The organism is Amycolatopsis sp. NPDC039088 (genome assembly GCF_055598845.1).
The window spans coordinates 1-100,671 of record NZ_JBVKAE010000033.1; the positions used below are offsets into that span (position 1 = coordinate 1).

At 65.9% G+C, this 100,671-nt stretch carries 95 protein-coding genes, 2 tRNA genes and 1 pseudogene; 57 read left to right on the forward strand and 41 right to left on the reverse strand.

Features of this window, described 5'->3' with window-relative positions:
• Positions 1 to 76: 76 nt before the first annotated feature.
• The 9 genes and pseudogenes from ACZ7KI_RS32970 to ACZ7KI_RS33010 all read right to left on the reverse strand — a co-directional run.
• On the reverse strand, positions 77 to 535 hold the full coding sequence (locus ACZ7KI_RS32970) for a hypothetical protein (RefSeq protein ID WP_470276944.1): 459 nt from the start codon (positions 533 to 535) through the stop codon (positions 77 to 79).
• Positions 536 to 544: 9 nt separating this feature from the next.
• Positions 545 to 1,012 carry a hypothetical protein gene (locus ACZ7KI_RS32975; RefSeq protein ID WP_470276945.1) on the reverse strand — a complete coding sequence of 156 codons (468 nt, stop codon included), beginning with the start codon at positions 1,010 to 1,012 and terminating at the stop codon, positions 545 to 547.
• A 232-nt stretch (positions 1,013 to 1,244) separates the two neighbouring features.
• Entirely contained in the window at positions 1,245 to 2,042 is a 798-nt protein-coding gene (locus ACZ7KI_RS32980; protein ID WP_470276946.1) for a S1 family peptidase, read from the reverse strand.
• Positions 2,043 to 2,330: 288 nt separating this feature from the next.
• Entirely contained in the window at positions 2,331 to 3,254 is a 924-nt protein-coding gene (locus ACZ7KI_RS32985) for a bifunctional DNA primase/polymerase (RefSeq protein ID WP_470276947.1), read from the reverse strand.
• A 131-nt stretch (positions 3,255 to 3,385) separates the two neighbouring features.
• On the reverse strand, positions 3,386 to 4,192 hold the full coding sequence (locus ACZ7KI_RS32990) for a helix-turn-helix domain-containing protein (protein ID WP_470276948.1): 807 nt from the start codon (positions 4,190 to 4,192) through the stop codon (positions 3,386 to 3,388).
• A gap of 26 nt (positions 4,193 to 4,218) precedes the next feature.
• Positions 4,219 to 4,638: a hypothetical protein gene (locus ACZ7KI_RS32995; RefSeq protein ID WP_470276949.1), complete on the reverse strand. Its 420-nt coding sequence runs from the start codon at positions 4,636 to 4,638 to the stop codon at positions 4,219 to 4,221.
• 711 nt (positions 4,639 to 5,349) lie between these two features.
• Positions 5,350 to 5,883: a hypothetical protein gene (locus tag ACZ7KI_RS33000; protein ID WP_470276950.1), complete on the reverse strand. Its 534-nt coding sequence runs from the start codon at positions 5,881 to 5,883 to the stop codon at positions 5,350 to 5,352.
• Between the two features lie 1,173 nt (positions 5,884 to 7,056).
• On the reverse strand, positions 7,057 to 7,896 hold the full coding sequence (locus tag ACZ7KI_RS33005; RefSeq protein WP_470277033.1) for an XRE family transcriptional regulator: 840 nt from the start codon (positions 7,894 to 7,896) through the stop codon (positions 7,057 to 7,059).
• Between the two features lie 153 nt (positions 7,897 to 8,049).
• A pseudogene (locus tag ACZ7KI_RS33010) lies at positions 8,050 to 8,235 on the reverse strand (helix-turn-helix domain-containing protein); the annotation flags it as partial.
• Positions 8,236 to 8,494: 259 nt separating this feature from the next.
• Here ACZ7KI_RS33010 and ACZ7KI_RS33015 point away from each other — a divergent pair.
• The 3 genes from ACZ7KI_RS33015 (at position 8,495) to hisS (ending at position 11,337) form a co-directional block, all read left to right on the forward strand.
• Positions 8,495 to 8,650, forward strand: coding sequence for a hypothetical protein (locus ACZ7KI_RS33015; protein ID WP_470276951.1), 156 nt, complete (start codon positions 8,495 to 8,497; stop codon positions 8,648 to 8,650).
• 66 nt (positions 8,651 to 8,716) lie between these two features.
• Entirely contained in the window at positions 8,717 to 9,898 is a 1,182-nt protein-coding gene (locus ACZ7KI_RS33020; RefSeq protein WP_470276952.1) for a tRNA lysidine(34) synthetase, read from the forward strand.
• Positions 9,899 to 10,035: 137 nt separating this feature from the next.
• Entirely contained in the window at positions 10,036 to 11,337 is a 1,302-nt protein-coding gene (gene hisS, locus ACZ7KI_RS33025) for a histidine--tRNA ligase (protein WP_470276953.1), read from the forward strand.
• Between the two features lie 87 nt (positions 11,338 to 11,424).
• Here hisS and ACZ7KI_RS33030 read toward each other — a convergent pair whose 3' ends face one another.
• The gene (locus ACZ7KI_RS33030; RefSeq protein ID WP_470276954.1) at positions 11,425 to 11,664 is read right to left on the reverse strand and encodes a DUF397 domain-containing protein; all 240 of its coding nucleotides are present in this window, start codon (positions 11,662 to 11,664) and stop codon (positions 11,425 to 11,427) included.
• Positions 11,665 to 11,705: 41 nt separating this feature from the next.
• Positions 11,706 to 12,557 (reverse strand): helix-turn-helix domain-containing protein, encoded by an 852-nt coding sequence (locus ACZ7KI_RS33035; protein WP_470276955.1) that lies wholly within the window; start codon positions 12,555 to 12,557, stop codon positions 11,706 to 11,708.
• A gap of 755 nt (positions 12,558 to 13,312) precedes the next feature.
• Here ACZ7KI_RS33035 and ACZ7KI_RS33040 point away from each other — a divergent pair.
• Positions 13,313 to 14,050 carry a sigma-70 family RNA polymerase sigma factor gene (locus ACZ7KI_RS33040; protein ID WP_470276956.1) on the forward strand — a complete coding sequence of 246 codons (738 nt, stop codon included), beginning with the start codon at positions 13,313 to 13,315 and terminating at the stop codon, positions 14,048 to 14,050.
• A 188-nt stretch (positions 14,051 to 14,238) separates the two neighbouring features.
• Positions 14,239 to 16,899, forward strand: coding sequence for an MFS transporter (locus tag ACZ7KI_RS33045; protein ID WP_470276957.1), 2,661 nt, complete (start codon positions 14,239 to 14,241; stop codon positions 16,897 to 16,899).
• Here the strand turns inward: ACZ7KI_RS33045 and ACZ7KI_RS33050 are convergent, their stop codons facing one another.
• Entirely contained in the window at positions 16,900 to 17,301 is a 402-nt protein-coding gene (locus ACZ7KI_RS33050) for a winged helix-turn-helix transcriptional regulator (RefSeq protein WP_465330953.1), read from the reverse strand. It abuts the gene before it with no gap.
• A 299-nt stretch (positions 17,302 to 17,600) separates the two neighbouring features.
• On the opposite strand from ACZ7KI_RS33050, the gene ACZ7KI_RS33055 reads away from it, so the two are divergent.
• The 29 genes from ACZ7KI_RS33055 (at position 17,601) to ACZ7KI_RS33195 (ending at position 46,952) form a co-directional block, all read left to right on the forward strand.
• Positions 17,601 to 18,239, forward strand: a complete 639-nt coding sequence (locus ACZ7KI_RS33055; protein ID WP_470276958.1) for an A24 family peptidase — start codon at positions 17,601 to 17,603, stop codon at positions 18,237 to 18,239.
• Between the two features lie 1,126 nt (positions 18,240 to 19,365).
• The gene (locus tag ACZ7KI_RS33060; protein WP_470276959.1) at positions 19,366 to 19,830 is read left to right on the forward strand and encodes a hypothetical protein; all 465 of its coding nucleotides are present in this window, start codon (positions 19,366 to 19,368) and stop codon (positions 19,828 to 19,830) included.
• Positions 19,831 to 19,909: 79 nt separating this feature from the next.
• The gene (locus ACZ7KI_RS33065; RefSeq protein ID WP_470276960.1) at positions 19,910 to 20,608 is read left to right on the forward strand and encodes an SAF domain-containing protein; all 699 of its coding nucleotides are present in this window, start codon (positions 19,910 to 19,912) and stop codon (positions 20,606 to 20,608) included.
• 42 nt (positions 20,609 to 20,650) lie between these two features.
• Entirely contained in the window at positions 20,651 to 21,478 is an 828-nt protein-coding gene (locus tag ACZ7KI_RS33070) for a hypothetical protein (RefSeq protein WP_470276961.1), read from the forward strand.
• Between the two features lie 131 nt (positions 21,479 to 21,609).
• Entirely contained in the window at positions 21,610 to 22,998 is a 1,389-nt protein-coding gene (locus ACZ7KI_RS33075) for a CpaF family protein (protein ID WP_470276962.1), read from the forward strand.
• Positions 22,995 to 23,900 (forward strand): type II secretion system F family protein, encoded by a 906-nt coding sequence (locus ACZ7KI_RS33080; protein ID WP_470276963.1) that lies wholly within the window; start codon positions 22,995 to 22,997, stop codon positions 23,898 to 23,900. Before ACZ7KI_RS33075 ends, ACZ7KI_RS33080 begins: the two co-directional genes overlap by 4 nt.
• Positions 23,897 to 24,802 (forward strand): type II secretion system F family protein, encoded by a 906-nt coding sequence (locus ACZ7KI_RS33085; protein ID WP_470276964.1) that lies wholly within the window; start codon positions 23,897 to 23,899, stop codon positions 24,800 to 24,802. The genes ACZ7KI_RS33080 and ACZ7KI_RS33085 overlap by 4 nt, the downstream gene beginning before the upstream one ends.
• Before the next feature lie 82 nt (positions 24,803 to 24,884).
• Complete coding sequence (locus tag ACZ7KI_RS33090; RefSeq protein ID WP_470276965.1) at positions 24,885 to 25,868, forward strand: hypothetical protein; 984 nt, start codon at positions 24,885 to 24,887, stop codon at positions 25,866 to 25,868.
• A 16-nt stretch (positions 25,869 to 25,884) separates the two neighbouring features.
• The gene (locus ACZ7KI_RS33095; RefSeq protein WP_037307034.1) at positions 25,885 to 26,139 is read left to right on the forward strand and encodes a hypothetical protein; all 255 of its coding nucleotides are present in this window, start codon (positions 25,885 to 25,887) and stop codon (positions 26,137 to 26,139) included.
• Positions 26,140 to 26,276: 137 nt separating this feature from the next.
• The gene (locus tag ACZ7KI_RS33100) at positions 26,277 to 26,606 is read left to right on the forward strand and encodes a hypothetical protein (RefSeq protein ID WP_470276966.1); all 330 of its coding nucleotides are present in this window, start codon (positions 26,277 to 26,279) and stop codon (positions 26,604 to 26,606) included.
• Positions 26,607 to 26,668: 62 nt separating this feature from the next.
• A complete protein-coding gene (locus ACZ7KI_RS33105; protein WP_470276967.1) occupies positions 26,669 to 27,076 on the forward strand; it encodes a TadE/TadG family type IV pilus assembly protein in 408 nt (135 codons plus the stop codon).
• A gap of 32 nt (positions 27,077 to 27,108) precedes the next feature.
• Complete coding sequence (locus tag ACZ7KI_RS33110) at positions 27,109 to 27,522, forward strand: TadE/TadG family type IV pilus assembly protein (RefSeq protein WP_470276968.1); 414 nt, start codon at positions 27,109 to 27,111, stop codon at positions 27,520 to 27,522.
• On the forward strand, positions 27,519 to 27,932 hold the full coding sequence (locus ACZ7KI_RS33115) for a hypothetical protein (RefSeq protein ID WP_470276969.1): 414 nt from the start codon (positions 27,519 to 27,521) through the stop codon (positions 27,930 to 27,932). Before ACZ7KI_RS33110 ends, ACZ7KI_RS33115 begins: the two co-directional genes overlap by 4 nt.
• Positions 27,929 to 30,841 carry a BTAD domain-containing putative transcriptional regulator gene (locus ACZ7KI_RS33120; RefSeq protein WP_470276970.1) on the forward strand — a complete coding sequence of 971 codons (2,913 nt, stop codon included), beginning with the start codon at positions 27,929 to 27,931 and terminating at the stop codon, positions 30,839 to 30,841. Before ACZ7KI_RS33115 ends, ACZ7KI_RS33120 begins: the two co-directional genes overlap by 4 nt.
• Positions 30,842 to 31,038: 197 nt before the next feature.
• Complete coding sequence (locus ACZ7KI_RS33125; RefSeq protein WP_470276971.1) at positions 31,039 to 31,731, forward strand: hypothetical protein; 693 nt, start codon at positions 31,039 to 31,041, stop codon at positions 31,729 to 31,731.
• Positions 31,724 to 32,842, forward strand: coding sequence for an XRE family transcriptional regulator (locus tag ACZ7KI_RS33130; protein ID WP_470276972.1), 1,119 nt, complete (start codon positions 31,724 to 31,726; stop codon positions 32,840 to 32,842). Before ACZ7KI_RS33125 ends, ACZ7KI_RS33130 begins: the two co-directional genes overlap by 8 nt.
• A gap of 5 nt (positions 32,843 to 32,847) precedes the next feature.
• On the forward strand, positions 32,848 to 35,589 hold the full coding sequence (locus tag ACZ7KI_RS33135) for an ATP-dependent DNA helicase (RefSeq protein WP_470276973.1): 2,742 nt from the start codon (positions 32,848 to 32,850) through the stop codon (positions 35,587 to 35,589).
• 1,653 nt (positions 35,590 to 37,242) lie between these two features.
• Positions 37,243 to 38,436: an AAA family ATPase gene (locus ACZ7KI_RS33140; protein WP_470276974.1), complete on the forward strand. Its 1,194-nt coding sequence runs from the start codon at positions 37,243 to 37,245 to the stop codon at positions 38,434 to 38,436.
• Positions 38,437 to 38,504: 68 nt separating this feature from the next.
• On the forward strand, positions 38,505 to 39,338 hold the full coding sequence (locus ACZ7KI_RS33145) for a DUF7192 family protein (RefSeq protein WP_470276975.1): 834 nt from the start codon (positions 38,505 to 38,507) through the stop codon (positions 39,336 to 39,338).
• A 117-nt stretch (positions 39,339 to 39,455) separates the two neighbouring features.
• Entirely contained in the window at positions 39,456 to 41,024 is a 1,569-nt protein-coding gene (locus ACZ7KI_RS33150) for an ArdC-like ssDNA-binding domain-containing protein (RefSeq protein ID WP_470276976.1), read from the forward strand.
• A 90-nt stretch (positions 41,025 to 41,114) separates the two neighbouring features.
• Positions 41,115 to 41,654 carry a hypothetical protein gene (locus ACZ7KI_RS33155; RefSeq protein ID WP_470276977.1) on the forward strand — a complete coding sequence of 180 codons (540 nt, stop codon included), beginning with the start codon at positions 41,115 to 41,117 and terminating at the stop codon, positions 41,652 to 41,654.
• A 106-nt stretch (positions 41,655 to 41,760) separates the two neighbouring features.
• Positions 41,761 to 42,249, forward strand: a complete 489-nt coding sequence (locus tag ACZ7KI_RS33160) for a hypothetical protein (protein WP_470276978.1) — start codon at positions 41,761 to 41,763, stop codon at positions 42,247 to 42,249.
• Between the two features lie 387 nt (positions 42,250 to 42,636).
• Positions 42,637 to 43,365, forward strand: a complete 729-nt coding sequence (locus tag ACZ7KI_RS33165) for a hypothetical protein (protein WP_470276979.1) — start codon at positions 42,637 to 42,639, stop codon at positions 43,363 to 43,365.
• Positions 43,366 to 43,391: 26 nt separating this feature from the next.
• Positions 43,392 to 43,691, forward strand: a complete 300-nt coding sequence (locus tag ACZ7KI_RS33170; RefSeq protein WP_470276980.1) for a hypothetical protein — start codon at positions 43,392 to 43,394, stop codon at positions 43,689 to 43,691.
• A 39-nt stretch (positions 43,692 to 43,730) separates the two neighbouring features.
• The gene (locus tag ACZ7KI_RS33175) at positions 43,731 to 44,546 is read left to right on the forward strand and encodes a hypothetical protein (protein ID WP_470276981.1); all 816 of its coding nucleotides are present in this window, start codon (positions 43,731 to 43,733) and stop codon (positions 44,544 to 44,546) included.
• A 19-nt stretch (positions 44,547 to 44,565) separates the two neighbouring features.
• Entirely contained in the window at positions 44,566 to 45,069 is a 504-nt protein-coding gene (locus ACZ7KI_RS33180; protein ID WP_470276982.1) for a hypothetical protein, read from the forward strand.
• Between the two features lie 371 nt (positions 45,070 to 45,440).
• A complete protein-coding gene (locus ACZ7KI_RS33185; protein ID WP_470276983.1) occupies positions 45,441 to 45,569 on the forward strand; it encodes a hypothetical protein in 129 nt (42 codons plus the stop codon).
• A 181-nt stretch (positions 45,570 to 45,750) separates the two neighbouring features.
• Complete coding sequence (locus ACZ7KI_RS33190; protein WP_470276984.1) at positions 45,751 to 46,542, forward strand: DddA-like double-stranded DNA deaminase toxin; 792 nt, start codon at positions 45,751 to 45,753, stop codon at positions 46,540 to 46,542.
• On the forward strand, positions 46,539 to 46,952 hold the full coding sequence (locus ACZ7KI_RS33195) for an Imm1 family immunity protein (protein WP_470276985.1): 414 nt from the start codon (positions 46,539 to 46,541) through the stop codon (positions 46,950 to 46,952). Before ACZ7KI_RS33190 ends, ACZ7KI_RS33195 begins: the two co-directional genes overlap by 4 nt.
• A gap of 591 nt (positions 46,953 to 47,543) precedes the next feature.
• Here the strand turns inward: ACZ7KI_RS33195 and ACZ7KI_RS33200 are convergent.
• The 10 genes from ACZ7KI_RS33200 to ACZ7KI_RS33245 all read right to left on the reverse strand — a co-directional run bounded on the left by ACZ7KI_RS33200 (position 47,544) and on the right by ACZ7KI_RS33245 (position 62,891).
• Entirely contained in the window at positions 47,544 to 50,441 is a 2,898-nt protein-coding gene (locus ACZ7KI_RS33200) for an NACHT domain-containing protein (RefSeq protein ID WP_470276986.1), read from the reverse strand.
• 209 nt (positions 50,442 to 50,650) lie between these two features.
• Positions 50,651 to 51,610, reverse strand: coding sequence for a C40 family peptidase (locus tag ACZ7KI_RS33205; protein WP_465461254.1), 960 nt, complete (start codon positions 51,608 to 51,610; stop codon positions 50,651 to 50,653).
• Between the two features lie 15 nt (positions 51,611 to 51,625).
• Complete coding sequence (locus tag ACZ7KI_RS33210; protein ID WP_470276987.1) at positions 51,626 to 52,663, reverse strand: replication-relaxation family protein; 1,038 nt, start codon at positions 52,661 to 52,663, stop codon at positions 51,626 to 51,628.
• A 65-nt stretch (positions 52,664 to 52,728) separates the two neighbouring features.
• Positions 52,729 to 55,230 carry a type IV secretory system conjugative DNA transfer family protein gene (locus tag ACZ7KI_RS33215; protein ID WP_470276988.1) on the reverse strand — a complete coding sequence of 834 codons (2,502 nt, stop codon included), beginning with the start codon at positions 55,228 to 55,230 and terminating at the stop codon, positions 52,729 to 52,731.
• 36 nt (positions 55,231 to 55,266) lie between these two features.
• Complete coding sequence (locus ACZ7KI_RS33220) at positions 55,267 to 56,100, reverse strand: GP88 family protein (RefSeq protein ID WP_470276989.1); 834 nt, start codon at positions 56,098 to 56,100, stop codon at positions 55,267 to 55,269.
• 61 nt (positions 56,101 to 56,161) lie between these two features.
• Positions 56,162 to 58,054, reverse strand: coding sequence for a VirB4 family type IV secretion system protein (locus tag ACZ7KI_RS33225; protein WP_470276990.1), 1,893 nt, complete (start codon positions 58,052 to 58,054; stop codon positions 56,162 to 56,164).
• Positions 58,055 to 58,068: 14 nt separating this feature from the next.
• On the reverse strand, positions 58,069 to 59,226 hold the full coding sequence (locus tag ACZ7KI_RS33230; protein ID WP_470276991.1) for a PrgI family protein: 1,158 nt from the start codon (positions 59,224 to 59,226) through the stop codon (positions 58,069 to 58,071).
• The gene (locus ACZ7KI_RS33235) at positions 59,223 to 61,385 is read right to left on the reverse strand and encodes a TrbL/VirB6 family protein (protein WP_470276992.1); all 2,163 of its coding nucleotides are present in this window, start codon (positions 61,383 to 61,385) and stop codon (positions 59,223 to 59,225) included. The genes ACZ7KI_RS33230 and ACZ7KI_RS33235 overlap by 4 nt, the downstream gene beginning before the upstream one ends.
• 4 nt (positions 61,386 to 61,389) lie before the next feature.
• Complete coding sequence (locus tag ACZ7KI_RS33240) at positions 61,390 to 61,689, reverse strand: pilin (protein WP_470277030.1); 300 nt, start codon at positions 61,687 to 61,689, stop codon at positions 61,390 to 61,392.
• A gap of 179 nt (positions 61,690 to 61,868) precedes the next feature.
• Positions 61,869 to 62,891 (reverse strand): hypothetical protein, encoded by a 1,023-nt coding sequence (locus ACZ7KI_RS33245; protein WP_470276993.1) that lies wholly within the window; start codon positions 62,889 to 62,891, stop codon positions 61,869 to 61,871.
• Positions 62,892 to 63,399: 508 nt separating this feature from the next.
• Between ACZ7KI_RS33245 and ACZ7KI_RS33250 the strand changes: the two genes are divergently transcribed.
• The 6 genes from ACZ7KI_RS33250 to ACZ7KI_RS33275 all read left to right on the forward strand — a co-directional run bounded on the left by ACZ7KI_RS33250 (position 63,400) and on the right by ACZ7KI_RS33275 (position 69,231).
• On the forward strand, positions 63,400 to 64,380 hold the full coding sequence (locus ACZ7KI_RS33250; protein ID WP_470276994.1) for a hypothetical protein: 981 nt from the start codon (positions 63,400 to 63,402) through the stop codon (positions 64,378 to 64,380).
• On the forward strand, positions 64,373 to 65,329 hold the full coding sequence (locus tag ACZ7KI_RS33255) for a DNA methyltransferase (RefSeq protein ID WP_470276995.1): 957 nt from the start codon (positions 64,373 to 64,375) through the stop codon (positions 65,327 to 65,329). Before ACZ7KI_RS33250 ends, ACZ7KI_RS33255 begins: the two co-directional genes overlap by 8 nt.
• A complete protein-coding gene (locus tag ACZ7KI_RS33260; RefSeq protein ID WP_470276996.1) occupies positions 65,326 to 66,582 on the forward strand; it encodes a DNA-methyltransferase in 1,257 nt (418 codons plus the stop codon). The genes ACZ7KI_RS33255 and ACZ7KI_RS33260 overlap by 4 nt, the downstream gene beginning before the upstream one ends.
• Before the next feature lie 137 nt (positions 66,583 to 66,719).
• Complete coding sequence (locus ACZ7KI_RS33265) at positions 66,720 to 67,454, forward strand: DNA-methyltransferase (RefSeq protein ID WP_470276997.1); 735 nt, start codon at positions 66,720 to 66,722, stop codon at positions 67,452 to 67,454.
• The gene (locus tag ACZ7KI_RS33270; protein WP_233598977.1) at positions 67,451 to 67,684 is read left to right on the forward strand and encodes a helix-turn-helix transcriptional regulator; all 234 of its coding nucleotides are present in this window, start codon (positions 67,451 to 67,453) and stop codon (positions 67,682 to 67,684) included. Before ACZ7KI_RS33265 ends, ACZ7KI_RS33270 begins: the two co-directional genes overlap by 4 nt.
• Before the next feature lie 92 nt (positions 67,685 to 67,776).
• The gene (locus ACZ7KI_RS33275; protein ID WP_470276998.1) at positions 67,777 to 69,231 is read left to right on the forward strand and encodes a site-specific integrase; all 1,455 of its coding nucleotides are present in this window, start codon (positions 67,777 to 67,779) and stop codon (positions 69,229 to 69,231) included.
• Positions 69,232 to 69,570: 339 nt separating this feature from the next.
• On the opposite strand, the gene ACZ7KI_RS33280 is transcribed toward ACZ7KI_RS33275, so the two are convergent.
• Positions 69,571 to 69,825: a hypothetical protein gene (locus tag ACZ7KI_RS33280; protein WP_470276999.1), complete on the reverse strand. Its 255-nt coding sequence runs from the start codon at positions 69,823 to 69,825 to the stop codon at positions 69,571 to 69,573.
• 1 nt (position 69,826) lies between these two features.
• Positions 69,827 to 70,357, reverse strand: a complete 531-nt coding sequence (locus tag ACZ7KI_RS33285) for a hypothetical protein (RefSeq protein ID WP_470277000.1) — start codon at positions 70,355 to 70,357, stop codon at positions 69,827 to 69,829.
• Between the two features lie 203 nt (positions 70,358 to 70,560).
• Here ACZ7KI_RS33285 and ACZ7KI_RS33290 point away from each other — a divergent pair, with 203 nt between their 5' ends.
• Positions 70,561 to 71,340, forward strand: a complete 780-nt coding sequence (locus tag ACZ7KI_RS33290; protein ID WP_470277001.1) for a hypothetical protein — start codon at positions 70,561 to 70,563, stop codon at positions 71,338 to 71,340.
• A gap of 70 nt (positions 71,341 to 71,410) precedes the next feature.
• On the opposite strand, the gene ACZ7KI_RS33295 is transcribed toward ACZ7KI_RS33290, so the two are convergent.
• From ACZ7KI_RS33295 to ACZ7KI_RS33305, 3 genes are all read right to left on the reverse strand, one after another.
• A complete protein-coding gene (locus tag ACZ7KI_RS33295; protein WP_470277002.1) occupies positions 71,411 to 73,516 on the reverse strand; it encodes a CHAT domain-containing protein in 2,106 nt (701 codons plus the stop codon).
• Positions 73,517 to 73,581: 65 nt separating this feature from the next.
• Entirely contained in the window at positions 73,582 to 73,941 is a 360-nt protein-coding gene (locus ACZ7KI_RS33300) for a hypothetical protein (protein WP_470277003.1), read from the reverse strand.
• Between the two features lie 302 nt (positions 73,942 to 74,243).
• Positions 74,244 to 75,488 (reverse strand): hypothetical protein, encoded by a 1,245-nt coding sequence (locus ACZ7KI_RS33305; RefSeq protein ID WP_470277004.1) that lies wholly within the window; start codon positions 75,486 to 75,488, stop codon positions 74,244 to 74,246.
• Between the two features lie 34 nt (positions 75,489 to 75,522).
• Here ACZ7KI_RS33305 and ACZ7KI_RS33310 point away from each other — a divergent pair, with 34 nt between their 5' ends.
• A complete protein-coding gene (locus ACZ7KI_RS33310) occupies positions 75,523 to 75,813 on the forward strand; it encodes a hypothetical protein (protein ID WP_470277005.1) in 291 nt (96 codons plus the stop codon).
• A 301-nt stretch (positions 75,814 to 76,114) separates the two neighbouring features.
• On the opposite strand, the gene ACZ7KI_RS33315 is transcribed toward ACZ7KI_RS33310, so the two are convergent.
• Positions 76,115 to 76,187: transfer RNA gene (locus ACZ7KI_RS33315), tRNA-Lys, on the reverse strand.
• A 196-nt stretch (positions 76,188 to 76,383) separates the two neighbouring features.
• Between ACZ7KI_RS33315 and ACZ7KI_RS33320 the strand changes: the two genes are divergently transcribed.
• Positions 76,384 to 77,604 (forward strand): L,D-transpeptidase, encoded by a 1,221-nt coding sequence (locus ACZ7KI_RS33320; protein WP_470277006.1) that lies wholly within the window; start codon positions 76,384 to 76,386, stop codon positions 77,602 to 77,604.
• Positions 77,605 to 77,789: 185 nt separating this feature from the next.
• Positions 77,790 to 78,008, forward strand: coding sequence for a hypothetical protein (locus tag ACZ7KI_RS33325; RefSeq protein ID WP_470277007.1), 219 nt, complete (start codon positions 77,790 to 77,792; stop codon positions 78,006 to 78,008).
• A 110-nt stretch (positions 78,009 to 78,118) separates the two neighbouring features.
• Here the strand turns inward: ACZ7KI_RS33325 and ACZ7KI_RS33330 are convergent.
• Both ACZ7KI_RS33330 and orn read right to left on the reverse strand, forming a co-directional pair.
• A tRNA-His gene (locus ACZ7KI_RS33330) sits at positions 78,119 to 78,194 on the reverse strand.
• Between the two features lie 78 nt (positions 78,195 to 78,272).
• Entirely contained in the window at positions 78,273 to 78,881 is a 609-nt protein-coding gene (orn, locus tag ACZ7KI_RS33335; RefSeq protein ID WP_470277008.1) for an oligoribonuclease, read from the reverse strand.
• Positions 78,882 to 78,993: 112 nt separating this feature from the next.
• Here orn and ACZ7KI_RS33340 point away from each other — a divergent pair, with 112 nt between their 5' ends.
• Both ACZ7KI_RS33340 and ACZ7KI_RS33345 read left to right on the forward strand, forming a co-directional pair.
• Positions 78,994 to 80,526 (forward strand): helicase HerA-like domain-containing protein, encoded by a 1,533-nt coding sequence (locus ACZ7KI_RS33340; protein WP_470277009.1) that lies wholly within the window; start codon positions 78,994 to 78,996, stop codon positions 80,524 to 80,526.
• Between the two features lie 47 nt (positions 80,527 to 80,573).
• A complete protein-coding gene (locus ACZ7KI_RS33345; protein WP_470277010.1) occupies positions 80,574 to 80,951 on the forward strand; it encodes a DUF3224 domain-containing protein in 378 nt (125 codons plus the stop codon).
• Between the two features lie 101 nt (positions 80,952 to 81,052).
• On the opposite strand, the gene ACZ7KI_RS33350 is transcribed toward ACZ7KI_RS33345, so the two are convergent.
• The 3 genes from ACZ7KI_RS33350 to ACZ7KI_RS33360 all read right to left on the reverse strand — a co-directional run bounded on the left by ACZ7KI_RS33350 (position 81,053) and on the right by ACZ7KI_RS33360 (position 84,193).
• Positions 81,053 to 82,006 carry a S1C family serine protease gene (locus ACZ7KI_RS33350; RefSeq protein WP_470277011.1) on the reverse strand — a complete coding sequence of 318 codons (954 nt, stop codon included), beginning with the start codon at positions 82,004 to 82,006 and terminating at the stop codon, positions 81,053 to 81,055.
• 91 nt (positions 82,007 to 82,097) lie between these two features.
• A complete protein-coding gene (locus ACZ7KI_RS33355) occupies positions 82,098 to 83,426 on the reverse strand; it encodes a M20 family metallopeptidase (RefSeq protein WP_470277012.1) in 1,329 nt (442 codons plus the stop codon).
• Positions 83,423 to 84,193, reverse strand: a complete 771-nt coding sequence (locus ACZ7KI_RS33360; RefSeq protein ID WP_470277013.1) for a class I SAM-dependent methyltransferase — start codon at positions 84,191 to 84,193, stop codon at positions 83,423 to 83,425. Before ACZ7KI_RS33360 ends, ACZ7KI_RS33355 begins: the two co-directional genes overlap by 4 nt.
• Positions 84,194 to 84,335: 142 nt before the next feature.
• Here ACZ7KI_RS33360 and ACZ7KI_RS33365 point away from each other — a divergent pair, with 142 nt between their 5' ends.
• The 4 genes from ACZ7KI_RS33365 to ACZ7KI_RS33380 all read left to right on the forward strand — a co-directional run bounded on the left by ACZ7KI_RS33365 (position 84,336) and on the right by ACZ7KI_RS33380 (position 87,763).
• Positions 84,336 to 85,277 carry a DNA-3-methyladenine glycosylase family protein gene (locus ACZ7KI_RS33365; RefSeq protein ID WP_470277014.1) on the forward strand — a complete coding sequence of 314 codons (942 nt, stop codon included), beginning with the start codon at positions 84,336 to 84,338 and terminating at the stop codon, positions 85,275 to 85,277.
• A 35-nt stretch (positions 85,278 to 85,312) separates the two neighbouring features.
• Positions 85,313 to 86,026 carry a M50 family metallopeptidase gene (locus ACZ7KI_RS33370; RefSeq protein WP_470277015.1) on the forward strand — a complete coding sequence of 238 codons (714 nt, stop codon included), beginning with the start codon at positions 85,313 to 85,315 and terminating at the stop codon, positions 86,024 to 86,026.
• Positions 86,027 to 86,078: 52 nt separating this feature from the next.
• On the forward strand, positions 86,079 to 87,311 hold the full coding sequence (locus ACZ7KI_RS33375) for an aldehyde dehydrogenase family protein (protein WP_470277016.1): 1,233 nt from the start codon (positions 86,079 to 86,081) through the stop codon (positions 87,309 to 87,311).
• A gap of 155 nt (positions 87,312 to 87,466) precedes the next feature.
• A complete protein-coding gene (locus tag ACZ7KI_RS33380; RefSeq protein WP_470277017.1) occupies positions 87,467 to 87,763 on the forward strand; it encodes a DUF1330 domain-containing protein in 297 nt (98 codons plus the stop codon).
• A gap of 55 nt (positions 87,764 to 87,818) precedes the next feature.
• On the opposite strand, the gene ACZ7KI_RS33385 is transcribed toward ACZ7KI_RS33380, so the two are convergent.
• The 4 genes from ACZ7KI_RS33385 to ccrA all read right to left on the reverse strand — a co-directional run bounded on the left by ACZ7KI_RS33385 (position 87,819) and on the right by ccrA (position 92,082).
• Positions 87,819 to 88,973, reverse strand: a complete 1,155-nt coding sequence (locus ACZ7KI_RS33385) for an adenylate/guanylate cyclase domain-containing protein (protein ID WP_470277018.1) — start codon at positions 88,971 to 88,973, stop codon at positions 87,819 to 87,821.
• Positions 88,973 to 89,422 carry a universal stress protein gene (locus tag ACZ7KI_RS33390; RefSeq protein ID WP_470277019.1) on the reverse strand — a complete coding sequence of 150 codons (450 nt, stop codon included), beginning with the start codon at positions 89,420 to 89,422 and terminating at the stop codon, positions 88,973 to 88,975. The genes ACZ7KI_RS33385 and ACZ7KI_RS33390 overlap by 1 nt, the downstream gene beginning before the upstream one ends.
• 104 nt (positions 89,423 to 89,526) lie before the next feature.
• A complete protein-coding gene (locus ACZ7KI_RS33395) occupies positions 89,527 to 90,636 on the reverse strand; it encodes a chromosome segregation protein (RefSeq protein ID WP_470277031.1) in 1,110 nt (369 codons plus the stop codon).
• Positions 90,637 to 90,741: 105 nt separating this feature from the next.
• Positions 90,742 to 92,082, reverse strand: coding sequence for a crotonyl-CoA carboxylase/reductase (gene ccrA, locus ACZ7KI_RS33400; protein ID WP_470277020.1), 1,341 nt, complete (start codon positions 92,080 to 92,082; stop codon positions 90,742 to 90,744).
• A 204-nt stretch (positions 92,083 to 92,286) separates the two neighbouring features.
• On the opposite strand from ccrA, the gene ACZ7KI_RS33405 reads away from it, so the two are divergent.
• The gene (locus tag ACZ7KI_RS33405) at positions 92,287 to 92,655 is read left to right on the forward strand and encodes an SPW repeat protein (RefSeq protein ID WP_470277021.1); all 369 of its coding nucleotides are present in this window, start codon (positions 92,287 to 92,289) and stop codon (positions 92,653 to 92,655) included.
• A gap of 16 nt (positions 92,656 to 92,671) precedes the next feature.
• The gene (locus tag ACZ7KI_RS33410; RefSeq protein WP_470277022.1) at positions 92,672 to 93,235 is read left to right on the forward strand and encodes a TetR/AcrR family transcriptional regulator; all 564 of its coding nucleotides are present in this window, start codon (positions 92,672 to 92,674) and stop codon (positions 93,233 to 93,235) included.
• Here the strand turns inward: ACZ7KI_RS33410 and mce are convergent.
• Positions 93,229 to 93,678 (reverse strand): methylmalonyl-CoA epimerase, encoded by a 450-nt coding sequence (gene mce, locus ACZ7KI_RS33415; RefSeq protein ID WP_470277023.1) that lies wholly within the window; start codon positions 93,676 to 93,678, stop codon positions 93,229 to 93,231. The two genes, ACZ7KI_RS33410 and mce, sit on opposite strands and share 7 nt — an antisense overlap.
• Before the next feature lie 132 nt (positions 93,679 to 93,810).
• Here mce and ACZ7KI_RS33420 point away from each other — a divergent pair, with 132 nt between their 5' ends.
• On the forward strand, positions 93,811 to 94,992 hold the full coding sequence (locus ACZ7KI_RS33420; protein WP_470277024.1) for an acetyl-CoA C-acetyltransferase: 1,182 nt from the start codon (positions 93,811 to 93,813) through the stop codon (positions 94,990 to 94,992).
• 5 nt (positions 94,993 to 94,997) lie between these two features.
• Entirely contained in the window at positions 94,998 to 95,963 is a 966-nt protein-coding gene (meaB, locus tag ACZ7KI_RS33425; protein WP_470277025.1) for a methylmalonyl Co-A mutase-associated GTPase MeaB, read from the forward strand.
• 45 nt (positions 95,964 to 96,008) lie between these two features.
• Here meaB and ACZ7KI_RS33430 read toward each other — a convergent pair whose 3' ends face one another.
• Positions 96,009 to 96,362 carry a beta/gamma crystallin domain-containing protein gene (locus tag ACZ7KI_RS33430; RefSeq protein ID WP_470277026.1) on the reverse strand — a complete coding sequence of 118 codons (354 nt, stop codon included), beginning with the start codon at positions 96,360 to 96,362 and terminating at the stop codon, positions 96,009 to 96,011.
• Between the two features lie 133 nt (positions 96,363 to 96,495).
• Positions 96,496 to 97,083, reverse strand: a complete 588-nt coding sequence (locus ACZ7KI_RS33435; protein ID WP_470277027.1) for a hypothetical protein — start codon at positions 97,081 to 97,083, stop codon at positions 96,496 to 96,498.
• 146 nt (positions 97,084 to 97,229) lie between these two features.
• On the opposite strand from ACZ7KI_RS33435, the gene ACZ7KI_RS33440 reads away from it, so the two are divergent.
• Positions 97,230 to 97,910, forward strand: coding sequence for a peptidylprolyl isomerase (locus tag ACZ7KI_RS33440; protein WP_470277032.1), 681 nt, complete (start codon positions 97,230 to 97,232; stop codon positions 97,908 to 97,910).
• A gap of 10 nt (positions 97,911 to 97,920) precedes the next feature.
• Here the strand turns inward: ACZ7KI_RS33440 and pdxR are convergent, their stop codons facing one another.
• Positions 97,921 to 99,300, reverse strand: coding sequence for a MocR-like pyridoxine biosynthesis transcription factor PdxR (gene pdxR / locus ACZ7KI_RS33445; protein ID WP_470277028.1), 1,380 nt, complete (start codon positions 99,298 to 99,300; stop codon positions 97,921 to 97,923).
• Between the two features lie 45 nt (positions 99,301 to 99,345).
• Here pdxR and ACZ7KI_RS33450 point away from each other — a divergent pair, with 45 nt between their 5' ends.
• On the forward strand, positions 99,346 to 99,810 hold the full coding sequence (locus ACZ7KI_RS33450) for a carboxymuconolactone decarboxylase family protein (RefSeq protein ID WP_465461212.1): 465 nt from the start codon (positions 99,346 to 99,348) through the stop codon (positions 99,808 to 99,810).
• Positions 99,807 to 100,550, forward strand: a complete 744-nt coding sequence (locus ACZ7KI_RS33455; RefSeq protein ID WP_470277029.1) for an isocitrate lyase/PEP mutase family protein — start codon at positions 99,807 to 99,809, stop codon at positions 100,548 to 100,550. Before ACZ7KI_RS33450 ends, ACZ7KI_RS33455 begins: the two co-directional genes overlap by 4 nt.
• Positions 100,551 to 100,671 lie beyond the last annotated feature (121 nt).

Consider the following 100,671-nt stretch of genomic DNA (forward strand, 5'->3'; position numbering starts at 1 on the left):
ACTTCTTCTTGCCCATAGTCTCCATGATGAGGGACATCCTTCCGGAGGCACACAGCCTCCTGATCTTGGATGTCCGTCAAAACGGGTCACGCCCATCGCCGCTGTGGGTTTGGCGGTGGTCGTCGACGGCGACCGCCAGCGTCAGCAGTGAGTGCCGTAGGGCCTCCACGACGGCGTCGCGGTGAAGGTGGCGCACTCGGTCGGCGGCTAGAGCGAGGTGTTGGTGCAGGACGGTGTTGAAGAGACTGGCGCGTTCACGCCAGGCGGTGAACTCGCGATATTGGCTGACGTGCTCGACAGCGGTCATGAGCCCGGCGGCGCGTTGCTTATCGGCGAGTTTGATCTTGTCGCGGCGGAGTGTGGCTGCGTGGCTCGCGTTGGCTTCGATGGTTTTGAGTACGCGGTAGGTCTGCGTGACGCGGTCGTCGGCGAGCAGGGCTTCCCATCTGCCGTGGTGTGACCGGGTGAGGGCTTCGCGGATGTAGTGCTCGGCGGCGTCGTCGTCCGTCGGGTCGTACGGGAGCGGGTTCGGCACAGTGGTCTCTCATGGGGTGTGCGGTTCACGGTGGCATTCGGCGCAGAGCTGCGCGTCTGGTGGCAGGGGTGCGTCGACGAGGCCGATGTGTCCGCATCGGGTCAGGACCGCGGTGTACTCGCCGGCTCGAATCGGCATCGGGTTCTCACCGACCTGGTGCAGCTCATACCGGGCGGTGAAGCCGACGCACTGTTGGCCTGGAGCGGCTGCTGCGAGGAGCTGCCTCGCGCCCAGCTCGAACGGCAGGTCGAGGTCGAGGTGCGGCCGGGTCAGCGCGTCCATGCCGAGCTGTGGTTCACGGTGCCGGGGGTGCGGGTGCAGCGGGTGCACGGTCGCCAGTACGGCTGTTCCGCCTCCCGAGGGATGGCGGTCCACGGCCGCAGTGGCAGCCTCGGGTGGTGTCCGGCTTCTGCGTCCAAGGGGACGGATCTGGACGCCGTCCGCGACCAGGAAGGCGAGCACGGTCCAAACAGTCATGCCGTAGAGGCCCGCGAGCTCTCGCAGGGTGGCGCCAGCCTGGTAGCGGACGCACAGCCCCAGCGGCGGGTGTGTGTGTCGGCGACGTCGTGGCGATGCGGTGGACCGGTAACTCGTCATCGGCCTTGGCTGACTGGTGTTGTTCTGGCTGAGACGTTCATCGGCGTCGGTGTCCGGGAAGATGAGGTGTGCCGCCTCCACGCGTGAGGAGGCGGCACACCGGGATCGGTTGTCAGGCGGGGTTGCCGGTGCGTGCGACGTGGTAGATCCAGTCCCGCAGCTCCGGGTCACTGGTGAAGACGTCGGGCTGGGTTCCACAGAACCTGGGGTCGGCTGACCGGCTGGCGGTCCCGACGAGCTGGGGTATGCCGTCGATGGTGGCCAGCGCGGGTGTCCCGGAGTCTCCGTAGCAGCTGCCGTCGGTGCCGGAGGGGTTATCGCCGCAGAATTCGGCGCTGGACAGGAACGCTGTCGCGCAGCGCGACGGCGCGGTGACACGGGTGTCGAGCTGCTGCAGATGCCTCGGCAGACCGGAACGGGTGCTGTCAGGCTCGGTCACGCCCCAGCCGTATACGGAGATCTTGTCGCCACGCCGGGCAGCGTCGCGGGCGAGCTGGACGGTCGGCTGCTGTAGCAGGTGGTCGAGCTTGAGCATCGCGGCGTCGAAGACCTTCTTCTTCGGCGCGCCTTCGCCCCATTTCCAGCCGGGATGGATCACGATCTTGCTCACCGACGCGGTCTCTCCACCGGCGAGCCGGTCGAGGCTGCCGACCCGGACGTGGAATTTCTTGTCCGCGGTCGGGATCGGCGCCGAGCCGGAGTTGAACCACTGGATGGCTGTCGCTCGGGCTGCCGCCTCGGTGGGCGGATCCATGACGCAGTGCGCGGCGGTGAATACCCAGCCGCGGAACACCAGGCTGCCGCCGCAAGTGTGGTAATCGACGTATTGCTCACCGTGCTCGGGTGCGTCGTACTGCAGCGAGGTGATCCCCGGCGGCGCGGTCACAGCCGGATGGCCTCCGATCAGCATCGGCTCGATCGACGGCGGAGCTGTGTCGGCAACAGCCGAAACCTTCGGAGCGATAAGCGCGGCCGTGATGCTTGCCATCGCGGCGGCGGCAAGCAACAAGGTATTTCTATTCACCAGAAAGCTTCCTGTCTGAAATTGAGGTCATAAGGTTCCACAATGTATTTCCGGTCAGCTTGTGTGGGAGGTCCGCGTGCCCGCTGATCGCCAGTGGAGATCACCAAACGACACCGCTTCCAGTTTGGGTGTCTTCGATAGTGACGAGGTGGAGACATCCGGACGGTGTCATGGCTAGGCATTGGCTTTCGCCGCGGCCGAAGAGGGCGTCGCCACGGCTCGTCGGGGCTGGTGGTATTCCGCGATGGCCTGGAGGAGGTCGGCAGGCTCGGGAAGTGCCAGTCTCTCGTCCGGCGGGTTTTTCCATGTCACCGAGGCAGACGGGGAAGTTAAGGTCGGCGGCAACGGCACCCATCTCGCGCCTGCCCTCCACCGGCATCCTTCAGGTAGCGCTTCGTGTGAGCGGGGATTCGTGCCCGAGGTTAGGATGATGCGCTGTCCTCGGGGAAGTGCGACGACCGGATAGGACCGCATGATCTCCGGGATGGTGGCGGTGATGCGGTCGAGGGTGCTGGCAGGAAGTTCGAGTGCATCGACTCCATGGCCGCAGACGAGCAGTGCGCCGTAGGGCACCGTCGACCAGCACGAGTCGACGGCTGCGGGCGTCCACAATGGTCGCCTCCACCAGGTAGGCAGCACGGGTTGAAGACACGCGGCCCCTGGGAATCCCAGCCATTTACAGGCGGCACCATCAGCAGCAGCCGGGGAGGCTGGGTCGGGGAAGGTTGCGGGGGTGACGGGCCAGCCGCGCCTGACGGCGAGGCGTGCGGCCCTCCATACTGGTGAGTTGTCGTTCTTGTTCCGCATTCGTATTCCTAGCTCAGTATCAGGATGGCGAGGGTGGCGATGAGGACTACGACGAGCAGTGCAGCGACAGCGTGAGTCGCCATCCTGTGCCCGGCTCGCCGGACGACAGCGTCTCCGTATCCCGCACGGCGGGCAGTCGCGACGCAGCGCGGGCATAGGCGCATGTGCCGAAAGCTTTCGAGATGTCGTTCGTGGCACTCGAATCCACACAACGCCTTCGTGATGCCGGCGAGTTCGTCCCGGCGCCAAGCGTGCCCGCTCGCTGTCGGCGCATACGAGGGGACTAGCCATCGGAGTGTCACGAGAGTTCCTTGTAGGAGCTCGCCTTCGTCTGGGGGCGGCGTCCCGACATGGCGTGAAAGATGGTCGGGGACGCCACCGAGGCGGGCCTGAGGATGGCAAGCCCGCCAGTCATAAGGGGCTCACAGGGCATCTCCGGTGACCATCGTTCTGAGAATGGCTTCGAGGTCAAGTACGGGGATTTCGCATAGCTCGGCGAGGCTGAGGAAAGCCTGGCCCTCCAGCAGGAACGTCGTGACGGGCTTCTCCTGGTTGAGCAGGGTCGTGGCCCAGCGCCGGAGAGGCTCCAGCTCGGGTCGTTCGTCGTCGGCGACCTTCCGCAGGTCCAGGTGGACCCGTACTGGAGTGTCCACGAACACCTGACGCTGGACTCTCTCGATGAGATCAGCTGGGCGCTCGTCCATCGCGAGGCACAACTCGAAGAGACGCGTCACGGAAGTCTGTCGTGTGCCCAGCTCGTACGTCGCGAGAGTCTGCAACGACACGTCGGACTTTAGTCGCTCCAGAAGGACCTTCCGGGTCCACCTGCGACGTTTCCTCAGTGCTCGTAGCTCGCGCCCGAGAACCTTCTGAACGTCGCCCGCGGTTGCACTGGGAGGGACAAGCGACGCCTCGTGGTCGCTGTCGGCCTTCTGGAGGAGCCCGTGGAACTCTAGTGCACTTGTGATCGCGATCGGTCGGTGCCCGAGGGCTTCCGCGATCTCGTTCACCGTTTTCTGGTTGTGGCAGAACAGATCCCGAAGCTGCCGCTTCCCGTTGCTGTTCAGCAGAGGTCGCTTCGGCAGGCCGAAGACGAAGACATGTCGATACAGGCTCGTGCTGCCTATCTCGAACTTCGTCTTGATCTCGTCGATCGTGGTATCCAGGTTGAACCACGCTTCGGAAAATGCCACCTGGAAGCTGTCGACCGCTGGCCCCGTGGTGGGCACATCGTTGCAAATTTCTGGTTGCCTTGTCATCGGCCACCTCGGTCTCGGCTCTGGTCATTCAGTACCCACAGTGCATCCAGCGCCTCACGTACCTCGGCGTAGCTGACGTCGGCTTCGCTCGCGATCTCCGCGATTTCCTTACCCTGCAATCGCTGATTCGCCCACTCCAGATGACGACTGTCCTGAGTAGACAGCCTTCGGTTCTTCCTAGATGAACTCACGATGACCCTGCTGTCGGTCGGACCCGATGAAGCTGGGCCCGGGTAGGTGAATGGGCGTTCCTTGGCACTCTTGCGTTGCAACGCTTCCGCGTCCGGTGGACCGTCCTTGTCTTCGATCGGCCACTGCTGGTTGGCGATCCATTTATGCAAGCTGCGCGCGCGAAGTGGCGGGAACAAGTAGCTCTCGTCCGGTTCCAGTGTTCTCCCGACGGGCCAGAAGACCACGGTCCGCTCCGCTGGCCGGGAGAACCAGTCCATTGACCCCAGCCCCCAGTGCCATGATCTAGACCGGCTCCAGCTCGCACCTGGTCGCAGCAGCGGCCAACTGCTCAAATACCTTTACTCCGCAGTCTCCGAACACCAGGCAGTTCGACAACTCGATCGGGATCCGGGTCGCTGCCTGCTTCTCTACGGTCCCTAGGAGTTGATCCAGCGATCGGAGCTGGCGCATGGTGCACCTGAACGACACGCTCAGGTGGTCCCGGCATCCGCCGGGTACTCCGCACGTGACCATTCTGAGGTGCAGCCCGCTCGGCGTGCGCGTGAAATGACATTCAAGATTGGCCACAAGGGCCGTTCCCAATGTGGCCGCCTCCCTGTGCTCCAAGAGACCTTGAAGGCCGGGCGGGAAATCGAAGCTTTGAGAATTGGCGTGCGAAGAGTGACGTAACCTCCAGCCGCGAAAGCTCATATAGACATCATTGACAGGTCCGAACTCATTCCACGGCAAATCCTCGATGTACTGCTTCATTGCATCTCCCGTATGGAATCTATGCTGCAGGTAACAGCCCGACTCATCGGCTCTTGCCGCGTCGCAAGGCGTTCCCTGCCTTGAGCGGAGCAAGCATGTATTAAGGCAGGCACTCCAGCAGTGGTCGTTATATTTTGCTTTCTCGTGAATACTTCTCGATGAGTGAGGTCAGACTTTCGTAAACGTCACACAGTTACAGGCGTCCTTGACGAGCGATCTGGCTGCACGTTAAACCGAATCGACTCCGTACTAACGCTGTCAACACTGCTCGCTTCACGCTGCAAAGGCGCTCTTGTTATTTCACGTTCTCGATCCAGTTTTGCCTGTTCATTCACGCTGCGGAGCACGATTCGCAGTCGTGTAATATCGCGGTATACCAGGTTTAGTTTGAGTGAGTATTTCTCTGAAATGCTGCGCACCGACAGATTTCTCACTTCATAGTCATGCCTCAATTCCGTGTCGGTGTATGGTCTCGGAGTGCGCCTTGGTCCTTGGGTGCGCATCTGGACATCGGACTCATTGATGACATTGGCGACCCAAGTTGAAGACACCTTGTATTTCGCTGCGATCATGTGCGTGCTCATTTCAACGTTCTCGTCGTACTCGGCCACAATTCGACGAAGCATCAACGGTCCGTAGACATGGTGCCTACGAATCTCGCTCATCGGAAGATGCGCTAAGGCCCAGTCGAGACTAAGGTTCGGCACGTCAGATGTCATGCGCGTTCTCCGCGTGGTTTTGGTTGCCCCGCCCGCCACTTGGCGACTCAAGCAAACGGGCGGGGCGCTGTCTCGGCCGCTCGGGGGGCCTGGCGACCGAGCCAGGTCAGGTGCATTTACTGCGGGCAGTGCGCCTAAGTGTTCTTGTCCTTTATAGCCAGTTGTTCAGCCAGGGTCAGTAAGCGGATAACCATTTGACGATAAAGACTTGTCAGATGCGGGATCGAGGTCCGATGCCCATCGTTCTCAATGAAGTCCAGCCAATGCGAAAGCCAAGCATCAGCTTCGCGAAGCATCTTATTAACCGGCGATCGACGCCGCGTCAAACGGATGGCATCTCGAACGGAACCCTGTATCGAGACCAGCTTGTCGCGTCCCTCCATCGTGCCCGCGCACCTCGGATGAGGTAGCTCGTTAAGCTCACGGCAAGCGGCTCCGATCGCAACCATCTGCCTGGCTTGACGACGACGCCAGTACCTCATCATGGGGTCCACAACCGCGGAGCAGTTCCCCGAACAAGCTTCGGAGCAAGTGGGTCACTCGGTGCGGGCAGCGCAGAAAGTTCACCAAGAACGTAGCTTACGGAGCCTTCCTTCTCCCAGAGCAAACCGCCGCCAGCGCGTTCGCACCGCATGGCCCCGCAGTCGTTCCGGCTCTTGAACCGAACTGCGTCGATAATGCCATCGGAAAGCCAGATGAAGATTCCCTTCACCCGGTCGAGACGTCCTTCGTCATCGAATCCAGGAGTGAAGATCCAGCCTCGCGACACAAGGGCCGATAACTGGTCGAAGTCAGGCGTTACCCAAAGAAAGGCAAGAGGAGACTCGGGTGCAGTCGTCATCGGCGATCACGTCCACGACCATGCTGCGCGGCGCGACGGGCAACCGGAACGATTCGGCTAGGCGCCCTTGTGATCATCGCCGCCGAGGGACCGCCGGCATCATCGCGAGGTAGACGTTCGCTGGAAGGGGCAAGCACGTGAGGCGGCACAAGGGGCCGCCTGAAGAAGTATCGCTGCTGTAGCCAGCTCCATAAGGTGCTGAGCAGTGGCAGCACGGCGGCGGCCAGCATGACCGCAAGAACGACGGTAGGCGCTTGAAGATCAACCACCTACCTACCGTGCTGCCACTCAACTTAAATAATTTAACACGGTGTTAAGGTCGCCCGATCGGGCTAAACGGGCAGTCCGGAGCGATAGGCCATCGCCCGAAGTTCCCGCCCTACGGCGTCCTTCTTTGCCCGCGCAACCAGTTCTCCAAGCGTTTGCCTGGCGAAGCCGTTCCTGTGAACGCGAGCAGGAGCGATCTTCTCGGCTTCACGTAGTGCAGTGACTGCACGTGGCCGCTGCCGAGGAAGCTTCGCTAGGGCCCTGCCATAGTTGACCCAATAGTTCGCCCGTCGAAAGTCGGATGGAAGCTGTGCAGGATCGATCTTCCGTGCGATATCCGCAGTGCCGACGTGGTCACCCGCTTCGAGCGAGACCGACATTTTCCACAGGCCTACGTTCGCCGAATTGAACCCGAACCACGGGTCAGGCATCGAAAGTTGCCCCGCCAATTCCGCCGCTTCTTCGAGCGATGCTGAGCGGGTGCTGTCATCCCGCTTCGCAGCAGCTAACAGGGAAGTGGCCAAATCGATCATGCCGGTGGCCACAATGGCCTCATGTGAACCAGTGCCTGCATTGGCGGCTGCGAGCGCCTTTTCGGCCGTCTTGTACGCGCCTGATTCAATCAGGCCATGAACTGATCCAAAGGTGGCGAGCGCCGTCCATACGGGTTCATCGAGGCGCTCGGCAACCTGCTGTCCAAACGAAGCTGCCACCCAGGAAAGATCTGGCGAGGCTCCTGCGATCGGGAGCCAAGCCTGAGTTCCCTGAAGGTGCAGGGAAACCGCGATGCGCATTACCTCGCGTTCGTTGCGGTTAGCTTTGAGCGTGGTATGAACATCGCGAATTAATGGGGCAAGGTGCTGGCCCATAAAATCGTAATTGCATTCGTGCTTAGCTTTGATCATTTCGTCTACCCGCTGTTGCAGAACTTCTGCGGGGACAATTGCGCCCTCAGGCTCGTCAACGCCTACTGCCATAAGTGCCCTGCGAACATCCGCTAGGCGCCTATCTTGAGGCATGGCGCCTTCTGGTGCGACTAGTTCTGCCGCTATTTCTGAGGGAGCCACCTCGAGGGCGTCTGCGAGGGCGACGATCAGAGAGCGTCGATCAATCGTGCGTATACCCCGCTCGATCATCGAGAGGTATGCGGCCGTGATGCCTGCGCGTCCAGCGACGACTTCCAGCGAGAGTCCTCGGTCGGCCCGAGTCTTCCGCAGCGTTCTTCCGATGCTTGGTGTAGTCATGACCGCTACTCTCCGTAATGCGGCGTGTGCAATACCTGTAATTCCACGGTACACGGCTGCCTGGTTCGACACAGGGTGCCGGGGTTTTGCCTGGTCAACGTAGGTAGTCGGAATGCGTTGATCGTGGCCGACTGCGCTTTTCGTATTGCCCGCCAGCTGTTCACACGCGGTGATCGTCTGGCTACGTTCGATTGGGTTCGAGGTTCCTTCCCCGAGTGTGTATTGGAGGTCCGAGGTGCCTGCAACTGTTGGTGTCCCGGTGGCGGAGGTAGTCGATTCGGTCGAGGTGCTGGAGGTGGGTGAGCTGGCGGCGTTGGTGGGCGAGCCGGTGCCGGTCCGGTGTGGTCTGGATCGGATGACGCCTCGGCGTCTGGAGGAGTTCTTGACGCCGGTCGCGCTGACCGCGCACCTGTAGGGCTGCTGGACCGCGAGCTGGGAGGCGTACTTCTTGATGACCACTGATGATTGGGGACGTGTCAGCATGCAGTTCACTGCTGGCTCGCGGTCCCTCAAGGCACCGGGTGAGTTGTCGTTGGCGGACATGCTGCTGGCGAATGGGATGCCGCCGGGGCTGTTCCAAGCCTATGTGGCCGATGGGGCGGGCGAGCTTCAGGCTGTACCGATGACTTCGGTCTTGGCAGAGGTGCCGGCGGATCGCGAGATCGTTCTGCGGTGTATCCGGAACACCGATATCACCACGCTCCGGGCACCGGCGGTTGACCTCGTGGCGCGGGACGATAGGCCGGTGGCGGCGGTGCCGGATCTCGACGTGGGCGCTCACGATCCGGTCGCGCGGGTCCATCTGGTCGATGAGCACACGTTGCGGGAGATGGTGGCGGTCCGGATCGGGCATTTTCTGAGTCAGTACGACGTCGGGGGCACGATCCTGGCGGGTATTTCCGGCGGCGGGGACAGCAACACCCTGGTCAAGGGGCTCAAGAAGGCCGGTCGCGACGTCGTCTGCTTCACGCTGGCGATGGAGCCTTTGTGGCCGGAGTCCGCAGTCGATCGTGCTCGTGAGCTGTGCGAGGACGCCGGGTTCGAGCATGTGGTGCTCTACGCCCAGGACATGGCCGACTTGCTCGGCATGACGAAAGGCCCGGAAGATCTGTGGGACCGGTTCCGGCGGGACTTCGGGCCGGACGTGGTCCACTTCTTTGGCACGTTCTTCGTGAACCTGGTTGGTCGCCGGATGTGCGAGGACCGGGAGATCCGCAACCTCGCGGTCGGCTACAACCGCGAGGACCTGACGGCCGAGCTGCTGTTCTGCCTGCTCAACGGCAGGCCGCCGCTGACGTACCCGGTCCGGCGGATGGGTGGTGTGCGCTGCCTGTTCCCGCTGTGGGAGTTCCCGAAGCACCTGCTCGACGCCTGCTATCCGCGCTACAGCGCGAGCAACTACAAGGAGCGGGTGGACTCCACGACGCCGCAGCGGTCGGCGATCTACGTCCTGGCGCACGCCCTGGATGCCCTGTACCCGCAGCTGTCGTTGTCGCTGCTCAAGGGCGTCTCCAAGCTCATGAACGAGACCGACGGCTGGGAGCGGCTGACGTCGATCGAGGGCACACCGCTGATGCGGACCGGCATGAGCGACCTGGACGGCGAGCGTCCAGTCCTTGACCTGCTGCGCGAATACTTCGCCGACTGGCGAGAGGCTGCCTGACCGGGCGCGGGAAACCGGCCCCCAGGGCGTGGACGCGTGCCCCTCGCGTGACCACGTCCCTGGGGGCCGGTCCCGTCACCGGGTCGGGTGTTCGGCCAGAATGGCCACCCAACCCACCAACGCACGAGGGACGGTTCATGGCGAAGGTCGAGCCACCATCAGGAACACGTGATTTCGTCGGCGACGAGGTTCGCCGACGCAAGGCCGCGTTCGACACGGTGAGCACGATCTTCGAGCATCATGGATTTGAGCCGCTGACGACACCGGTGTTCGAGCGCCTGGAAGTCTTCGCCGGGAAGCTCGGCGAAGAAGCCTCCTCACTGATCTTCAAGATCTTGAAGCGGGGCGCGAAAGCGGCGAGCGGCGAGGCGGACTTCGCGCTGCGCTACGACCACACCGTCCCGGCCGTCCGCGCGGTGGTCACCCACGGAAGCCGCCTGCCGATGCCGTTCAAGCGGTACGTCATCGATAACGTCTGGCGCGCGGACCGGGCGGCCCGCGGTCGGTTCCGCGAGTTCGTCCAATGCGACATCGACATCTTCGGCTCCGCGTCTCCCTTGGCGGATGCCGAGATCGTGTGGGCGATCAACGCCGGACTCGAGGCGCTCGGCGTCCAGGACTTCACGTTCCAGCTCAACTCCCGGCTGGCCCTGGCCGGGCTGCTGGAGGCTTACGGAATCCCCGACGAGCAGGGCACGCGTGTGCTCGGCTCACTGGACAAGCTGGACAAAGCCACGCCGGAAGCCGTGGTCGCCGAGCTGGTCGACCGGGGCCTGTCCACGGCCGTCGCCGAGGGCCTGGTCGCCGACGTGATCGCCCCCGACGGCGAGCAGGTCCGGGCACGGCTGGCCACGACCGAACGCGGCCGGGCTGGTCTAGCCGATGTGGACCGCCTGCTCGCCCTCACCGCCGACCTACCGGCAGGCCGGGTCCGGTTCACCCCGCGCATGGTGCGCGGGCTGGACTACTACACCGGCCCCATCTGGGAAGTCAGCGCGGAAGGGTTCCCCGGCTCGATCGCCTCCGGCGGTCGCTACGACCAGCTGGTCGCCAAGCTCGGCGGACCTGACATGCCCGCCTGCGGCGGCTCAATCGGCCTGGAACGCATTCTCGCGATCCAGGAAGCCGAAGCGCCGGCCGAACGTGGACTCGACGTCGCCGTGACCGTGCTCGGCGCGGAAGAGGAGATCGTGCGCCTCGCCGGACAGCTGCGCGCCCGCGGGCTCCGGACGGGTGTCTACCTGGGCTCGTCGGGAAAGCTGGCGAAGCAGATGAAATGGGCCAACGACCAGAAAGCCCGCTGGGTCCTGCTCTACGGGCCGGACGAACAGGACAGTGGCGCCGTGACCGTGCGGGACATGGTGTCCGGCGAACAGGCGCAGATCCGCTTCGTCGACGTTCCTGCTGCACTAGCACAGCGAGCATCCGCGGAACCGTAAGCGGCCCCACGGATGAAGGGGCCCCGGCGTCATACCCCGACGCCGGGGCCCCTTCATCCGTGGACCTGCTAATACACCCTTGGTGTACTAGCTCGTCTTCGGCGGGCGGAGTTTCCCGCTGGCTACGCCTTCTGCAAACGCATCCCACTCACCGTGATCAAAGACCAGCACGAAGCCATTCGGGTTGCGGCTGTCGCGTAGCCCGACCGCGTCGCTGGTGAAGGAGACTTCGACGCACTGGTTGTCGGGCGGATTGCTCAGCGGGGATTTCTCCCACTTCGTGAAGGTGGTGTTGAGGTGATCCTTGTGCGTGTTCTGGATCTTCATCTACTCGCTCGTGCCCCTTCTGTTCTCGAGGTGTAGCTCGGCTACAACGACGAGGCGAGGTCGAGCAAGGTTCGGCGGGTCTGCTCGGGCCCGCTGGCTGCCGCCTTCTGGTAGTCCCACAGCTTGAGGTACTGCGCCGTGCGCTTGCTGTTCTCGATGTACTCGCCGCCGTCGTGGTGTTCGAGGTAGATGATGTCAATGGGCGGTGTCGTGTCATAGCCGAAGACGGTGTAATCGTGCCCCTGCCCCATGTAGTAGCCGGCGTTGAACGGCACGATCTGCAGCTCGATGTTCGGGCGATCGATGACCTCGATGAGCTTGTTGATCTGCGCCTTCATGACCGCGCCGCCCTCGGTTCGGCGGAGCGCGGCCTCGTCCACGATGAACCAGAAGTGCTGGTTGGTGTTGTCCAGCACATCCTGTCTCGCAAGACGATTCGCGGCGTAGCTGTCGATCTCATCGGCCGTCAGCGAGGGGCGCCAGGCCCGGGCGTTGGTGCGCATATAGTCCTCCGTCTGCAGGAGGCCCGGCACCACGAGTGCCTGATACGAGGAGTACCTGGTGCAGCTGGGCTCCATGTCGATCAAGAGTCGCAGGTACTGGCGGAACCTGGTGCTGAACGCGCTGCGCTTGGTCCGGCGGGCGCTCTCGGCCTGAAGATCCCGCGTGTAAGCGCGGTCCGATTCGTTCGCGCCATAGCGGTCGAGCAACGCGTTCAGCTCGATCAGCTTGATCCCGCTGCCGTTCTCGATGTGTGCGATCTTCTGCTGCGAGCATCCGAGCACTGTCGCCGCGTCGTCTTGCGTCACGTCGGCGACTTCGCGCAACCGAGCCAGCTGGTTGCCAAGGACGATCTTCATGACGGTCGGTGGCAACGGCAGGTGCTGCGTCACTGAGTCCTTCACCTCCACAGGGTGTCCTGCTACAGCAGGTAGCCGCAATTCACCCATTCGGGCCCTTAGTTAACTTGAGTACACAAGTTAACGTGGTCGGCGTTCGCGCAAGCTTTCCAACTCCTTGAAGGAAGGAGTTGCCTTGAGTACACAAGTTACCACCGGTGTCAGGCTGGGGCCGGGCGTCCCGTTCGTTTCGGCTCGAACTTGCCGAGGCGTCGTGGAGCTAACCGGGGTCGCTGGAGCGGAATTTCCGCACCTCCTGGGTTAGGTGGTCGACATCGCGATGGCCCGCGATGTCGGTTACTTGGTAGGTCGTCGACGCTGACGACCGGATGGTTGCGGTGCGCTCTCGGTTCCCGCAGGGCTTAAGTGTCATCGTCCGGTTTGGTGACCTGCTTGGTGCAAGAATTCGGCGAGCCCGAATTCAGCCAAGGCTGACTAGTGCGGGTCGGCTGGGTAGCGGAAGGCACGAGTGCTGAGCCTTGCTCGAATCTTCTTAGTTGGTGCGACGGCTAAAGAATTGGAGTATGCCCGTGTTGGCTAATCTTGCCTCCTGTTGCGGCGGCTGGGAGGATCCGCGCAGGCATAGCCCCTGTGCGTCCTTCGTCCACTCGGACGGGTCGGGCGATGGGAAATCGCGATCAGCTGCGCGTTATCCGGCCAATGTGACCGCGCGGCGCCGACTGAGTTGTCCGGCAAAGTATGCAACGGAAGGGCGAAGCGCAGGGGCGTGCGGTCAGCCTGATCAGGCGATGGTCACGCCAGTTTACGAACATGACCAAAGTGTGGATCTTCGACTGACAGAGGAAGTTCGCGACGGGAATCTGCGAGCGTACGGCTCTCTGTATGAGCGCCATGTCGTGTCGGCCCGTAACCTTGCGCGCCAACTTGCGCGTTCCGAAATTGAGGCCGACGACCTGATATCTGAGGCGTTCAGCAAGGTTCTGGATGTATTGCGCGCTGGGCGAGGTCCGGGGGCGAGATTCCGCGCCTATCTCTTAACCGTTCTTAGGCATCTTGCTTACGACAGGTCACGTCAAGAACGGAAGTTTAGGTTTGTAGAGGATATTTCCACGGCCGTTGCCCCGGAGCCGTTCAGCGACACGATCCTGGACAGTCTGGAACGGGTCTGTGCGGCGAAGGCGTTCGCTCGTCTCCCGGAGCGTTGGCAAGCCGTGCTCTGGGAGACCGAGGTCGAAGGACGAACTCCCGCGGACGTCGCACCTGAGTTCGGCCTCACTGCTAACGGCGTGTCGGCCCTGGCGCATCGAGCGCGAGAAGGTCTTCGTCAGGCATACCTCGGCGCGCATCTTCGAGAAACCGAGGCGAGGCGATGCGCTCCCACAATCGACTGCCTTGGCGCTTGGACTCGGGGCGGCTTGTCAAAGCGTAAAGCGGACCAGGTCGCGCACCATCTCGCAGAGTGTGAATCCTGCCGAGCCTCGTCGGTGGAACTGGCCGAGTTCAATCCTGTCGTTCGCACTCGGTAGCGCTGCGAGACTCCAGTCGTCCGCCCGAGGCCGGAGTCTGAACACGGTGGGTGATGCCGTACCTGCGATCGGGTGAACCTTTGCTGATGGTATCCAGACAGCGACTCTCCGGGCATACCGTGGCTGGTCCAGACGTGTGACGCCTTAAGGCGAACTGGAGCACAAACCGCGCGTGGTGGGGAGGCCAGATGCGGCGTGTGAGAGGGGCAGGACTGATCGACTCGTTGAGAGTCGGTGAGTTCCGTGCGCTCTGGTCGGCCGAAGCCGCATCGATCCTCGGTGATCAACTCGCGAGGGTCGCGCTCGCGGTTCTCGTCTTTGACCGGACGTCTTCGGCGGTACTGACCGCCCTGACCTACGCGCTGACGTTTGTTCCTGCCGTGCTCGGCGGGTTTCTGTTGTCTGGTCTGGCCGACCGGTTTCCGCGTAAGCGCGTTCTCGTGTTGACCGATCTTGTGCGTGCGGGATTGGCGGCGTCGATGGCCGTCCCCGGCATGCCGCTCTGGGCACTGTGGGCCCTGATCGGCCTGCTGACGATGGCGGCGGCGCCGTTCAAGGCGGCGCAATTGGCTCTGCTGCCGGACGTGCTGGGCGAGGACCGGTACCAAGCTGGCCTTGCACTTCGCCAGATGACGGTTCAGATCGCCCAGGTGGCCGGGTTCGGATTCGGCGGCATCCTCGTCGGCGTGCTCAGCCCGTCAGGTGCGCTGATCGTCGACGCTGCCACCTTCGGACTGAGTGCGCTGATCATCTTGGTGGGTGTCCGACCAGTCCCGGCGACGAAGAAGGGCACGGTCGATGAGGGCGGCGCCGATGCTCACCGGCGCGGCGTCGACCTGAGGCTGGCCGTGCCGTTCATCTTGGGGGCCTTGATCGGGCTCTTCGTGGTGCCCGAAGGTCTTGCTGCCCCGTACGCGGGGGCTCTCGGAGCGGGCGCGATCGCGGTCGGACTGCTGATGGCGGCCGATCCCGTCGGCAGTGTCATCGGCGCATGGTGGGCGGCCAAGACCGGCTCGTCGGCCACGCCGACGCAGCGAGCTGTCGTGGTCCCGGCGGCCCTGGCGGGTGTGCCGCTCGTCGCCTGCGCGTTCTTGCCGGGAATCGCCTGGTCGATCGTGCTGTGGGCTCTCTCGGGCGTCTTCTCGACGATCTACTTGATCCGCTTGCAGCCCATGATCGTTGCACTTGTCCCGGATTCCCGCCGCGGGGCCGTGATGGGGAAATTCAGCACCACTGTCTACGCAGGGCAAGGCGTGGCGATCCTGGGCGGCGGTGTCGTCGCGGAACTGATCGGGCCCGGCTACACCATCGCGGTGGGGGGCGTGCTGGCCACGGTCCTGGTCGTTGCCGTGGGCGCGGCCTGGAAGATGGCTCGTCCCCGACGCGTCAGGATCACCGAGGACGAGCCTGCACAAGCCGATCAGTCGGCACGAAGACCATCAGACTTCCTTGTTACGCATCGCGGCCTCCTCCCGGGACGTCCGGCTGAAGGAGGAGGTCCCGCCGGCCAGGAAGCGGCGACTTCGGAGACCGGCCCCTCCTCCGAAGGGAACGGAAGTGCGGTCAGTATGCAGGGGGAGTCACAGAGCGCGCATGGGGGTAGCCCAATCGGACGCGTAGGTTGGTCTGTCTGGTCTCACTCTGTGTATGCGCGTGCGTTCGTCGTGTTCATCGAAATGGCCGCAATCGCGGCGGTCGGCGTTAGCGCGGCTCTTGATCCGCCCTCGTGGCCAGACGTCCGTGTCTGCCTGTTCGTGCTGGCTCTCGGGGTGATCGCGGCCGAGCTGGCGCGCAGCGTGGAACGGCGCCGGAGGCGCTTCGCAGACACGCCGCACGTCAATTTCTCGTCGGTATGGACGCTCGCGGGCGCTCTCATCTTGTCCCCGTCGCTCGCCGCCGGTCTCGCTGTGGTTCTGTACGTCCACCTGTGGCTGCGGTGCTCGCGGGGCGTGGCGGGAACCTTCGCCTCACGGTTCGGGTTCAACGCCGCCAACGTGATCCTGTCCTGCCAGGTCGCCGGATGGCTCGCCAAGCAGATGCAGCTCGTGCCGATGACGCACGAGTTCGACGGTGCGGACGCGCTGGCGTGCGCCGCGGTCGTCGTCGTGTACTTCACCGTCAACTCAGTGATCGCCGCGATTCTTATCGCGATCGTGCGTCCCGACCGGACGGCGACGCGGCTCCTCGGGCCGTTCAGCGAGAACGCGCTCGAACTCGCCACTTTGTGCATGGGTGTCGTGACCGCGCTCCTGCTCAGCATGCATCCCACGCTCGTCGTGCTGATCTTCGTGCCGCTGTATGCGCTGCACCGGTCAGTGCTGATCCGGCAGTTCGAGCACGCGGCCACCATCGACTCGAAGACCGGCCTGCTGAACTCGACCGCCTGGCACGCCCTCGCCGAGGCCGAGTTCGCGCGAGCTGAACGCACCGGTACGAGGGTCGGCGTCCTGATGATCGATCTCGATCATTTCCGCCGGATCAACAATTCCTTCGGCCATCAAGCCGGGGATCGAGCCCTCCGCGCCGTCGGCCAGGTTCTGCAGAACATTGGCGGGGAGGACTACAGCGGCCGGTTCGGTGGCGAAGAGTTCGTCGTGATTCTTCCCGGCGTCACGCAGGATGAACTCCGTGTTGTCGCTGACCGGACGTGCGCGGCCGTCTTCGGCCTGCGCGTCGACGGCATTCACGATCAGGCAGCAGGCGAACAGCACCCACTCAGTGCATCGATCGGCGCCGCGCTATACCCGGACGCGGGTAAGAATCTCGAAGACGTGCTTCTGGCTGCCGATTTGGCCCTGTTCGCCGCAAAGGACGGCGGGCGGAACCAAGTTCGCATGATGACCACGTGATCACGTCTCATCGGTCGTTGCGGCGGCCTCGTTCGCCAGGTTGTCGCGATTCTGCTGCGCCCAGGTCGCCAACGGCCGCAGAGCCCGCAGCAACTCCTTGCCGCTGGGGGTGAGCCGGTACCAGACACTGCCGCCGATCTGGCTGCCCTCGGCCCGGCGCACGACGAGCCCGTTGTCCCGGGCTCGTTGCAGGGTGTCGGTCAGCACCTTGTCCGTGACCGGCTTCGGGTGCGAGACCCAGCCGACGCGTTCTTCGACGCCGTTCACGTCCGCCATCAGATCCTTGTAGCGCCGCTCGCCGAGCGCGAGCGTGGCCAGGACCGCCACTGTCCATTGGCCGGACAGCAGAGCTAGCGCCTCGTGCAGGCTTTGGCGGTACGGGACGTCCCAGTCGTTGGCCACGGCCTCTGCCTATCACGAGCGGACTTGCGCCGGTGCGAATCCGCGGTCTCGTGTCCACTGTTCGAGTGAAGATCACCGTACTGAGCCCAGACTCAGCCCGTACTTACCTTGCAGATAGTCGGGGCTGACCAGCTAGAACCGGTAGGGCCCGGACGTTCCGCTCCGGGGACGGAAGTAGGTGACCGGCTCGGTCCGGCGCCGGCGAGCATGCCGGACCAAGCCGGTCACCATCACCGATCAGGAGGGCGAGGCCGTGACGATTCGCTCAGGTCTGCGCGCTTCGCCGAGGAGCGTCGCCAGTGCCGATCGTGGAGTACGCAGTCGGAGCCGGGACCTTCGTAGCGGGACCGGCAGTACTTGCCGTCGCGGAGCGCACGACGAACACGACGCTGGTGACCGGCGTGCGGAAACGGTTCGCGGTCGCCGCCATGATGTCGGCCGTGACGGCGGCGGCGAGCTGGATCGGCTGGCTCCGGTTGGACGCGACGCCGAGCTGGCTGGCGTGGTGCTGGGTCTGCGCGCTGGGATTCGGTCTCGCGCTCACGGATCTCCGGTGTCGACGACTTCCGTTTCCGATGGTGACGGCGTTGGCGGGCGGTTGCGCTGCAGTCTTCTTCGGCGTCGCGATCGTGGACGGGGCGTGGCCGAGGTTCGGCTTCGCCTGCACGTCCGCCGTGGTCGCGTTCGGTCTCTCGTCACTGCTTCAGATCTGCGCGCCGGACCACACCGGAGGAGGCGATACCGCGCTCTACGGCGCGCTTGCGCTGTTCCTCGGTTGGTTCGGATGGGACGGCCTACTGCGCGGCCTGCTGATTGCCAGCGGACTTACCGCGGTGGTCGCTCTCGTAGTTGCGGTGTCGTCCAAGAGCGTGAATTGCACGTTCGCTGCTGGACCGTCGCTGCTCGGCGGAGTGCTGCTGAGCGTCCTCATGACATAGACATTCTTGTGACCGTGCTGGCGAGAACTGGCTCGGCATCAGAATCACTAGGGGAGGAATCCGTGAGCAACCTCGGCCCGCGTTATTGGCTGCTAACCCTCGTCTCGAGCGGCGTGGCCATCCTGTTTTCCGCAGGGTGCGGAGGCGACGGCGCACCGACATCGTCGACGCCGCCCACTCTGTCGGCTCCAACACAGGTGCCCTCGGCGCCGACGTCATCCGGTCAAGAGCAGCGGCAGGCAGTCGAAGCGGCTTACACCGAGTTTTGGCCGCGGTCGCTGGCCGTGCCGAGTTCTCCGGAGGACACGTGGAGGGCGGCAATGGCCGCCCTGGCGGTGGACCCGCAACTGTCCACGACCTTGGAGGCCATGCGCCGAAACAAGCTGGTTGGGGTTAAGCCGTACGGGGATGTCACCACGCGGATCAGTAGCGTTGATGTCCGGGGCGATCGGGCTACGGTGAAGGACTGCCAGGACGGATCTCGCTCGGGACAAGCCGACGCGACTACCGGTGACCGCAAGACCGTCGGTTCCCCTCGTATCCCCATTCACGCCCAGATGGTTCGCGATATGACGGACGGGCGATGGAAAGTGTCACAGCTCGACTACCCAGGCGGGCCGTGCTGATGGGAATTCCGAACGCAGTTGCCTATGCGGCAGGGATCGTCGCTGTTATCGGTGGCACGGTTGGACATGCCGCAGTGCCGGCCCTGGCGGCGCTCAGCCAGCCGAATCCGCAGGACGACGGCCAGGTCATTGTCGTCCCTAACAACACGGATCAGTTCGGTCAATACGCTCCGCCAAGTATCGATATGCGGGCGTTGGATCAGAGAGGCCAGGCTCCTGTCCGGCCGGGCGGGCCGGGAAGGAAGCCATTGGGTCAGGACCGGCGGGCGGCATCTGGGAACGGAGTACCGGAGCCGTCAGACGGGCTTCCGGCGGGCTGTTCGCTCGGCGGTTTCGGTGTTGGTGGCGCACCTGGCGTAGGTCGAGCAGGTGGTAGTGCGTTCGGGATCCGCTGTCTTCCCTCGCTGCCCGTCGACGAACTTGAGGCTTCAGGTGGACCGGCGGCTCCGCCGCTGCCAACTCCGGCGGAGCTAGCCGCGCGCGCGTTCGAGCAGCTGCGGTTGCCGTTGCCGGTACCCCGGCATTCGCCGGACGTGCGGTTGCCCGATGGCCGGGCCGCCACGATCGTCGGGGAAAACACCTGGATCTGGACCGATCGAAGCGTGTGGAAACCGGCGGTCGAGCGAGTGCAGGCCGGTCCGGTGTGGGCCGAGGTGACCGCGACGCCGACGGGGATGACGTTCAACTCGGGCTCCGGCGGGTCGATGTCCTGTACGGGGCCGGGAACACCGTATGACCGTTCCCGTGGGCTGCACGCCGCCAGCCCGGATTGCGGTTTCGTGTACACCCGCAGTTCGGTCGGGCAGCCGAATGATCAGACCACCGCGGAGTGGGCGATCCAGTGGTCGGTGACATGGGTCGGCTCGGACGGTACCGGTTCCGTCGGCGGCGACTTTCCACTGATGCAGTCCCGGGCGAGAGCGACGTTCGCCGTCGCGGAGGTTCAGGCCCTGCGCGGCAATTAGAACCGCACTCTGCGAAACCATTTCAATGACGTTCTGAGCCCGTCGTACACCATTTCTTGGATTGTGAAGGAATACCGCTATGGGTACCGCTTTGTCTTTTTCGCGCTCACCGCAGGCGCACGGCAGTGACTCGGCGTTCGCCGAACAACCCGGAGATGACGAGTCGCCGCGGGTGCCACGGCGACGGCGCTGGTGGTTGTTGGGGGTTGCGGTGGTGCTGGCCGCGGTGGTCGCGTTCGGCAACTACGCCTTGATCACGGGGCAGGACGACCGTGTCGATGTCCTTGTGCTGACCCGTGAGGTGAGCTGGGGGCAGACGATCGGAGAGGGCGATCTCGGTGTGGTCAAGGCAGTGCCGGACCAGCCGTTGGCCATCATCCCGGTCAGTGACAAAGCCAGCGTCGTGGGGCAGGTCGCACGGTCGATCTTGCCTGCCGGGACGGTGCTGGCGCCTGGGCAGCTGTCTGGGCAGCCGATTCCGGGGCCTGGTGAGCGGCTGGTGGGGCTTCCTGTGCGGCCGGGCCATCTACCGTCCCGTGGTCTATCGGCTGGGGATCTGGTGCAGGTCACTCCGATCGCGGCCAGCAGCGGGCCGGACGTTGGGCAGCCCTCGACGAGCACGTCCGGTCCGTTTCGTGCGCGGGTGCTCGGCGTCGGCCCGCCGGATTCTACTGGCGCGGTGACTGTTGATGTCGTCGTCGGCGCTGACGCCGCGCATGCCGCGACCAGCGCCTCCGCTGGGCAGGTCGTCTTGGTCCAGCTCGGACCGGGCGCGTGAAAGAGACCGGCTGTCGAAGGGATTGGTGAGGAAGAGATGGCGATGATCGCGATCGTGTCGGGGAAGGGATCGCCCGGCGGGACCACGTCGCTGGCCGCGTTGGCGGCGGCGTGGCCGGCGCCGGTGCTGCTGGCCGACTGTGACCCTGCCGGGGGCGATCTGGCGCTGGGCTGGCTGGGGCATTGGGTGGTGAACGGGTTTCTCCGTACTGATGTCGGTGTGTTGTCGCATTTCATCGCGACCCGGCACGCGACGTCCGGGGACCCGGGCTCGCTGATCGAGCATGTGCAGGCGGTGCCTCCGGCGCGGCATGTCGGCCTGCTGGCCGGGCTGTGTACGCCGGGCCAGCACACCGCGGTCGGTACGGCCGGATGGACCCGCCTGACCGTGGCTTTGGCCGCGTTTAAGACCGTGGCCGGGCATCCGGCTGACGCGCTGGTCGACCTTGGCCGTTTCAGCTCGGCGACGCCGTGGCCGGTGCTGCTCGCGGCAGATCTCGTGCTGGTCGCGGTGCGCCCGACGCAGCGGCATGTGCTGGCCGCGCGCCCCGTCCTGGCCGAGCTCGCCGAGCGGATTCTGCCGCAACGGCTGGGGCTGGCCGTGTGCGCGACAACGCCCGCGGGCACCCGCGAAGTCCGCGTGGCACTGGGACGGGAGGCCGCGGTGGAGGTCCCGATGGCCGCGCGGACGGCGGCGGTGTTCTCCGACGGCATCGACGGAGGAACGCCTCCGCACCGGTCGCCGCTGCTGCGCACAGCGCGCCGCGTCGCGCGGCGCCTGCACGGCACCTACCACGCCTACACGCCGAGCGAACCGCGCATTCCGGCCACTGCCGCACCCTCCCGCCTACTTTCTGGAGGCGCACGATGACGTTGCCGCGCAACGGGTTCCGCCCTCCAGGTGATCCAGCGATGCCGCCGTATTCCGTGACGTTGCCGCCACCTCACAGCGACTCGGCGGCGCCTGCAACAGCGATACCGCGGACACCACCGCAGGACAGTGTGCTGACTGGGCGGATCGACCCCGAGGTTGTTCGGGAGATCCGGGAGGCGGTCGCTGCCCGGCTGGAACGTGTCGCGGCAGGCGAGTCCTATGTGGACACGCCTCTGACGGGCGAGGAACAGCAGGCACGGATGCGTGCCTACGTGGCCGACGAGGTCGCTGGCTGGGTGCAACGCCGCGCGACCGCCGGACACGCGCCGCTGCCTGTTGCCGAAGAACGCCGGCTGACCCGGGCGGTCGTCGCGGCACTGTCCGGGCTGGGTGCCTTGGAGGAGCTGTTGGAGCGCGACGATGTCGAGAACATTCACGTGCACGGTTGTGACCGGATCCTGCTGGAGCTGGCGGACGGCACGGTCGAGCAGTGGCCGCACCCCGTGGCCGACACTGACGCTGATCTGGTGGAGATGTTGGCGGCGATGTTCGCCCGCCAGGGCCAGACTTCCCGGGAGTTCAACGCCGGACGTCCGCTGGGGAACCTGCGGATCGGCGCGGGTGGCCCTTTGGGGGCGCGGGTGGCCGCGGTGATGGAGGTGTCCGACCGGCCGCGGGTGGCGATCCGCCGCCACCGCCTGGTCGACGTCGGCCTGAACGATCTCGTGGCCAACGGCACGCTCGATCTCCTGCTCAGCGCTTTCCTGCGGTCGGCGGTGCGGGCGGGCTGCAACGTGATCGTGTCCGGTGGCCCGGCCGCGGGCAAGACGACGTTGCTGCGCGCGTTGTGCGCGGAGATCCCGGACTACGAGCACGTTGTCACGGTCGAGGAGGAGTACGAACTCGGGTTGCACATCGGCGCCCGTCCCTTGGTCACACCGCTGGAGGCCCGTCCGGCGAACTCGGAGGGGATCGGGGAGATCTCCTTGGACGATCTGCTGAAGCAGACGCTGCGGCACTCGCCGAGCAGGGTGATCGTTGGGGAGGTCCGGGCCGGGGAGGTGACCGCGATGCTGCGTGCTCTCGGGAACGGCGCCACGGGCGGCATGTGCACGTTGCATGCCACGAGCGCTACGGCGGTGTTCGACCGGATCGGCGCGCTCGGGCAGCTCGCTCATCCGCCGCTGGCGATCGAGGCGGCTCACCAGTGGACTGCCTCGGCGATCGACCTCGTCGTGCACGTCGCCCGCGCTGACCACGCTACGGCTGGTGGGCGGCGCAGGCAGCGGTTCGTCACCGAGGTCATCGAGGTCGGCTCGGTCGGGGATTCCGGCCGACCGGACACCACCAGGCTCTTCGCCCCGCGTCCGGAAGACGGCCGCGCTGTCCCGGCCTACCCACCGAGCCGTGATCTGCTGGAGCGCTTGACGAGGCACGGGTTCGACCGCCACGTGTTCGACACCGCCGGTGCCAGCACCTGGCAGACCACCGAGCTGCCGGACGGAGGAAGGCGATGACAGGCGTCTGGGCGGGCCTGCTCGGCGTCGCCGCGGCGGCGGCGATCGCCTGCGCCGTCGCCACCTTCCAGCCGCCCGCCGCGCGGTCGACGACACCGCGCACGGCGCGCAGCGCGGGCTGGAAGACGTTCGCGGCACGGGTACCGCGGCGGCGGGTCGTCGTCTCGGTCGCCGCGGGCGGGGTCGTGTGGTGGGGCACCGGCTGGCCGGTCGCCATCATCCTGACCGTCGCCGCGGCGATGACGGTGCCGATCCTCGTCCGCGGACACGACGCCCGGCGGGTGATCGCGCGGTTGGACGCCCTCGCCAGCTGGGTACGGCGCCTCGCCGATGTCCTGGCCTCCGGCGCCGGCGGACTGGAGCAAGCGATCGCCACCTCCGCCCGCACCGCCCCCGAAGCCCTGGCCGGCGAGATCGAAACCCTCGCGGTGCGGCTGCGGACCCGCGGTCTGGAGGCCGCGCTCCGCGCCTTCGCCGAGGACGTGGGAGACGAAGCCGCCGACGAAGTCGTGCTCGCGCTGATCCTGCGCGCCCGCGCGGGCGGCCGCGGACTGGTCGACATTCTCGACAGCAAGGCCACCGCCCTGGAACGCGAGGTCGTCGCCCGCCGCGACATCGAAGCCGACCGTGCTAAGCCCCGCACCGATGTCCGCGCCATCCTCGGCATCACCGCGCTCCTGCTGACCGGCCTGGTTGTCTTCGCGCACGAGTTCCTCACCCCGTTCAACGACCTGCTCGGCCAGCTCGTGATGGCCGGGATCGGCGGTCTGCTGGGCGCGGCCGGGTGGTGGATGCACCTGCTGACCCGGACCCGCCGCCCCGCTCGCCTGCTTGGCGCCGCCTCGAGGATCCCTCCCGGGGCACCGAAACCGAGGCGCACCGTGGCGGAGGTACCGCGATGAACCCCGGGATCACCGCTGCGTTGTTGGGCGCGCTGGGCGGGTTGGCACTGGTCTGCGTGCTCCTGGCGCTGCTGCGCCCGGCACCGGTCAACGTGGCCGCCGCGGTCGCCGAACTGGACGACCGTGCCGCCCGCCGTGCTGACGGAGCGCCGCCACGCAGCCGCTGGACGACCCGGATCGAACGTCTGGCCGGAGTCTCCGGCCGGTCGTCGAACCGCTGGTGGGGCATCCCTGCCGCCGACCTCGACGTCCTCGATCAGACCGCCAATCGCTACCTTGCCCGCCGTCTGACCTGGGCTGCTGCCGCCGCCGGAACTGTGCCCGCGGTAGCCGGGCTTAGCTGGTTCGGCGGCATCGACCTTTCCGCCCCGGTGGTGGTGCTGGCCGTGTTCGCCGGCGCGGCCGCCGGATCGGCAATCCCTGTCCTGGCTGTGCAGGAAGACGCCGCTCGGGCGCGGGAGGAATTCCGTCGCGCCACCGCCGCATATCTCGACCTCGTCGCGCAGGAACGCGCCACCGGCCGAGCCCCCAGTCAGGCACTGGGGGAGGCCGCCGCCGTCGGAGACTCGTGGGTGTTCGCCCGGATCAGCCGCACCCTCGGCCGCGCGACCCAGGCCGGTCATACCCCGTGGGAAGCCTTATCCCGGCTGGGGAAACGCATGGGAGTCGTCGAACTCAGCGACCTGGCCGACATCCTCGCCACCGCGGCCGACGGCGCCGCCATCTACACCACCCTGATCGCCAAAGCGAGCTCCCTGCGCGCCGCCGCGCTGGCCACCGACAAAACCGACGCCAACGCCCGCTCCCAACGACTCGCGCTCCCCGTAGCCCTGCTGCTGGTCGCGTTCCTGCTCCTGGTCATGTACCCCGCCATGATCAGGTTGGCTGCAGGAGGGGGCTAGCCAAAACGCCCGACGAACCCCGTCGCCATCTCCGCTTTCCTTTTCAGAGAAAGAAATCGGCCCCTGCTGGAGGAGAAGCCTGATGCACAACCAAGAATCGCCTGCAACGGTGCCGCCGGTACTCGACTGCATGCTCCCCGACGGCTACGCCACCGTGCTGCTCAATCCTGCGATGACCCCGCGGAAGTGGCGGCGCAGGCAAGCCCTCAGCCTCGTTCGCCCAACGACCATCCTCAAAGGACTTCTCGCTGCGGGTCTAGCCATTCAGATGTCCTGCGGCGGAAACGGATTCGGCGAGAAGTTCGGCATCGGACTCCTGACCTTGATCGTGGTGCTGGGTGTCTTTCGCCTCCTTGGCCGCCCAGCCAATGAGACCTCCTTCGAGTACGAAGGCGTACCGCGGCTTCGGCTTCGGTGGGGAGAGTTCTACAGGCGTCGCGATTTCGATGACCTGGATGCAGATTCCCGTGAACTGGTCGCTGAGTTGCTGACGGGGGTACAGACGCTGCACCGGAGTCCGGCACTCGCCTGGCTCGATCCCGCATTGCCGCGTGAGATCCACACAGTGGTGTGGCGGACTTTGTACTGCCTCGACCACAGCCGCGAGGCCCGCGCTCTTGCTCAGGAGGTCGCTGCCGAGCTCGACACGACCGATGACCTGGTCACCGCGACGCGGCGAGCGGTCGACGACGTCGATACGAGCCTGCGGGAGGTAGCGCAGCATGTGCGAGGGTGCGTCGTGCTCTGTCGTGCATGGGAACAGAAACTCCGGCGACGCGATCTCGCTGCCCGCGTCAGTCACACGCTGGCCACCATCCCGGGGCGAGACCACCTCACCAGGTTGTCGCAGGACTCCGACGCGTTGCCGCGAAACGTGTTCGCTCACGTCACCGCGGCACGAGATATCACGCATTCCGGGGCATTCCCGTGGGAGCAACCTCCGTCCGAGTGGCCCGGCGCAGGTTGCCTTCCGGTCGGGCGAATCAGCAACATGGCTAACCGCGAGGAGGCAGCCGTGACCAAGAATTCGACCAGTAAGCCTTATAGGCCAACGACTTCATCGTGAAAGGAGAACGAGACTCATGCTTAACCATCTCAAGCGCTGCGCGACCACAGTCCGGCGACGCGGCGCCCGGCTCGGGTTGTTCCTCACCGTGTGGGTGCTCAGCTTCGTCGTCACTGCAGAAGACCAGTGGACGCGGGCCCGTGCATCGGGAGACCGCGGATCCGAGTCCGTGGAAAAGGCGGTCCTCGTCGCGATCGGCCTCGCCGTGGCCATCGGGCTTGGCTTCGCCATCCGTGCCGCCGTCCAGACTTACCAAGGCCAGATCAAGTGAACCTGTATGTGCAGGAAGCCCTTAACTGCAAAGGAGGCCACACAATGCCGACCGCTGAGGAGATCGAACGACGTGTCGAAATAGCAGACACTGCTCGGAGTGAGAGGAGGTCCGCCGCGGCACGGCGCGTCGGTGACTTGGCAGATCGCCACGCCGAGCTGGCCGAGCAACTCGGCGGCATCGAACGCGAGCTGGGTGAGGTGCTGGCCGAGTCCGGCGACGTGATCGAGATCGACGAGCTGGCCGCCTTTACCGACGTCCCCGCAACCGAGCTCGCCCGCTGGCTCAACAACGCCAAACCCGGACGCGCCAAGCGGAAGAAGTCCACCGGAACGAATCCTGCGAAGACCACCCAAGCCCGGAAGCCGGCCGCTTCACTCCAGCCAGCGCACACCAACGTCGCCGCCGCGCAGGACATTCCACTCGCGCGCGGCGGCACCGTTCCTCTCCCGGCGGTAGCGTCGTGACGACATCAACATTCCCTCTCCGTCACGACGACCGGCCACTATGGACACGGTGTCGGGTATTCGTGCGGGCACGGCTTCACGACGACAGGGGAGCGGAGTCCGTCGGCTTGGCCGTGCTGTTTCCGTTGGCGTTGCTGCTGATTCTCGCTGTGGTGCAAGGCGGCTTGTGGTGGCACGCGCACTCCGTGGCCGCTCAGGCGGCACAGGCCGGTGTGGACGCCGGGCGTCCTGTCGGCGCCACGCAACCCGTCGCGGCCGCCGCCGCACGGTCGTTCGCCGACCGCGCAGGCCGCGGTGTCCTGACCTCACCCGAGGTTCGTGCCACCATGACCGCTGACACTGTCCAGGTCGCGGTGTCCGGCACGACGGTCCGGCTGTTGCCGATCCCGGGCCTTGATATCGGGGTCGAAGTGACCGCGCGAGCGGTCAAGGAGCGCTTCACGACGTCGTTGACCGGGGGCGGCTCGTGACTCGCCAAGCACGTGCGCTTCGTCTCGGTCGGTTGTGGACAGATACGGGTTCCGTCAGCGTCGAAGCCGCGGTGCTCGTGCCCGCCGTGATCATCGTGGGGCTGCTGATCATCGCGGGTGCCCGTGTCAGCTCCGCGGAGCAAGCCGTCGACAATGCCGCCACCGCGGCTGCACGCGCCGCGTCGATCGCCCGCAGCCCTCACTCGGCACAGCAGGCCGGAGCGGCTGTGGCTCGTGAGCGTCTCGGGCGTGAGGGCATTACCTGCCAGGAAACCAGTGTGTCGGTCGACGCCAGCCAGATCGCCGTCGGCCGCGCAGGCTTGGTGAGGGCCAGTGTGACGTGCCGTGTCGCGCTCAGCGACCTCGCCCTCCCCGTCCCCGGCGGTACTCGCATGATCACCAGTTCGTTCACCAGCCCCGCCGATCCGTACCGGGGACGGCCATGATCACCGCGGCACGGCCACAGGATGCCGGGTCGCTCAGCGTGATGATCGCGGTCCTGGTGCCCGCGTTGCTGTTCGTGCTCGCCTTGGTCGTCGACGGCTCCGCCCGGCTGCGGACCATCGCCCGCGCCGACGCCCTGGCCGCCGAAGCCGCCCGCGCCGCCAACACGGCCGTGGACACCCGTAGCCCGCAGGTCGGCATCGACACCGCCACGGCCGCCCGCACCGCGGGCGACTACCTCGCCCGTACCGGGCACCCCGGCCAGGTCACCATGACCGGAACCCGCACGGTCCGCGTGACGGTCACGGTCACCGAGCCCGCGCCCATCGGACTGCTCGACCGTACCGTCCAGGCCACCGGTACCGCGCTGGCCGAACTCGGCGTCGGCACCCGCGACGGCGGCCTCCCATGACCTCCCGGGCGGCTCAGCGGCTTCGCGGCACGCTCGCCGCGCTGGCTCTGCTCGCCTTCGTCGCCGGTATCCCGAGCGGGCTCCTGGCCCTTGGCGCCGATCCCGCCCGCCTGATTCCCGACCGCTGGCCGGACCCGGTACAGATCACCCAGTGGCCCGAGCAGATCTGGGCCACGCTGCGCTGGGCGTGGATTACCGGCGACCTGGTGATCTGGCTGATCGTCGCCGTGGCATGGACGGGCTGGCTGGCCCTCACCGTGTCCGTGATCGTCGAAGTGATCCGCCAGACCGGCCGAGCCGCCCGCGGCCCGCTGCGGCGGATCCCGACAGGCCGGTGGATCGCCGGGCTCGTCGCCGCTGTCCTTATCGCCACGTCCGCGGGCACCGCGGCAGCGTCCGGACTCCCCGCCACACCGACCGCGGCCACCGCGCCACCACGGCCTCATCCGAACCTGGCCAGCGCGACCCGCGATTCCGCCGCGGGCACGGTGACGACAACCACGAACGACACGGTCCCGTACACGGTTGTGCACGGCGACACTTTGTGGGACCTCGCCGAACGCCATCTCGGCGACGGCAGGCGGTACCACGAGATCGTGCGGCTCAACCCCGGGCTGCTCGCCGGCAACCCGGACGACCTCGAACCCGCCTGGACCCTGCTGCTCCCGCTAGACGCCGCCGGTCTTCCCCAGCGCCAGGCCACCCCCTCGGAGATCGGACGGACCGTCACCGTGCAGCCAGCGGACACCCTCTCCGGCATCGCCGAGCGCCACCTCGGCGACCCGGACGCCTGGCGCGTGCTCTTTGACCTCAACGCCGGGCGGCCCCAGCCCGATGGCCGTGCCCTGCGCCACCCAGACCAGCTCCTCCCCGGCTGGACGCTCGCCCTGCCTGCCACCGCGCCAACCGCACTACCGGCAGAAACCCAGGAACCACCGCCGAGCGTGCCTGCATCCGAACTCCCGGACGATCCACCCCCAACCGGCCAAACACCACCGCCCACACCCGGGGACGAACTGCAGAAGCCCGTGGCGTCCGGAGACAGTGGTGTGTCGCTGCCGGGTGGGGCGTTCGTCGGCCTCGGACTGGCCGCTCTGATCACCTTGGCGACGGTCACGGTCCGAATGCGACGTCGCCGGTGGTACCGGCCTGGTGTCCGAACCGACGGCGATCCCACTGGATTGCCGGTCGTGCGCGCGCTGCGCATCGCTCACGACGTCGCCACGCAACCTCCGGCCGACCAGGAGACTCCGGCGACCGAACCGACGAACTCCCGACACACCCGGCAGGTCGAGCTGGACACCCGCGACCGAGCTAAGGCCGTCGTCCGCGCCGCACACCCGACGACACCCGGGACCACGGTCGGCATCCGGGACGGCCACACCGTCGCGCTCGACCTCGCCCAGGCACAAGGCCTCGGGCTCGTCGGTCCCGGCGCCCGCTCCGCCGCGCGGGCCCTCATCGTCACCCTGCTTGCGCAAGCCGCCAGCGACGGCCTCGACGCCACGATCGTCATCCCACGCCCAGTCGCCCGCTCCCTGTTCGGGGACGCCCTCCCGGACCACGTACCGCAACGGCTGAGAATCGTCGACGCCCTGCCCGCGGCTCTCGACGCTCTGGAAGCCGAACTGCTCGCCCGCACGCACGGCCAGAGCCTCGCCGGGAATGACCCGGATACCCAGACACCTCGCCCGTCGAGCCGTTCCGGGCCCTTTCTCATCGTGGCCGCGCCCAGCGCGGACGCCGATCGGCGCCTGCACACCATCCTCGAGACCGGAGCCCGCCTCGGCCTCGCAGGATTGCTCCTCGGCTCGTGGCGTCCCGGCGGTACCGTGCGCGTGACCGGTGACGGCATCGTCGACACGGATTCCCCGGCACTCACCGGCAACCTCGCCGGCGCGCGTCTCTTCACGCTCCCAGACGCCGACGCCCTCGACCTGCTCACACTGCTCCACGCCGCCGAGCCCGACCGAGCCGAACCGTCACAGCACCACGCGCCCGTCGAACCCGTGGCGACGACCGTCTTCGACTACGAATTCAGTAAAGCCGGTCCCGAACACGACCCCGAAACGGAACCGGCAAGCACACAACAGAACATCGGGCCAGCAGAGACCCACAACGCGGACCCATCCCCGGCTCGGTCGCTGCGGCTGCAGGTAGTCGGCCGTCTCCGCCTGACCCGCAGCGGCCCCGAACCGCACGACCTCGTCGAAGCGCTCGCGCCGCGACAACGCGAGATCCTCGTCTACCTGGCATTGCACCGCGAAGGCTGCCGCCGCGAAACCCTCAGCGCCGCGCTCTGGCCCGACGCACCGGCCGATCGCCCCTACAACACCTTCCACGCAACCCTGTCCCAGCTCCGCCGAAGCCTCCGCCGCGCCACCGAGAACGACGCCCTCGACATCATCACCACCCAGGACGGCCACTACGCCCTCAACGAACGGCTCGTGACCGTCGATCTCTGGCAGCTGCACGACGCGCTCACCGCCAGCCGAACCAGCGCACCGGCGGAGGCCACCGAGGCGCTGAACGCCGCGATCGCGCTCTACCGCGGAGACCTCGCCGAAGGCATCACCGCAGACTGGATCGACGGACCCCGCGAAGCGCTCCGCCGCGACGTCCTCGATGCGTTCAGCACCCTGATCCGCGCAACTCGTCGCGACGCGCCCGAACACTCTCTCGCCCTGCTGGAACAAGCCCGTCGGCTCGACCCCTACAACGAAGCGATCTACCGGGACCTCATGCGCACCCAAGCCCGTCTCGGCCAGTACGACAGCATCCCGCGCACGCTGCGGCTCCTCGCCACGGTGCTCTCCGAACTCGGCGAGCACCCTGCCCGCGACACCGCCACCCTCGCAGCCGCACTTCAGCAACCGAGGAACGACATACCGGTCAAAAAAGCTGGCTGACTCGGACGCAAGAACTGGCCACGGTCCCTCGCGTGTCCATCTGCGGAGCTCGAGTTGCAACTGCTGTGCTGCCAGCGCGTCTGGACTATCAGCAGACACGCCGAACAGCTAAAGCAATAGTGCGCGAATCGTGTGCAATACTGAAGTTGCGTCCCGACCGAGCCGCGGCCTGGACACCTGCTTCAGGAGGGCGACCCATGGTTCCGCACTCACCCGCCGACGCTCTCGGCTCTTCTGCTGCCGGCCTGCGCGACTTGCTCATTAAGATCATACGGGCACGGCACGGTCTCGCAGCCGAGGCGCACGTCGTCTCCGAGTCCCGGTACGCGATGGGGTTCGGCAGCCAATGGCGGGACCTGCTGGACGACACCTGTGAAGCACTGAAGGGACGGGGTTTCCGGTCCTGCAAGCTGGCTCCCGGGGGACACAAGGTCCCGATCGTCAACGACAGCTTGGTGTACGTCTGGCGCATGGCGAACAACCCGAATGCGGTGAGCGAGTTCGCATCGAGCCCGACCCGAAAGAACGGATTCATGACCGTTCCCCCCGACCCCACGTTGTGGGAGCCCAGCCTGGCGGACGATCCTGAGCCTGTCCATGACGCCTCGGATCAGAGCGAGATCGGCCCCATGCTCAGGGCGGTTGGTGACACGATGCCGTTGGTGTTGGTCATGGTCGAGTCCACGCCGCAGCGACTACGGTCGATCGAATGGGCTGTCGCCGTGCTCGACGGCGACGGCAAGGTCCAGTTGCGTGGCCAGGAGTGCATCTGGAGGCCGGAGCCTGCCGCCTACGACGCTGCCTCCGACGTCGAGTCGTTCGACAGCGGTGTGCCGGTCGCGCCGGTTGTGGAACTCCAGAAGCAGGACCGGACGCCGACCGATGGGTGAAGAGGGCCAAGGCCTGTTCGAAGTCCCGGCTGGGGGAAACGGCCGGTTCGAACCGGCGCGGCTAACCCAGGCTCGGGTTCGCCTCGGAGTAAGCAAGGCAGACCTAGCTGCAGAGGTCGGTGTCTCAGCGGCAGCGATCGGCCAATACGAGGCCGGTGTGAACTCGCCGCGGCCCGAGGTGCTCGACCGGCTGGCCACTTTCTTGAAAGTCCGTCCAGGATTCTTCGGTGTCGGCCGCCCGCTCGCGCGCATCGACACCATGAACGCACACTTCCGCAGCCTGAGATCAGCCCGCGTCAGCGACCGCCAGAAGGCGCTGGCCACTGCGGCGCTGGTGTGGGAGCTGACCTTCGCGCTCGAACGGTACGTCAAGCTGCCCGAGGCCGATCTCCCGGTTCTCGCCCCCGGCACGATGCCGTCCGAGGCTGCCGCGGCGCTCCGCGCGCACTGGAGGTTGCCGGACGGCCCAGTGAAGCACCTTGTCGCCACGGCTGAGTCTCGCGGCATCGTCGTCGCCGTGCGGCCGCTGCGCGAGATCGACGCTGTCGACGCGTTCTCGACCGTTATCGTCGACAGGCCGGTTATCATCACCACGCCCCGCCGCAGTGAGAATGTCTTCAGGCACAGGTTCTCGATCGCGCACGAGATCGGACACCTGCTCCTGCACGGCGACCCCAGCGGCCACAGCGCTGCGGTCGAGAAGGAGGCCGACGAGTTCGCAGCCGAATTCCTGACGCCGGCAGCTGCCATGGACGCGGCACTGCCGCAGCGGCTGGACTTGGCGGCTCTGGACAGGCTCGGGCGGACATGGGGCGTCTCGCCGAAGTCGCTCGTCCGTCGGATGGCCGAGCGCGGGCGAACCACCGAGTCGTCGGCACGTCGGGCCTACCAGCGCCTGGCCATGACCGACGACCCGCGGGCCGACCCGACCAGTGCGTATCCGGGGGAGATGCCATCGCTCCTGAAGAAGGCTGCGGAGCTTGCAAGCGACCACGGTGCAGGAGTTCCTGCTCTCGCTGAGGTGCTAAAGCTCAACACCGCGCAAGTCCGGGATCTGCTCGGCGATGCCGACCAGCGCCCAGTCTTGCGCCTGGTCGGCGGAGGAAACTGACAGCCGTGGCGTCGGTGAAGCAGCAAGTGGAGAGCGTCGATGGGGTTATCTGTCAGAACATCGCCAGTTTCGGTGACAATCGCGGTTTTCTGTCGCAGAACCTCCTCGCTCAGCTCCGGAACATGATCGAGGGGCTCATCGTCTGGGCGCACCTCGACGATCCCACCGCCGAGTTCCACTACGACCAGGTGAAGCCTGCGCTGGTCGAGGTCAAGGCGAAGGCGAAGTTTCGTTTACTGAGCAGGTTCCACAGCCTGCTCCAGGCCAGTACCTCGCATTACACGTTGGACGGCGACCCGTCCGAGCGGCTGATGCTCAAGTACTACGAGTACCTGCTTCGCACCCGCGACCTCGCGCTGCAGCAGTTCGGCCTGAGGATTCTCGAGAATCTCGAGCTGTTCCCCGTAGACCTCGACCCGTCGCTCCGGGAGTACCACGAGAAGATCGCGGAGCGCATCGAAGCGACGCGCGCGACGGGGACTAAGCACCGACGCGAGCGCTACTACGTCCATAGCTCGCGACCCTTCTTCTCGGGCGGGCGGATCTACTACGAGGTCACCTTCTCGTTGGCTCACAACCGGACGAGCAAATTCGACCGTACGATCGCGTTCACCAACATCGACATGACCGACAGGTACGCGGCCTACCTGGACCTGTCGAGCGAATCGATCACGGTGTTGGGGCAGACTATGCCGATCTTGGTAATCCGTTCGTGGGAGGTCTCAATACGTCCCTGCGAGTTCGACAACTACGCGCGATTCTTCGGACTGCCTAAGGGAGTTCAGTCGGGTTCCACCGAGTACCGCAACCTGATGCGCTACCTGACGAGGACCCGATCGAGCCTGCTCGACCTCGTCGACATGACCGACGCGAGCTACAACCGGATCCGCAGTTGGGCCTGCGGCGGCTCGCGGCGGACTCCGCTGATCTTCCCAGCTCTCGACCAGGCCCGGGCGCTCATCCGCTCGAACGAGCCGGGGGCCCGCGTGCTGCGGTACCTGCTGCTCCAGATGCGTAATCAATGGATCAAGGCCCAATACGACCCCACGCCGAACAGGTGGCTGTCGGGTCTCCGGCTCACGTCGCGGAGCAAGCCCTTCGACACGATGCCCTTCTGCAGCGCTCCCAGCGGTCACGTCCCGCGGTTTGCGGATCTCGCAGAGAGCCTTGATACAACCGGCCGCAAGCACGAGCTGCTGGCGCGCCGCGTAAGGAACAACGTCGAGCAGCACGGCACGATCTACACACCGGCCGCCGAGTGCGAGGACCTAGGCGACCTCGACGCGCTAATCAAGGTCTACAACCAGTCGCTCCCACCGACCAGCCGCCACGCGCCGCGAAAGCTCGCCTACGCCAACGGGCACGTCTTCATCGTCGGGTACGAAAACGACACGGTGGCCATCATCGAGCAGCTGCAGGCGATCGCGGGCGAGGGCATCGAAGGGCACGCCGACGGCGTCCAGGACTGGCTTGATGCGAACCCCAACAAAGTCGACGACGAGCTGAAGGCCTCGGCACTGAAGGCCCTCTTCGAAAGCTCGAAGGTTGCCCTGCTCTACGGTGCGGCAGGGACCGGGAAATCCACCATGGTCGACCACATCGCCAGCTATTTCTCGACCGAGCGGAAGCTCTTCCTGGCGCACACCCACCCGGCCGTCGATAACCTGAAGCGTCGAGTGCATGCGCCGAATTCCGCCTTCAGCACGATCACCAGTCACATCAACAGGAGTGAGTCAGTAGGCTCGAGCTACGACGTGGTTGTGATCGACGAGTGCAGCACTGTAGACAACGCGAATCTGCTGAAGGTGCTCGACAGTGCGACGTTCGACTTGCTCGTGCTCGTTGGTGACGTCTACCAGATCGAGTCGATTCAGTTCGGCAACTGGTTCGGCCTTGCCCGCTCCTACGTCTCCAAAGAGTCGGTCTTCGAACTGACCGAGCCTTGGCGGACGGAAGACGGTGCCCTGCTCACCTTGTGGGACCGGGTGCGGAACCTGGACGACCGGATCGAGGAGTCGCTCTCCAAAAACGGCTACTCGAAAACTCTGGGCGATGCGCTCTTCCTGCGTGAAAGCGACGACGAAATCGTGTTGTGCCTGAACTACGACGGGCTCTACGGCATCAACAACGTCAACCGGTTCCTGCAGGCGAGCAACCCGAGCCCCGCCGTGACCTGGGGTGAGGCGACCTACAAGGTCGGCGACCCGGTGCTGTTCAACGCTACCGAGCGCTTCCGTCCGGTCATCTCCAACAACTTGAAAGGCATGATCACTGCCATCGACCGCGTGCCCGGACGCATCACGTTCGATGTCGACCTCGAACGCGAGATTACCGAGGGTGATCTGCTCGCTACCGACCTGCGGTGGGTCGAGGGCTCAATCGTCCAGTTCGACGTCTTTGAGCGCCCGAACTCGGACGACGATGACGACGACGTCAACACGTTGGTGCCATTCCAGATCGCCTACGCCGTGTCGATCCACAAAGCACAGGGCTTGGAATACGACTCGGTCAAGGTGGTCATCACGGACGCCAACGAGGAACGGATTTCCCACAGCATCTTCTACACGGCGATCACGCGGGCCAGACGTCGGCTCGGTGTCTTCTGGACGCCAGAGACGCAGCAACGGATCCTGAGCCGGCTAGCGGTGCGCGAGAGGACGAAGGACGAGAGCCTGCTGAAGGCACGCCGGGGTGTCATCCCTGTTGAGTCCCCGCCGAGGCGCCAGAAGGAGCGCCTCCGGCCATAGCGGGTGCGCCGGGACCTCTTGCTGAGTCCGCCCTCGACGCATCGCCGGCCGAAGTGCGTGCTGGACAGGCCGAGAGGATCGTGACGTCGAAGACAAGAGCTGCGGCACCAACGCGGGGTCCCGCCGGAGGATCCGCAGCGTTCCACACGCGCTTGTCCTGCTACCTTTCCAGCTTCCTTTCCGCCTTCCTCTCCGGGGACCGGCTAGGGCGGAAGGGGCAGGGAACGTGCTTGTCGCAGCACAGGTACGTCGGCACCCTTTCCTCTGTGCCTCCCAACTTCGGTGCCAGCAGGCATCTGAACAGTCTGTCGGGTGGGTGGTCGGCTTCCGTCTGTTTGGATTCGGCGGTGACGTTGGGCGCGATGGTTGCGTTCGCATGCCAGGGGCTTCCCGACATCCGAAGTATTCTTCCGCCCCGCCAGCCACTGGCCGCGGGGCGGCTTGCTGGCCGCCGTGCTGTCCTGCGCGCATGACTGTCCACTATGGACCAACTGGCCGTTGCTTGAGATAGGGAACGACGCTTAGCGGCCGCTAAGCGCTCCCTGTGGTCAGCTAAATACACCTAAGGCGCCCTTAGTGCTCGGCTAGACGCTAACGGGACTCTGCCTAGCTCACGGGTTCAGGGCTTGACATGGGCCCGTACCTAAACGAGTCCAGTTTGGGTCCGGGTACTGATCGAGACGCGACGCTTAAGCGCGTATCGCGCCCGGCAGTGCCTCCGACTGTATCGGCTCCTGGCGCCCGGGGCGGCATCTCGCGCTGCCCCAATCGAGTGACGTTGATTCTCTGACTTCCGCCGTTGACCTGCGCTTTTAGTCTGAAGTGCAACTTTCCATGTACGGGGAATCTTGCATATCCCCGTACGGGGTGCTTATATCGATGACGTACCGCCGAAAGCGAGGCCGGAGAGGTTCTCCGGCTGGCGCAAGAGCAGTACTCCGCATCACTGTTGATCTTTCAAAACCGCATGCACTGCGAGCCGCTCCCTGGGCTTAGATCACCGTTCTCTCGAACGGAAACCGCTTGCTGGTCAAGATGGGGAATGAAGTCCTGCCGTGTCACGCAACGCGCTTAAGTCGCGTGACGTGGGGCCTAATTCCGGCTAACCGCAAGGGAAGGGGCGTCATCATCGCGCATTCCGGCCGGACCATTGTCCGGTGAGGAATGAAAACCCGCTGTGATGTCTCGCAGTGCAGCACCTAAGCGCGCTTAATGCGGTTTAGATGCTTGACACATACATAGTGAGCTTAGCTTTCAAGGCCCGTGTCCGCTGTTGTAGATCGGATGCGCAAAAACGTTAAGCGGGTCGCCTCCGCGCCGGATTAGGTCGTCGACTTGTCCGACCCTTATCCAAATGCGGCCATTGAAAGCGCAGTGCCTCGCCCCTGGTGGATGGCCTATGTGTTGAGCGGTGACAGCGCTCAACGTGCATGTCGTAGAGATTAGCGGATCGTAAGCGCGGCTACGTCGCAAAGTCATTACTGCGTGCAGCGTAAGCAGCAAGTCGGGTTTTCGCGCGGCACTTGAATACCGGACTTTCCGGGGGCCTTCTGGCTAGGAAGCCTTCAGTTCCAATGACTGTAGACCGGTTCGATTCCGGCAGAAGGTGCAAATTCGTGAACCAGAACTGAAGATTTTAGGAGTTGATGACAGATGCTTATCAAGCACTCAAAGCGCACCATACGAAGCGGTTGCAAGAAATGCGGTGACAAATCGCTGTATTGGGCCCACGATACGGCGCAGTCAGGTGGTGACCACTGCGAAAAATGTCAAACTTCCGGAAAATGGGTCCTCATCGACGCTGCGGGAGAGCCGCACAAATGCGGCAGTGACGTTGCTTCGATGGCGGACAAGGTAGATACAGGAAATGTCAGTGTCGAGGCCAAGGCGACGAGTGTGCACGAGGGAGATTCTGTGACTAATTCAATCGATCACGCAGCTCCGTTGACTGGCGGCGGAGATGCTTTTGCGGCGTTCCAATCGCTGATTGCGAGCCTTGCGCCTAAGGTTGACCGGGACGAAGTTTCCGCGATGATCAAGCATGAGCTGGACAACGTCCTCGTGCCAACTCGAACCGTTGTCGAGCGCGTGACTGGTGTGCGCAGGGTAATCACGAACTCGCACGAAAGACTCGCAGACGTCACCACTGATCTGCTTGCAGGCGAACACGTGATGATGGTGGGTCCGGCAGGTACCGGTAAGAGCACTATTGCGGAGCAAGCAGCCGAGAGCATCGGTATACCGTACTATTCGATCAGTCTCTCTCCGATGACTTCCGCCTCGCAAATACTTGGATACATGCAGGCTGAAGGCGAGTACGTCAGGTCTCTCTTTCGGGAAGCATTCGAGCATGGCGGCGTGTTTCACTTCGATGAGTTCGACAACGGACACCCGAGCGTTCTGGCTGTGATCAATGCAAGTTTGGCAAACGGCCAGATGGCATTCCCTGACCAGATGGTTAAGCGAAACCCGGACTTCCGCTGTGTTGCGTCGGCCAACACTTATGGACGTGGGGCAGATCGGGCCTACGTCGGTCGGCAGCAAATCGACGCGGCTACGCTCGATCGCTTCTCAGTTGAAACAATCAATGTAGACGAAGCGCTGGAATCCTCGCTATGTCTCGCAACGGGACTCGACAAAGTCCTGATTGACAAGGTCCTCAAATTCGTGCGAACCCTGCGCAAAAACGCGGAAGAGCGCGCTATGTCGGTTGTCATCTCCCCTCGCGCGAGCGTGGGCATGTGCCGATTGCTTGCCGCTGGTAAGTCGTGGGACTCGGCTGTTGAGTCTCGCATCCATCGTGGAATGAGCGAAAAAGATTGGAACAAGCTCAGTTCCAATAGGTGACGTTCGGTGGCATGGTCGTCCGGTTCGGTTGTGATTCCTAGGCAGAGTCCGTCGAAGGAGTTTGAGTAATGAGAGCCAGTGAAAGCGCTAGAGAGATCGTGCACGTTTACGAGTCGGTAGGCGAACTGGCGACGGTAGGGATTGGCAATCTAGATCTCTATTTGCGCAGTCGGGAATTGTGTGAGGAATGGCATGGTGTAGATACCCTTGACGATTTACGTACATTGGTTTCTGACGGATGGCTAAGTGAATCTAGTGCGGCAATGGACGTCGCATCCGACGCGGTCGAACTGGTCGAGCAAGAGCACAACCTAACAAGCTTTCGGCCAATGTGGGACGTCTCAGGTTGTGAGGTCGACGTAGGTCGGTATCTCGCAGGTGAGCCGGACAACATGATTGACTATGAAATCACGCAAACCGCGCGATCAGGCCGTGTAATCGTACTGTGTGCCTCAGCATCCTACAGCGGTGCAGTATCGGGTGAAACTATCAAGAAGCGCGGTCACGGCATCGCAGCTCTGGCTTTCGCTCTCTCCAAACTGGGTTTTGCAACTGAACTGTGGGTTGACGTGAGCAGTCAAGGTCCGGATGGAAAAACTAAGGGACGATTCCGCGCTAAGGTTAAGGGCCCCAACGATGCCCTGGACCCAGCATTGATCATGTTTGCCTACTCTCATCCGGCCGTGCTTCGCACTCTTTTTATCCCGGCAATGCATGAAGTTCCTGAACGGTTCCAAGAGGCGCTAGCCGTTGGCGCTTCCTATGGAACTCCTCTAGATCCTAAGCGGGACTTGGAGAAAGGGGCGATTTATCTGCCTGCCGTCAGGTCAAATGACGATGTTCCCGAAGCCAGGGAAGCCCTGCTGGCCCATCTGCGCGAACTCGGCATACTGGACAGCTGAAAATTCTTTCGACAAGTGACTGTGTTGTCTCGGTGCCGCACGGTTGGTTTCTCCCCGCGGTCGCCGTGACCACACAATCAGTGCCGATTTCACCGCTATCCAGGAAGGGAGGTCGGCGTGGTCAGCCTGAATAAAATTGCAATGGCTGTAGCCTCGGAACTAGGAGAAGAATGGAGTGTCGAACCAGGTCAAAGATTCGACGGCAGAGATGCCTACCTGCGCGGCAGAGACGACCTTCGCCTACGTATCGCTACGGAACACCCCCGAAAATACGGAAGCAACAGACTCTTCATCTCGGAAGCAGTCGGCGGCGAATTGAGGCAGTTCGTTCAATATGACGCGGTGATCAGCGTATCGAAAGGCAGGGCCGTCAAGGAAGTTGCGGCAGAGATTCGGCGACGCTTGCTCCCAGGTGTGGAAGAAGCAATCGCCAAGGCGCGCGCCGATAAGGCTGTGAGTGACGCGCGTGACGCTGAACATCAAGCAATGTGTAAAGCCATGGCGAGCGCACTTGACGGCGGGACCTACAGTCATGATCCGAATAAAGTCCACTTTGGTTCCTGCAGTGATGGCGTCAATGGGTCTGTCGAGGTTCGCAAATTCGGCGACAATGTCAAATTTGAGATAGCTGTCCCAAAATCTCTCGCGTCAGCAATGGCCGAAAGTGTTTCCGCGCTGCGCCGGGTGGAAGTGTCGAAAGGATGTGATCCTCAAGTGGTTCCCCAAACTGTTTCCAAGCAAGAAACGCCTACGCAAGGTCGCTCTGACGAGACGAACGGTCGGAGCGAGAGGCGCAGGCAGCTCACACCCGAAGAACGTAAGGAGCGACACGACGCCCTGAACGGAAAACTTGCCGATGGCATCGCCGAGCTTGCAGAAGACGAGGGCCGGTGGGCGGAGTTCCTGACGGTGGCGCAGGAATTCGCTGCCGCGTGGAGTTTCAATAACATCATGTTGATCCTGCTGCAAGCAGCAGAGCGAGGCTTCACACCGTCGATGGTGAAAACGTCCAGGGCATGGAACAAACTCGGACGCAAGATCAAGACAGGTGAGAAGGCCCTCTACATCTTCGAACCGATGAAATACCGCCTCTCGCTGGAGGAGGCGCAGAAGGAAGGCAAGAATGGCTTCGACAGTGACGGTAGGCCGCGGATGACGATTCGCGGCGTCCGACCTTCACCCCGCTTCGACGTCAGCCAAACCGAAGGAGAGCCGATCCCTGAGGACCGGAGCACCCGTGCCCCCGTCGCTGAAGACGAGATCGCGGAAGTCTGGGAGACGGTCGCCGCCGAGATCCGGGCAACCGGCTATGAGGTGACAGGCGGCCCGCCCGGCGACGTCGACAGCTACACCGACCCAACCGCCCGCGAAGTATGGGTCTGCGACACCCTGGAGGACGAAGCGGCTATTACAGCGGCACTCCGAGAGCTGGCACACATCCGGCTCAATCACCTGGCCGACGCAGACGAGTACCGCCAGCACCGCCAACGGATGGAGCGCGAGGCGACAACGGTGGCGATCATCGCAGCGGGGGCCCTCGGCCTCAACACCTCGTCGCATGACCAACCTGCCCTCACCGGCTGGCTAGAAGGCAACGCCGAGTTGCTCGCCGAGACCGCCGAACGAGTAATGGCGACAGCTCAGGAGATCATTCGCGCCTTCCAGGAACCCGCCATACCCGAGTAGTCACGCGTGCCAGCTGAGGGCCGTGCTGTAACGGTCGCGCGCATCTTGGATGCGCGCGTGCCGTGGCCACACGGAACACGGAGGAGACCGATGGACGACGCGACACACGAGCACCACCAGGTTAAGAAGCCCCGAGACCGGCAGGACCCGGTGGGGTTCCGGCTCGCCACGCCGGCGACCGTAGGCGGATACACGGTCATCGAGGCCGCGTTCTTCACTCCTGGAGGTCCCGGATGCCACGCCTCCGCGTTGGCCGTGACCCGCCGGGGCACGTACTACAGCACGCACGTCCTGCAGTACGAGGAGAGTCAAGATGTCTGGTCGCTCGAGGTCGGGCGCTACGGCTTCGCCACGTTGCCGCTGGCCCAGGATAACCTCGCCGCGCGGGGGCTCACCCTCTGCAGCGTCGTCCCGCCTATCGAGGTCAAGGAGATGCAGGACGTAACCCATCAACCGTCGAAGAGGACACGCGAGCTGATCGCGGAGTGGGTCCGCGAACACCAGGGCAACACCCCGGCGGAGATCGCCGCAGGACTTGGACTCGGACGAGACCGGGTCAGGCAAACATGCCGAAGGATGGTGCGCGATGGCCAGCTGCGAAGCACGCCCGGAGGCACCTACTACCCCTGACCGGCTACGGTGTCACCCGACGCACGCTGAACAGGCGGAACGGCGGATTACTCCGGCCCCCGCGATCGGACTGCCGCGAACACGCGGTGACACGGAAGTGCAGGTGATGACGCAGGTGGAGCCGCTGGAGCTAACGCCGGAGGTTCAGTCGGTCATCGATGCCTGCCGAGAGTTCATCACCGGTGGCGGGGGCTCCTCGATAGAGGCGCTCTACGGCGGGAACGATCTGCCAGAGCTACAGTCCGCGGTCCGTGAGCAGGTCGACCTCCTGGTGAGGCTCGCGCGAGCTGGCCAACTCGTCGGCGTGGAGCTCGAACCGCCGATGGGCGGCGAAGGCTCGGACGACGATGTCGTCGCGCGCTGCTCGCGTGCCGTTGCCCGATGGAGGGTCAGTCGGGACCTGCACAAGAACCTCCGGGCCCGGACCACGCAGGCGAAAAACGACGAGCGCGAGAAGCAGCAAGCCCGAGACAAGGCCGTGCTGGACCTGGCGGCCGCGCGGCCGGACTGGGGCACCCAACGAATGGGCAAGGCAGTCGGCCTCCCGGAAAAGACCTTGCGCGACATCCTCACAAAAGCCGCTAATCCGCGCTAACAGTCCAGCCAGCTTGCCCGCGAGAGCAAGCTCTTCAAGATGTTAAGGGCGCACCCGTCGATTCAGGTGACCAAGCCGATATCTGAACCGCGCCCAGCCTGAACATCTGAAGTACGAGCACGGTCAGTGCATGCGTGCCCTCACGGCCGCAGACTTCCATATATCACGCCTTGCGGGATTCAATAGCTCGCATGTCCACGCGACTTCCTGACGTTGATGTAGCAACCGGGACACGTCGCCAGAATTTGTTTGTGCATCGAGGACGTGCGCAGACCACTGCGGCAGATTCGTGATCAATCCCCTGCTAGATGACGTTCAAGATTTCCCCGCATAGAGACAGTTATTGAATCGATCGGCCGAAAGAAGTATCTCACTAGAGGAGTAGTCATGGTTACGTCGGCTAATTCGAACGCGGCAAGCAGTGAGGTTTATGTCGCCTTGTTAGTGCCAGACGCCCCATCTTTCCCCGCAATTATCGACGATGAGAGGTGGAACACCTTTGCCGTGCCGAGGTTTCGGCGCGCGGCTGCCGAAGCGGTCGCATCGTGGCTCAATGCCATGCACGAGGAAGACCCGAGAATCTGGCCGGGTGGAGCCGTTTTTGGTCCGGACGGCGTCCTGACCGTGCTGGAAGGAGAAGAACGCGCGTCCGTGCGGGTTCTTCCGGACGCGGAAGGCAGGTACGCGATCGGCTTTCAAGGTTGGGCGTGGGTGCTTAGCACTCCGACCATTAACAAGCATCGCGATGCTGAACTGCTCGACGATCGGGCGCGGCTAGCAGCGGAGAGTCGCGAAATCCTTGTCACCATCAACATCGATGGCACGGACCCTGTGTTTCCTGCCCTGCCTTCGGCAGAGCACGGCTGGTCCCGGGCGGGATGTCCGCGGTTCCGGCGCGAGGTCGCCGAAGTGGTCGTTGCCTGGATCAACGACGTCGCCCGCAGCAGCCCAGAGGGCGCAGACCGCGCGTACTGGGACGCCGACACGATCGTGCTGCTCGACAATCAGGCAATCGCTGACGACGGCTACCTGCCAACCCGAATCGACGCCGATTCCGACGGACGCTACGCGATCGGCATGACATTCGAATGGGAGATTGTCGATCAAGAACAATAAATGCGTAAGCCGTTCGAGGAGGAAACATGGAAGAACGAGACGACATGGTCGTGACACTGGATATGCCCGGAACCATCGCGGAGTTCCTGCAAGATCTGGATATGCAGGACGACGAGATCGAGGCATACGACGGCGCCCGATTCATCAATCGCTCTCGCGGATACACGCTCCGCGTCACGGCGACACTGGCTGTACACAAAGCGTTTCTCGGCCGTTGCTGGACGTTCGAAGGCGGCGACGGCATCGAGTCGAGCTCAACCGAACGATCAGCTTACCGCGCGTACGCGCAGCGAATAGACCGCGCAGAGCAAGGCTCCAGTAAGTAGTCGATACCGCATGCAAGCATGCCAGAAAGGAGTGGGAAGATGGTCAAGAATCACGAACCAAAATACCCGTTTCGGATTCTGCGGACTGCTAAGAACATCCGCCGAGTCTCGATCCCCTATGACACACGCCAAGCACGGGACGCAGCGGGCAGCCGTTATGCGGAGCAGGACGCCGCGCGGGTCCTGCTGGAGTTCTGGAGCGAAACTCACCCGCAGGACCCGCTGAACGAAGGGTGGGCTTGTGACGGACATGTCGATCCGCCCGGAGCGGCCCCTGCGGGCCCGCTGGATGATGCCTCCGCACTGCTGACCCATATCCGCGATGCGCTGATGCAGATCGACGACGCCGCCCACACGGTCGAGGACGCCGACCGGGCGGGGACGCCCGGTGGAGAAGACCCGGCACGTGAACGGCGTGAAGCCCTTCTCGATGACCTCGTCGGGTCGGTGGACATCCTGGACAAGCTGCTCTCCGAGGGCGGCGCCCTCCCCGGAGCGCGGTCCCGGCGCAGCACCAAACAGGCGGTGACCTACGCCGCGGTCACCCCCGATGTGTCGGACGTCTGCCAAACCCAGGCCGGAGCGAAACTCGGCCCCATGGTCGTCCACGGGGTCGAGGACGCCACGAACGCCGGTGTCTACCGCTGCCGCTGGTGCAGCAACGCCTTCAACCGGCAGCAGCGGGCAGTGCTCGCGCGGCGTCCGAACGAGGGCGAGCTCTACGGCTTCCACGAATCCTGCGCCGGAGACTTCGCCCTCAACTACCTCCCCATCGTGGTGACTGTCCGGCCGGACCGCTCAGCCCAGGTCACCGGCCCACCGAACACCAGCGTCACCGTGCTCATCGAGGACTAGCAACTCAGGAGGAAGGCCCATGCAGCAGAAGACGAGAACCATCTCCGTCGCCGTCCACCGAGTCACTGGACAGGAACTGGAAACAGGTTCGCCGGTGAAGGTCGCAGGCCCGCACGGGCGTGGCGCTGTATTCCTCCACGTCGTCCGGCCAGATCGCCGCGAGCCGCACCGGGAGCTGGCCGAGGTTCACGTCCGCTGGGACACGAACGGCCGCACCAGCGACTGCTGGGCGCGAGACGTCGGGATCCGGGTCGAGCCACGCGAAGTACTTATCACAGGAACGACGCCGCTCGTACCGGTAACGGCGCGCCAGCAGGACGCCCTACGCCACGCCGTCCCCACGGCCGAGCTGGACGGCTGGCATTTCGGCACCGGGAGCGTCGTCGTGCCGCACCCTCCGCTAGAGGCACTCGCGGTAGTCCAACGGGCCTTCGACTGGGCGGCGGAGAAGTACGGCGCGAACAAGTTTCCTGCAGCTTCGCTTCGCTCCGTGCTGAAGAGCCTCAAGGAGAGAACGAGCTGAGACCCGAGGGACTTCGGTACGTGCAGGTCGGCGCGGGAACGCCGGTGAGTACCCGCGCCGACCTCAAGTCCTAGCAGACCCATCGGCGGCACACCGTCCCACCGCGAGCGCCTTCCAAGGACAGCGCGAGGGCAAGCGGACAGGACGTGCCCCCTCAAATCGCAACCAGGAGCTTGGAGAAGACCATGACTGCGCGCCCCAACAGCCCCGACCCGTCCGCCTTCCCGCTGGAGGAGACATGCCCTGCCTGTCACGTTGAAATCGGACAAGCCCACGAACATCGCTGCGAGGTCGCCCGCTGCTTGGCCACCGGCCGACAACGCAACGGCCATATGTACTGCCGTTGTCCCGAGGACGTATGGACTGGCCTGATGTCCGGGATGGCCGAATGTATCGAGTTCGGCTGGATGCAAGAAGGAGACCCCAGCCTCCCCGACCTCAACCGCCTCTACACCACCGCGACCTGGAACCCTCGCAGCCGCCGCTGGACCCGGCCCTGACCGGCCGACCCCGCAAAACCACAAACGAATGATCCGGACCTCCGGGAACGTGAGAAGCACCTCCGTCACCTCGACCGCACGGCGCCGTCGAATATGGACTGCCGCCGCAGGCCACCGAGCTCAGCTCCCTTGTCAGACCCTCATGTCATGATCCACGACAGGGCCTGACAGGGGAGTCACCGTGAGCGACATCGAAACGATCGTTGCGACGTTGGAGACTGCCATGGCAGCGATCGACCAGGCAGAACGGGCAGGCACGCACGCTGCCAGCGGGTTCGAAGAGTCCTCCCTGCATCTTGGCCAGGCCGTCTCCGGCACCAGCGACGCCCAGATAGCGGCATTGCCGGGGCTGCTGAACCAGGCCCGCGAGGCAACGGAGCAGGAAACCGGCCGTCTACGCGCTGCGAAGGCGAAAATATCGGCTTACCTAAACAAGCTCGGAGGCTCGAACGGGCCGGCGGAGCACGACGCTACCGTGCCAAGCCCGCGGGCTGATGCTCGTCGGCGGGAGCCGGATGTCGAGACAACAGTCCAGTCCAAACCTGATCCGGTTTCACCGGACCGCGTCGACGAACTACGGCGCAGCCTCCCGTCACCCGTCCAGCCGAGCGAGCGGCAGAAGACTCACGGGGAATGGGTCGCCGGTACGGGCGGCGACGAGGTCGGTGGACACATCGTCAGCGGACGGGATGACATGGAAGCCGCGGCCGTCCAGTTCTTCAAAGACCAAGGGGCGCGGCGAATGCCTTCCACCGTCGCCGACGTCGAGGTCAAGCTCGCCGTTCACATGCAAAACCAGGGCATCACCAGTGCAACGGTGGCTGTCAACAACGAAGTCTGCAAAGGCCCGTTCGGCTGTGACACGCTCTTACCTAAGATCCTGCCTCAAGGAAGCGCGCTCACCGTCTACGGGACCATGCCTGACGGCGCACCGACCGGGGCAACCTACCTGGGACAGAGAAGGAAGCCATGATCGAAGCTTGGTACGACAGCAACGCATCGGGGGCGACCAAGGTCACCACCGCGGAAGACCTCGACAGAGTCCTGGACGCCGTAGCAGCCATGGACGGACCTACGCTCGCCGAGCTGTACACCGACGGTGACCCCGACAAGTCATCGCTCGAAATCGGTCTGGACGGCGAACGTGCCAGCTTGCGCTACCTAGGCGACGACGCGCCGAACGGGGCCTACTCGAAGGGCGGAACGTTCGCACCCCCGCCCGGCGGCGAAGTGCTGTACTACTACATGAGAAACCCCCGTGAGTACCCGGCGGACGCGGAGATCCCCGTCGAAGTGGCGAGGAAGGCCGCGCACGAGTTCCTTGTGTCCAGTGGACAACGTCCTTCTGGTGTGGCTTGGACTGAGCAGGACGGGCCCTTATAGCATCAGCATTTGCCTGGACATGCGAGTCCCAACCACAGCCCGATGAAGCTGTGGCCGTACAAGCCGCTCGACGGCTGGGTAGAGAATCCGATCATTCTGGGCTAGTCGACAGTGGAGGTAGAAGCAAATGCGTGCTATGGAGTTGCTCGCCGCCTTCACCCGTGTGCGATTGGCAGCCGAAGAACACATGGACGAGCGCGACCGAGCCGGCCTGGGCTGGGCTGGGCCGAGGAATCGGTGACAGGCGCCGCGGTGCACCCGCGGCCTACCCGCAGCTGCACTCGTGGTCCAGTTCAACCGCCTGCAGGAGGGGCGCGGTGTCGGTGCCGACTAAGCTGCTGTACGTTCCGCGCCCGGATGATCACGTTCGACCACTTGGCCCGGTGGTTCCGCGTGGCATGACCACTCGACAAGCGGTTCATTTCCGCACTACTTGATCACTTGCCGTCAAAGCTCCGGATACGGGTCGTATCGGAGCTTACTCGGGGAAGGGAAGGAATTGTGCTGGAGCAGTTCGCGAGCGGCTTGGTCATGCGAGAGTGGGACGGTCCTGCGGCGAGTAAAAGTATCCATCGGTGCTCGGCGAACTGGTCACCCTTCCTTCGAGCGCGCTTGGCCGCGCAGGATGTTGATCTGCTGACGTTCCCTGGGCGAGTGTGCACGCATCGTGAGCTTGCCGGGATTACTGCTGTCGTAGTCTCGAAGCAGAGAGTACAAGCCGGGCACCTGTTCCTTGGGCATCAGCATCCACACCCTGGGCTTTATCGGCTCCTCCATCTGTTTGGGCATCGTTTCTTTGATGAACTCGAGCACACTATCGAGGTTCGACAACAAGGTCTCCGACGCGCGCAAAGAGTCAACGTTCACGGAGAGTCGTCCCAGTCCTTCCTTGATCGCATCTGACCCGCCGTCGAACCGAAACACATCGACCGGATCCGCGTCGAGTTCACGCTTCGACCCAGAACCGGTCCGCGGCACATTGAGGGTGTTCGGACGGGCCGCTATAAGGCCAGCGATCCCGATCACTAGCAACAAGGCGCTTGCAACAGATTCGACCGTTTCTTTGTCGGACCACAGGTGCGGTGTAATGGAAAAAAATGTGAGGCCGGCGAGGGTGACCGCGAAGAAGAGTGCCCGCACCGGAGTGGACCGTGCGCGCCGCACCACGAGCCTTACCTGGTCGACGATCGGGCGTACCATTGGATTGCGTAGAACTCGAAACTGTGGTAGCAGAAGTAGGCGTGCTACGGTATCTGATGGTGCTGTGGCGGCGTAAACCACCATAGCGGGCGCCCAGGTGAACAGCCACAGCCACAACACGCTCCTTGCGGCAGCTGCGACCTGGCCGGTAATAATCTCGCCGATGAGTGAAACTGCTGCGGCGAGACCGCCGAACGCGGCATGCAGAGAGACCACCCAAATGAGGGCGACACCGCAGAAACGGCCGATTCTGCTGCCGCCAGCGGAATGCGGTATCGCAGAAAGAAGCAGAAAGGTCACCGCCGGAGTCGCTATGCACGCTCCGAGCACGAAAGTCGACGGTCGCGGCGTATTAAAAGCCATCCTGACCATCAACCCGATGACCCCTATAGCCATCACCTGACCGATGCGGAGCATCCATCGCATCCGCCCAGGAAGCGAACCTGCCGAAGTGTCCTGGGCGACGCCGTAAAGAACGTGGTTGAGTCGATGAGGTTTGGTCGACGCGCGCAGCATCCGTATCTGGTTCGCGCCACTCAACCCCTGGTAGATCTCCGGAGAAGCCGCGAGCTGTGTTACCAGCCGGTCGATGAGGCCGGTCTCGTCCTCCAGTCGAATCACATAGTCGGTGACAGCGGCGGCGACTTCGCTTGATGTCAAAGGGAGGAGGTCGATGGCATCGGCTCGGTCACGGTTGGCGCCGGCCGCGATCGCGGTGAGGACCAGGGCATCAGCCTCGACCATGACTGCATTGGCCCGCTGATCCGCCGTCTCGTCGAGAAGTCCGTCGCGGAGCAAAGTGAGTGACGCGAGTGACGCGGGGGGCCAGTTGAAGCTGCCGGGCGTTGGAAGATCACCTTCACCGGCCAGAGCTTCAATGCTCGTGACGACATGCTCCATCGATCCGACGTCCGTAGCGAGTCTCGTCCGAACCGACTCGACGACCTTTTCTTGGAGGGCACCACAACCGCCGCCTAGTGCGGCGACGACCACTGGGTGCCAGCGCGGATCATCCAGAAGCGGGTCCACGTCTACCGTTGCCGCGATTTGGCACAGGTGTTTGCCGGCCAGGTGGTGGTGGATTGCTGCATGGGCGAACCGGAAGCCGGTCGCACTCGTTCGACCGATACCAGAGTGGGCGAGAGTTTCGGCGATCTGGACGTCCGGCGCTGCATTGCGGGGCTCATCGATCGCGAGATATGCCAACTGGCTGGCGTCGACGACGTCGGAGTCTCGTGTCAGCAATGTCGTGATGATCTTGTCGAGCACCTGGTGTCGGGTGGCGCGCAGCTCATCACGCGTCAACGAGGTGCCCAGCAGGCTGAGCAGCAACGGGTTGCCCGCGATGTCACTTATACGCGGGTCATGCCGCAGCCGCCGCAGAACCCCAGGATGCGTGTGCCCGGTGGCGCTGAGAAGTTGTCGCTGTTGTTTCGGCGTGAGTGGTGCCATCGCGAAGGTAGACGACTCGGGCACCGAGGTGCGAGTGGCCACGATTGCGCAGTCATCCCTGCTGATGACGAAGCCGCGGACCGCCTGGACGTATTGCTCGGCCTGTATGGGGGTGAGCCCCTCGTCGAGATCGAATACGAACAACCAGGTCAGTCTCCCCGGTACTTGCTCGAGGTACTGGGCAAGGTTGTCTTCCTTGCCCTGCACCGAGGCCGCCAGATGATTCTTGATCGTGTCATCGTCTGTCCGGCCGTCGGGCAGATCTTCGGCACGCACATCTACGTACAGCGCGAGTCGGCGAGGCCGTCTCTTTGCCCGTTCGCAGACAGCCGCGACGATTGAGCGCAGACCGACGGTCTTGCCTGATCCCGCTGGCCCTATCAGGACGACGAGCTTGCTCGGGGGCCTGCGCCCCAGCCGCCGCAACCTGCCCCGTCTTCTGCCGACGACGTCCAGCTCAACTGTTTCGTGGGCCCGTCCCGTCGGATCTGGCGGGTACGTCAGTCCGTGAACGATTGACGCGATCGCGTGCAACATCTGGTGATTCGGTGCACGGGTGCGAACCACAATGCCCACACCCACGGCACTGAGCAGAACACCGAAAGCAGCGATGCCGCCGCGCACGGCGGAATCAGCGGAAAGTAGCGGCGCCTGGTGGCTCACCAACGAGGTGACGACGCCCGCGGCGGTGAGGAAGCCAAGCAGCGCCAGGCACCAGCCGACCGCCAGCCTGCCGGATTGACGACCGCGCAGGTTGAGGATCAAACCGAGGATTCCCGCGATGCCGGATATCACGCTCACCAAGTCAGGCCAGCTCTTCAGCGCGTCCAGTGGCACCAGGTCACCTCCAGCGAGCTCGTGAGAGTAATCGAACCTTACCAACCCTTGAAGTGGGCAGGATCTCCAGTCAACCGAGCTATCGAGCCTTCGTGGAATGCGAACTGTCGCGAGTCAGCCTGAGGAACTTCCAAGGCATCTGATCAAAAGATCACACGCCTATCATCTAGATCCGGAACATGTCATGTTCCTCCGGAAACTACAGCTGCTTAGTTAGTCGGTCGTGTCGCCCCCGCGTAGTCGTCTCCTCGGCGGCGATGGTTGTCGATCTGAACGGGTTGGCCGAAGGTCGGGGCGTTGATCATTTTGCCGTTGCCGATGTAGAGGCCGACGTGGTGGATTCTGGCGGGTGTGCCGTAGAAGACGAGGTCGCCGGGCAAGAGTGGTTGCCCGTCCGGCACTCGGGGCCCGGCGTGAAATTGGGTGTGAGCTGTGCGGGGTAATGGGACCCCTGCTGCGCCGTATGCTGCCTTGGTCAGCCCGGAGCAGTCGAAACCGTCATGCCCGCCGTCCGGGCCGTTTCCGCCCCAGACGTAGGGCAGGCCACGTTGACTGCATGCGTAGGTGATCGCGGCCATCGCAGCGGGAGTGGGCGCCTGGATCGCGTTGCAGTCGCCTGTTCCGCTAGTTGTACAGGTCGCGCCATGGACTGCTGCGACGACCTGGCGAGCGGCGGGTTCGAACTGTGCGTAGCGGTCGGGAAAACCGGACCGTTGCACGGTTTGGGCGGCTTCGGCGACGGGCATCGCCTGCCAGCTCGGCAGCGCTGTGAGGTGCCGGTAGAACTGCTCGCTGCTGTACTTCGGGTTCATGATCTGGGCGACCGAGCCCCAGCCTTGCGAGGGCCGTTGCTGGAAGAGTCCGACGCTGTCGCGGTCCCCGTAGTTGAGGTTCCGCAGTCGTGACTCCGTGATCGCGGTCGTGATCGCGATCACCCATCCCTGTTCCGGAACGTTCATCTGCTTGCCGACGGCGACGATCGTCGCCGCATGGCCCATTTCCTCGGGGCCGTATCCGGTTGCCGGGGTGCTTACTGCTCCAGTGGGGATGCAGCTCGTGCCTTGGGCGGAGCTGCCGACCACTGCGTAGACGACGGCGATCACGCCACCGCCTATGAGAAGGATCAGTACGACGAAGAACGCGACGCCGGCCGCGGCGAGTTTAGCCATCGACTAAGAACCCCCTTAGCGGTTAAGGCGTGAGGAACTGGTCGGCGGCATCGGCGTGGGCGGCTCCAACTCCGGCCGCGCGGTACGAGTGACAACCTCGTGATGCCACTCGCCGCTAGACGGCGGTGATGCAGGTAGATGCGGCCAGAGCCTGGGAAGTTCGGGCAGCGCGACCCGTCCCGCGGTGCCGAGGTCATCGATCCGGCGCCATCGAGGCGCGGTCATGTCGAGTGGTTCACCGGCGGACTCGCCGCTCGTCGTCGCCACCGGCACCCTCGCCGGGCTATCGAGGCCTCGCAGGGCTTGGGTCATGGCGCGGCGCGCGTTGGCTTCCCTGGCCACGGTGGGGAACCAGACCAGAACGGGCGTGGTGATGCCCGTGGCGTCGGCCAGGCGCTCGTATCGGACCAATTTGCTCGACAGTCGGGACAGGCTCTCGGTGCCGAAGTCGAACTCGACGAACCATTCGATCTCCCGTCCGGCGTCGGACCACCTGCCGTAGCCGTCCGGGGTGACGATGTCGCCCCAATGCCGTCCGCACCGGGCCGCCGACCACCAGGTGATGAGTTTCCCGGTGGACCCGGGCTGACGGGCAGCGCGGATCAGGGTGGTGAAGAGCGCGTTGCAGCCGACGGTGTGGGCGAGCTGGAGGGAGAAGGCGCGGCCCACTTCGCGTTCGCGGCTGTAGCCGAGGTCTTTGAGTTCGAGGCCGTCTTCGTGGGCGAGCGCGATGGCTCCGGCGGTGTCGAGGACGTAGTGCATCGGGTGCGAGCCGAGGTCGCGGTGTGGCTGGAACCGATGCACAACGCCCCATTGGTAGAGGCTGCGCAGGCGCAGGTTCGCGGCGCGCCGTCCGGGAAAGGCGATGTCGACGATCTGCGTGCTGGTGAGGACGTGATGCTCGAACAGCATCCGGCACAGCCAGCGATCGCGGTCGGTGAGATGCCGGGCGAGCCAGGCATGGTGCTCGGCACTGTTCAGCACTCGCGGCGCGGGACGTTCCGGCCGGTGTGCTCGCAGGTGTCGTTGCGGGGTCGGGTTGCTGATCTGCATTTGGTGTACCTCCAAACGCGCCAATGCGCGACCTTGGTTCCAACGAGGGGATGGCGAGCGCCGGGTCAGGCGGCACGCCGGGGATCGAATTCTGCGGGTCGTGCGTGTTCGGCAGGGCGCGGTGTGCTCGGAGCCTCGGCGTTGGTCCGTGCGAGCCTGCGGATCTCCTTGGCACGTCCGGGAATTGCGGGTGGGAGCTTCTCGGTGACGCCGGTGAACGGAGGCGCTTCTTCGCTGTTGAGCACCAGTCGTGCAGCGATGTGGTAGCGGCCCAGGTTGGCGAGGTCGTGTTCGGAGAGCTGGGGCTCGGTGTGCCGGGCGAGGGCGCGTGCGTCTTCGGGCGAGGCGGAGAAGATGATCTTTGAGCGGGCGTTGGCGCTGATGCCTTCTTCCAGCTCGCGGGGGAGCTGGCGGAGGTATTGGTGTGCCAGGGTCATCGACATCCGGTAGCCGCGGGCTTCGGCGAGCATGTCTTCCAAGGGGTAGGCGAGGGACAGGAAGTTGTGGCATTCGTCGATGTAGAGCGAGCTGTCGAGCCTTTCCCGCTGGGGGATTCGCACGCGGCGGGTGGCGGCTTGCCAGGTTCGGGCGACTACGATCGAACCGACCAGCCGGGCGGTGTCGATCCCGAGCGAGTTCTTGCTCAGCCGGACGAGGCAGATGCCGCCGTTGAGGACCGCGTCCATGTCGACGGTGGATTCGCCGCCTGCGAGGGAGGCCCGGATGAACGGCCGCAACAGCAGGCCGCGGAGCTTGTTCATCAACGGGGCGACAACCTGGGCCTTGCTGGCATCGGATAAGTCGTCGTACCAGGCCCAGAATCCGCGCAGGACGTCGTCGGAGACCTGCGCGAGGGCGCGTTCCCGGAAGCTCGGCACCGTCAGGAGTTTCGGCAGGTGCGTCAGGGTCGGGGTGCCGGGGAGCTCGCGAAGGGTCAGCAATCCGGATCGGAGGATGTCTTCGGTGCGCGGGCCCCAACTTGAGGCGTACACGTGGGAGAAGATCGACACCAGGTCATCGACGGTGCGTGCGGTGTCGGCACCTTCGAGCGGGTTGAGCACCGGCGGCCGGGATCGGCTATCGGCGTCGAAGAGCACGACCTTGTCTCCAAGCCGCGAGGGAAGCCGCATCAGGACGTCGGTGATCAGGTCGCCTTTCGGGTCGATGACCACCAGGCCGCGGCCGGCGTCGGCATCGTCGAGAATCATCCGCGCCATCAGTTCGCTCTTGCCGCTGCCGGTGGCCCCGAGGATGTGCAGGTGGTGCCGGGCGTCGGCGACGCGCAGTCCGACCGGCCGGGAATGTCCGGAGTCGCTGACCCCGATCGGTTTCACTCCCACGCCACCGGCGGCGATGCCCGGTGGTGGGGGGACCGCCTTTGCTCCGGCGCGCTGCAGGCCGGGTATGGCGTCGTCGGTCGGGAGGTGCGCGAGCGCGGCCAGCTCGGTGATGGAGAGCAGGTCGCCGTCGGTGAGGCGGCGTTCGGTGACGGCCCGGACTGGGTGGGGGAGTCGGACGCGGCGGTAGTAATTGTGTTCGCTGTAGGCCGCGAACGCGCTGGCGATGGCGTGGCCGCGTCCGGCCAGGTGCTCGCGTACCGGTGAACGCTTCGCGTCGGTCAGGTCCTTGTCGACGAGGGTGGCGACGGCGTAGCGGACGCGGGTTTCGAACTGGGGGCCGCGCTGCTTGGCCACGATGACCCGATCTTGGGACGAGGTCTCCAGGACGGTCTGGCGATCGGTGACCGGCTTCGTCGCGCTGGTTCGGGGTCGACGTCCCCTCGTGTGCGGGGTGATCAGGTCGAGGAAACGCCCAGCCAGTTTCGCGGAGCTGCCGGAGCGGACGTGGCGGGCGGCTCGGCGGGCCTTGCGGACACGCGTCCCAGTGACCGGTCGCGCGAGGATCTGGACGACGGCGCGTTCGCGGGAGCCGAGCCCTGCCGGTGCGCCGAGCAGGGCGCGGACCGGGTCGGCGGGGAAGTCGGAGCGGATCGGCAGCGCTTCGCTGCGAGCCAGGCGCATTTCCCCGCCGACGGCCTCGACGGCTTTTCCCGCAGGTATGGATTCCGGGATCGGTGGTTTGGCCGGGGTGGTCCGGGTGTGGGCACCGGGCCATGCCGCCTCGATCGCGCGTTCGGCCATGCCGGGCGGGACGATCCCCGGCAGCCACACGCGCACGGCGACACCGGCATGGGAGAACACGTACTCCCACACGATGTGCGGCTGGCCGTGGATCCGGCGTTTCCAGCCGGGGCGCAAGAGTCCGACCAGGTTGGAGAACAGCGCCTCGGCGCCGCCCGGGTCCACGGTGGGCGGGGCCAGCACCGTGACCAGCCTGGCTCCGGCCGCCATCCGGTCATGGCGCCGTCGCATCCACCACCGACGTCCGAGGACAGCACCGGTCCAGGCCAGCGCTAGCACAGGACCGGCGACCGGCCCCCACGACACGGCGACGTCTCGCACCTTGGCGAGCACTGCGTGCACCGCGCCTCCGGGATCACGGAGGTAGTCCTGCAACGGCGAGGTAAACGTTTCCGCGTAAGCAGCCACGGTTGAGGCAGAAGACATCAGAACTCCTTTCTGCACGGGGAAATCAGGGAGGTCTCAGGCTGCGTCGCGATCGGCGTCCGCCGGGCGCGGACGGCTCTGCGGCGACGGCACTGCCGGGCCGGTGCCGGGTACGAGCCGGAGGTGTCGGCGTCGTTTGTGGGCACGGTTCACGTCGATTTCGGCCTGCCATTCCGATAACCGTCGCCCGTCCATCCGCTTGAGAAAGTGCGGGATGTTGTTCGCAGGAACTCCGACGAGCCGCGGGCCGAGTACGGCCAGCAGGTCGGATGCTTCCTGCGAGGACCATCCTGCCGCGGTGATGGCGTCGGTGTCGGGGAACACGTCTGCGACCCGGTCGCGGCTGGGGTCGATGTGGGCGTCTTCCTTGCCGCCGTAGCTGTAGACCCACAGGAAATTGCCGGGCGGATCCGGCTCGATCAACCGCTTGAACCGAAGGACTTCCTTGGTATAGGCGTAAAAGGTCACGTCCGGGCAGGCGCGCATGACACGGCACCACGCCAGGGTGTAGGAGTCGTCGAAGAAGTCTCCGGCGTCGTGGACGCGGATGAATTTCCCGGTGAATCGTGGGGCTGAGAGTTCGAGGATCATGGCCGATTCCCAGCCGGGAAGGTCGTCGAGGACGAAGGCGAGATTGGCTTGGTGGCGGGCTTTCACGGCAGGAAAGCGATAGGTTCCGTTGCGGGCGTAGCAGATCTGCGCGCATGCTGAGGCCGCGGGACACGTCACCTGTGTTCGTCCGTCGGGCAGCCGGGCCGCGAGCGCGGGCAGTGTCCAGTTCCAGACGCCGATGGCGCGCATCGCCCGGTTCTGCGTCAGCAACCGCGCGGGCCGGGGCGAGCTAGCGGGTTTCGCACTGGGTGAAGACATACGGCACCTCACATAAGGCAAGCGGGAGCATGAAAAGGGGGCGGCTAAGGCGGGCTTGGCGTCAGGCGGCGGGGTCGAGGTCGATGTGGCGGTCGGCGTCTTCGTCGAACGCCGGCTCGGTGTCGATGCCGTCGAGGTCGACGAACGCACTGTCGTCGGTCTCGCCGCCGGGCTCGGCGCACACGGCGAGCTCGGCCGGGTCAGTGGTGATGAGCGCGTTCTCCTGGGGCGAGGCCAGGGCTTGAAACGCGACTCGCTGTGTCCCAGTGCTGAGCAGGCCTTGTCCCTTGTCCGCGGAGACCAGGAACTGTTTCTCCCCGTCGGACAGGTTGAACGTCGCCACGATCTCGTCGATCGCTTGCGTCGCCTGGCGGAGGAGAACCTGCGTGGCGGCGTTGGCGATGATCGCCTTGCCCAGCTCGGTGCCGAGGACGTCACCGACATCCTGTGTCGCGATGGTCAGCCCTGCCCAGTGTTTCCGGGCAGCTTTGGCCATGCGGTGCAGGAAACGCGCCCCCGCCGGGTCCTGCATGAGCAGCCACGCTTCCTCGACGGTGATCAGCCGCGGTCGCCGGATGGCAGGGTTGGAGACCCGCCGCCAGATCGTGTCCAAGGTGAGCAGGGTCCCGATCGCGCGCAGTTCGTCCGGCAGGTCGCGGAGGCTGAAGACGGTCAGGTGGCCTTCGGGCCTGGTGGTGGTGTGTCCGGCGAACATCGCAGAGGATGCGCCGTCGACGAACGGATGGAGCCGGGACGCGAGATCGGCCGCGACCGGATCACCGGTGCCGGTCAGGGTCGCGGAGAGGTCGGCCAGCAGTGGTGCCTGTCGGCCCCAGGTCCGGGGATCGCTGGTGATCCCGGCTCGTTGATAGGTGGCCAGGATCGCCCGGTCGAGCACGGCCCGCTGGTGCGCGGACGGTTCCATGCCGAGCAGGACACCGATCACGGTGTGCAGGAACAGGATCCGTCGTGTCAGCGCGTCCTTCGGTGCCGTCCGGCGCCCGTCCGGGCGTGTCGCGATCGGCAGGTCGAAGGGGTTGATGCGGACCGCGGGATCGCCGAGGCGGATGTAGGTGCCGCCGATGGCCTCGCACAGCCGGCGGTACTCGTCTTCCGGGTCGATGATCGCGACTTCGATTCCCCGGTAGAGGGAGCGGAGTGCTTCGAGTTTGACCAGGTAGCTCTTCCCGGCGCCGGACCGGCCGAGGACGACGCTGTTGTAGTTGTCTGCGGCGAACCTGTTCCAGTGCACCAGGCCCTGGCTTCCGATGTTGAATCCGTACAGCACCCCGTCCGGTGCGGCAACGCTGGTCGGGTCGGCGGGCGGAAGGTCCGGTGAGGTGAACGGGAACGCGGCGGCCAGTGCGCTGGTGTCGAAGGTGCGGCGCATGCCGATGAGGTCCAGCGCGAGTGGCAGGGTCGATACCCAGCCTTGCAGTGACCGGTAGGTGGTGGGCTGGGCGTTCATCAGCAGCGACGCTGCGAGGGACCGGACGGCGGCGACGTGCTCGGCGAGATCGTCTTCGCTGGTGGCGTGCACGGTCAGGTATAGGCCGAACCGGTAGAGCTTTCCCTCGCCGCGGGCGACGCGGGCGGACAGGTCGTAGGCGTCTTCGGTGGCGGCCTCGACCATCGGGTCCAGCAGCCGTCCCTTCTCGTTGCTGTGCCGTCGACCGGATTCCAGTTTGGACAGCTGGCGCTTGAGCCGGTTGGCGGCGGTGACCGGGTCGATCGGCTCGATATGCAGCGAGACATCGACACGTCCGGGATAGGACAGCAGTGGCTGAAGCCACCCCGCGTGCACTTCGCGCGGGTAGCCGGTGATCGCGAACGACGCGACCCAGTCGCCGCCGATCTCCAGATGCCGCGGCGAGACCGAGAGCGAGTCCGGAGTGAACGCGCTCGCCCTACCCGCCGGTGTAGCTGCGGTGCGCCGGGCGCGTCGTCGAATCATGCTGGGTTTCCTGCTCATAGCTCCTCGCCCTCCCACTCGTCGAGCGCTGTCGCTTGCGGTGCCGCGCGGTGCACGGGCGCCCCGTGTGCGCTCTTGGGCCGGATCGGTGGTTCGTCATCGGGGTCGGCGGCGGTGGTGATCACCTCGTCGGCGCCGGCGAGCCCTGCCGATGGCGGGATCAGGGTGTCGGGATTGCAGGCGGTGGCGAGGATGGCGGTGGCTTGCCCGGCGTCCAGCGGGGTGATCGTGATCCCGGCGGGGGAGAGCAATTCGATGGCTTCGCCCAGGCGCCGCACGAGCCGGGTTTCCGCGGACCGCAGTGCGCTCTCGGTGACCGTGTCGCTGCGGTTGGCGTGGCGGCGTCCACGTAGGACAGTGAGCGGTGATGCGCCGCCGAGCCCGTCGGTCGGACCGGCGGCGCGCACCGGTTCGCGCAGGACGATCAGCACTTGACGGCGCAGTAGATCGGTCGAGCGGCGCAGTTGGTCGAGGTAGGTCGCGTGCTCTCGCGCGGCCGCTTCGAGCCTCGGATGCGGCAGACCGGGAGCGGCCTCGCGCAGATGGCTGATCTGGCTGCTCAGGTCGAGCCGCTCGGCGCGGACGAGGATCTGCACCGGCGCGGAGATCGAGTGCAGGTACCGGCCGAACGACGCGACGAGTGCTTCCTGTTCGCCGGGGGTGCGGAGCGCGAAGTTCACGGTGCTGGCGACCGCGACCATGGCCACGCCGTCGGACCCGAGGTCGATAACACCGGCCTCGGTGACCCCTTCCGCGGGCAGTCGCAACGCGGCCGGAGACACTTGCGCACCGTCCGCCGCGCCGGAGGCATCGCTCGCCGCGACGTGGCTGGTCAGCCATTCAGGCGCGGGACGGACCCCTTCAGGCGCGGCTACCCGATGGCGGGGCTGCATGCGTTGCCGGATGGCCGCGAACAGGAGCCGGTCGAGGCTCATACCGTCGCGCTGACCCAGGGCCAGCACTGCGGCCGCGACTCCGGCCGGGACGGCGATGATCAGGTACACGAGTAGCGGCACCGCGCCGCGTGCCAGGGACCATCCGCCGTAGAGGACGATCCCGGTCACCGCGAGGATCGCCAGCTGCCGGGCGGTGAGATTGGCGAGGACGCGGTCCTCGCGGTCGACGTCGGACGGTATGCGTACGGGCTGGGTCATGACGTCGTACCTCCACGGGGCGAGGGCTTCGGCGCGGGCGCAGGTGGTGCCGGTGGCGGAGTCGGCGCACGGAACGCGACCGGGGGAGCAGCCGGTGTCCGCGGCCGGGCGTCCGCGGGCCGCGGTTCGGGATGCGGGGTCCGGAACACCGGTGCCGATGGCGTCGCGGTCGCGGGAGTGACCGGCCGCGAGAGGTGGCCCGGTTCCGGAGCTGCGGGCTTGAACCGCAAGTGCGGCGGGACCGCCGCGACACCGACCGGCCGCGCGGGCGCCTGCCCGTTCCCCTGACGGTGTGACGGATTCGCCGTCTGGAATCGCGGGTTCGCCACGTGCCGCCGACCACTGCGGGACGGCGGGAGGGGAACGGCGGGCCGGGGCGCCGAACTGAACTCCGGCTTCGGCGGAGGTCCTGACGGAGCGGGATGGACGGCGGGGTCGTGCGTTGTGGTTTGCGGTCCCGGTTGCAGGAACTTCGGTTCTTGCGAGGGGATGTGCGGCTGCTGGGCGGCGCGCAGCCGCTCGGCGTCGTAGTGCTGTTGCATGCGCTTGTTCACCGCTTCCGGAGTCGGGGCTAGCCGCGGTTGCGGCGGCCAGGGCGGGTCGGCGACACGGGCACGCCCAGTCCCGCCGCGGCTGGAAGATGTTGTGGCGATGCCGGCTGCGCGGGACCCGCCGAACCCGCCGGAGTGACCGGCGATGGCGCCGAAGGTTTTCGCGGCGATCACGGCTTTGACCAAGCCGCCGAGGAACGAGCGGCCGCCTCCGCCGAGCTTTGTGGCGGAGAGGAACCAGGACGGGATCTTGATCAGGATGTAGAGCAGTCCGAGGACGGCGAAGAGCATCATCAGACCGCCGCCGACCGAGCTGAACAGCTTCGTGCTGCCGTTGAGGAAGGTGTTGACCGCGACGATCAGCGTGAGCGATTGGACGACCTGGATACCGAGCGTGGCGGCGAGCGCCCGCCAGCCCCAGCGGGCGATGCCGTCGGTGTGGGGGAGGGCGTGGCAGGCGACCCATATCGGGGCGGACACGGTCAGCAGCAGCGTGATGATCACTCGCACCACGTAGACCAGCAGCAGCGCGATGACCGCGATGACCAGGAGGACTTGCAGCAGGATGACGAACAGCCCGCCGGAGGCCATTGCGGAGTAGGTGCCGTTGATCGACTGGGTGAGGTTGTCGCCGAGCTTGGGCGGATCGGCCCCGCCGGACAGGACCGCGGTCGACAATGCGTTCGCGAGCCGGATCGCCTTGTCGATGACGAACAGCGACAGCATCGAGGCGATGAAGGAGATGCCGAGACGGGGCGCGATCTCCTTGATCGAATAGCGGCTCTGGACCGACTCGTGCGACATCACGATGATCCCGCCGATCATGATCAGCCCGCTGTAGCAGGCCAGCACGATCAGCCAGGAGTTGTTCCACAGGTTCGTCACGCCGGGCAGCGAATCCAGCGTCGGCGTGCTGAACGCGGTGTCGCCCAGCAGTTTCAGCAGGGGGTCGAGCGCGGACTTGACCAGTTCGCGGAACACCGCGTTGATGGCCTTGTTGATGCAGCCTTCGATGTTGGTGATTCCGCAGTCCGGGTCGTCACCGTCGGCGCCCGGCCCGGTCGGCCCCGGAGGCGTGGGCGGCGCGGGGGAGCTGGGTTGCGGGATGCACCCTTCACCGACACAGGGACTGCCGGAGCTGGTGTTCGGAGCCGTGCTCGGTTCGCCGGGTGCGCAGCCGATCTGGCCGGGGAAACAGGTCTCCGGAGCCGGCAGTTCGGTGATCGGCGGCAGCGGAGTCGCGGGGACCGACGGCCGTGGCGACCCGGTCGGGAAATGACATGTCGGGTCCGGCGAACCCGGCGCACACGTGTCGCCCGGTGCGACGGTCGGGAGAGGTAAGGGAAGCTCGGGTTGCTGCTGCGCCACCGCGGCCTGCGACACGGCGGACGGCTGCGAAGGCTCCGGCGAGGCCCACGCGCCGACCGGGAGAAGACAGCCGAGCACCACGACCACGCCGAGCGGAAGCAGCCGCAGCAGGCGTCGTCGCGAACGGCCGGTCCCGTCCGAGCCGGGCGGGCTGAGCAGGATGCGTCCGCGGACCGTCACGCGCGTGTCGGCCTCGCCGTGGTCGGGTGCGAGCGCGGGGGCGCGCCGGGACTTGGTCATGACCTCAGGCCCCGACAATCCCGCGCAGGATCTCCACGGCGAGCGGTGCCAGCGCCGCCAGCCCGTAGCCCCACGCAGCGTTCCGGAAGGCCGATTTCGCCTTCTCCGTTTCGCCCGGGTCGCCACCGGCCAGCAGGTACCGGACACCGCCGACGGTCAGGAACACCGTCGCCAGACCCGCCAGGATCCCGACCAGCCAGTTACGGATGTTGGTGAAGACCTGATCGACGGTGGTCGCGAGCGCGACAACATGCGTTGAGGCCTGCGCCGAATCCACCGCGTGTGTGGTGAGAAGGAGCGCGATGACGAACGCTGAACTCGCCAGTCGAGAGAGCGCGGCGCGCGCCGACCGGGCACGAATGCTCGGATGACTGGCCAGTGACGAGCCGTGTTCTGCCAACGGCAGGGAAGGGCGAGGATTTTCGGTAACGCACGCCGCGGCGGACGGTGGCGAGACGGTGGGCTGGGTCAAGGGACGGGATGTCAGGCGCATCGGCGCACCTCCGAAGTCGGCTCGTTCTCGGCGGTCTGCGGGGAGTTGGTCGGGCTCTCCCCGCACCCCAAGAGGCCGGATTTCGGGTCGTTTTTCGACACCGAGCGTGACGTTTTCTTCCGGTTGGCCAGTCGTCCGTTGCGGAGACGGCCGCTCACAGCACGTGACTTTCCGGTGTTGTCGTCGGTGGTGGTGGCCGGAGCGGAGGAGCTGAGCGCGCTCAGGGCGGCGTCGGCGACCGGGTCTTCGTAGTCGGTGCCGTCGGTCTGCTGCCGCAGCCAGGTCACCAGTCGGTCTTCGGCTCGGTTGCGCGCCTTGTATGCCGTCGCGAGGGCCGTGTCGTGGCGTTGTGCCCAGGCGGTCATCGATGTCTCGCCGAGGCGGGTGGCGGAGATCAGCTCCGCTTCGGCAGGGGTCAGGATCTGTTCGCCGACTGCCGTCGCGAGCACCAAGTCGGGGTGTCCGTACGGCGGCTTGGGAACGGTCGAACGAAAGCTCATCCCCGCGGGGCGAGGTGCGTCGAGGGACTCCTCCAGTGCCGCCTGGCCGGCGCGGCGGGCCGCGAAATGGAGCCGGAGGAAGATGCCGCGATCGGTCAGGTCCACGGTCGCCAACGCCTCGATGAACCCGGCAAGAACTGCCGCGTGTGCGTCGGCGCGGTCGCCGCGATATCGCGCCGCCAGCCATCCTGCGCTCGAGGCCAGCGAGGGCAGTGCCATGCCGACGCAGGCCACCGTCCACGCGCCACCTTGAGCGCGAGAGCTCAAGACAAGATGTGCCCAGACGGCGTCGCGAGTACGCGATGGGCAGTGCTTGCTCAGCAACCGGTCCCGGAGTTCGTCCAGCGGTACCGGCCGCCGTGGCAACCCGGCGAACTTGGAGCCGTGCACGGCCATCGGCTCGGGGCCGGTGACCAGCCAGCTGAAAGCATCGCGGGCGGTATCCAGCGGAAACCAGTCGTGCTCGTCCCGTTCATCCCGGGGCGACGTGGAGAAGGTGTCGTCGGCCATCATGACCAGCTCCTGTTCTCGTGGTTCGGAAATCCGTGAGAACAGAACGCCAGAGCTGCGACAAGAAAAGGACAAGAAAAGAAAAAGGCGAATCCGATATCGAAACTAAAGAACGACTAAAGGTAGAGGTTGAACGATTCAGCGGCCAGTCTCGGCGCATGGTGTAGGGGTCGAAATACTTGCCTGCACCTGGGGTTTAAGCGGTTCTTAGTTGGATCTCGCGTGTTGTGGGCATCGGGTGCCCAGTGCTGTCGACGAGGTAGTTCGCGATTATGGCGCGTGATCAGGGGATGGCGCTGCGGGTGGCCCATCTAGGCGCAGATTGCCCGACTGTTCGCTAGTGCTTCTCGCACGCGGGAGGCGTAATCATCCGTTTCCGCGACGCGGTTTTCGTTGGCTCTCCCGATCTGCAGAAAATTCGGCGTGCGGTGTCGAAAAACGGGTCCAAAAACGGCCTCTTGGAGTGACTCGGCAGACCAAGCCGATGACCATCCGCGAGGAAGGGCTATCGATGACCTCGACATCGCACCGTGATCACGAAGGGCGCCCCCGGCGCACGCCAGGGCAACGCTTGACCGGCCACGTGCACGACAACCACGGCGGGCGCCGCGCGGCGGCGCGGGACACCGCGCGCAGGCGCATCCGCGGCGCCCGGCCGACGACATTCTGGGCTTTCGCGGACGTCGAGCAACTGCCCGGAACCGCGCTGCTCGCCGGCTGGCTGGGACGCACCGTCGTCACCCTCGTCACGACCTACACGCGCCCGGGTGACCGCGTCCTTCTGCTGACGCCACCCACGCCGAGCCGGGTTGCTCCGCGCGCCGCCGGTCGCAGCCACGACTCCGTCCACTACGGCGGACTCGCTGAAGCGGTGTGGACTGTCACCCGGCTCGGCCGCCGCGCCGACGCCGCGACCGCCACGCCCGTCCCGGACTGCCGGGACGATCGCACCGACTCGCTGCCGAACACCCGACACGAGTCGGTGACGCGACCCCGCCCGAGTCGGCTCGGCCTGCGGTCGGTCGCCGAACCGTCTCCCGACTCCACGCGTCGTCCACAGCACGACCCGGACCGCTCCCGCGGCACATTCGATCTGATCATCACCGCGGTCAACCCGGGCGCCACCGACTGGATCCGACACGCCGACTGGGACACCCAGATCACTCCGGATGGCCTCGTCGCCATCGTCACCCACAGTGCACGCCACGCCGGACGTCTCGTCGAACCGGCAGCCGAACTGGTCGCAACGCTCGGTAACTTCCAGTTGCGTTGTCTCGACCACATCGCCGTGCAGTCCACCCCTGTCCCCGAGTTCTCGGACGCCCCGCGGGACAGCAGGACGAGCCCGGGCCGTGTCACGAAGCCGCCCGCGGGCATCGCCAGGCCGGTGCCCTTCCGGCAGGTCCATCACGACCTCGTCCTGTTCGCGCGGCCATCTGCGTCACAGGCAGAGGCTGACGTCGCCGGGGAAGGAGAGACCTCGGATGTCTGAGCACACGAGTCGACCGCTGCCCGCAGAAGAACTCGACCCGCAAGACCCTCAGGTTCTGGCGTCGGTGTGGCAGACAGGGACAACCTCTGTCAGAACGCAGCTCGAGGACGGCGGTTACCACGAGGCAACGAGCACCGATTCCGCGCTCATGGCTCCGGCGATCGCCCGGTACGCGATCTCGGCGTTCACGAGGCCCGGCGATGTGGTCCTCGATCCGGACTGCGGCGCAGGCACCACGGTCGTCGAAGCACTGCGCTGCGGAAGGCACGCGATCGGGCTGACCGGTCAGCGCCGGTGGTGGCGGCTCGCCCGGGCGAACGTGACCGCCACCAAGGCGCGCGGCGTGTTCGTCGACGGCATGGTCCTGGTCCTCGACCGGCGCCCCGGCACGGCCGTCGCCGCTGCGACAGCGGGCCTGACCGGACGCGTCGATCTCCTGCTGACCACGCTGCGTCCCACCGGCCAGAACACCGGCGTGGAAGGCGACGTGGACCGGTTGGGTGCCGTGCTGGCGCAGTATCGGCCGCTGCTTCGTCCCGGCGGCCACATCGTGGTCACCTGCTCCCCGCACCGCCACCCCGCCCGGCACGAGCTGCTCGACGTTCCCGGGCGGATCGCGGCGATCGGCAGCGCGGCCGGGCTGGTCCCGGTGGCCCGATGCGTCGCCCTGACCGCGGCGGTGCAACGAGGCAGGACCTATACCCGTACGACGTTCGCTCAGCGCCGTGCCGTTCAGGGCGCGGAAGACGCTTTCGGGTACCCGATCGCGCTCCCTGCACACCACACGGTGCTGGTCTTCCAAGCCGGTCCTGACGCCATCGGCCAGGCCGCGGCCGAGCCGACCTGGCCGTCTCCTACGCGGCACCGGCGACGACGCCGAAGCCGGCGACGCCCGGCGACGACTCCCGGGATCGACACTCTCACCGACGAGGATCGGGAGGCGGCGTGAACACGCAACCGAGGAGCGCCGTCCACTACCGCGACGAGTCGGTCACGCTGCTGACCGGCGACGCCACGCCGACCCTGAACGGGATGCCGGACCGGTCGGTGGACTGCGTCGTCACGAGCCCGCCCTACTGGGGGCTGCGCGACTACGGCACCGGAACCTGGATCGGAGGCGACACTGACTGTGCGCACCTGGCCCCGGCCGGGCGCGGCGGCAACGTCCGGCAGTCCATCCAGCGTCAATCCGTTTACCCTGCCTCGGCCGCGCATCGCGGTGGGGACGTGCCCGCACGTTGTCGCCGGTGCGGTGCGCAGCGGGAGGACGTCCAGCACGGTCTGGAACCGACACCGGGGGACTACGTCGACCGACTTCGCGAGGTCTTCGGCGAGCTGCACAGGGTGCTGGCCGATACCGGGACCGTGTGGTTGAACCTGGGTGACTGCTACTCCACCGAGCCGCCTGGCCGCGCCGATGACGCGATGCGGGCCAGCACGTTGACCGGCCGGAGCACGGCGGCACAGCTGCGGGATTCCGTCCGCCGCGCGGGAGCAGGGCGCACCCACGTCCTTCCGCGGAAGAACCTGATGGGCATGCCGTGGAAGGTCGCGTTCGCGCTCCAGGCCGACGGGTGGATCTTGCGCAACGCGATCGTGTGGCACAAGCCCAACGCCATGCCCGAATCCGTGCGAGACCGGCTGTCCAACCGGTACGAGATGTTGTTCCTGCTGACCAAACAGCAGAAGTATTTCTTCGACCTCGACCCGATCCGCGAACCACTCGCCCGCCCCGAGGCGGTCGGGGAGGGCATCGTGATCGGCGGCGCGAACAAAGGCCGCCACGGCGGGATCGACGCGACCGCACGCCGCCGAGGCCACAGCATGTACGGCAAGTACCGGGACACCGAACCGTTCGCCGGAAAACCCCACGGCGAGGCGATGCGCCCGACCGGCGCCCAGCACACCGCGTCGCATGCACGGGGTAAGAACCCCGGAGACGTCTGGTCGATCACCACCCGACCGTTGCGAGAGGCGCACTTCGCCGCGTTCCCGGTCGATATCCCGCTGCGCTGCATCGCCGCTGGATGCCCCGATGGCGGTGTGGTGCTCGACCCGTTCAGTGGCGCCGCCACCACCGGTCTCGCCGCGACGAAGCTCGGACGGAACTACATCGGAATCGACCTCAACCCCGACTTTCATGACATCGGCCTCCGGCGGCTCGGCCTGGCAACCGGTGGTGGAGATGAGGTTGCGGCATGACGGACCCGCATACGCCCAGCCAAGGGCGACACAACCCTGCCGTCTCCGCTGACGGGGACCGGGATCGTGTACGGCTGTGTCTGGGGGACGCCCGAGAAGTCCTTGCCGCCATGCCCGCGACATCGGTGGATTGCGTGGTGACGTCCCCGCCCTACTGGGGCTTACGCGACTACCGGGTCAACGGCCAGCACGGCGCGGAGCCCACGATCGAACAGTACGTCGACCGGCTTGCCGATGTCTTCGACGAAGTCCGGCGGGTGCTGACACCGACGGGGACGGCATGGCTGAACCTCGGCGACAGCTTCGGTGGCTCGTGGGGAAACTACGTCGCCCGCGGATCCGTCGCCCGGACCGCATCAGCCCGCTCGGCGCAGGCATACGGAGTGCACCGGCCGCCCCAGTCGAGGTACCGCGCGAAAGACCTGATCGGGGTCCCGTGGCGTGTCGCGTTCGCCTTGCAGAACCGGGGCTGGGTGTTGCGGAATGCAGTGGTGTGGGCGAAAACCAACGGTCGTCCGGAGAGCGTCCGGGACCGGCTTTCCCAGCGCTACGAGTCGGTCTTCCTCTTAGCCCGCGACGGTGAGCACTGGTTCCGCGACGTCGATGCCGAAGGAGTTGAGTCAGACGTCTGGACGGTCGCGGCGGACCGCGGCCGCACGGGGCATCGCGCGGCGGGAACCGTGGAGATCGCCCACCGCTGTGTGCGGCTCGGATGCCCGGAAGGCGGCGTCGTACTCGATCCCTTCTCCGGCAGCGGAACGACCGGCATTGCCGCGCTCGCACAGGGCTGCTCGTTCATCGGGATCGACCTGGATCCCGAGTGCCATGCCCTGGCCCGGCGCCGGCTCGACGGCTTCCGGGAGGAGTCGTGAACCCGGATGCCGAAAGGTTCACGACATTGACCTTGGACGAGGTCGCGGCGCTGCCCGCTGTTGTCGATTTGATGACCGCCGCGCGCGCGTTGGGGATCGGCCGGACCACGGCCTACGGCCTGGCCCGCAACGATGACTTCCCCTGCCCGCTGTTGCGTGTCGGTGGCGAGTACCGCGTACCTACCACCGGGCTTCTGCGCGCGTTGGGTGTTGATCCATCCATTAGGTGAATTCACAACGTCTCGGGCTTCCCCGAGGGGTGTGGTCAGCGCGAGCATCGTGCGAACCCGCTGATTCAACCGAACAGAAAGGAGGACGACTGGTGGCGCAGATACCGTTGGGGTCGGTCTTCAAGCGTTGTTCCTGCCGGGACACCAACAATCGTGAACTGGGCAGCAACTGTCCCAAGCTGACCCAGCACCGTCACGGCCAGTGGTGCTGGCGGATCGAGCTACCCGCCGATACCAAGGGCACCCGGCGCCCCCGCCGCCGAAGCGGCTTCGAGTCGTCGGCGAAGGCCCAAGAGGAACTGGACCAGGTCCGGGATCTGCTCGCGATCGCCGAGGACGACGACGAGGACACGCGACGGAAGATCGGTGACGTGATCGCGACCGTGGTCGCGAAGAAGCAGAAGCTGCCGGAGGTGGACGACGTCCGGCGTCTGGTGCGCGCGGGCGCGAGCGTCTTGGAACACCCGTACATGGACGACGTGTTCACGGCGTTTCTCGCGTCGAAGAAGAAAACTCGGAGCCGCAACACCTACCGGTCGTATGAGTCGCATGTCCGGCTCTACCTGCGACCGCACCTCGGCCATATCCGCAGGGACAAGCTCGGCGTGCCTCACCTGGAGAGCATGTTCGACGCGATCGTGGAGCACAACGACCTCATCGCCGAGTACCGGAACAGCGGTGATCCGCAGAAGATCGCGGCGGTGAAATGGCAACGTCCGGTCGGGCCGACGTCGATCCGGAGAATCCGGGAAACGTTGCGTGCGGTACTCAGCCCCGCGGTGAAACAAGGCCTGCTAACGGTGAACGTGGCATCGCTGGTTGAGCTGCCATCGGCAAATCGGCCAACGCCGAAGGTATGGACGGCCGAGCGTGTCCTGCGCTGGAAGCTCACCGGCGAAATCCCGTCGCCGGTGATGGTGTGGACACCGGGACAGACCGGGCAGTTCCTCGACGCCGCGGTGAACGATCCGCTGTATCCGCTTTTCCACCTGGTCGCGCATGTCGGGGTCCGGCGTGGTGAGGCATGCGGCCAGCGCCGGGCGGACACCTACTTGGATGCGGCGACGCTGGAAGTGGCGAACCAGATCGTGCAATACGGGTGGGAGACTGGCCAGTCAGCGCCGAAGACCACTTCGTCGGAGGGCTTGGTCGCGCTCGACGCGAACACCGTCCTCGTCCTGCGTCGGCACATCGCGTGCCAGGACGCGGACAAGGCACGGCTCGGTAGCGCGTGGGTGGACAGCGGGCTGTTGTTCACCCAGCCGGACGGGAGTCCCCTGCATCCCGCCGATGTCACTGAGCGGTTCTACGAGATCGTCCGGCAAGCCGGGCTGCCGCCCATCCGCTTTCACGACCTCCGTCACGGCGCCGCCACGCTCGCTCTCGCCGCCGGTGCCGATATGAAAGTCGTCCAGGCCATGCTCCGGCACTCCTCGATCACCGTGACCATGGACACCTACACCACGGTCCTCCCGGAGATCGCACTCGCCGCAGCCGAAGCTACCGCCAAGCTTATTCCTCGAGGCCAAACCGGCAACTCAAAGTAGCCTCTGCCCCAGACGGAATTATTAAGTAGGTAGTTGCCACTTGATCGTTGAGGATCAGTTGCCGCCTGCTGGTGAGCCAAGTGCTGCCTAGGTGCACCATTCGCTAAGCTAGCCATGGCGCTTCCTGGAGATGCTTAACCAAGCTGACCTGAGCTCGACTCTGGTTAGTCGTGATTCGGGCTTGTGGCAGGGGTTAACCTGCTCGTCCGGCGACGAGCAAACCCGTTGCGACTCGGGCACCTTGTAACTGCGCGGACTCAAAAATCGGGATCGCCTCGGCTACTTTCGGGCGGACTCTGCGTCCGCCGCCGGTTTCAAGTAGGTAGTTTGTTTCGACGGTCAATGAGCAGTAAGGTCGCTTGGGTCCACGCCATGGTTGGCGAAAAAACGGTCACACTCCGCCTTCAATGCTTCGAAATTTGTGTCCCGCTTGTTAATTGTGGCGGCAAGGGCCTCAACTTGTGGCCTGCTGAGCTGGCGGGAATCCGCCCGCTCGTACGCCGTGTCGATCGCTGCGATAGATTCCTTGGCAAAGGTGTCATACTTGTCTATTGCTGCCGTTAAGGCTGGCGATGGCGGTTTGTCAACGCGCACCCTATTTACTGTTGTATGCCAATCCTGTTCGGCTCGAGAGAGCATTAGGGGGGGGAAAGGGTGGTATCCCGAACTGATCAGGTTTGCGCTGTTGCCAAAGGATTGTAGCTGCGGCATTGTCCTTCAGTTCATCGCGCAGTGCACCGGCGTCTAGAAGGATCTGATGTACCATGGCAACATACTTGGCCTTTTGCTGCTCTTGGTGGTTTCTTTGGTTGACCTCAAGTTCTGATTGAGCAACCCGGAGCTGTTCTTCGGTTATCAGGTTCTGGCGCTTTGCCTCTGCTGCCTGCTGCTCTGCGGCCAATGCGGATTTTTGGGAAGCCTTCGTTTGCTTTCGACTTTCAACAAGTGCTTGCTCGGCGACATCAGCGCTTCTTCTGGCTGACAATGACTGCGCTACTGCGGACTCCGCCTGCTTGCGCGCGGAAACAGCCTGCCAGCAGGCGATACCCATTGTAACGAATGAAATTATCGCGGCGACGATGGCAACGATTGCCGCGGTCCACGCGGCGGTCTCACTCGGGTTCACGTCTTCCCTCGATCAAACGAAGTACGGTTTTGGCTCCTAGTGTAGAACATTGCAATCCGTTGTGTGCGGATTGATGGCGATCGTTATGCTCTTATGTTGCAGTGTGCCACTACGGTTCCACGACTCCTCGCCTACTGCTTCATGAACATTCGTCCCGAGGTTGATTGCGTGGTAATTAGGGAGCGGTCGGGTACTCTGCGACGGTGAACTGGAACGACGGGAACAGGCCGGTCAGCCGGGCGTTTGATCGCTGGGCGCGGGTAGAGGCACAGGTCAGGGCCTTCCATCGCTATGGCTTGCTCTGGTCGGAAGCGGGCTACGAGACCTTGTGGTCGAAGGCTGAGCGGCGCCTCGCGGATGTATTCGACCCCGACGTGCACTACGGCGACGAGCATGTCGGATACTTCGACGACAGTATCTCAGGAATGTGGCCCGACCAGTTTGAGTGGATGATGCATGCGGCGACTATTAAGGATGCAGTAACCGCATTTGAGGTATATCTCGAAAAGAGTCTTCAAGAAATTATTTCAAGAATTTGTGCCCAGGACTCTGATGGTAGCCGGTTTCACGTCGGCCTATTTGTTCATGGCAAAAATGAGTCGCCGACGTGGCCGACATTAAAGGGGTTTCATCAGCTTTTGGGTGGAGAGGTAGATACCCCTCGTGTTCGTGAGATTCGAGCGTTTCGGCATCTTCTTACGCATCAGCGAGGCGAGATAAGGACCGATGAGGCACTCGAGCAATATTCGGCCAATAGTTTAATGAGCGTCGAGAACGAAGAGGATCTCTGGTCCGATAACCGCCCGTACGTCGGTGGCGACGTGCCGCTAGGTCGAGAACTCGTTTTAGGGTATCTTGATGACCTCGCAGGTGTTGTGCGGTCCACGGACCCCCGCGTTTGGGAAATGGCGTGGGGGGATGAACCTTGGCCCGATATCAGTGTGCTACTGGAGAAGAAGTACATCAAGTTGTATCCCGCCTAGCCTTGATCGGGGGAGTTGTTTAAGTCGGCCCCTCTGGGAATTGTTTAAAATGCGCTGACGTTGGGTCGCCTCATGGGCGGCCGAAAATGGCGAGGCCGGCGGCTTGCGCTCGCAACTGCGGCTCAATAGAGGCGAAGGCGTGGCGGAATGAGGTCGACAGCGGGGTTCCGGTAAAGGTGCGTTCGTAGGTTTCAGCCAGCAGCGCGCCTGCCACCCGATCGTCAATGTCCCACATTCCGCCAATCACGGTTGACGCGCCCGCGGTTAGGCAGCCAACCGATGCCGTAAGTGTATCGCGGGAGAGCGGGGCCTGAGCGGACCAGCAGCAGCCCATGACAACGATGGGCGGCAGCTGCATCGACAGCAGCGCCGCAGGTGAGCGCGCTCCGTCCGGCAGCATCATCCGGTACTCGACGCCGTCGCCACTGCTCCCGTGTACCCCGATGGTGAGCAGGTCAAAGGTCTCCTCGCTGAGCCGGCGATGAAGCTCGGCGAGCGAGCTCGCGCGATGCAACTCGACAAGACCACGGCGGGCGAGATCGGACAGCTTGGCGATCTCAGCACCGGCGCCCGCCAGCGTCTCGTCGAACAGTCCGATGACTCGAGGTCTGACTGCACGATGGTGCGGTCGTATGCGCCGAAGTGCCGCTATCGATGGGACGATGGCCAGTGCCGAGACGCGGTTTGGTGCGAGCAACTGCCAGGGCAGCTGCCACGTCTGGTTGTCCGGCACGACAATCAGCTGGCTCGTTGCGTCATCGTCCGGAACATCGGCGAATAGCACTCTCGACAGTCGCTCGACCATCGGTCCGGCAAGATCTTCCGACGATCTGCCAGTCATCGTGGACAAGGCGTGCGGCGAGTCGGCGAGGAGAACATGACGCATCCGTACCGATTGCGTATCCGATTCCGCCGTGCAGAGGATCGCTTCCACGCCTTGATCGCTGGCTTCGACGACATTGACCCAGACGATCGAGGTGCCGGAGGATTCCGCAGCCACGTCGTGCATTGAGATCAATGTCGGTGCTGAGTTGAGGAAGTCGACTAAGGCCAGGTCGGCAACGCCCATGGCGTCCACCATGGCTCTGGGTGTCCCGTGGTTGATGGCGACGCCCATGTGAAGCTCTCCAATAAGATCGGAGAAGCAGATCGCCGCGGAGGGGTCAGCGGCCTTCTGCCCTGCCGTGAACGCTCTCTCCAGGAGCCGCGCGAGCAGAATGTCGATCTCTTTCATGGACCGCGCCTGTGCGATGTTGTCGGCTACAAGACGCTCTGCACACGCCAAGAGCGACGCGCAGTCTTCAAGATGGCCACCCAGCATGCGCGCACTTTCAGCGAACGACCGCGAGGTCGCGCGGTGGTAGGCCGAGTCCAGCACGCCGATCAAATCGTCATACCCGGCGGCTGCAGTGTCCCAATCACCGCGGTGCATCGCGGCTGCCGCACGGTCGGCTACATGTGTGTCATCGTAGGATCCGGACCTCCTCAGCTCCAGATTGGCTTCTTCCGCGCGCCACAGTTTGGTGACCATGTCGAATGAGGGATCGTTGGTTCGCATCTGAGCTACGAGCCGTTCCGCCTCGGCGATGAACAAGCTGAACTCCTCCTTGCGTCCCTCCCATCGGCATACCTGTCCCTGAAAAATCGCATGGGCGGCCTGTTCTCCCGTGGACAGGTCAACGCCGTTGAACGCATCGACCACACGTCGCATGAGTGCGATGTTCCCCATGGCGTACGCGGCGTGCACCACCGCGACGAGGACGCGGCCCCGCTGGATACGAGGTGATGCCGATTTGAGTTCAACCAGAATTGCTCTGATCACGGCATCGGGAACCCGTTGAGGCAAGGTATGAAGCCCGACGTCCATGCACGCCGACACCAAGAAGTACAAGCACCTGTCAGGGCTTCCGGGTTTGAATCCCGCCGCGGCCGACCTTGCACGAATAGACTCTTCCTCAAACCCGCTATGGTCGAACTTGTCCGCCACCTCAGTGAGCAGGCTGGCCGCGATGGCACGAAGCAGGACCGACATCCCGGTACGCTCCGAAACGTGCTCGGCGAAAGTCTGCTCGACGTGAGCCAGGGCTTCCGTGCGAACAATGGGGCGGTCAACCACCTCGAAGAGCCGAGCCACAACCTTGAGGTCGGCTAAGTCATTCTTGTCAAGCTCGTCCACTGTCCGCACAGCGAATCGATCCATGATCTTCGTGTGTAACCAGCGGAGGACCGTATCCTGAAGACTCATTCGCCTAGATCTTTGTTGAAGATCGTCTTACGCAGTAGCCTCTCAATGTCGGCGGCAGTGGTTTCCTCGTTAAACGGAATTCGCAACTCTCCGTGAGGCCCCTTCGCTTCGATGTAATCACGCTGCTTGGTCGCACCCTGATTCCGGACCGCCAACCTCCTGCACTTGTCGGCGAAGTAAGCGAGTGTTTGGGGTGTCTGAAGTAAAGAGACCGTAGTCGCGGCTCCGGAGGCGAAGGTCGCGAGGACTTGCCAGGTGCTGCTTCGTCGCCCAGTAGCAGGACGGGCATGATCATCCTCCAACAAGAGGGTCGCCAGATCGGCGGGCATCGCGATATCGATCGATGACGGCTCCACAAGTCTCTCCCTGGTTCCGGTTTACCACTAGATCGTGCGACAGCTACGGTCGTTACAAGTTCGACGTGATCCGCAGTCACCTCATCGGCTCGGTCTAGACAGACGGGTTCTTGTTCGGAGACCAGCGGCGGCATTTCCCGCTATGGGGCGGTGATCTCGGTAAGCGCCGCCGTCCGGGCCGCACTGTGTGCGGGACACCAACCTGCGCCAGATCGTTGTGCACAGGGCGGGACTTTGGGCAGGGCTGCCACAGGACTTGGAAGCCGCTCTTATCGAAGGATCACCCGGTGATGCGGGCTCCATCAACCTTGTTCGGCTTGCTGGACGCCGTCCTTGCCCGCCTGCTGCCGGGATTCGAACTCCTTGATGGCCGCGCGTAGGTCCTCGCTGATTTCGACGTCTCCTCTATCTCGGTAGCCGAAGTACAGCACGAGCATGCGCGTGTTCTCGACGTCGCGCTTGAAGTTGGCGACCCGGCTGTAGTGGTACTCCGGATGCTCCTCGTTCCACTGCTCCGTGAGCTGTTTCCAACTACCTGTGTGGCCGGCCGCGAAGGCCACGACCAAGAGATTGCGTACCGATGGTCCCTTGACTCGATCCTTGCCGAAGTCGGCTAGTTTCAAGTCTGTGCGTGCGTGGGTGTAGGCGGCCGCGACATCTTGGGCGGTGGCGGCCGGGTGCACGACGAGTTCGACGCGATCTCCCCACCCGCACCACTCGCCGTCGATGACAGGAGCGTCGACCGCGGTATAACGGATCATTGCAATAGACGGCGAGTGTCCCGTTAGCACGAGCGCCACGCCCTGTGCCTCGGTCCACCCATGGATAGAGCCCAGGCGTCGAGCCAGGTCACTCAACCTCATCAACACGCTGCCCGGTGCCGCTGGCTGAACGAAGAGCTCGAATCGCAGTGGATCCACAAACTCCTTCTCCGATGCTGACTCGTCCGGCTGCGTCGCGTCACCGGGAGCTTGCTCCCTCTGCGCCGGCGCGAGGTAGCGAATAGCGGTGGCGTTGCGTACGTCGGGAAAGTGAGCGGGCGGAGGTGGGGCTGGATCCTGGCGTCGCCATCGCCGCGGTACAGGCATGGTGACCATGACGAAGTCATTGTCCTGCTCCGCGACCTGCTTGCTGATCCACGCGTGGACCTCGTAGGGCAATAGGGGTTCGCCGTGCGGAAGATGTTCACGGCGAAAGGCCACGACGCGCGGATCCAGGTTGGCCTGCTCTCCGACCAGCCGCGTGAGCGCGGTCTGGAACGCGCCGAGCCGAGCTCCGAGCGGTGCAGCCCGGGCTCGGGATGGTTCGGGGTCCAGCTGCAGATCGGCAGGTTGACGGTACCGGTCGACCATCGCGATCACCTCGTCCACGGCGTTGTCGCCCACGATGCCGATGTCTTCGAGGTACGACTTCTCGAGAAGGTGCTCAACTAATCCCAAAGTGTCGACCGGCTTCTTGCCTACGGCGTCGAGTGCGGCGTTGAGCTTCATGAGTTGGTCGCGCTGGTCATCCGTCAGGTGAAGATCATCTTTCCGGCTGCTCGACATAGCCAATGCTAACCCGAGCACCAGCCTTGAGTGCATGAGCAACCAGACCGACAGAGGGCCGGACCACGGCGTCACCGACGAACGGAACCAGCTGGCCGAGACGGCCGTGTCCTCGGCCAGCGCGGACGGCAAGAGTGCGCTGAACAACAGGGGGACCGAGGCGGTACAACGGCAACAGCGATCTTCGAACGCATGGGGCGAGCGAGTTGTGCACCAGCTCGATCAGGCCCGGCTGGTGCTCCGCGCGGTTCGGCGCCTGGTGCTGGCCGCGGTGGGCGTGGTGGTGGCGGTGCTGTTCCTGATCGCCATCCTGGCGCCGCTGTAGAACTGCGGAGGTGTGATGCGGTCCGCAACACCCCTCCACCTCGTTCGCCGGACCGCCGCTGAGCGGGTCGCCGACGGCATCACGTGCCGAAGTACGATCAGGGGACTTCATTCAGGACCCCCGGACCTACAGCGCGAAAGTCGCCAAGGCAGACGCAGAGGTCACTCCTGGAACCCAGCCGTCGTCTCGGGCTCGTCTCGGGCGCGGATCAGACCACAATGGACAGTAAGGAAGTGGAAGAAATGCGTCCACATAACACAAAACCCCACGTCATCGGAACCGAAAACGTGGGGTCTGAGTGTGCGCCATCAGGGACTCGAACCCCGAACCCGCTGGTTAAGAGCCAGCTGCTCTGCCAATTGAGCTAATGGCGCCTGCTTGTTCCCGCCGCTTTGGTGTTCCCCTCGGCGACGTGGAAAACATTAACACAGGGTTGCTGGCCCCCGTTTCAGGGGGGTCCCCTAACGGCGGACCGGGACGTATTCGGCCATCCGGCCGCAGGCGTTGCGGCCGGTCAGGCAGACTATAGCCAGACGTTGGGGTTGGTACCACGCGAAACGGGCGGTGTGCATGAGGGTCTGGGGAGCGACGGGGCGGTCGCGGGTGGGGTTGGTGGCTGTGGTGGCCGGGTTCACACTCGCCGCGTGCAGTAGTACACCGTCGAGTGAACCGCCGGCTCCGGGTGGCGCTCCCGGTGGTTCGCAGCAGAGCAGTGCGGCCGCTCCGGCCCCGAAGCCCGCCGCGATGACACTGACGCCGGCGCAGGGCGCGGCGAACGTGGCGCCGGGTGAGCCGGTCACGGTCGCCGTCGCCGACGGCAAGGTGGGCGAGGTCAAACTCACCGGTACCGACGGCAAGGTCGTCGCGGGCAAGCCGAAGGAGGACGGTTCGGGCTGGGAGTCGGCGGAACCGCTCGGCTTCGGCAAGACCTACACCGTCACCGCGGCCGCGACCGGGACCGACGGCAAGCCGGTCACCGCGACCTCGACGTTCTCCACGGCCAAGCCGGGACGTCAGATCGGTGTCTCGATCAACCTCGTCGAGGGCGAGACGGTCGGCGTCGGCCTCCCGCTCATCTTCACCTTCACCGGCAACGTGCCGGACAAGGCGGCGACCGAGAAGATGCTGAAGATCGTCACCGAGCCGCAGGCCGAGGGAGCGTTCCACTGGTTCGGCGAGAAGACCGTGATGTGGCGGCCCAAGGAGTATTTCAAGCCGGGCACGAAGATCTCGGTCAACGCGGCGATCTACGGCAAGAACCTCGGCAACAACACCTTCGGCCGCGAGGACAAGCCCGCCAACGTGGTCGTCGGCGACAAACTGGTCGCGACCGCCGACGGCGGCACGCATCAGATGAAGGTCGTCGTGAACGACCAAGAGGTCAAGCAGATGCCGATCTCGATGGGCAAGCCGTCGAGCAGCACCCCGGCCGGGACCTACACGGTGATGAGCGAGCACACCGGCTACACGATGGACTCGAGCACCTACGGTGTCCCGTCGGACAGCAAGGCGGGCTACCGGACCTTCGTGAAGTACGCCGTGCGGATGTCGAACAGCGGCATCTTCTACCACTCGGCGCCGTGGTCGGTCGGTTCGCAGGGCAAGCGGAACGTGAGCCACGGCTGCATCAACCTGTCGACCGAGAACGCGAAGTGGCTGATGGACACCTCGAAGAAGGGCGACATCATCACGGTCGCCAACTCGGGCCCGCAGGTGCTGGAGCCGACCGACGGCTGGTCGGTGTGGCAGATGTCGTGGGACGAGTGGAAGACCGGCGGCGACCGGAACTGACCTGATGTCATGAGGGGTCCCCATAGGACGAAATCCGTCCTATGGGGACCCCTCATGACGTGCCGGGTGGAAGGGTGCCGTTGAGGTACTCCCACTGCGTTTCGCCGCTGGTCTTGTAGCGGCACTTCTGCGATTGGGCCTTCGTGCAGTTCGGATGCCCGGGTTCACATCGCCACGGCGACTTTGTGGCGGAGGTCTTCGAAGGCGGCGGCGTCGGGGTAGTCGTGACCGTCACCGGCGGTGCCGCCGAGGTGAACGGTGGGGCGGTCACGGTCGTGACGGGTGTGGGCATCATCGGCGATGCGGGAGCTGGATCGGGCGAGGAGGTCGTGCAGGCCCCGGCCAGCGCGCAGAGCCCGAAGACCGCCAAGACCGGCCAGCGTCCCATGGCGTCCTCCACGTGAGTTCGTCCTGAACTCGCGCGAATGGCACGCCGCGTTACCGGATGGCCCCCGGAAAAGGCGAAACCCCAGCTTGGTGGAAGGCCTGCCAGGGCCCGACCAAACTGGGGTAGTGGGGTGAGCGACGGGTTTCGAACCCGCGACCTCCTGGACCACAACCAGGTGCTCTACCAGCTGAGCTACGCCCACCATCGCCGGGCTCGGGAAGCTTCCCCATCACCTCGGCCGCACTATATTAGCGTGCCCGTTTCCGGGGCTCGCAACGGGTTACTGTTCGTGGCGTTCCTGCACTTCAGCGGCCGCGGCCTTGGCCTGTTCGGTGGTCGGGCCGGGCTGCGGGACGAAGGCGACGCGGCGGTAGTAGTCGAGTTCGCCGATGGACTCCTTGATGTCGGCGAGCGCGCGGTGCGCGAGGCCCTTTTCGGGCTTGGCGTAGTAGATCCGCGGGTACCAGCGCCGGACGAGTTCCTTGATGGACGAGACGTCGACCATGCGGTAGTGCAGGTGCCCGTCGAGGTTGGGCATGTCGCGGGTGATGAAGCCGCGGTCGGTGCCGATGGAGTTGCCGGCGAGCGGCGCGACGTTGGCCTCGGGCACGTGCTCCCGGATGTACTCGAGGACGCGCTGTTCGGCCTCTTCCAAGGTGACGGAGGAGCGCCGGACCTCTTCGGTGAGGCCGGATCGCGCATGCATTTCGCGGACGATCTCCGGCATGCCGGCGAGGGTTTCGTCGTCGGTGTGGATGACGATGTCGACGCCTTCGCCGAGGACGTTGAGTTCGGCGTCGGTCACCAGCGCGGCTATTTCGATCAACGCGTCCTTGCCGAGGTCGAGCCCCGTCATCTCGCAGTCGATCCAGACTAGGCGGTCGTTCACCCCGGAACCCTAACCCGACCCGGGGATTCAGGGCGCGCGACGTGCGGGTGGAGCGCGGTACTGGCAGCGTGTGCATCCTCAGGTGAGCCATCTCACAGATCGGGGAGCGACAGTGGCCGAACAGGGTCCAGCCCAGGAGATCGCGCAGGGTTACGTGAGCGAGGGCGCCGCGGTCGAGCTCGGCGCCGTCGTGATCGACGGCAAGACCGACGCCGGCGCGGCGGTCCGGCTGCCGCTGGCGACGCTGAACCGGCACGGGCTGGTCGCGGGCGCGACCGGTACCGGCAAGACGAAGACCTTGCAGCTGATCGCCGAGCAGCTGTCGGCCGCCGGGGTCCCGGTGGTGCTGGCGGATGTGAAGGGCGACCTCTCGGGGCTCGCCGCGCAGGGCGAGAGCAACGACAAGATCGCCAAGCGCGCGGAAGAGCTGGGTGACCAGTGGGAGCCCGCCGCGTTCCCCGTGCAGTTCCTGTCGCTGGGCACCGGTGGCAAGGGCGCGCCGATCCGGGCGACGATCACGAGTTTCGGGCCGATCCTGCTGTCGAAGGTGCTGGGGCTCAACGAAACCCAGGAGTCGACGCTCGGCCTGATCTTTCACTGGGCCGATCAGCGCGGCCTGGCCCTGCTGGACACCAAGGACCTTCGTTCGGTCATCACGCACCTGACCAGTGACGAGGGCAAGGAGGATCTGAAGGGCATCGGTGGTGTCTCGGCGGCGACGGCGGGGGTGATCCTGCGGGCGCTGTCCAATCTGGAGGCCCAGGGCGGCGAGGACTTCTTCGGTGAGCCCGAGCTGGACGTCCACGATCTGATGCGCCAGGTCGACGGCAAGGCGATGGTGACCTTGCTGGAGCTGGACAACCTCCAGTCGAAGCCCGCGCTGTTCTCGACGTTCCTGATGTGGCTGCTGGCCGAGTTGTTCGAGGAGCTGCCCGAAGAGGGTGATCTCGACAAGCCGAAGCTGGTGTTCTTCTTCGACGAGGCGCATCTGCTGTTCAACGACGCGTCGAAGGCGTTCCTGGAGCGCATCGAGCAGACCGTGAAGCTGATCCGGTCTAAGGGCGTTGGCGTGTTCTTCTGCACGCAGCTTCCGACGGACATCCCGAACAACGTCCTGTCGCAACTGGGCGCACGGGTCCAGCACGCGTTGCGCGCGTTCACTCCCGAGGACCAGGCGGCGCTCACGAAGACGGTGAAGACGTACCCGAAGACGAAGCACTACGAACTGGACTCGGCGCTGACGTCGCTCGGCATCGGCGAAGCGATCGTCACCGTGCTGTCCGAGCGAGGCGCGCCGACGCCGGTCGCGTGGACACGTCTGCGCGCTCCCCGTTCGAAGATGGGCTCCATCGGCGCTGAAGCGATCTCCGCGGCGACGACGTCTTCGGACCTGCACACGAAGTACTCCGAGACGATCGATCGCGAGTCGGCTTACGAGAAGCTCGCCGCGAAGGTGGCCGCGCCGCCCGCCGGTGAGGCGCCGCCGCCAGCCCCCGAAGCGCCCGCGCCGAAGCCGGAGAAGGAAGGCCCGGGGATGGTCGAGCAGGCCATGAAGAACCCGGCGGTGAAGTCGTTCCTCCGCTCGGCGGCGAGTGCGCTCGGCCGGGAGATCACGCGTGGGTTGTTCGGGAATCGGAGGCGCTGAGGAATACCTGACGTGTTCTGTCAGGTATCTCCGGCAAGGTCGACGCCATGAACAACACCGCGACAGCCTCGTTCACTGTGGACGGCTGGGATCCGCAAACCACCGAGAAGGCCGAGGGCACCGAGTTCTCCCGCGTCTTGCTCGGCAAGACCTTCACCGGTGGCGTCGAGGGCACCAGCACCGTGGAGATGCTCACGGCGGTGAGCGAGACATCGAGGGCGTACGTCGCCTTCGAGCGGCTTGCCGTGTCCGTCGACGGGCGTAAGGGCGGCTTCGTCCTGCACCATTCGGCGGGGGAGAACGGCCATCACCTGATCGTCTTGCCGGGCTCCGGTCACGGCGAACTGGCCGGCATCACCGGCACCGCCACGATCACGCAGGACGATAAAGGCAACCACACCTTCGCCCTCACCTACGAACTCTAGAAGTCCGTGAAGGCCTCCTTCCCTACCCTGAAGGTAGTGAAGGAGGCCTTCACGGACAGTGCCTGCTGGGCCGCCCCCTGACGCGGTCCAGGCGGCCGTGGTCAGCCGACGATCTGCTCGACGATCTTCTTCGCGTCGTTGATGGGGATCGCGAAGCCGATGCCGATGCTGCCGGTCGAGGTCGGGTTGTACAGCGCCGAATTGATGCCGATGACGTTCCCCTGCGCGTCCACCAGCGCCCCGCCCGAGTTGCCCTGGTTGATCGGGGCGTCGGTCTGGATCGCGGTGTAACTCGGCCCGTTCTCGTTCGTGGTGCGGCTGTAGGGCGAACGCCGGTCCTGGCCGCTGCTCAACTCGTCGAGTTTGCGGTTCAGCGCGCTCACGATCCCGGTGGTCACGGTGTTCTGCAGGCCGCCGGGCGAGCCGATCGCGACGACCTGCTGGCCGGTGACGAGTTTGCTGGAGTCCCCGAGCGACGCGGCGGTCAGCCCGCTCGCGTCCTTCGCCTGCAGGACGGCGATGTCGGCCTTGGTGTCCGCGCCGACCACGCTCGCCTTGTACTGCTTGCCGTCCGAAAGCGTGACGGTGACGTCACCCTCGGCGTCGGCCACCACGTGGGCGTTGGTGAGGATGCGCCCGTCCGACGTCAGGATGACGCCGGAACCGACGTCCTCGCCCTGCGCGGTGGTCACGTTCACCTGGACGACGCTCGGCGTCACCTTCGCGGCGACAGCGCTGACGTCACCCGACGTGGTGTTCCCGACCAGTTGCCCGTTGGCGACCGCGGACGAACCCGTGCCGGACGCCGACGACGCGGAGCCGAAACCCACGATCGCCGCGCCACCGACTCCGCCCACGAGCGCGGCGCCGAGTGCCGTCGCGCTGACCAGGACGGCGACGCGGCTCGCCTTCTTGCGTGGCGGGGGAGTCGGGGCGGACTGCGGGGTGAAGAGCGGATTCGGCGCGGCCTGCCAAGGGGTGCTGTATCCGGGGTGCTGCGGCGGCTGGTGCCCACCGGTGGAGGCGGGGCCGGGCCGACTCTCGTTCTCGGTCATGGCACCAGATTCGCGCCCGTACTTGTGAACCGCCTGTGGAAATCCCCTGACCTTTCCTGAGAAGAATCACCTGAGAAAGCTCAGAATCCTCTCAGTCGAAGAACGCCGGTACGTCCAGTGCGCCGCCCGACGCCTCGAACTCCTCGTGCACCGCCGCGCGGAGTTTCGCGTCGGCCAGGTAGTCGGCCGCGGTCAGCGCCAGTCCCAGTGCGCCGTCGACGACCGCCCGATCACCTTCCGGCGAACCGGCCGCGGCCGCGAACTCCTTGGTGTGCAAGGCGGTCGTCGGTCCGGCGATGGCGATCATCGGATGGATCGCCGGCATCCGGTAGGAGAGGTTGCCGAGGTCGGTCGAGCCGGTGAGGAAGTCGGGGACGATCCCCGGCGGCAGCGGTTTGCGACCGGCGTCGACCTGGTGCACCGACCAGCGCCCGGCGAGCGTGGTGTTGAACCGGATCGGGAGGTACGCGGGCTGGCCGTCCCAGTGCAGTTCGACGCCGCAGCCGGTCATCTCCGCCGCGCCGCGCGCGATCGCCGAGATCCGTTCGGCGAGGTCGCGCAGGGTGTCCGGCTGGGAGGAGCGCAGGTAGAACAGCAGCGCAGCGCGTTCGGGGACGACGTTCGGGCGTGCGCCACCGTCGGTGAAGACGCCGTGGACGCGGTCACTGGAGGGAAGATGCTGCCGAAGCGCCGCGACGCCCTGATACGCGGCGACGGCGGCGTCGAGCGCGTTGCGTCCCATGAACGGCTGAGCCGAAGCGTGCGCGCCGACGCCGTGGAACACCATCTCCAGCTGACGCCTGCCGAGGAACGGGTGCATGGCGATGTCGTGGCTGAAGGGGTGCAGCATGAGCACGGCGTCGACGTCGTCGAAGACACCCGCGCGGGCCAGCGTTTCCTTGCCGCCACCGCCTTCCTCCGCCGGGGTGCCGATCAGCGAGACCCGGCCGCCCAGTCGTTCGGCGACCGCCGCCGCGCCGAGGAACCCGCCGGCGCCCGCGGTGCAGATGACGTTGTGCCCGCAGCCGTGGCCGAGTCCGGGAAGCGCGTCGTATTCGGACAGGACCGCGATATGCGGGCCACTTCCGGGAGTGCTCGCGACCAGGGCGGTGTCCAGCCCGCCTGCGCCGATCGTCACCTCGTGTCCGTGGCGGGTGAGCAGCTCTCCGAGCGCGCGAACCGAACGGTGCTCGGCGAATCCTTCTTCGGGGTGAGCGTGCAGGTCTTGGCTCAGTGCCACCAATTCCGCCGTCAGCGCGCGGATCCGGGCACTGACGGCGTCCCGCGTGGCGGTATCCGCGCCGTCGTGTGGCGAGCCGAGGGGTTCGGCCGCGGCGACGGCGTCCGCGGTCGCTTCGACCAGCGAACGGAGATAGCTGTCGTCGGGCGGAATCGGCGAAGCGTGCTCAGAGCGGATCATGGCCGGATGTTAACCGGTAACACGCCCGAGACGATTTGCGTGACACCGGAGAACCGCTCCTCCACGTGGTCGAATCCGCGCCGGAACAGTTTCCTCGCGATCTCGCCGCGGTCGAACATCCGCTGTCCGCTCAACCTGCCGAGGAAGGTGTCCGCCAGCCGCATCGGCTGCTCGCTGTGCCGGGCGCTGGTCAGCAACACCAGTGCGCCGCCGGGCTTCAGCACGCGGGCGAAGGAGTCCAGCGCGGCGTCCGGATCGGCGAACATGTGCAGTGCGGCGAAGCAGCAGACGGCGTCCACAGTGGAATCGGCGAGTGGCAGGTCGACGGCGTCGGCGCGCAGATAGGCCACCGAAGCCGGATTGGGCGCGGCGAGTGCCTTCTCCAGCATGGTGACCGAACCGTCCAGTCCGATCGACAACCCGTCCGGGCCGACGGCTTCGCCGAACGCGCGGGTGAACCGGCCGGTGCCACAGGCGACGTCCAGCGAGACCTGCCCGGGGCGCAGGCCGAGTGCTTCGATCGCGATACGGACCTCGCCCGCCATGCTGGGGCCGTTCAGTCCTTTCGCGACCCTGCCCAGCGCCGGACGCCAGTACCGCTCGTAGATCATCGGCACGGCGGAGGTGCGCATCAGCCGTTGCGCGAGGCCTGTCGACGGCCCCGCCTGCGGGATTTCGCCCAGCAGGTCGAGAAAACCTTCCGCTGCTTCGGCGGGCGTGGTGCCCGGCCTCAGCAGGCCTGCGAGACGTTCGCGATGGTCCGGCATGGCTGCTCCCTTCACGGTCCTCACCCGAGAATCTGCCATGACCGGCCCGTTCGCGACATTCCCGGCGCCGCGGCCCGAAACTGTCGGTGGCCGTCTCTAACGTCGGAGGGAGTCGCCGTTCCCCAGCCGAAGGAGCCCGAAAATGACCGGCTCGATCCTGCAGCACACCGCCACGACCACGCTCCGCATCCCGGTGCGCGGCCCGTTCGACCTCGACAAGTCCATCCGGTTCCTGACCGATTTCCCGCCGGCGTGCCGCACCGACGCCGCCGCCGAACCCGGCACCTTGCGCCTGGCCTTCCCCGCCGAAGCGGGCTGGGAGCACGTCGGCGCGGCCGTCAGACAGAGATCGCCCGGCTCGATCGAGGTGGAGGTCTTCGCCGAAGAAGGGCTCGCCGTCGAGGTCGGCGCCCAGGTGCGGCGGATTCTCTCGGTCGACATCGACGGTGTCGGTTTCGCGAAGGTCGGCAGCGCGGACCCCGTGGTGCGCCGCCTCCAGCAGACGTTCCCCGGGTTCCGGCCAGTCCTGTTCCATTCGCCGTACGAAGCGGCCTGCTGGGCGATCTTGAGTCACCGGGCCCGGATGTCGCAGGCCGCCGTGGTGAAACGGCGGCTCGCCGAGGAGTTCGGCAGGCCGGTGGATGTCGGCGGGGAGATCCTCATGTCGTTCCCGGCGCCGGACGTCCTCGCCGGGCCGGAGGCCGGGCGCGGCCTGCCGGAGGTGAAGGCCGAGCGGCTGCGCGCGGTCGCCAACGCCGCCAAGGACGGTCTGCTCGACGCCGCGTATCTGCGCGCCATGCCGGTACCGGACGCGTTGCGCTGGCTGCAGCGGTTGCCGGGGATCGGTCCGTTCTCGGCGCAGCTGATCCTGATCCGGGGAGCCGGGCATCCGGACGTCTTCCCCCGTGACGAGCCCCGGCTGCAGGAAGCCATGCGGACCGCGTACGACCTGCCGCTGGCCCCGCCCGAAGAGTTGGAGGAACTCTCCACGGCGTGGCGGCCGTTCCGCAGCTGGGTCGCCTTCGCCCTGCGCAACGACCGTGAGTTTCGCATGCGCGGGATCGGGGGTTCGATGACCGCCTGACACGGGACGTATCCGGCTTGTGGTGAGCTGATGGGGTGAGCTCGTCTCCCGCCGAAACGGTTTCCGACATCGCCCAGTCCACCCCGCCCGGCACGATCACCCTGGTCACCGGTGGTCTCGCGCTGCTCGTGGTGCTCTCAGGCAGGCCTTGGCGGATCGCCCGCAACCTCATCACGCTCGTCCACGAGGCAGGCCATGCGCTGGCGGCGGTGCTGGTCGGCCGTCGGCTGCAGGGCATCAAACTGCATTCGGACACCTCGGGTGTCACCGTCTCCCGAGGCAAGCCCGAGGGGCCGGGGATGGCGTTCACCGCGTTGGCCGGGTACCCGGCGGCCGCGGTGCTCGGCCTGGTGTTCGCCGGGCTGCTGTCGTCCGACCTGATCACCGTCGTGCTGATCGTGATGGCCTTGATGCTGTTGGGTGTGCTGGTGATGGTGCGCAACACCTACGGCGTGTTCGCGGTGGTCAGCAGCTCGGTGGTGCTCGGGTTGGTCGCGCTCGCGACGCCGTCGTGGTTCCAGGCGATTTTCGTCTACCTGCTGACCTGGTTCCTGCTGTTCGGTGGCGTCCGGCCGGTGTTCGAGCTGCAGATCAAGCGGCGCCGGGGTGCGGCGAGGGATTCGGACGCCGATCAGCTCGGCAGGCTCACCGGCATGCCCGCCGTGCTGTGGGTGCTGGTGATGGCCGTGCTGACGGTGAGCTGTCTCTTCGCGGGCGGGTTGTGGCTGCTGGAGCCGACCGTCGCCTGACCGGGGCGGTACGGCAGACTGGTGGCTCGTTCCGCGCGGAAGGAGTCACCAGATGGACGAGGTCGCCAAGGCCGTCGAGGAATGCGCTCGATCGGCGAAACGGGCCGCGCCGTCACTGGCCGCCGCGTCCGCGGAGGCGATCGACGCCGCGCTGAACGCCATGGCGGACAAGCTGGTGGAGCACGCCGACGCGGTACTGGAGGCGAATCAGGCCGACATCGCCAAGGCGCGCGAGGACGGCATGAGTGCGGGTCTGCTCGACAGGCTCACCATCACGCCCGAGCGGCTGACCGGCATGGCCGAGCAGCTCCGTCTCCTCGCCGGTGCGCCCCACCAGGAGCGGTCCGTCGATGTGTCCACTTTGGACGGTGGACTGAAGCTGGTCGAACGCCGTCGTCCGGTCGGCGTGATCGGCGCGAACTACGAGGCGCGCCCGAACGTCACGGTCGATGTCGCTTCGCAGCTGGTGAAGTCCCGCAACGGCGGCGTGCTTCGGACGGGTTCCGCCGCGCTCGGCTCGGCCCAGCGCCTGCGCGAGACCGTGATCGCCCCCGCTCTCGTCGACGCGGGTATCGACCCGGACGTCATCCGGCTGGTGCCGCGCGCCGAGCGCGAAGCGGCTTCCGCGCTGGTGCGTTTCCCCGCGCTCGTGCCGCTGGTGATCCTGCGAGGCAGCGGTGACAGCACCCGGGCGCTGGCTACGGAGGCGGCTGTCCACGGCGTCCGCACGCTGGCTCACGCCGACGGTGGCGGCGTCCTGTACGTCGACGAAGCGGCCGACACCGACAAGGTGCGCGGCCTGGTCTTCAACAGCCTTGACCGCCTCGGCGTCTGCAACCGGCTGAACCTGCTGCTGATCCACGAGGACGCCCACGACCGCGTCTGGCCCGGCATCTCCGGCGCGCTGGCCGAACGCGGCGTCACACCGTCACTCGCCCCGCACGAGCACGCCATCGGCTACGAATGGGCCCTCGACTCCGACCGCGAAGCGACCGTCACCGTCGCGAAGGTCGCCGGCCTGCCCGAAGCGGTCGAGATCGCCAACGAGCAGACCTCGGGCCTGGCCGCCGGCATCGCCACCGAAAGCAGCGAAGCCGCCGACGCGTTCTTCGACGGCTACACCGGCACCGGCGTCTTCTGGAACGCCCCGACCCGGTTGCTCGACGGCTTCAAGCTCCTGGCCGTTCCCGAGACCGGCATCAACCTGGACAAGGTCCCCGGCCCACGCGGCCCGGTCACCTACACCGACCTCTACGTGCGTCAGTACGCCGTCCTGCCCGCCTGACCGCGAGCACTCTTTCAGGGCGACACCGGGGGAGTGCCCGGCGGCAGCGGCGATACCAAAGGTCCCTTGCCGCGCCCAGTCTCATGAGCGCTGTCCGGATACGTTCCGAGACCGGCCTGTAAGTCAACCGCACATATCCCCACACTGGAGGTTCCATGGCCAAGGGCTACTGGGTCAGCGTCTACCCCACCATCACAGACCCTGAGGCGCTTGATGCCTACGGCAAACTGGCCGGTCCGGCCGTCAAAGCCGCAGGTGGGCGGACGTTCGCCCGCGGCGGAAGCCGGGTCGTCGCACACGAAGCGGGAATCGCCGAGCGCGTCGTCCTGATCGAGTTCGACAGCTTCGAACAGGCGGTCGCCGCATACGAGAGTGCGGCCTACCAGGAGGCGCTGGCCGCACTCCCCGACGGCTTCAAGCGCGATTTCCGCATCGTCGAAGGCCTTGGCTGACGGTCAAGGCATCTCCCGGTGGTGAGCGGCTGGTTGCGCGCAGGTGATCGAACCTTCAGCGCCGCCGGCGCTTCGATCGGGGCCGCGGCTGAGGCGGCAACGAGTCCGCGGTGGCGTCCTCGACGTCGTCCGCGACGGGTTCCGGAGCCGGAGCGATTCCGGGAGCCAGCCCCAGCATCTCCGCGGCGAGCTGCTGCGAGGACGCGAACATGCCCGAAGGCCGTTCCCGCGCCCGCCGCAGGGAAGAAGGCCGCAGCCGGTTGTAGCCCCGCACGGAGACCGGCCGCCGGGCACGCACCTCGTAGGGGTCGAAGGCGGACAGCTCGGTGGCGAGTTCCTTGTCCACCAGGATGGTGCCCGGCCGCGCGGTGGAGGTGAGACGGGCGGCGATGTTCACGACCGAGCCGTAGACGTCGCCGAACCGGCTGAGGATCCGGCCCGAAGCCATGCCCGCCCGCACGCCGGGCAAGGTCTCGTCGGCTTCGGCGCGTTCGGACAGCGTCAGGGCGATCTCGGCGCCGTCGACGGCGGAATCGGCGACGAACAGCACCTCGTCACCGATCATTTTCACGATCCGCCCGTGGTGTTCGGCGACCACCTCGGTGGCGAGGGATTCGAACCGGTCGAGGACGGCGCTCAGCTCGTCTTCGCCGATCTGCCTGGTCAGCCGGGTGTAGCCGACCATGTCGACGAACCCGACGACCTCGGTCCTGGTTTCGAGGTCTTCGTCCGTCGCCGCGAACGCGCGGCCGGCGTACGCCGCGAGATGCCGCCGCCAGACGAAGTTCTGCACCTGTTCCAGCTCGGGCAGCAGCCGGTCGACCAGCCGCGCGATCTGGCGTTCGCTGGTGCCGACGTCCTTGTTCTCGGTGATCATCGTCCACAGCATGTGGACCTGCCATTCCGCGAGCCGCGAAAGGTGCTGGCCCAGCGCGCGCGTCACCGCCAGCTCGATGCTCGGATCGATCAGGCCCGAGTGCATCAGCTGGTCGGCCGTGCGGATCGCTTCGATGTCGGCGTCGGTGAAGACGACCTCGTCGTCGTCGACGGTCGCGAAGCCCAGAGCACGCCAAAGCCGCCGAGAACGCTCTTCGGGAACGCCCGCCTTCTCGGCGACTTCGAGCCGGGTGTACTTGCGTCTGCCGCCGAGCAGGATCCGTTCGAGACGCTGCTGAAGCGCGTCGGGCGCGGGCTCGCCGGTATCGGCCATTAGGTGGTGTGGACGATGAGCACGTCCACGCCCGACTTCCGGGCGACTTCGGACGGTACTGAGCCCAGGATGCGGCCCGCGAGCGTGTTCAGCCCGCGGTTGCCGACCACCAGGAGGTCCGCGGAGCGTTCGGCGACGACCTTGCGCAGCGAGTCGACCGGGTCACCGACGACGGCGGCGGTCTCGATGCTCTTCGCGCCGGCCTTGGCGGCGCGGTCACGGGCGGAGAGCAGGGTGTCTTCGGCCGGGGCCGAGCCGACGACCTGGTACGCCTCGTCGCCGAGGACGTCCTGCGCCTTCTCCACGTCACCCTTGTTGGCGGGGTAGTAGGCGCACACGATGACCAGGGTCGCTCCGGAGTCCCCGGCGACCCCCGCAGCCTTGTCGACCGCGGCGAACGAGGAATCCGATCCGTCCGTGCCCACGACCACGGTCCGATATGCAGCCATCCGCAACCTCCACCGATCTGTCTGCCGCACCAGCGTGCGAGCAGCGACGATAACCGCTCGCCAGCGGCCTCGCAGGCCGTCGTGAGCTCGGTCGGGTGAAAAGGTTACTCGCCAGTCGGTTTCTGCGCTGCCGCAGGTCGAGGTGAAGGCTTCGCGCCGGATGTGGCCTTCGGCACATCGGCCGTCCGGAGCTGCACGGTGGCCTCCGAATCGGGTGACGGCTTCGCCTTCAGGTCCGCCGGGATATGCGGTTCGTCGCCGAGGACATGGGTCGCCTCGGCGAGCGCGGTCCGCGCGGTCCGGACCTGCTCGGCCAGGCTGGAGCGCACCTTGCGGAGCGCTTCGACCCGTTCGGTGGCCTGGGTGATCCGCCGGTTGGACTCCTCGGTGGCCTGCCGGACGCGGCGGCGTGCCTCGTCGGCCGCTTCGGCGAGCCGGGCGTTGGCCTCGGTGATCGAGTCCTGCTTGCGCTTGTTGGCGTCGGCGACGGACTCGCGCTGGCGGCGTTCGATCTCGGCCTTGGCCGCGGTCTCCTCTTCGAGCACCTTCGCGCGGATGGCGGCGGCGTCCTCGGTGGCCTCGCGGACGCGGCGGGCGGCCTCGGCCTTGCTCGCGGCCTCCTGCTCGGCCAGCGCGTGCATGGCTTCGGTGCGCCGCGACGCCATCGCGATCTCGAAGTCCTCTTCGACCTGAGTGCGACGCTGCTGCGACTCGGCGTCGAGCTTGTCCCGCTCCGCCTTCGCCTTGTCGGTGATCTCCTTGGCCTCGGCGCGCGCCTTCTCGAGCACACCGCGGTGCTCGGCCTCCATCTCCTTGCGGCGGAGGTCGAGCTCGTTGAGCAGCTGCTCGTAGCGGGCCCGCATGGCGCTCGCGTCGGTCTCCGCCTTGGCGCGGATGTGCCCGGCTTCGGCTTCGGCGCGCGCCTTGGTGTCGGCGGCCTCGTCCTGCGCGAGCCGCAGCATGCGCTGCAGGCGCTCGGAAAGGCCTTCGACGCTCGTCGGCGGCTGGGCCAGCCTGTCGACCTGGCCGCGCAGGTCCGCGATCTCGCCGCGCGCGATCTCCAGCTGCCGTGCCAGGTCGCCCGCCTGTCCGATGGCGGCATCGCGATCGGCGGTGAGCATCTTCAGATCGGCGTCCAGCCGTTCGAGATGTTCGTCGACCTGCGCACGGCTGTAACCGCGCTTCGCCACGTCGAAGCCGGCTCCCAGCGGCACTAGCTCCCGTTCCTCGCCAAGGCTCATCCTTCTACCGTAGTCGAGCTGGAGTCACGGAAGGGTGAGCACCCACTCCAACGCGCGGCGAAAGCGCGTTCTGGTGCGCTAAACGTTCCTGAACGCGTTGATCCCGTCGATGTGCTTCTCGCGCAGTTCGTGGTTCCGGACGCCCAGACCTTCTTCCGGCGCAAGGGCCAGCACGCCGACCTTGCCCTGGTGCGCGTTGCGATGCACGTCCAGCGCGGCCTGTCCGGTGTCTTCGAGCGAGTAGGTCTTCGACAGCGTCGGGTGGATCAGACCTTTCGCGATCAGGCGGTTCGCTTCCCACGATTCGCGGTAGTTGGCGAAGTGGCTGCCGATGATCCGCTTCAGGTTCATCCACAGGTAGCGGTTGTCGTACTGGTGCATGAATCCGGACGTCGAGGCGCAAGTGACGATCGTGCCGCCCTTACGCGCCGCGTAGACGGAAGCGCCGAAGGTCTCGCGGCCCGGGTGCTCGAAGACGATGTCGGGGTCCTCGCCGCCGGTCAGTTCGCGGATCTTCTTCCCGAACCGCTGCCATTCCTTCGGGTCCTGGTTGTGCTCGTCCTTCCAGAACCTGTAGCCCTCGGCGTTGCGGTCGATGATCAGTTCCGCGCCCAGCTTCCGGCAGATTTCCGCCTTTTCGGGGCTGGAGACCACGCACACCGGGATCGCGCCGCCGTTGAGCGCGTACTGCGTCGCGTAAGAACCGAGACCGCCCGAGGCGCCCCAGATCAGGACGACGTCGCCCTGTTTCATGTCCGCGCCGTTGCGCGACACGAGCTGCCGGTAGGCCGTGGAGTTCACGAGGCCGGGGGAGGCGGCCTCCTCCCAGGTGAGGTGGCCCGGCTTCGGCATCAGCTGGTTCGCCTTGACGAGCGCGATTTCGGCGAGCCCGCCGAAGTTCGTCTCGAAACCCCAGATCCGCTGCTCGGTGTCGAGCATCGTGTCGTTGTGCCCGTCCGGGCCTTCGAGTTCGACGTTGAGGCAGTGCGCGACGACCTCGTCGCCCGGCTTCCAGTTGTGCACGCCGGGGCCGGTGCGCAGCACGACGCCGGACAGGTCCGATCCGACGACGTGATAAGGCAGGTCGTGGCGCTTCGACAGCGGCGAAAGCCGCCCGTAGCGCTCCAGGAACTTGAAGGTCGAGACCGGTTCGAAGATCGAGGTCCAGACCGTGTTGTAGTTGATCGCGCTCGCCATGACCGCGACCAGCGCCTCGCCGGGGCCGAGTTCCGGTGTGGGGACCTCGTCCACGTGCAGCGATTTGCGCGGGTCCTTGTCCCGGCTTTCGAGGCCTTCGAACATGCTCGCCTCGTCCTTGTGCACGGTCACCCCGCGATAGGTCTCCGGCACGTCGAGCGACGCCATGGCGCCGAGGTCATCGTTCAGAATGGCCTGCTGGATCTCGCCGAGCTGCGACATCGGAACCTCCGCGAAAAAGGGGGACGGCGTTAGCGGCACAAATTACTCACCGGTAACCAAGTCCACAACTGTACGAGACGTGGAGCACGTACACATCCCGAAGCGTTATCGACCAGTCTTGACCGGCTGGCCAACCAAGCGGACCATGGGCCGTGGAGATCTCTCCGACCTGCAGGTTTCGTCGATTCTCGGAGGTGAGCACGCATGAATGAACCCACGACGCGCCCTTGGACCCGGCCCCATGACTGGGCGGAGGTGGTCATCGGTGTCGTCGTCGCGCTTTCACCCCTCTGGATGACCACGGACAACACCGCCCTGTGGACGCTCGTCGTCCTCGGCGCGCTGGTCGCGCTCGACGGCCTCGCCTCGCTCGCGATGCCTGGCATGGTCTACGGCGAAGGCATCCAGATCGTGCTGGGCGCGTTGCTGTTCATTTCGCCATGGGTGATGGGATACGCCGACTTGATGGGCGCGTCCTGGACGGCCTGGATCGGTGGCGTCCTGACCGTGGTGGCCGGCGCGGCCGCGATGCCGATCGCACAGGCGACCCACAGGACAGCGGGACAGCACTGACCCCGGAGGAGACGGCGTGAAAGAGGATTCGGCGAAACAGCGCATCCTGCGAGCCGCGGAGGCGCTGTTCGCCGAATCCGGTTTCGACGCGACACCCACATCGCGGATCGCGGAGCGCGCGGGTGTGCCCAAAGGGCTGGTGCACTACTACTTCCGGCGTAAGTCGGATCTGCTGGCGGCGCTGGTCGCCGAACTGCCGGACCCCCGGATCGAACCGGCCGTCGTGGTGGTCCCCGGCGACCTCGCGGGCAGCCTTCGCGGCCTCGTCGTGGAACTCGACAGGCGGTTCAACCGGTCCTTGGCGCTGTCACATCTGCTGTGGCGCGAGGCCGACACGCATCGCGCGGTCCGCGACGCGCTGGCCGACCGGTTCCAGCAACTGGTCCGCCAGGTGAAGGCGGTGATCGTCGCCGCGACCGGCGGCAAACTCGCGGTCGCCGACATCGATTCGGCGTCGGGGCTGCTGGCGAGGGCGGTCAGTCATCGGCACGCGACAGCACGGCACAGCGAAGACGGGGACCCCGCCGAAATCGACCGCGAGGTCCTCTTCATCGCCGAAGCGCTGACGCGCGGTCAGTGACCGTCCGCCGCGGGCTCGACCAACTCGACGAGCACGCCGCCGGCGTCCTTGGGGTGGACGAAGTTCACCCGGCTGTTGGACGTGCCGCGTTTGGCCTCGCTGTAGAGCAGCCGGAGTCCCTGCGCGCGCAGCGCCGCCGCCGCGGCGTCCACATCGGACACTCGGTATGCCAGCTGCTGCAGCCCGGGGCCGTTCTTGGCGAGGAACTTGCCGATCGCCGAGTCTTCGCGCAGCGGCGCGAGGAGCTGGATCGCGGTCTCCGTCCCGGCGGTGCCGGGCGCGCGCAGCATCGCTTCGCGGACGCCCTGCTCCTCGTTGACCTCCTCGTGCGCCACCTCCAGGCCGAAGTGCTCGGCGTGGAAGGCGATCGCGGCGTCGAGGTCGGGTACCGCGATGCCGACGTGGTCGATGGCGGTCACGAACGGTTTCAGCGCCTGGTTCATGCAGAGCAGGATAGGTCCGCGGGCGGGCGAACCGGCGTGCGCCGCCTCACACTGGCTCCATCAAGAAGGCCATGACGCGGGTATGGTCGCGAAGACCGCCTATTGCCCTTGCGCCGATGCTTGGAGGACGCCGTGTCCGGTTCCGTGATCCTGGGTGCCGCCCGTACACCGATCGGGCGATTGCTCGGTTCCCTGAAGGATTTCTCGGGTGCGCAACTGGGCGGATTCGCGATCAAGGCGGCCCTCGAACAGGCCGGTGTCTCGCCGGACGCGGTCCAGTACACGATCATGGGCCAGGTGCTCACCGCGGGCGCGGGCCAGATCCCGGCCCGCCAGGCCGCCGTCGCGGCCGGCATCCCGATGACCGTCCCGGCGCTGACCATCAACAAGGTCTGCCTCTCCGGTCTCGACGCCATCGCGCTCGCCGACCAGCTCATCCGCGCGGGTGAGTTCGACCTGATCGTCGCCGGCGGCCAGGAATCGATGACCCAGGCGCCGCATCTGCTGCCGAAGTCCCGCTCGGGCTTCAAATACGGCGACACCACCCTCGTCGACCACATGGCCCACGACGGCCTGTTCTGCGCCTTCGACCAGGTCGCGATGGGCGCGTCGACGGAGAAGTACAACAGCCGCTACGGCATCACCCGGGAGCAGCAGGACGAGTTCTCCGCGCGTTCGCACCAGCGCGCCGCCGCCGCCATCGCGGAAGGCCGCTTCGACGCCGAGGTCGCGCCGGTGTCGATCCCGCAGCGCAAGGGCGACCCGGTCGTCTTCTCGAAGGACGAGGGCGTTCGCGCCGACACCACCGCGGAAAGCCTCGCGAAGCTGCGCCCGGCGTTCGCCTCCGACGGCACCATCACCGCCGGTTCGGCCTCGCAGATCTCCGACGGCGCCGCCGCGGTCATCGTGGCCAGCAAGGCCAAGGCCGAGGAACTGGGCCTGACCGCCCTCGCCGAGATCGGCGCGCACGGCGTGGTCTCCGGTCCGGACGCCAGCCTCCACGAGCAGCCGTCGAACGCGATCCTGGCCGCGCTGGCCAAGGAGAAGCTGACCGCGGACGCGCTCGACCTGATCGAGATCAACGAGGCGTTCGCCGCCGTTGGCCTGGTGTCGGCCGACAAGCTCGGCGTCGACGTGAACAAGGTCAACGTCGACGGTGGCGCCATCGCGCTCGGCCACCCGATCGGCGCTTCCGGCGCGCGGCTGGCCGTGCACCTGATCCACGAGCTCCGCCGTCGTGGCGGCGGCCTCGGCGCGGCCGCGCTCTGCGGTGGCGGCGGCCAGGGCGACGCCCTGCTGCTCCGGGTCCCGTAAAGCCCTTGCCGGTACAGCTGGACATCGACGAACTGGTCGGTCGCGCGCGGGACGGCGTCCCCCGCGCGATCGCCCGGTTGCTGTCGCTGGTCGAGGACGCTCATCCGCAGTTGCCCGAGGTCGCGGCGAAGCTGACGCCGCATACGGGCAACGCGCGGGTCGTCGGACTGACCGGCCCGCCCGGTGTCGGTAAGTCGACATCGACGTCCGCGCTGCTCACGGCGCTGCGGGCGCAAGGCCTGCGGGTCGGGGTGCTGGCGATCGACCCGTCGTCGCCGTTCTCCGGCGGGGCGCTGCTCGGCGACCGGATCCGGATGACCGAGCACGCCACCGATCCCGGCGTGTTCATCCGGTCGATGGCCACCCGCGGCCATCTCGGCGGACTGTCGTGGGCGACCCCGCAGGCGGTCCGCGTCCTCGACGCGGCGGGTTTCGACGTCGTGCTGATCGAGACCGTCGGCGTCGGACAGTCCGAAGTGGACGTCGTGAGACTGGCCGACACCACGGTGGTCCTGCTCGCGCCCGGGATGGGCGACGGTATTCAGGCCGCGAAGGCGGGCGTGCTGGAGATCGCGGACGTGTTCGTGGTCAACAAGGCCGACCGCGAGGGCGCGGACGCGACCGTGCACGACCTCAAGCAGATGATCTCCTTGGTGCGCCGGGAGATCCGCGGCCCGAGCTGGCGTCAGCCGATCGTGCGAACGGTGGCCTCCCGCGGCGAAGGCGTCGACGACGTCGTCCGCGCGCTGTCCGACCATCACGACTGGCTGGCCCAGCGGGAAGAACTGCCCCGGCGCCGCGCGGCGCGGGCCAGGGACGAGGTCGAGGCGATCGCCGTCCAGCGGTTGCGCGCGGAGATCGTCGACCTGCGCCACGGCGACCGGCTCGCGGAACTGGCGAGGCGTGTGGTCGCGCGGAAGATCGACCCGTTCGCGGCGGCCGACGAACTGATAGCCGACCTCCGCTCGTGAGTGGTGATGACGGTGAGAACCGTCATCACCACGCACGAGGATCATTCAGAGGATTTCGATGACCCGGACCTTCGGCGGACGGTTCGGGAAACTGATATCGGTCCATCGGTTGATTCTCACGTCAGCGCCATTGCTGTCGTAGTACATCAGGTCGTTGTTCCCGGTGTAGATCCGGTCGATCCACCAACCCCCGAAGCTGATCCTCCCGCGGTTGGCGTAGCAGTCGACGCTGGTGCTCCCGCCGAGGTGCGACCAGATCTTCAGGAAGTTCTCCCCGTCCTTGCAGGGAATGTGGTCGATGGCGAACGAGGTGCCGGTCGGCACGATCATGGTGAACATGGCGGCAGCGGCGGCCGCCATGGTCGCGATCCGGCGGAATTTCTTCTTGCTCGGGATCACAAGTTCTCCTTCGGTGGAAATCCGAAAAAAAGGAGCTTCACCCCGAGCATCCCGATGGCGGGCGACCGTTGTCAATTTACCCACTGTTTCGCGGGACCGGACGGACAACCAACTCTGTCCGTCCGGGCAAGGGCTAGAATTCGACGTACATTTTGATGTCGCCGAAGTCGCTGTCGAGGTTGTCCAGATGGGCGATGGCGTCCTCTTTCCAGACTTCGAGCTGGTTGGTCTCGCCGAAGGTGAGCTGTTCACCGTCGGCGACCTTGTTGGCGTAGTTCGTGATCGTGACCGTCTGCCCCCGGCAGAACTCGACTCGCTCCAGGAACCTGTCCGCCATGTCGGGGTCGAAGACGCGGCCCATCCGGACGTAGCCGTTGTTGATGTGCTCCTCGCAGTAGAAATGCGCCGCGGCCGAGGCGATCCACTCGGTCAGCGAAGGCTCGCGAGGCGGCCACTTCTCGCGGACGTGCGACTTGATCTCCCTGGCGAGGCGGATGACCCGGCGCCGCTCGAGGTCGGTCAGCCCGTCCTCCTTGCGGAAGTCGAGGATCATGTCGTCGACGATCTTGGCGAGCCGGAGGATCCGCGGTTTGTCGAGCTCGGCGGGTTTGTCCGGCGGCAGCCCGGCCATGACCCTCTCGTGCACCAGGACGTACTGCGTGTACGCGTAGAGGAAGGTCAACGCGTTCAGCTGCCATTGGTGTCGTTCGGCGATCTCCACGGCTTCGACCCTAACCTCGGACCTACTTCCGGACCTGTGGAAGCGGCGGGGATTCACCCTATGCTCTCTTCTTCGTCCACGGCTGGGAGGCAGGAACCGTGCAGAGGATCGCGAAGGTCGTTGTGAGCGTGCTGGGTGCCGGGCTGATGCTCGCGGCCGGTACCGGGACGGCGTCGGCGGAGGCCGTGCCGCCGAAGGTCACGAAGGGGCCCTGCCAGTACACGGAGACTCCGGACGAGCCGGCCGCGCGGCCGGTCCCGCTGCCCCCGGACCCGCGTCACACGCCGAGCCGGGGCACGGTGCCGGTACAGCTGAAGACGAACCAGGGCAAGATCGACCTGACCCTCGATCGGGCGAAGGCGCCGTGCACGGTGCAGAGTTTCCTGCATCTGGCGGTGCACCGGTTCTACGACCGCACCACGTGTCACCGGCTGACGGCGTATCCGACGCTGAAGGTGCTGCAGTGCGGCGACCCGAGCGGCACCGGTGAGGGCGGCCCCGGCTACAAGTACAAGGACGAGCTGCCCGTCGGCCTGCCGCCCGCGCCGACCGACCCGACCGGCGCGCGGAAGGTGTACTCCCGCGGCGTCCTCGCGATGGCCAACGCGGGCCCGGCGACGAACGGCAGCCAGTTCTTCGTGGTGTACGGCGATTCCGCGTTGCGTCCGAACTACACGATCTTCGGCACCGTGGGCTCTGACGGCCTCGAAACCCTCGACAAGGTCGCCGCGGGCGGCATCCAGCCCACGCCGGAGACCCCCGCCCCGGTCGACGGCGCTCCCGTCCTGAAGACCGACATCCTGCGGGCCCGCCCGTGGTACTGCTGACGCAGGGGGGTCAGGTGACCTCGAAGATGGCCTCCCGCAGGGCTTGGGTGGCGCCGTTGAAGGCGTGTTTCGCGGCGGCGCCGTAGCCGATGATGAGCCCTTCGCGCTGGGGCTCGCCGATCCAGTAGCCGCTGAGTCCTTCGAGCCCGATCGCGCGACGGCGGCAGGCGGCCAGCACCTCCATCTCCCCGGGCTCCTCGCCCGGGAACTGGAGCACCAGGTGCAGCCCGGCCGAGATCCCTTGCGGCAACACGGAATCCGGTAGTGCCGCCAGTAGCCGGTCGCGACGGGAGCGGTACTCGGCGCGGCAGCGGCGGATGTGCTGGTCGTAGGCGCCGGACTCGATCAGTTCGGCCATCGCGAGCTGGTCCAGCAGCGGGGGCCGGGCCCCGCTCGCGGCCATCTCCGCGCGCACCGGTTCGACCAGGAACCTCGGCAGCACCATCCACCCCAGGCGCAACGACGGCGCGAGCGTCTTGCTCGTCGTCCCCACGTACACGACCCGTTCGGGCGCCAGTGCCTGCAACGCGCCGACCTGCTGATGGTCGAACCGGAACTCGCCGTCGTAGTCGTCCTCGATGACGACGGCACCGGTTTCCGCGGCCCACCGGGTGAGTTCCGCCCGCCGTCCGGGTGCGAGGGTGACGCCCAGCGGGTACTGGTGCGCCGGGGTGACCACCACCGCCGGACTGTCCAAAGCGGACACCGTGATGCCGTCGTCGTCGACTCCTACGCCGGTCACGCGGGGACCGTTGGCCGCGGCGATGTCCCGGTAGATGTCCAGTGACGGGTTTTCGAACGCGATCTCGTCCGCCCCGCGCGCGTGCAGCACCCGCGCCAGTACCGCGATGGCGTGCGAGAACCCGGCGCACACCAGGATGCGCTCGGGGTCGGCGACGACGCCGCGGCTGCGGGCCAGGTACACGGCGAGCGTCTCCCGCAGTTCGGCTGCGCCTGATTCGGCCGTGTAGTCGAACGCCGACATCGGCGCCCGGTGCAGCGCGCGCCGGGACGCCGCGAGCCAGGCCGTCCTGGGGAACGCGGACAGATTCGGCCTGCCGGGGCGCAGGTCCCAGCGGGGCGCCGGGTCACGGGGGATGGGCTTCGGTGGCGACGCGGGCAGCGCGCCGGCCGTCGCGACGCGGGTCGGCGCGCCCTGCGAGGTCCGCAAGTAGCCCTCGGCGGCGAGGTCGGCGTAGACGCGGGTGACCGTTCCCCTGGCCACTCCGAGATCCTGCGCCAAGGCCCTGGTCGACGGCACCGCCGCGCCCGCCTGCCAGCGCCCCTCCCGGATGGCCGCGCGGATCGCCGCGGCGAGCCCGGTCCTGCCGCTTTCGGGACGCCAGTCCAGATGGACGTCTATTCCCGAACTGGACCACGAATCTGCCATGTGACTGGACCATACTCGTGGGCCAGTTGTCGCTAGATTCGAGGTATGACCGAGCGAATCCACGTGGGCAAACGAGTGCCCGAGATCTACCAGGCCATGGCCAAACTGCAGGCCGAAGTCGAGAAGGCCGCCGCCAACGCCGGGGTCGACCAGAAGATCCTCGAACTGGTGAAGATGCGTTCCTCGCAGATCAACCACTGCGCGTTCTGCCTCGACATGCACTCCCACGACGCGCTGCAGATGGGCGAGTCGCCGCGGCGGCTCTTCGTGCTGCAGGGCTGGCGCGAGACCGAGCTGTTCACCGAGCAGGAGCGTGCCGCGCTCGCGCTGACCGAGGCGATCACGAACGTGGCGACCCTGCACGAGGTCCCGGACGACGTCTACGAAGAGGCCACCCGGGTCTTCACCGAGGAGCAGTACCGTGCCGTCGTCTGGGAGGCCATCGCGATCAACAGCTGGAACCGGATGTGCGTGACCAGCCACGCGCCGCTGCCCGAGCGCGCCGAATGACGGCGGCGCGGCTGCGGGAACTGCATGTCGCGGGTACCCCACTGCTCCTGCCGAACGCGTGGGACGCCGACAGCGCGCGTCTCGTGGAAGCCGCCGGGTTCCCCGTCGTGGCGACGAGTTCCTTCGCCATCGCCAAGGCACTCGGCCACGAAGACGGGGAGGCCGCGCCCGTCGAGGAGATGTTCGCGGCGGCCGCGAGGATCGCGCGTGCGGTCTCGGTTCCGGTGACGGTCGACGTGGAATCCGGTTACGGGCTCGAAGCGGGAGACCTCGCGGCGAGGCTCGCCGAGGCGGGTGCGGTCGGCTGCAACTACGAGGACACCGATCACGCCGCGGGCGGACTTCGATCGCTGGAGACGCAGGCGGATCAGATCGCGAAGTTGCGTGAGGCCGCCGGAGACGCGTTGGTGATCAACGCCCGCGTCGACGTCTTCGTGGGCGCCTCCGACGAGCGCGCCGTACTGGACGACGCGATCGTGCGGGCCAAGGCGTATTTCGAGGCGGGCGCGGACTGCGTCTACCCGATCCTGGCGAAGTCGCCGGAAGTGCTGGCCGACTTCGTGAAGGCGGTCGCGCCCGGCGCGGTCAACGCGATGCCGCTTCCCGGTGGCCCCGATCTCTCCGCGCTCGCCACACTGGGGGTGGCGCGGATCTCGCTGGGCACGGGACTGTGGAAGTCGGTCCGCGCCGATCTGCGGGCGAAACTGACCGAACTGGCGGCGGGGAAGCTGCCGTATTAGGGAAATGGGAACCGGGGGGGGGGGGGGGGGGGGGGGGGGGGGGGGGGGGGGGGGGGGGGGGGTGGGCGGGGGGGGGGGGGGGGGGGGGGGGGGGGGGGGGGGGGGGGGGGGGGGGGGGGGG

Coding starts and splice junctions, on each gene's coding strand:
- ACZ7KI_RS32975 (WP_470276945.1), bottom strand. CDS start 1,012: ATGACTGTTTGGACCGTGCTCGCCTTCCTGGTCGCGGACGGCGTCCAG.
- ACZ7KI_RS32980 (WP_470276946.1), bottom strand. CDS start 2,042: ATGCTGATCGGAGGCCATCCGGCTGTGACCGCGCCGCCGGGGATCACC.
- ACZ7KI_RS32985 (WP_470276947.1), bottom strand. CDS start 3,254: ATGGCTAGTCCCCTCGTATGCGCCGACAGCGAGCGGGCACGCTTGGCG.
- ACZ7KI_RS33000 (WP_470276950.1), bottom strand. CDS start 5,883: ATGACATCTGACGTGCCGAACCTTAGTCTCGACTGGGCCTTAGCGCAT.
- ACZ7KI_RS33005 (WP_470277033.1), bottom strand. CDS start 7,896: ATGATCAAAGCTAAGCACGAATGCAATTACGATTTTATGGGCCAGCAC.
- ACZ7KI_RS33020 (WP_470276952.1), top strand. CDS start 8,717: ATGCAGTTCACTGCTGGCTCGCGGTCCCTCAAGGCACCGGGTGAGTTG.
- hisS (WP_470276953.1), top strand. CDS start 10,036: ATGGCGAAGGTCGAGCCACCATCAGGAACACGTGATTTCGTCGGCGAC.
- ACZ7KI_RS33030 (WP_470276954.1), bottom strand. CDS start 11,664: ATGAAGATCCAGAACACGCACAAGGATCACCTCAACACCACCTTCACG.
- ACZ7KI_RS33040 (WP_470276956.1), top strand. CDS start 13,313: ATGGTCACGCCAGTTTACGAACATGACCAAAGTGTGGATCTTCGACTG.
- ACZ7KI_RS33045 (WP_470276957.1), top strand. CDS start 14,239: ATGCGGCGTGTGAGAGGGGCAGGACTGATCGACTCGTTGAGAGTCGGT.
- ACZ7KI_RS33065 (WP_470276960.1), top strand. CDS start 19,910: ATGGGTACCGCTTTGTCTTTTTCGCGCTCACCGCAGGCGCACGGCAGT.
- ACZ7KI_RS33070 (WP_470276961.1), top strand. CDS start 20,651: ATGATCGCGATCGTGTCGGGGAAGGGATCGCCCGGCGGGACCACGTCG.
- ACZ7KI_RS33080 (WP_470276963.1), top strand. CDS start 22,995: ATGACAGGCGTCTGGGCGGGCCTGCTCGGCGTCGCCGCGGCGGCGGCG.
- ACZ7KI_RS33085 (WP_470276964.1), top strand. CDS start 23,897: ATGAACCCCGGGATCACCGCTGCGTTGTTGGGCGCGCTGGGCGGGTTG.
- ACZ7KI_RS33090 (WP_470276965.1), top strand. CDS start 24,885: ATGCACAACCAAGAATCGCCTGCAACGGTGCCGCCGGTACTCGACTGC.
- ACZ7KI_RS33095 (WP_037307034.1), top strand. CDS start 25,885: ATGCTTAACCATCTCAAGCGCTGCGCGACCACAGTCCGGCGACGCGGC.
- ACZ7KI_RS33115 (WP_470276969.1), top strand. CDS start 27,519: ATGATCACCGCGGCACGGCCACAGGATGCCGGGTCGCTCAGCGTGATG.
- ACZ7KI_RS33120 (WP_470276970.1), top strand. CDS start 27,929: ATGACCTCCCGGGCGGCTCAGCGGCTTCGCGGCACGCTCGCCGCGCTG.
- ACZ7KI_RS33125 (WP_470276971.1), top strand. CDS start 31,039: ATGGTTCCGCACTCACCCGCCGACGCTCTCGGCTCTTCTGCTGCCGGC.
- ACZ7KI_RS33130 (WP_470276972.1), top strand. CDS start 31,724: ATGGGTGAAGAGGGCCAAGGCCTGTTCGAAGTCCCGGCTGGGGGAAAC.
- ACZ7KI_RS33140 (WP_470276974.1), top strand. CDS start 37,243: ATGCTTATCAAGCACTCAAAGCGCACCATACGAAGCGGTTGCAAGAAA.
- ACZ7KI_RS33145 (WP_470276975.1), top strand. CDS start 38,505: ATGAGAGCCAGTGAAAGCGCTAGAGAGATCGTGCACGTTTACGAGTCG.
- ACZ7KI_RS33155 (WP_470276977.1), top strand. CDS start 41,115: ATGGACGACGCGACACACGAGCACCACCAGGTTAAGAAGCCCCGAGAC.
- ACZ7KI_RS33160 (WP_470276978.1), top strand. CDS start 41,761: ATGACGCAGGTGGAGCCGCTGGAGCTAACGCCGGAGGTTCAGTCGGTC.
- ACZ7KI_RS33165 (WP_470276979.1), top strand. CDS start 42,637: ATGGTTACGTCGGCTAATTCGAACGCGGCAAGCAGTGAGGTTTATGTC.
- ACZ7KI_RS33170 (WP_470276980.1), top strand. CDS start 43,392: ATGGAAGAACGAGACGACATGGTCGTGACACTGGATATGCCCGGAACC.
- ACZ7KI_RS33175 (WP_470276981.1), top strand. CDS start 43,731: ATGGTCAAGAATCACGAACCAAAATACCCGTTTCGGATTCTGCGGACT.
- ACZ7KI_RS33180 (WP_470276982.1), top strand. CDS start 44,566: ATGCAGCAGAAGACGAGAACCATCTCCGTCGCCGTCCACCGAGTCACT.
- ACZ7KI_RS33185 (WP_470276983.1), top strand. CDS start 45,441: ATGTCCGGGATGGCCGAATGTATCGAGTTCGGCTGGATGCAAGAAGGA.
- ACZ7KI_RS33195 (WP_470276985.1), top strand. CDS start 46,539: ATGATCGAAGCTTGGTACGACAGCAACGCATCGGGGGCGACCAAGGTC.
- ACZ7KI_RS33205 (WP_465461254.1), bottom strand. CDS start 51,610: ATGGCTAAACTCGCCGCGGCCGGCGTCGCGTTCTTCGTCGTACTGATC.
- ACZ7KI_RS33210 (WP_470276987.1), bottom strand. CDS start 52,663: ATGCAGATCAGCAACCCGACCCCGCAACGACACCTGCGAGCACACCGG.
- ACZ7KI_RS33215 (WP_470276988.1), bottom strand. CDS start 55,230: ATGTCTTCTGCCTCAACCGTGGCTGCTTACGCGGAAACGTTTACCTCG.
- ACZ7KI_RS33220 (WP_470276989.1), bottom strand. CDS start 56,100: ATGTCTTCACCCAGTGCGAAACCCGCTAGCTCGCCCCGGCCCGCGCGG.
- ACZ7KI_RS33225 (WP_470276990.1), bottom strand. CDS start 58,054: ATGATTCGACGACGCGCCCGGCGCACCGCAGCTACACCGGCGGGTAGG.
- ACZ7KI_RS33230 (WP_470276991.1), bottom strand. CDS start 59,226: ATGACCCAGCCCGTACGCATACCGTCCGACGTCGACCGCGAGGACCGC.
- ACZ7KI_RS33235 (WP_470276992.1), bottom strand. CDS start 61,385: ATGACCAAGTCCCGGCGCGCCCCCGCGCTCGCACCCGACCACGGCGAG.
- ACZ7KI_RS33245 (WP_470276993.1), bottom strand. CDS start 62,891: ATGATGGCCGACGACACCTTCTCCACGTCGCCCCGGGATGAACGGGAC.
- ACZ7KI_RS33250 (WP_470276994.1), top strand. CDS start 63,400: ATGACCTCGACATCGCACCGTGATCACGAAGGGCGCCCCCGGCGCACG.
- ACZ7KI_RS33255 (WP_470276995.1), top strand. CDS start 64,373: ATGTCTGAGCACACGAGTCGACCGCTGCCCGCAGAAGAACTCGACCCG.
- ACZ7KI_RS33305 (WP_470277004.1), bottom strand. CDS start 75,488: ATGTCGAGCAGCCGGAAAGATGATCTTCACCTGACGGATGACCAGCGC.
- ACZ7KI_RS33310 (WP_470277005.1), top strand. CDS start 75,523: ATGAGCAACCAGACCGACAGAGGGCCGGACCACGGCGTCACCGACGAA.
- ACZ7KI_RS33320 (WP_470277006.1), top strand. CDS start 76,384: ATGAGGGTCTGGGGAGCGACGGGGCGGTCGCGGGTGGGGTTGGTGGCT.
- ACZ7KI_RS33345 (WP_470277010.1), top strand. CDS start 80,574: ATGAACAACACCGCGACAGCCTCGTTCACTGTGGACGGCTGGGATCCG.
- ACZ7KI_RS33350 (WP_470277011.1), bottom strand. CDS start 82,006: ATGACCGAGAACGAGAGTCGGCCCGGCCCCGCCTCCACCGGTGGGCAC.
- ACZ7KI_RS33355 (WP_470277012.1), bottom strand. CDS start 83,426: ATGATCCGCTCTGAGCACGCTTCGCCGATTCCGCCCGACGACAGCTAT.
- ACZ7KI_RS33360 (WP_470277013.1), bottom strand. CDS start 84,193: ATGCCGGACCATCGCGAACGTCTCGCAGGCCTGCTGAGGCCGGGCACC.
- ACZ7KI_RS33365 (WP_470277014.1), top strand. CDS start 84,336: ATGACCGGCTCGATCCTGCAGCACACCGCCACGACCACGCTCCGCATC.
- ACZ7KI_RS33375 (WP_470277016.1), top strand. CDS start 86,079: ATGGACGAGGTCGCCAAGGCCGTCGAGGAATGCGCTCGATCGGCGAAA.
- ACZ7KI_RS33380 (WP_470277017.1), top strand. CDS start 87,467: ATGGCCAAGGGCTACTGGGTCAGCGTCTACCCCACCATCACAGACCCT.
- ACZ7KI_RS33385 (WP_470277018.1), bottom strand. CDS start 88,973: ATGGCCGATACCGGCGAGCCCGCGCCCGACGCGCTTCAGCAGCGTCTC.
- ACZ7KI_RS33390 (WP_470277019.1), bottom strand. CDS start 89,422: ATGGCTGCATATCGGACCGTGGTCGTGGGCACGGACGGATCGGATTCC.
- ccrA (WP_470277020.1), bottom strand. CDS start 92,082: ATGTCGCAGCTCGGCGAGATCCAGCAGGCCATTCTGAACGATGACCTC.
- ACZ7KI_RS33405 (WP_470277021.1), top strand. CDS start 92,287: ATGAATGAACCCACGACGCGCCCTTGGACCCGGCCCCATGACTGGGCG.
- mce (WP_470277023.1), bottom strand. CDS start 93,678: ATGAACCAGGCGCTGAAACCGTTCGTGACCGCCATCGACCACGTCGGC.
- ACZ7KI_RS33440 (WP_470277032.1), top strand. CDS start 97,230: ATGCTCGCGGCCGGTACCGGGACGGCGTCGGCGGAGGCCGTGCCGCCG.
- pdxR (WP_470277028.1), bottom strand. CDS start 99,300: ATGGCAGATTCGTGGTCCAGTTCGGGAATAGACGTCCATCTGGACTGG.
- ACZ7KI_RS33450 (WP_465461212.1), top strand. CDS start 99,346: ATGACCGAGCGAATCCACGTGGGCAAACGAGTGCCCGAGATCTACCAG.
- ACZ7KI_RS33455 (WP_470277029.1), top strand. CDS start 99,807: ATGACGGCGGCGCGGCTGCGGGAACTGCATGTCGCGGGTACCCCACTG.